General features: G+C 58.5%; 120 protein-coding genes, 1 tRNA gene and 7 pseudogenes (2 of these 128 cut by a window edge). 44 read left to right on the forward strand and 84 right to left on the reverse strand.

The genetic code is table 11. The annotated features are described in order from the left end of the window. Together EYW42_RS16380 and EYW42_RS16385 are read right to left on the reverse strand one after the other, a co-directional pair. Positions 1–90 carry the beginning of a TRAM domain-containing protein gene (locus EYW42_RS16380; protein ID WP_135536455.1) on the reverse strand. Its footprint begins 345 nt before the window's first position, so only the first 90 of its 435 coding nucleotides appear in the window; it begins with the start codon at positions 88–90; its stop codon lies off the left edge, out of view. A gap of 59 nt (positions 91–149) precedes the next feature. Beyond that, the gene (locus tag EYW42_RS16385; protein ID WP_135536457.1) at positions 150–716 is read right to left on the reverse strand and encodes a hypothetical protein; all 567 of its coding nucleotides are present in this window, start codon (positions 714–716) and stop codon (positions 150–152) included. Positions 717–1,082: 366 nt separating this feature from the next. Between EYW42_RS16385 and EYW42_RS16390 the strand changes: the two genes are divergently transcribed. The 6 genes from EYW42_RS16390 (at position 1,083) to EYW42_RS20595 (ending at position 13,142) form a co-directional block, all read left to right on the forward strand. Beyond that, on the forward strand, positions 1,083–4,379 hold the full coding sequence (locus tag EYW42_RS16390; protein WP_135536459.1) for an ATP-binding protein: 3,297 nt from the start codon (positions 1,083–1,085) through the stop codon (positions 4,377–4,379). Then, a complete protein-coding gene (locus EYW42_RS16395; RefSeq protein ID WP_135536461.1) occupies positions 4,376–4,993 on the forward strand; it encodes a DUF7680 family protein in 618 nt (205 codons plus the stop codon). The genes EYW42_RS16390 and EYW42_RS16395 overlap by 4 nt, the downstream gene beginning before the upstream one ends. A gap of 9 nt (positions 4,994–5,002) precedes the next feature. Then, positions 5,003–7,858 (forward strand): DUF1156 domain-containing protein, encoded by a 2,856-nt coding sequence (locus EYW42_RS16400; RefSeq protein WP_135536463.1) that lies wholly within the window; start codon positions 5,003–5,005, stop codon positions 7,856–7,858. After that, positions 7,858–11,496, forward strand: coding sequence for a DEAD/DEAH box helicase (locus EYW42_RS16405; RefSeq protein WP_135536465.1), 3,639 nt, complete (start codon positions 7,858–7,860; stop codon positions 11,494–11,496). The genes EYW42_RS16400 and EYW42_RS16405 overlap by 1 nt, the downstream gene beginning before the upstream one ends. Positions 11,497–11,761: 265 nt before the next feature. Next, the gene (locus EYW42_RS16410) at positions 11,762–12,658 is read left to right on the forward strand and encodes a hypothetical protein (RefSeq protein WP_237561358.1); all 897 of its coding nucleotides are present in this window, start codon (positions 11,762–11,764) and stop codon (positions 12,656–12,658) included. A gap of 292 nt (positions 12,659–12,950) precedes the next feature. After that, positions 12,951–13,142 carry a Cap15 family cyclic dinucleotide receptor domain-containing protein gene (locus tag EYW42_RS20595; RefSeq protein ID WP_375137134.1) on the forward strand — a complete coding sequence of 64 codons (192 nt, stop codon included), beginning with the start codon at positions 12,951–12,953 and terminating at the stop codon, positions 13,140–13,142. Positions 13,143–13,221: 79 nt separating this feature from the next. On the opposite strand, the gene EYW42_RS16415 is transcribed toward EYW42_RS20595, so the two are convergent. From EYW42_RS16415 to EYW42_RS16425, 3 genes are read right to left on the reverse strand one after another with little or no spacing between them, the layout of a single operon-like run. Beyond that, positions 13,222–13,497, reverse strand: coding sequence for a hypothetical protein (locus tag EYW42_RS16415; RefSeq protein WP_135536467.1), 276 nt, complete (start codon positions 13,495–13,497; stop codon positions 13,222–13,224). Positions 13,498–13,535: 38 nt separating this feature from the next. Next, positions 13,536–14,180, reverse strand: a complete 645-nt coding sequence (locus EYW42_RS16420; RefSeq protein WP_135536469.1) for a Cap15 family cyclic dinucleotide receptor domain-containing protein — start codon at positions 14,178–14,180, stop codon at positions 13,536–13,538. A 3-nt stretch (positions 14,181–14,183) separates the two neighbouring features. Continuing rightward, on the reverse strand, positions 14,184–15,059 hold the full coding sequence (locus tag EYW42_RS16425) for a nucleotidyltransferase domain-containing protein (protein WP_135536471.1): 876 nt from the start codon (positions 15,057–15,059) through the stop codon (positions 14,184–14,186). A gap of 158 nt (positions 15,060–15,217) precedes the next feature. Between EYW42_RS16425 and EYW42_RS16430 the strand changes: the two genes are divergently transcribed. The 3 genes from EYW42_RS16430 (at position 15,218) to EYW42_RS16440 (ending at position 17,620) form a co-directional block, all read left to right on the forward strand. Then, a complete protein-coding gene (locus tag EYW42_RS16430; RefSeq protein ID WP_135536473.1) occupies positions 15,218–16,132 on the forward strand; it encodes a nucleotidyltransferase domain-containing protein in 915 nt (304 codons plus the stop codon). After that, positions 16,110–16,796 (forward strand): Cap15 family cyclic dinucleotide receptor domain-containing protein, encoded by a 687-nt coding sequence (locus tag EYW42_RS16435; protein ID WP_135536475.1) that lies wholly within the window; start codon positions 16,110–16,112, stop codon positions 16,794–16,796. Before EYW42_RS16430 ends, EYW42_RS16435 begins: the two co-directional genes overlap by 23 nt. 143 nt (positions 16,797–16,939) lie before the next feature. Continuing rightward, on the forward strand, positions 16,940–17,620 hold the full coding sequence (locus tag EYW42_RS16440; protein ID WP_135536477.1) for an IS6 family transposase: 681 nt from the start codon (positions 16,940–16,942) through the stop codon (positions 17,618–17,620). A gap of 203 nt (positions 17,621–17,823) precedes the next feature. Here the strand turns inward: EYW42_RS16440 and EYW42_RS20175 are convergent, their stop codons facing one another. Next, a complete protein-coding gene (locus EYW42_RS20175; protein ID WP_237561359.1) occupies positions 17,824–18,072 on the reverse strand; it encodes a hypothetical protein in 249 nt (82 codons plus the stop codon). A gap of 174 nt (positions 18,073–18,246) precedes the next feature. On the opposite strand from EYW42_RS20175, the gene EYW42_RS20180 reads away from it, so the two are divergent. Then, a complete protein-coding gene (locus EYW42_RS20180; RefSeq protein ID WP_237561360.1) occupies positions 18,247–19,143 on the forward strand; it encodes a hypothetical protein in 897 nt (298 codons plus the stop codon). Positions 19,144–19,751: 608 nt separating this feature from the next. Here the strand turns inward: EYW42_RS20180 and EYW42_RS16450 are convergent. Both EYW42_RS16450 and EYW42_RS16455 read right to left on the reverse strand, forming a co-directional pair. Then, positions 19,752–24,587, reverse strand: coding sequence for a DUF3883 domain-containing protein (locus EYW42_RS16450; protein WP_135536481.1), 4,836 nt, complete (start codon positions 24,585–24,587; stop codon positions 19,752–19,754). A gap of 249 nt (positions 24,588–24,836) precedes the next feature. Continuing rightward, positions 24,837–26,084 carry a phage integrase SAM-like domain-containing protein gene (locus EYW42_RS16455; protein WP_135536483.1) on the reverse strand — a complete coding sequence of 416 codons (1,248 nt, stop codon included), beginning with the start codon at positions 26,082–26,084 and terminating at the stop codon, positions 24,837–24,839. A 378-nt stretch (positions 26,085–26,462) separates the two neighbouring features. On the opposite strand from EYW42_RS16455, the gene EYW42_RS16460 reads away from it, so the two are divergent. Next, positions 26,463–27,080, forward strand: coding sequence for a class I SAM-dependent methyltransferase (locus EYW42_RS16460; RefSeq protein WP_135536485.1), 618 nt, complete (start codon positions 26,463–26,465; stop codon positions 27,078–27,080). Positions 27,081–27,165: 85 nt separating this feature from the next. Here EYW42_RS16460 and EYW42_RS16465 read toward each other — a convergent pair whose 3' ends face one another. The 5 genes from EYW42_RS16465 to EYW42_RS16485 all read right to left on the reverse strand — a co-directional run bounded on the left by EYW42_RS16465 (position 27,166) and on the right by EYW42_RS16485 (position 30,948). After that, positions 27,166–27,585 (reverse strand): hypothetical protein, encoded by a 420-nt coding sequence (locus EYW42_RS16465; protein WP_010890437.1) that lies wholly within the window; start codon positions 27,583–27,585, stop codon positions 27,166–27,168. Further along, the gene (locus EYW42_RS16470; RefSeq protein ID WP_135536487.1) at positions 27,578–28,516 is read right to left on the reverse strand and encodes a ParA family protein; all 939 of its coding nucleotides are present in this window, start codon (positions 28,514–28,516) and stop codon (positions 27,578–27,580) included. Before EYW42_RS16470 ends, EYW42_RS16465 begins: the two co-directional genes overlap by 8 nt. Before the next feature lie 262 nt (positions 28,517–28,778). Beyond that, positions 28,779–29,582 carry a nucleotidyl transferase AbiEii/AbiGii toxin family protein gene (locus EYW42_RS16475; protein WP_135536489.1) on the reverse strand — a complete coding sequence of 268 codons (804 nt, stop codon included), beginning with the start codon at positions 29,580–29,582 and terminating at the stop codon, positions 28,779–28,781. A gap of 5 nt (positions 29,583–29,587) precedes the next feature. Next, positions 29,588–30,418 (reverse strand): type IV toxin-antitoxin system AbiEi family antitoxin domain-containing protein, encoded by an 831-nt coding sequence (locus EYW42_RS16480; RefSeq protein WP_135536491.1) that lies wholly within the window; start codon positions 30,416–30,418, stop codon positions 29,588–29,590. A gap of 92 nt (positions 30,419–30,510) precedes the next feature. Continuing rightward, positions 30,511–30,948, reverse strand: a complete 438-nt coding sequence (locus EYW42_RS16485; RefSeq protein ID WP_135536493.1) for a TRAM domain-containing protein — start codon at positions 30,946–30,948, stop codon at positions 30,511–30,513. A 233-nt stretch (positions 30,949–31,181) separates the two neighbouring features. On the opposite strand from EYW42_RS16485, the gene EYW42_RS16490 reads away from it, so the two are divergent. Further along, complete coding sequence (locus tag EYW42_RS16490; protein ID WP_135536495.1) at positions 31,182–32,210, forward strand: Cdc6/Cdc18 family protein; 1,029 nt, start codon at positions 31,182–31,184, stop codon at positions 32,208–32,210. 54 nt (positions 32,211–32,264) lie between these two features. On the opposite strand, the gene EYW42_RS16495 is transcribed toward EYW42_RS16490, so the two are convergent. Continuing rightward, entirely contained in the window at positions 32,265–33,212 is a 948-nt protein-coding gene (locus EYW42_RS16495) for a DUF4268 domain-containing protein (protein WP_135536497.1), read from the reverse strand. A gap of 69 nt (positions 33,213–33,281) precedes the next feature. Continuing rightward, on the reverse strand, positions 33,282–33,971 hold the full coding sequence (locus EYW42_RS16500; RefSeq protein ID WP_135536499.1) for an SOS response-associated peptidase: 690 nt from the start codon (positions 33,969–33,971) through the stop codon (positions 33,282–33,284). A 298-nt stretch (positions 33,972–34,269) separates the two neighbouring features. On the opposite strand from EYW42_RS16500, the gene EYW42_RS16505 reads away from it, so the two are divergent. The 4 genes from EYW42_RS16505 to EYW42_RS16520 all read left to right on the forward strand — a co-directional run bounded on the left by EYW42_RS16505 (position 34,270) and on the right by EYW42_RS16520 (position 39,938). Then, entirely contained in the window at positions 34,270–35,238 is a 969-nt protein-coding gene (locus EYW42_RS16505; protein ID WP_135536501.1) for a hypothetical protein, read from the forward strand. A 2-nt stretch (positions 35,239–35,240) separates the two neighbouring features. Next, entirely contained in the window at positions 35,241–35,558 is a 318-nt protein-coding gene (locus EYW42_RS16510; RefSeq protein ID WP_135536503.1) for a hypothetical protein, read from the forward strand. A 5-nt stretch (positions 35,559–35,563) separates the two neighbouring features. After that, positions 35,564–37,708 carry a type B DNA-directed DNA polymerase gene (locus tag EYW42_RS16515; protein ID WP_135536505.1) on the forward strand — a complete coding sequence of 715 codons (2,145 nt, stop codon included), beginning with the start codon at positions 35,564–35,566 and terminating at the stop codon, positions 37,706–37,708. 835 nt (positions 37,709–38,543) lie between these two features. After that, positions 38,544–39,938 (forward strand): Cdc6/Cdc18 family protein, encoded by a 1,395-nt coding sequence (locus EYW42_RS16520; RefSeq protein ID WP_135536508.1) that lies wholly within the window; start codon positions 38,544–38,546, stop codon positions 39,936–39,938. 134 nt (positions 39,939–40,072) lie between these two features. On the opposite strand, the gene EYW42_RS16525 is transcribed toward EYW42_RS16520, so the two are convergent. From EYW42_RS16525 to EYW42_RS16540, 4 genes and pseudogenes are all read right to left on the reverse strand, one after another. Then, entirely contained in the window at positions 40,073–40,399 is a 327-nt protein-coding gene (locus EYW42_RS16525; protein WP_135536510.1) for a hypothetical protein, read from the reverse strand. A gap of 192 nt (positions 40,400–40,591) precedes the next feature. Then, a pseudogene (locus tag EYW42_RS20460) lies at positions 40,592–40,882 on the reverse strand (hypothetical protein); the annotation flags it as partial. 252 nt (positions 40,883–41,134) lie between these two features. Then, positions 41,135–42,060, reverse strand: a pseudogene (locus tag EYW42_RS16535) (DUF955 domain-containing protein). A gap of 88 nt (positions 42,061–42,148) precedes the next feature. Then, on the reverse strand, positions 42,149–42,496 hold the full coding sequence (locus EYW42_RS16540) for a hypothetical protein (protein WP_135536514.1): 348 nt from the start codon (positions 42,494–42,496) through the stop codon (positions 42,149–42,151). A gap of 212 nt (positions 42,497–42,708) precedes the next feature. On the opposite strand from EYW42_RS16540, the gene EYW42_RS16545 reads away from it, so the two are divergent. From EYW42_RS16545 to EYW42_RS16555, 3 genes are all read left to right on the forward strand, one after another. Next, entirely contained in the window at positions 42,709–43,428 is a 720-nt protein-coding gene (locus tag EYW42_RS16545; RefSeq protein WP_135536517.1) for a transposase family protein, read from the forward strand. Continuing rightward, a complete protein-coding gene (locus EYW42_RS16550; RefSeq protein WP_135536519.1) occupies positions 43,392–44,033 on the forward strand; it encodes a hypothetical protein in 642 nt (213 codons plus the stop codon). The genes EYW42_RS16545 and EYW42_RS16550 overlap by 37 nt, the downstream gene beginning before the upstream one ends. Before the next feature lie 115 nt (positions 44,034–44,148). Next, complete coding sequence (locus EYW42_RS16555; RefSeq protein WP_004054295.1) at positions 44,149–44,454, forward strand: putative quinol monooxygenase; 306 nt, start codon at positions 44,149–44,151, stop codon at positions 44,452–44,454. A gap of 97 nt (positions 44,455–44,551) precedes the next feature. Here EYW42_RS16555 and EYW42_RS20190 read toward each other — a convergent pair whose 3' ends face one another. Then, the gene (locus tag EYW42_RS20190) at positions 44,552–45,274 is read right to left on the reverse strand and encodes a type 1 glutamine amidotransferase domain-containing protein (RefSeq protein ID WP_135536520.1); all 723 of its coding nucleotides are present in this window, start codon (positions 45,272–45,274) and stop codon (positions 44,552–44,554) included. 395 nt (positions 45,275–45,669) lie between these two features. On the opposite strand from EYW42_RS20190, the gene EYW42_RS16565 reads away from it, so the two are divergent. Both EYW42_RS16565 and EYW42_RS16570 read left to right on the forward strand, forming a co-directional pair. Further along, positions 45,670–46,053, forward strand: a complete 384-nt coding sequence (locus EYW42_RS16565) for an ArsR/SmtB family transcription factor (protein ID WP_135536523.1) — start codon at positions 45,670–45,672, stop codon at positions 46,051–46,053. 1 nt (position 46,054) lies between these two features. Further along, positions 46,055–47,014 carry a permease gene (locus EYW42_RS16570; RefSeq protein ID WP_135536525.1) on the forward strand — a complete coding sequence of 320 codons (960 nt, stop codon included), beginning with the start codon at positions 46,055–46,057 and terminating at the stop codon, positions 47,012–47,014. Positions 47,015–47,151: 137 nt separating this feature from the next. On the opposite strand, the gene EYW42_RS16575 is transcribed toward EYW42_RS16570, so the two are convergent. Then, entirely contained in the window at positions 47,152–47,574 is a 423-nt protein-coding gene (locus EYW42_RS16575) for a RidA family protein (RefSeq protein WP_135536527.1), read from the reverse strand. Between the two features lie 143 nt (positions 47,575–47,717). Between EYW42_RS16575 and EYW42_RS16580 the strand changes: the two genes are divergently transcribed. From EYW42_RS16580 to EYW42_RS16590, 3 genes are read left to right on the forward strand one after another with little or no spacing between them, the layout of a single operon-like run. Continuing rightward, positions 47,718–48,116 carry an ArsR/SmtB family transcription factor gene (locus EYW42_RS16580; RefSeq protein WP_135536529.1) on the forward strand — a complete coding sequence of 133 codons (399 nt, stop codon included), beginning with the start codon at positions 47,718–47,720 and terminating at the stop codon, positions 48,114–48,116. Beyond that, positions 48,109–49,275, forward strand: coding sequence for an ACR3 family arsenite efflux transporter (gene arsB, locus EYW42_RS16585; RefSeq protein WP_135536531.1), 1,167 nt, complete (start codon positions 48,109–48,111; stop codon positions 49,273–49,275). Before EYW42_RS16580 ends, arsB begins: the two co-directional genes overlap by 8 nt. Positions 49,276–49,290: 15 nt before the next feature. Then, entirely contained in the window at positions 49,291–49,737 is a 447-nt protein-coding gene (locus EYW42_RS16590; RefSeq protein WP_135536533.1) for a low molecular weight phosphatase family protein, read from the forward strand. Between the two features lie 136 nt (positions 49,738–49,873). Here EYW42_RS16590 and EYW42_RS16595 read toward each other — a convergent pair whose 3' ends face one another. The 5 genes from EYW42_RS16595 to EYW42_RS16615 form a co-directional block, all read right to left on the reverse strand. Further along, positions 49,874–50,122 (reverse strand): PIN domain-containing protein, encoded by a 249-nt coding sequence (locus tag EYW42_RS16595; RefSeq protein ID WP_237561361.1) that lies wholly within the window; start codon positions 50,120–50,122, stop codon positions 49,874–49,876. Further along, positions 50,091–50,273: an exodeoxyribonuclease VII small subunit gene (locus tag EYW42_RS16600; RefSeq protein ID WP_135536535.1), complete on the reverse strand. Its 183-nt coding sequence runs from the start codon at positions 50,271–50,273 to the stop codon at positions 50,091–50,093. The genes EYW42_RS16595 and EYW42_RS16600 overlap by 32 nt, the downstream gene beginning before the upstream one ends. Before the next feature lie 2 nt (positions 50,274–50,275). Beyond that, the gene (gene xseA, locus EYW42_RS16605) at positions 50,276–51,319 is read right to left on the reverse strand and encodes an exodeoxyribonuclease VII large subunit (protein ID WP_135536537.1); all 1,044 of its coding nucleotides are present in this window, start codon (positions 51,317–51,319) and stop codon (positions 50,276–50,278) included. An 82-nt stretch (positions 51,320–51,401) separates the two neighbouring features. After that, on the reverse strand, positions 51,402–51,962 hold the full coding sequence (locus EYW42_RS16610) for a TATA-box-binding protein (RefSeq protein ID WP_135536539.1): 561 nt from the start codon (positions 51,960–51,962) through the stop codon (positions 51,402–51,404). A 72-nt stretch (positions 51,963–52,034) separates the two neighbouring features. Further along, positions 52,035–52,202: a DUF1931 domain-containing protein gene (locus tag EYW42_RS16615; RefSeq protein ID WP_135536541.1), complete on the reverse strand. Its 168-nt coding sequence runs from the start codon at positions 52,200–52,202 to the stop codon at positions 52,035–52,037. Between the two features lie 134 nt (positions 52,203–52,336). Between EYW42_RS16615 and EYW42_RS16620 the strand changes: the two genes are divergently transcribed. Next, positions 52,337–52,633 carry a PadR family transcriptional regulator gene (locus EYW42_RS16620; RefSeq protein WP_135536543.1) on the forward strand — a complete coding sequence of 99 codons (297 nt, stop codon included), beginning with the start codon at positions 52,337–52,339 and terminating at the stop codon, positions 52,631–52,633. 53 nt (positions 52,634–52,686) lie between these two features. After that, a complete protein-coding gene (locus EYW42_RS16625) occupies positions 52,687–53,574 on the forward strand; it encodes a hypothetical protein (protein ID WP_135536545.1) in 888 nt (295 codons plus the stop codon). A gap of 151 nt (positions 53,575–53,725) precedes the next feature. On the opposite strand, the pseudogene EYW42_RS20195 reads toward EYW42_RS16625, so the two are convergent. The 4 genes and pseudogenes from EYW42_RS20195 to EYW42_RS16645 form a co-directional block, all read right to left on the reverse strand. Beyond that, positions 53,726–53,913: pseudogene (locus EYW42_RS20195) on the reverse strand (hypothetical protein); the annotation flags it as partial. 374 nt (positions 53,914–54,287) lie between these two features. Beyond that, a pseudogene (locus EYW42_RS16635) lies at positions 54,288–54,551 on the reverse strand (MATE family efflux transporter); the annotation flags it as partial. Between the two features lie 156 nt (positions 54,552–54,707). Then, complete coding sequence (locus tag EYW42_RS16640) at positions 54,708–56,192, reverse strand: MATE family efflux transporter (RefSeq protein ID WP_135536547.1); 1,485 nt, start codon at positions 56,190–56,192, stop codon at positions 54,708–54,710. Beyond that, the gene (locus EYW42_RS16645) at positions 56,192–56,791 is read right to left on the reverse strand and encodes a TetR/AcrR family transcriptional regulator (RefSeq protein ID WP_135536549.1); all 600 of its coding nucleotides are present in this window, start codon (positions 56,789–56,791) and stop codon (positions 56,192–56,194) included. The genes EYW42_RS16640 and EYW42_RS16645 overlap by 1 nt, the downstream gene beginning before the upstream one ends. Positions 56,792–56,962: 171 nt before the next feature. Here EYW42_RS16645 and EYW42_RS16650 point away from each other — a divergent pair, with 171 nt between their 5' ends. The 4 genes from EYW42_RS16650 to EYW42_RS19965 all read left to right on the forward strand — a co-directional run bounded on the left by EYW42_RS16650 (position 56,963) and on the right by EYW42_RS19965 (position 58,673). Continuing rightward, the gene (locus EYW42_RS16650) at positions 56,963–57,580 is read left to right on the forward strand and encodes a TetR/AcrR family transcriptional regulator (RefSeq protein ID WP_135536551.1); all 618 of its coding nucleotides are present in this window, start codon (positions 56,963–56,965) and stop codon (positions 57,578–57,580) included. A 286-nt stretch (positions 57,581–57,866) separates the two neighbouring features. Next, a complete protein-coding gene (locus tag EYW42_RS20600) occupies positions 57,867–58,061 on the forward strand; it encodes a hypothetical protein (RefSeq protein WP_375137135.1) in 195 nt (64 codons plus the stop codon). Between the two features lie 103 nt (positions 58,062–58,164). Then, positions 58,165–58,365 carry a hypothetical protein gene (locus EYW42_RS19960; protein WP_202613944.1) on the forward strand — a complete coding sequence of 67 codons (201 nt, stop codon included), beginning with the start codon at positions 58,165–58,167 and terminating at the stop codon, positions 58,363–58,365. A gap of 32 nt (positions 58,366–58,397) precedes the next feature. Next, the gene (locus EYW42_RS19965) at positions 58,398–58,673 is read left to right on the forward strand and encodes a hypothetical protein (RefSeq protein WP_202613945.1); all 276 of its coding nucleotides are present in this window, start codon (positions 58,398–58,400) and stop codon (positions 58,671–58,673) included. Between the two features lie 121 nt (positions 58,674–58,794). Here EYW42_RS19965 and EYW42_RS16660 read toward each other — a convergent pair whose 3' ends face one another. The 4 genes from EYW42_RS16660 to EYW42_RS16675 form a co-directional block, all read right to left on the reverse strand. Continuing rightward, the gene (locus EYW42_RS16660) at positions 58,795–59,265 is read right to left on the reverse strand and encodes a GNAT family N-acetyltransferase (RefSeq protein WP_202613946.1); all 471 of its coding nucleotides are present in this window, start codon (positions 59,263–59,265) and stop codon (positions 58,795–58,797) included. A 140-nt stretch (positions 59,266–59,405) separates the two neighbouring features. Beyond that, complete coding sequence (locus tag EYW42_RS16665) at positions 59,406–59,699, reverse strand: amphi-Trp domain-containing protein (RefSeq protein WP_135536553.1); 294 nt, start codon at positions 59,697–59,699, stop codon at positions 59,406–59,408. Between the two features lie 279 nt (positions 59,700–59,978). Further along, on the reverse strand, positions 59,979–61,166 hold the full coding sequence (locus tag EYW42_RS16670) for an MFS transporter (RefSeq protein ID WP_135536556.1): 1,188 nt from the start codon (positions 61,164–61,166) through the stop codon (positions 59,979–59,981). Between the two features lie 131 nt (positions 61,167–61,297). After that, a complete protein-coding gene (locus EYW42_RS16675) occupies positions 61,298–61,885 on the reverse strand; it encodes an NAD(P)/FAD-dependent oxidoreductase (protein ID WP_135536558.1) in 588 nt (195 codons plus the stop codon). A gap of 176 nt (positions 61,886–62,061) precedes the next feature. Between EYW42_RS16675 and EYW42_RS16680 the strand changes: the two genes are divergently transcribed. After that, positions 62,062–63,084, forward strand: coding sequence for an LLM class flavin-dependent oxidoreductase (locus EYW42_RS16680; protein WP_135536560.1), 1,023 nt, complete (start codon positions 62,062–62,064; stop codon positions 63,082–63,084). 134 nt (positions 63,085–63,218) lie between these two features. On the opposite strand, the gene EYW42_RS16685 is transcribed toward EYW42_RS16680, so the two are convergent. Next, positions 63,219–64,130, reverse strand: coding sequence for a formate/nitrite transporter family protein (locus EYW42_RS16685; protein ID WP_006667280.1), 912 nt, complete (start codon positions 64,128–64,130; stop codon positions 63,219–63,221). Between the two features lie 195 nt (positions 64,131–64,325). Next, positions 64,326–65,597, reverse strand: coding sequence for a translation elongation factor EF-1 subunit alpha (tuf, locus tag EYW42_RS16690; protein ID WP_135536562.1), 1,272 nt, complete (start codon positions 65,595–65,597; stop codon positions 64,326–64,328). 162 nt (positions 65,598–65,759) lie between these two features. Between tuf and EYW42_RS16695 the strand changes: the two genes are divergently transcribed. Then, positions 65,760–66,095, forward strand: coding sequence for a winged helix-turn-helix transcriptional regulator (locus EYW42_RS16695; protein ID WP_202613947.1), 336 nt, complete (start codon positions 65,760–65,762; stop codon positions 66,093–66,095). Positions 66,096–66,140: 45 nt separating this feature from the next. On the opposite strand, the gene EYW42_RS16700 is transcribed toward EYW42_RS16695, so the two are convergent. The 4 genes from EYW42_RS16700 to EYW42_RS16715 all read right to left on the reverse strand — a co-directional run bounded on the left by EYW42_RS16700 (position 66,141) and on the right by EYW42_RS16715 (position 68,578). Beyond that, entirely contained in the window at positions 66,141–66,440 is a 300-nt protein-coding gene (locus EYW42_RS16700) for a HalOD1 output domain-containing protein (protein WP_135536563.1), read from the reverse strand. A gap of 152 nt (positions 66,441–66,592) precedes the next feature. Then, complete coding sequence (locus tag EYW42_RS16705) at positions 66,593–67,447, reverse strand: VOC family protein (protein WP_135536565.1); 855 nt, start codon at positions 67,445–67,447, stop codon at positions 66,593–66,595. Positions 67,448–67,457: 10 nt separating this feature from the next. Next, positions 67,458–67,877 carry a DoxX family protein gene (locus tag EYW42_RS16710; protein ID WP_135536567.1) on the reverse strand — a complete coding sequence of 140 codons (420 nt, stop codon included), beginning with the start codon at positions 67,875–67,877 and terminating at the stop codon, positions 67,458–67,460. Continuing rightward, positions 67,877–68,578 (reverse strand): SDR family NAD(P)-dependent oxidoreductase, encoded by a 702-nt coding sequence (locus EYW42_RS16715; RefSeq protein WP_006667271.1) that lies wholly within the window; start codon positions 68,576–68,578, stop codon positions 67,877–67,879. Before EYW42_RS16715 ends, EYW42_RS16710 begins: the two co-directional genes overlap by 1 nt. A gap of 62 nt (positions 68,579–68,640) precedes the next feature. Between EYW42_RS16715 and EYW42_RS16720 the strand changes: the two are divergent. After that, a pseudogene (locus EYW42_RS16720) lies at positions 68,641–68,994 on the forward strand (winged helix-turn-helix transcriptional regulator). A 203-nt stretch (positions 68,995–69,197) separates the two neighbouring features. On the opposite strand, the gene EYW42_RS16725 reads toward EYW42_RS16720, so the two are convergent. Both EYW42_RS16725 and EYW42_RS20380 read right to left on the reverse strand, forming a co-directional pair. After that, positions 69,198–69,956 (reverse strand): glucose 1-dehydrogenase, encoded by a 759-nt coding sequence (locus tag EYW42_RS16725; protein WP_135536569.1) that lies wholly within the window; start codon positions 69,954–69,956, stop codon positions 69,198–69,200. Continuing rightward, a complete protein-coding gene (locus EYW42_RS20380; protein WP_259371299.1) occupies positions 69,953–70,075 on the reverse strand; it encodes a hypothetical protein in 123 nt (40 codons plus the stop codon). Before EYW42_RS20380 ends, EYW42_RS16725 begins: the two co-directional genes overlap by 4 nt. 62 nt (positions 70,076–70,137) lie before the next feature. Here EYW42_RS20380 and EYW42_RS16735 point away from each other — a divergent pair, with 62 nt between their 5' ends. Then, on the forward strand, positions 70,138–70,491 hold the full coding sequence (locus EYW42_RS16735) for a winged helix-turn-helix transcriptional regulator (RefSeq protein ID WP_135536571.1): 354 nt from the start codon (positions 70,138–70,140) through the stop codon (positions 70,489–70,491). A gap of 16 nt (positions 70,492–70,507) precedes the next feature. Then, positions 70,508–70,801 (forward strand): translation initiation factor, encoded by a 294-nt coding sequence (locus EYW42_RS16740; protein WP_006667265.1) that lies wholly within the window; start codon positions 70,508–70,510, stop codon positions 70,799–70,801. A 151-nt stretch (positions 70,802–70,952) separates the two neighbouring features. Here EYW42_RS16740 and EYW42_RS16745 read toward each other — a convergent pair. Further along, a pseudogene (locus tag EYW42_RS16745) lies at positions 70,953–71,596 on the reverse strand (trimeric intracellular cation channel family protein). 337 nt (positions 71,597–71,933) lie between these two features. On the opposite strand from EYW42_RS16745, the gene EYW42_RS20720 reads away from it, so the two are divergent. Beyond that, a complete protein-coding gene (locus EYW42_RS20720) occupies positions 71,934–72,089 on the forward strand; it encodes a DUF7535 family protein (RefSeq protein ID WP_449271875.1) in 156 nt (51 codons plus the stop codon). Positions 72,090–72,158: 69 nt separating this feature from the next. Here EYW42_RS20720 and EYW42_RS16750 read toward each other — a convergent pair. Together EYW42_RS16750 and EYW42_RS16755 are read right to left on the reverse strand one after the other, a co-directional pair. Further along, a pseudogene (locus EYW42_RS16750) lies at positions 72,159–72,509 on the reverse strand (MFS transporter); the annotation flags it as partial. A 104-nt stretch (positions 72,510–72,613) separates the two neighbouring features. Beyond that, positions 72,614–74,629 (reverse strand): copper-translocating P-type ATPase, encoded by a 2,016-nt coding sequence (locus tag EYW42_RS16755; protein WP_135536637.1) that lies wholly within the window; start codon positions 74,627–74,629, stop codon positions 72,614–72,616. A gap of 398 nt (positions 74,630–75,027) precedes the next feature. Between EYW42_RS16755 and EYW42_RS16760 the strand changes: the two genes are divergently transcribed. Next, positions 75,028–75,102 (forward strand) — tRNA-Glu (locus EYW42_RS16760). 151 nt (positions 75,103–75,253) lie between these two features. After that, the gene (locus EYW42_RS16765; RefSeq protein ID WP_049915095.1) at positions 75,254–75,976 is read left to right on the forward strand and encodes a hypothetical protein; all 723 of its coding nucleotides are present in this window, start codon (positions 75,254–75,256) and stop codon (positions 75,974–75,976) included. 209 nt (positions 75,977–76,185) lie between these two features. Here EYW42_RS16765 and EYW42_RS19970 read toward each other — a convergent pair whose 3' ends face one another. From EYW42_RS19970 to EYW42_RS16895, 24 genes are all read right to left on the reverse strand, one after another. Next, on the reverse strand, positions 76,186–76,341 hold the full coding sequence (locus tag EYW42_RS19970) for a hypothetical protein (RefSeq protein WP_006183438.1): 156 nt from the start codon (positions 76,339–76,341) through the stop codon (positions 76,186–76,188). Continuing rightward, the gene (locus EYW42_RS16770) at positions 76,341–77,027 is read right to left on the reverse strand and encodes a DUF6166 domain-containing protein (RefSeq protein WP_006183439.1); all 687 of its coding nucleotides are present in this window, start codon (positions 77,025–77,027) and stop codon (positions 76,341–76,343) included. Before EYW42_RS16770 ends, EYW42_RS19970 begins: the two co-directional genes overlap by 1 nt. 140 nt (positions 77,028–77,167) lie before the next feature. Next, positions 77,168–77,467 (reverse strand): hypothetical protein, encoded by a 300-nt coding sequence (locus tag EYW42_RS16775; protein WP_006183440.1) that lies wholly within the window; start codon positions 77,465–77,467, stop codon positions 77,168–77,170. Positions 77,468–77,520: 53 nt separating this feature from the next. Next, positions 77,521–77,742 carry a hypothetical protein gene (locus tag EYW42_RS16780; protein WP_006183441.1) on the reverse strand — a complete coding sequence of 74 codons (222 nt, stop codon included), beginning with the start codon at positions 77,740–77,742 and terminating at the stop codon, positions 77,521–77,523. Positions 77,743–77,791: 49 nt separating this feature from the next. Then, on the reverse strand, positions 77,792–78,070 hold the full coding sequence (locus EYW42_RS16785; RefSeq protein WP_006183442.1) for a DUF7389 domain-containing protein: 279 nt from the start codon (positions 78,068–78,070) through the stop codon (positions 77,792–77,794). Positions 78,071–78,093: 23 nt separating this feature from the next. After that, a complete protein-coding gene (locus EYW42_RS16790; RefSeq protein WP_122106725.1) occupies positions 78,094–78,495 on the reverse strand; it encodes a DUF6166 domain-containing protein in 402 nt (133 codons plus the stop codon). A gap of 79 nt (positions 78,496–78,574) precedes the next feature. Next, positions 78,575–78,970, reverse strand: a complete 396-nt coding sequence (locus EYW42_RS16795) for a DUF7567 family protein (RefSeq protein ID WP_006183444.1) — start codon at positions 78,968–78,970, stop codon at positions 78,575–78,577. A 77-nt stretch (positions 78,971–79,047) separates the two neighbouring features. Continuing rightward, positions 79,048–79,413: a DUF7568 family protein gene (locus EYW42_RS16800; RefSeq protein ID WP_006183445.1), complete on the reverse strand. Its 366-nt coding sequence runs from the start codon at positions 79,411–79,413 to the stop codon at positions 79,048–79,050. A gap of 3 nt (positions 79,414–79,416) precedes the next feature. Further along, positions 79,417–79,908: a hypothetical protein gene (locus tag EYW42_RS16805; RefSeq protein ID WP_006183446.1), complete on the reverse strand. Its 492-nt coding sequence runs from the start codon at positions 79,906–79,908 to the stop codon at positions 79,417–79,419. 107 nt (positions 79,909–80,015) lie between these two features. Next, positions 80,016–80,438 carry a hypothetical protein gene (locus EYW42_RS16810; RefSeq protein ID WP_006183447.1) on the reverse strand — a complete coding sequence of 141 codons (423 nt, stop codon included), beginning with the start codon at positions 80,436–80,438 and terminating at the stop codon, positions 80,016–80,018. 121 nt (positions 80,439–80,559) lie between these two features. After that, positions 80,560–82,932, reverse strand: a complete 2,373-nt coding sequence (locus EYW42_RS16815) for a heavy metal translocating P-type ATPase (RefSeq protein ID WP_015299293.1) — start codon at positions 82,930–82,932, stop codon at positions 80,560–80,562. 60 nt (positions 82,933–82,992) lie between these two features. Beyond that, positions 82,993–83,742 (reverse strand): helix-turn-helix domain-containing protein, encoded by a 750-nt coding sequence (locus EYW42_RS16820; RefSeq protein WP_006183449.1) that lies wholly within the window; start codon positions 83,740–83,742, stop codon positions 82,993–82,995. Positions 83,743–83,803: 61 nt separating this feature from the next. Next, entirely contained in the window at positions 83,804–84,088 is a 285-nt protein-coding gene (locus EYW42_RS16825) for a hypothetical protein (RefSeq protein ID WP_006183450.1), read from the reverse strand. Positions 84,089–84,125: 37 nt separating this feature from the next. Next, a complete protein-coding gene (locus tag EYW42_RS16830) occupies positions 84,126–84,788 on the reverse strand; it encodes a DUF6735 family protein (protein ID WP_135536573.1) in 663 nt (220 codons plus the stop codon). A gap of 68 nt (positions 84,789–84,856) precedes the next feature. After that, complete coding sequence (locus EYW42_RS16835; protein ID WP_135536575.1) at positions 84,857–85,237, reverse strand: hypothetical protein; 381 nt, start codon at positions 85,235–85,237, stop codon at positions 84,857–84,859. 106 nt (positions 85,238–85,343) lie between these two features. Then, positions 85,344–85,532: a hypothetical protein gene (locus tag EYW42_RS16840; protein WP_096396460.1), complete on the reverse strand. Its 189-nt coding sequence runs from the start codon at positions 85,530–85,532 to the stop codon at positions 85,344–85,346. 144 nt (positions 85,533–85,676) lie between these two features. After that, complete coding sequence (locus EYW42_RS16845) at positions 85,677–86,564, reverse strand: biosurfactant protein 1 (RefSeq protein ID WP_135536577.1); 888 nt, start codon at positions 86,562–86,564, stop codon at positions 85,677–85,679. A gap of 100 nt (positions 86,565–86,664) precedes the next feature. Next, positions 86,665–87,591: a transcription initiation factor IIB gene (locus EYW42_RS16850; RefSeq protein ID WP_049983730.1), complete on the reverse strand. Its 927-nt coding sequence runs from the start codon at positions 87,589–87,591 to the stop codon at positions 86,665–86,667. A gap of 224 nt (positions 87,592–87,815) precedes the next feature. Next, positions 87,816–88,712 (reverse strand): DNA-binding protein, encoded by an 897-nt coding sequence (locus EYW42_RS16860; RefSeq protein WP_049983729.1) that lies wholly within the window; start codon positions 88,710–88,712, stop codon positions 87,816–87,818. Between the two features lie 692 nt (positions 88,713–89,404). After that, positions 89,405–89,914, reverse strand: coding sequence for a hypothetical protein (locus tag EYW42_RS16875; RefSeq protein WP_135536580.1), 510 nt, complete (start codon positions 89,912–89,914; stop codon positions 89,405–89,407). Next, the gene (locus EYW42_RS16880) at positions 89,911–90,507 is read right to left on the reverse strand and encodes a DUF7437 domain-containing protein (protein WP_135536582.1); all 597 of its coding nucleotides are present in this window, start codon (positions 90,505–90,507) and stop codon (positions 89,911–89,913) included. Before EYW42_RS16880 ends, EYW42_RS16875 begins: the two co-directional genes overlap by 4 nt. 49 nt (positions 90,508–90,556) lie before the next feature. Continuing rightward, positions 90,557–90,925 carry a DUF7558 family protein gene (locus EYW42_RS16885; RefSeq protein WP_135536584.1) on the reverse strand — a complete coding sequence of 123 codons (369 nt, stop codon included), beginning with the start codon at positions 90,923–90,925 and terminating at the stop codon, positions 90,557–90,559. 170 nt (positions 90,926–91,095) lie between these two features. Beyond that, positions 91,096–93,279, reverse strand: coding sequence for an LUD domain-containing protein (locus EYW42_RS16890; protein ID WP_010904206.1), 2,184 nt, complete (start codon positions 93,277–93,279; stop codon positions 91,096–91,098). Continuing rightward, entirely contained in the window at positions 93,280–93,786 is a 507-nt protein-coding gene (locus EYW42_RS16895; protein WP_012289746.1) for a LutC/YkgG family protein, read from the reverse strand. Between the two features lie 172 nt (positions 93,787–93,958). On the opposite strand from EYW42_RS16895, the gene EYW42_RS16900 reads away from it, so the two are divergent. Further along, on the forward strand, positions 93,959–95,671 hold the full coding sequence (locus EYW42_RS16900) for an L-lactate permease (RefSeq protein ID WP_012289747.1): 1,713 nt from the start codon (positions 93,959–93,961) through the stop codon (positions 95,669–95,671). A 102-nt stretch (positions 95,672–95,773) separates the two neighbouring features. On the opposite strand, the gene EYW42_RS19975 is transcribed toward EYW42_RS16900, so the two are convergent. From EYW42_RS19975 to EYW42_RS20385, 5 genes are all read right to left on the reverse strand, one after another. Beyond that, the gene (locus EYW42_RS19975; RefSeq protein ID WP_010904209.1) at positions 95,774–95,947 is read right to left on the reverse strand and encodes a hypothetical protein; all 174 of its coding nucleotides are present in this window, start codon (positions 95,945–95,947) and stop codon (positions 95,774–95,776) included. 190 nt (positions 95,948–96,137) lie between these two features. After that, positions 96,138–96,566: a PIN domain-containing protein gene (locus tag EYW42_RS16905; RefSeq protein WP_012289748.1), complete on the reverse strand. Its 429-nt coding sequence runs from the start codon at positions 96,564–96,566 to the stop codon at positions 96,138–96,140. Next, a complete protein-coding gene (locus EYW42_RS16910) occupies positions 96,563–96,874 on the reverse strand; it encodes an AbrB/MazE/SpoVT family DNA-binding domain-containing protein (RefSeq protein ID WP_010904211.1) in 312 nt (103 codons plus the stop codon). The genes EYW42_RS16905 and EYW42_RS16910 overlap by 4 nt, the downstream gene beginning before the upstream one ends. A gap of 72 nt (positions 96,875–96,946) precedes the next feature. Then, positions 96,947–97,870, reverse strand: a complete 924-nt coding sequence (locus EYW42_RS16915; protein WP_058984763.1) for a transcription initiation factor IIB — start codon at positions 97,868–97,870, stop codon at positions 96,947–96,949. A gap of 256 nt (positions 97,871–98,126) precedes the next feature. Beyond that, positions 98,127–98,258, reverse strand: coding sequence for a hypothetical protein (locus EYW42_RS20385; RefSeq protein WP_012289749.1), 132 nt, complete (start codon positions 98,256–98,258; stop codon positions 98,127–98,129). Between the two features lie 148 nt (positions 98,259–98,406). Here EYW42_RS20385 and EYW42_RS19565 point away from each other — a divergent pair, with 148 nt between their 5' ends. Genes EYW42_RS19565 through EYW42_RS16930 form a run of 3 tightly spaced genes read left to right on the forward strand, consistent with a single transcriptional unit; the run spans position 98,407 to position 99,785 of the window. After that, complete coding sequence (locus tag EYW42_RS19565; protein ID WP_049892658.1) at positions 98,407–98,718, forward strand: hypothetical protein; 312 nt, start codon at positions 98,407–98,409, stop codon at positions 98,716–98,718. A 6-nt stretch (positions 98,719–98,724) separates the two neighbouring features. After that, positions 98,725–99,222 carry a type II toxin-antitoxin system VapC family toxin gene (locus EYW42_RS16925; protein WP_237561362.1) on the forward strand — a complete coding sequence of 166 codons (498 nt, stop codon included), beginning with the start codon at positions 98,725–98,727 and terminating at the stop codon, positions 99,220–99,222. A gap of 11 nt (positions 99,223–99,233) precedes the next feature. Continuing rightward, positions 99,234–99,785 (forward strand): DUF7342 family protein, encoded by a 552-nt coding sequence (locus EYW42_RS16930; RefSeq protein WP_010904216.1) that lies wholly within the window; start codon positions 99,234–99,236, stop codon positions 99,783–99,785. Positions 99,786–99,830: 45 nt separating this feature from the next. Here the strand turns inward: EYW42_RS16930 and EYW42_RS16935 are convergent, their stop codons facing one another. The 6 genes from EYW42_RS16935 to EYW42_RS19980 all read right to left on the reverse strand — a co-directional run bounded on the left by EYW42_RS16935 (position 99,831) and on the right by EYW42_RS19980 (position 104,734). Then, on the reverse strand, positions 99,831–100,652 hold the full coding sequence (locus tag EYW42_RS16935) for an SWIM zinc finger family protein (RefSeq protein ID WP_010904217.1): 822 nt from the start codon (positions 100,650–100,652) through the stop codon (positions 99,831–99,833). Then, positions 100,643–101,107, reverse strand: coding sequence for a hypothetical protein (locus EYW42_RS16940; RefSeq protein ID WP_010904218.1), 465 nt, complete (start codon positions 101,105–101,107; stop codon positions 100,643–100,645). The genes EYW42_RS16935 and EYW42_RS16940 overlap by 10 nt, the downstream gene beginning before the upstream one ends. Next, positions 101,104–101,616, reverse strand: coding sequence for a winged helix-turn-helix domain-containing protein (locus tag EYW42_RS16945; RefSeq protein WP_010904219.1), 513 nt, complete (start codon positions 101,614–101,616; stop codon positions 101,104–101,106). Before EYW42_RS16945 ends, EYW42_RS16940 begins: the two co-directional genes overlap by 4 nt. A gap of 173 nt (positions 101,617–101,789) precedes the next feature. After that, positions 101,790–102,689 carry an OB-fold nucleic acid binding domain-containing protein gene (locus EYW42_RS16950; RefSeq protein ID WP_010904220.1) on the reverse strand — a complete coding sequence of 300 codons (900 nt, stop codon included), beginning with the start codon at positions 102,687–102,689 and terminating at the stop codon, positions 101,790–101,792. A 702-nt stretch (positions 102,690–103,391) separates the two neighbouring features. Continuing rightward, the gene (locus EYW42_RS16960) at positions 103,392–104,537 is read right to left on the reverse strand and encodes an RNA-guided endonuclease TnpB family protein (protein ID WP_010904222.1); all 1,146 of its coding nucleotides are present in this window, start codon (positions 104,535–104,537) and stop codon (positions 103,392–103,394) included. A 20-nt stretch (positions 104,538–104,557) separates the two neighbouring features. Then, complete coding sequence (locus EYW42_RS19980; RefSeq protein ID WP_010904223.1) at positions 104,558–104,734, reverse strand: hypothetical protein; 177 nt, start codon at positions 104,732–104,734, stop codon at positions 104,558–104,560. 298 nt (positions 104,735–105,032) lie between these two features. Here EYW42_RS19980 and EYW42_RS16965 point away from each other — a divergent pair, with 298 nt between their 5' ends. Further along, positions 105,033–105,932 carry a PhzF family phenazine biosynthesis protein gene (locus tag EYW42_RS16965; protein WP_010904224.1) on the forward strand — a complete coding sequence of 300 codons (900 nt, stop codon included), beginning with the start codon at positions 105,033–105,035 and terminating at the stop codon, positions 105,930–105,932. A gap of 490 nt (positions 105,933–106,422) precedes the next feature. Here the strand turns inward: EYW42_RS16965 and EYW42_RS16970 are convergent, their stop codons facing one another. The 4 genes from EYW42_RS16970 to EYW42_RS16985 form a co-directional block, all read right to left on the reverse strand. Continuing rightward, complete coding sequence (locus EYW42_RS16970; RefSeq protein WP_058984766.1) at positions 106,423–106,752, reverse strand: hypothetical protein; 330 nt, start codon at positions 106,750–106,752, stop codon at positions 106,423–106,425. Next, positions 106,749–107,057, reverse strand: coding sequence for a hypothetical protein (locus tag EYW42_RS16975; protein WP_230890072.1), 309 nt, complete (start codon positions 107,055–107,057; stop codon positions 106,749–106,751). Before EYW42_RS16975 ends, EYW42_RS16970 begins: the two co-directional genes overlap by 4 nt. Positions 107,058–107,180: 123 nt before the next feature. Further along, positions 107,181–107,423: a hypothetical protein gene (locus EYW42_RS16980; RefSeq protein WP_010904227.1), complete on the reverse strand. Its 243-nt coding sequence runs from the start codon at positions 107,421–107,423 to the stop codon at positions 107,181–107,183. Between the two features lie 47 nt (positions 107,424–107,470). Next, entirely contained in the window at positions 107,471–108,082 is a 612-nt protein-coding gene (locus EYW42_RS16985; protein WP_010904228.1) for a hypothetical protein, read from the reverse strand. Between the two features lie 114 nt (positions 108,083–108,196). On the opposite strand from EYW42_RS16985, the gene EYW42_RS16990 reads away from it, so the two are divergent. Then, positions 108,197–108,785, forward strand: the 5' portion of a protein-coding gene (locus EYW42_RS16990) for a hypothetical protein (RefSeq protein WP_070807669.1). The gene runs 251 nt beyond the window's last position; 589 of the gene's 840 nt are visible here — the first part of the coding sequence; it begins with the start codon at positions 108,197–108,199; its stop codon lies beyond the right edge, outside the window.

Below are 108,785 nucleotides of genomic sequence, written 5' to 3' on the forward strand. Positions count from 1 at the left end.
GTCCGACGGAACTTCGATGACGTATGTCCCGTCTCGTTGTTGGAGAGAAGCACTAAACAGGGACCGAAGTGAGTCGGGAATTTCGACCATGCGGGGGTATGAACCTCTGGGTAAATAATCGATGGCTGTTCAGACCGCGACAATGAGCTTCACTCGTGAGTTTCGCTCGGCGGAAGGGCGTCTGGTTCGTAGCCTGCAGCGAGCAGAAAGTCCCGGATTTGATCGGCTTCCGATTTATCGGAGGGATGATTCTCAAAGAGCTCGTCAATCACTTCACCGGCATCTGAGCACAGAACGACTTCCTGATACGAGGGACGATTTTCGAGCGGGTCACGACGTTCGTCTACGAGGATCGGTTGCCAGCCGTTTTGGTGGAAATACCGATAGAGTGTAAGCGTCCGAACGGTCTCCTCGTCAACGAAGAAGCACGTTCGTTCGCGTTCGCTGGCAATAGCGATCTTACCGTTGTCGAGTTTTGCAGCGAGGTCCTCGAAGTCGTGAAACTCAGCGGGGACTGGCCCGTCGACGACGTGAGTGATAACTCCTGGCCAGGTGAACCCGTAGACGCGCTCGAAAAAATTGACTGTGTGACTGTCAGCAGAGTCAAAGACGAGGAGGAGGTCACTGATCTGGAGTTCCGTTCCGTCGACGCTAATGTGCGATGAGTAGGGATAGGCGTCGCCGTCGTCAAGGGCTTCAATATCCGGCTTCGACATACTGCTCGCGTCTGCATCTGGCTATAAAGAACTGGTTGATATGCACGCCAGGTCGGATGCGCACGAAGTTCGCGGGGGTAGGAAGCGTAGGGCGATGAAGAACGAAACCTCCCACTGACTGCGCAATAGTGATCTTTAAAATACCAAATGACTAAGTCAACCGTCTGTTTACACAGCGATAACCTGCCATGTTGGAAACTCAGGAAAGCAGATATTTCGAGCGAAAACCATGCCGATGATACGAGTAAAAGACTGGACGAAGGAACAACTGGAGGAAATAAAGGACGAAGAGGATCACACGTCCCTCGATTCCGTCATCAAAACGCTCCTCCAAGAACGCTCCAACGATACCACCACCTCAAACAAATGAGTGACTCTCCCACAACCACCAGTAAGACGAACCGACCGCCGAGCATCTTCGACACCTGCGAACCACGCCAGGACGTTCTCACCGGAGAACTTTCTGAAGACCAATTCGCCGCCAGTCTCGCCGATGTCGCCCACAGCAGTGACGCCCCTGGCGTCTACGCCGACCCACGTCTCTTCTTCGAGAAGACCTACCCCACCAGCGGCCTCCAAGAACTCCTTACGCGCCTCGCTACCCGCTTCGTCGGCGCGCACAACGACGACTACACCGGCACCAACGGTATCCTCCGCCTCGACACTAGCTTCGGCGGCGGTAAAACCCACAATCAAATCGCCGCGTACCACCTCGCCGAATCCCCTAGCGCCGTTCCTGACCTCTCTGACTTCATCCTCGAACAGGACGTCGCCAACGAGTATACTGACGCCGCCGCGCTCGGCCTCGACGTTAACACCGCTGTCTTCGTCGGGACACACGTCGATGCCGAAGACGCTCGCTCGAACTACGACGACCCCGACGCCCCCGCGGCCAAGACCATGTGGGGCGAAATGGCCTATCAGCTCTTCGGGCGTGAAGGCTACGAGTTCCTCAGAGAAAACGACGAAAACCGCACCCCACCAGGAACCACCAAACTCGAACGCCTCTTCGAGCGCAACGACAACCCCTCGCTCATCCTCATCGACGAGATCGCCGCCTACCTCGAACAGGCTGCTGCCGTCGAAATCGGTGATTCGACGCTCGCGAAGCAGACGAACACATTCCTGATGTCGCTGCTGTCCGCGACGCAGAACAACGACAAGGTCACGGTCGTCCTCAGTATTGCAGATACGGCCTTCGCTGACCAAGCTGAAGACGTCCGAGGGCTCGTCTCTGAATCTATCTCCGAGTTTAACAGTATCAGCGACCGCGTCGAAGGCTCCATCACCCCGACCGAAGACAACGAAATCGCTGCCGTCCTTCGACACCGCTTGTTCGAGAGCGTCGAAGCAGATGGTCGCGACGCGACTGTGGACGCCTACGCATCATTCTACACGGGCGATCGTGACTCCTTCCCCGATAGCGCGGCAAATCCAGAGCATCGAAACCGACTCGAAGACAGCTATCCGATTCACCCTACGGTCATCGACACGCTCACCGAGGAACTCGACTCGCTGCCAGCATTCCAGCGTACTCGCGGAGCGCTCAAACTCCTCTCTCGTGCAGTGTACCGGCTCTGGCAGCACCAGAACGACAACCAGAAGCGCCACTTCGTTCGGCTGTTCGATCTGCACCCATCTGATGGGGACGTCCGATCGACGCTCCTTCGACTGTTCTCGTCGGTGGATATGGACTTTGAGGCCGCCATCAAAGCCGACATCAACTCCGAGGATGGAACGGCCAATGCCGAAGAGGAAGACCGGAACTGGGTCAAGAATAGTCATCCACCGCTCGGCACTAACCTTTCCACGACGATCCTCTGGAAGAGTATCGTCAAGGGAGCCGACGGACGCGGAATCACTCGTCGGCCGCTCCGACATGCTGTGGCCAACACCGAGGTCGAGCTGGCACACTACGATGATGCGCTCAACAATCTCCTCGGAGAAGGCCGCCGGTCTGCGTGCTTCTACCTGCATGGGGACAACGGGGAGAAAATCCAGTTCAAGTCAGAACCGAACCTGACGAAACTCGTCGACTCTGTCGTCGAACAGCTCCAAGATGGACTCGCGCGAAGACACCTCGAAGAAGCCTTGGACGAAGCGCTCGGACAGGGCAGCCTCAACGTGATTGTCGGCCCCGAAGAGCCACACGAAATTCCGGACACCGCGGACGAAGCGCATCTATGCGTGATGGACTTCGATACGGTCACCATCACGGATTACGAAACCGTCCCGGAGACGATCCAGACGCTGTTCAAGAACACGGCATCGTCGAGTGGTGGGCAAAAGACCCCGCGCGTGTTCAAGAACAACGTCGTCTTCCTCGCGGCGAGCGCGAACGACGTGACGGACGCAACGCGCACCGCAGAACGCGTCGCCGCCATCAAACACATCCAGACCAACCTCGGCGACCAGTACGAACTCAACACCGAACAGCAGGACAAGCTCGGTGAGCGGCTGGATAGCGCGAAAGGGACGCTCGATCAAGACATCAAGAAAGCCTACACGCACCTCTACTTCCCCACCGAGGATGGACTTGCGCATCGGAACGTCACGACCGACAGCACCATCCATCAGAGCGTCATCGAGAAACTCGACGAGGCCAGCGCAATCATCCCCGAAGGAGAGGACGCCTATGGCGTTGATTGGTTCGAGGCGACGATCTGGAACGTCGGTGCAGACTCGATGACGACACGCGCAATCGAGGAACAGTTCGGGAAGCGTCAGGACGCAGAGATCCTCCTGTCACCCATCCCCCTGCGAAAGACGATTGCTCAACTGGTTCGTGAAGATGACTACGCATACTGGGACGAGGAGCAGAACACTGGGTACTACACATCCGGTGCAAGGCTCGCGGCGGACGAGCACGAACTCGACGACGCGAAGAATCTCCAAGCAGGTCTGAGCTATCAGGACGTCAAACTCTCGCAGTCGTACACCCTTTATACGTCGCTCGACGAGCTGGTCGCCGACGTCGGGAGTGCACTCGAGTGGGAGGAACCCGACGAGGACGAAGAGACGGACGACGAGCCGACAGGTGGTGGCGATGGTGACGATACGGGCGGTGGTGATGGTGGTTCGAGTGGCGGCGGTGATGATCCCGAGCCGTTCAGTAAACTCATCGAAGTTCGTACCTCGGAGCCGGCGCATGTCTCGCGTGCGCTTCAGGAGATGCGTACTGACATTGCCGAGGGACTCACTACTGCCCAGGAAGAGTACAGCGGTCACCCGGACGAACTATCGCCGATCGTCGAGGGCGTGTGGATTCACCTCGATGGGGCTGATGCGTGGAAGGGTGCGTGGTTCACCGCGAACAAACTCAGCAACTCCGATGACTTCTCCGAGGACACCACGATGGACTTCGACTATGAAGCGAACGATGGCGCAAATTCAAAATCGGAGTTCGAAGTCGACTTCGAGGGACGCCCGGACGTCTTCGCGAGCCACCTCCGGTTCAACATGGAACCCGAGGACCTCTCAAATCCGGACGGTGGTCGTACCGCTGAAGCGGAGTTCGCCCTAGAGTTCAAAAAGGGAGACGACCGACTTTATAGCGACATGTTCGATGCCCTCGACGAGCTTCTCGCGGTCGACAACGCATTCACTGTGACGATGCAGACCCAAATCCGCGTGATCGAGTCCAGCGAGGTAACCCAGGTATGAGCCAGGGAATCGCGGAGGGTAATTCGTTTGCCTTCACTACGGGTGCGTACGGGAATCGGCCCACGTTCGTGTTGACGCGCGAACGGGTCGATGACCAGCACGAAATCACGCTGTACGAACTCGCTCCGCGTGATATCGCGACTGCTCGCCGGGAGCGCTTCGAGAGAGCTCAAAAGTCGGTGAGCGTCTCGGTGTGCGAGCTGGATGACGCGATTGTCGGCGAGGACTCGCCATCCGAACTCCCTGGTGCAGACGACACGGCATACGATTGGGATGGCTGGTGTGCGATTCGTATCGCTACCTTGCGTAGCGGGGCGTTCAACGAGGTGAGTTACCTCATCGAATCTACCTTCCGTGAGATTAGTCTCGATCCTGAAATCGTCTGCACAGGCGATCCAGCAAGCGTCAGTCTCCCCGAGGCTGCTGGTGTTCGTCTATCGATCGCGTTCCGTGCGATGAAGCCGATGCGCCGGCGGGATCGACTCCGGGAGATCGCGAAAGGAATCGACCAGATGAGTCTGGGCGAGTGCTACTACTGGCACGCCAAGGCTCGCTCGCCGTCCTCCCCCAGCGGTACGAAAGCACTCCGCGCCCTGCTCGCCGACCACATCTAACGACTAACAATGTCTGAGAAATCTTTCCTGGACGAATTACAAGTTCCCGAGAACGTCGCGGTCGAGTCGAAACTCCCTCTCAACGCAATCGACATCGAGAGCCAGAAGGACATGGAATCCGGGCGGTACCACGCGCTCCGAAGCCTCCACAAATGGTTTGCTGCCCGCCCTACGCCTGCGGTGCGGCTAGCTGTGCTCGCCTCGGTGTATCCCGGCGAAATCGACTCTGACGAGCTTCTCCGGCTCATGAAGATTGGCAAGAAGGAGCTAGACACCGGGATCGCTGACTACGTCGAAAAGAAGTTCACGGAGAAGAAAGGCAGCGGAACGCTCGATGACCACTACGATTATCCGAATCCCAACACGCAGTCACCGACGGACGCCGAGATCGAGAAGCTTCAGTCAACCCTGCGTGATGCATGGGGCGGAGAGCTCCCGACAATTCTGGACCCGACCGCAGGGCGAGGAATCATCCCGTTCGAGGCGATTCGGTACGGAATCCCCGCGAAGGCGAACGAGCTGAATCCCGTTCCATCGCTTATCCTGAAGGCGGGCTTGGAGTACGCGCCCGAGGTTGGTTCGCTCGACCCCGACATCCGCGAATGGCGAGACAAAATCCTCGAGACTGCCAGAGAGAACATCGAGCCCTACTTCCCGACAGAAGAATCTGATCGCCAGATCCTCAACTCGGCGATGACCTACCTCATTCAGTGCGATTCCTGTGGTGGGAAAATCCCTCTCGTCTCCAAGTGGTGGCTGAATAAGGAGTCGGACGGCGGGGACGCAATCAAGCCGATCTACGAGAACGGCACTGTAGAGTACGCCCACGTACGCGTTGAGAACGAACCAGAGTATGACCCGGAAGAAGCACCACTGAGGGGCCGGAGTGCCGAGTGTCCCCATTGCGACGTCGTGAATGAGAAAGACGATGTTCGGAAGAAAATCCACGACGGTGAATTCGAGTACAGCATCTACGGGGTGAATTACGAGACGAAAAACGGTGATCGTGGCTATCGTGCCGGTGGGGAAGTTGATCAGAAAGGGATGCAGAAGGCTGCGGAGCGAGTTGAAAGCGATTTTGATCTTCTAACATTCCTAAGTGAACCGGTAGACGTGAGCAGCCGTACCAACGACCCAGCGATCTATGGGATGCACGAATGGCGAGACATATTCACCCCTCGCCAGTTGATCGTCCAGTATGAATTCGTGAATGCGTTCCATGAGCAGAAATCTAAAATCCAGGATAGTTACGATACTGAGCGTTCAGATGCTATACTGACGGTTCTCGCCCTTGCTGGGAGTCGAGCAATGAACTATAATACAAGACTCAACCAGTGGCGAGATTCGAGGGGCTATGGGAGCCACATCTTCACGGATAATACCCTTATCCTGAAACGGATGACAGTAGACAACAATCTGTCTGCTCCCCGTAGAGGGTATCGAAAGCACTCTGAGCACGTGTTCGACGCTTATGAGAAACTAGTTTCGTATCTTCCGGATGCGGAAGGTGCAGAGGTTGTATCGACTGATGCGGGGCAGCTGACTACCGACTTAGATCCTGGTTCAGTTGATGCAGCAATTGTCGATCCGCCGTACTACAGCAGTATTATGTACGCAGAACTTTCGGACGTTTTCTACGTCATTCAGAAAGAATACTTGGAAGACATCCACCCAGAAATCTACAGCTCTAATCTGACCGACAAAGATAACGAGGCAGTGGCCAACCCGTATCGATTTGAGGAGATTGCTGACGACGAACAGTCGAAGCAGGAACTCGCCGACGAACACTACGAGAACAAGATGGAGGAGATCTTCTCGGAAGTACAAGAACTCCTCAGTCCGGGCGGTGTCATGACTGTAATGTTCACTCACCGGGAGATGGACGCTTGGGACACTCTCACGTCTGCCCTCATCAGTGCTGGGTTCAGCATTACTGCAACACACCCAATCAAGACCGAGATGTCGGACAGAATTAGCATGCAGGGCCATGCAAGTGCAGACAGCTCCATCTTCCTTGTTGCTCGAAAACAGGTGAGTCAGTCGTCGGAACGTACGCTCTGGGAAGACATCCAAGAGGATATTCGCCAAGCCGCACGAGACCAAGCGGAAGAAATCCTCGATTCGGGATACAACATCTCCAAAACGGATACGGCGATCGCCGCTTACGGGCCGACGCTTCAGAAATACGCTGAAGCACACCCTGTCGTGAACAAGAAGGGTGAAGAAATCCGTCCCCGGGAAGCACTCGGCCAAGCGCGGAAGGCCGTGACCGGGGTTCTCGCTGAACGTTTCCTCAAGACCGAAGGTCTCGACCAGATCGACTCGCTCACGCGTTGGTACATCCTCTCGTGGCTGATCTACGAGAACGACACCATCCCGTACGACGAAGCTCGACAGCTCGGTGTCGCGGCCAACGTAGACATCGACAACATCAAGCGCTCAACGAAGATCTGGGGGAAGAGCCAGAAGGACATCGTCCTGAAAGACAACGATGACCGAGTACAGGATATCGTCCTCCTGAAGAGTGACAGCGCCGACAATCCCTCATCCCGAAAGCACCCCGTGAACCCGACGGACATGCGGTTCACCTATACGATCGACACAGTTCACGCAGCGATCCACGTGTACGAACGGGAAGGCCCACGTGCTGCCTGGGAGTGGGTCTCGGACAGGAATCTCAAGTCGAACCGAGAGTTCGAGGCGACAGTCACAGCGCTTCTGGAGGTCCTCTCTACCGATTCGGATATGCGGAACACACTCGTGAACCTCGTCTCCGGTGAAACGGGGGACTACCTGGACATCAACCTCGACCACATCGACATGTCCGGGGAAGACAGGCAGTCCGAACTCGGTGACCACCAGTAATGTCGCTCCAAGACGTCTCGTGGGACCCGGTGTACGAGAGCGAGTTCCGGACCAACCGGACACTCATGGAGACGTTCTACCGGCCATTCCTTGACGAAATCATCCGCTATGACCGACTCGCCGGCTATCTCAGTCTACGCAGCTTGGCGCACGCCCTCGAAGGGGTCGACTCTCTCCTCGAGACCGATGGGACTGTCCGCGTCATCGCTGGCGCCGACCTCCAAAAACGCGAGAAAGGCGCGATGTTCCCTGATGCCGATGAACCTCTCGAACCCTGGGTAGAATCCCAGCTCACCATCATCGCCACCCTCCTCGATCGCGGTGACCTCCAGATCAAAGTCGGCGATCCAAAAGGCGGTGATGGGCTCTTCCACCCGAAGCTCGGCATCGGTGTTGACCGCGACGGCAACAAGATCAGCTTTGAGGGGAGCATCAACGAAACGCTCAGCGCGTGGCAGTACAACTACGAACGCTTCAAAGTCCATCGCTCCTGGAGTCGCGGCGAAGCAAAATTCGTCGAGGAAGACGTCTCGACGTTCAACGCCCTCTGGAACGGCTTCCACCCCTCCGTCGACGTCTACCAGCTCGACGAAGCTGCACGCCAAAACCTCATCGACTGGAAGGATACCGATGGCTCGCTCGACGAGCACGTCGAACGGGTCAAAAACCGCGATTCACAGACGACAGTCCCTGAAGACGACACCGCCGGCGTGGTCTCACTCGCCGGGCGCACACCCGGTGGAATACACCTCGCTGAAGAGATCAGCACCGTCACTCCCTGGCCTCACCAACGCACAATCTCCGATACTGCGGTCAGCATCTACCCGAACAACCTGCTGTTCTGTGACGAAGTCGGCCTCGGCAAAACCATCGAAGCTGGCCTGACGCTCTCCCGATTAATGCAGATCGGCGAGGTCGAGAACGCCCTGTTTTTGGTTCCTGCGGGCCTCGTCCAGCAGTGGCAGAACGAACTCCTCGACCGCTTCAACATCCACGCGTACTACCACGAACGGTCCTACGACGGCGACTATATGGTCGGCCCACTCGGCAGCGCACAGGACAACCGCATCCCCACTACCGGAACCATCAACGCCGACTCCTGGGAAAATACGCCGATTGGGTCGTTCGTTACCGGGAGAGATGAGCCGACCATCGTAATCGAGTCGTGGCACACCGCCCGCCGCGAGAACAACCAAGCACACGTCGCCCCACGAGCTGACGAAGCCGTGTGGGATCTTGCGGTGGTAGACGAGGCACACAGCGCCCGCGAAGAGACGAAACTCTACGATCTCCTCGGGCAGGTTGAAGACGTCTCTCGATGTCTCTACGCACTCACCGCGACGCCGATGCAGCTGAACGTCGGCGAACTCTACGATCTCCTCCGACTGTGCAATCTCCCCGAAGGCTGGGACGACAAGGAGCGGTTCGTCGAGTTCTTCGAGACTCGCCGCGCACTCGACGACAGTCTCGATACCGTCGGGCCCCGTTATCAGGACGTCGCTGACGGGCAACAGCAAGTTCTCCAGCAGTTCCAGACGGAACTGGATCTCGAAGAGGGAGAGGGGCGGCCCAGAATCGAACGCTTCGGCCAGCTACTCCATGAGCACCTTACGTCGAACCCCGGATACGACGACCAAGCGAGCACGCTGGTCGGTTCGACGGATACAGAGTCGATCCAGCAGGGTAAAGCCCTCGAGAAACTCGTCGGCGTGCGAGAGACGTCGTCTCGGTTCGACGATCCGCGCTCGCTGATGTTCGACTGTGGCCCGGCTGAATGGAACGCGCTCGTCGAAGCGTCGCAGTGGGCCACACCAGTACAGTCTCGTATCTTCCGGAACACCCGCGCTGTCCTTGAGCAGTGTCAGGACCTCGGGTTGCTCGAGGATACGGTTCCGGCGCGCGACGTCGAGACGAAACGCATCGAGTTAGAGGAGGCCGAGCCGCTGTACGACCAGGTGGAACAGTACATCGATGAGACGTACAAGCAGTCGCAGAAGGTGCTGACCGGGAAGGAGAAGCTCGCGTTGGGGTTCGTGATGACGACCTACCGACAACGTCTCACGAGCAGTCTGCACGCCATCAACCAGAGCCTCCAGCGTCGGATGGAGAAACTCGACGAGAAGGTCGAGGACATGACCGAAGAGGTCTCCGAACTCAGCAAGGATACCGGCGTGACGGAGGCGACAATCGACGAGGCAATCGGCCAAGCATCCCTTGACGCGTACCAGCCAAGCAGCCGTGGCGCAGCGGACGTGGTTCAAGCCGAACGGGCAGCCCTCCAAGAGTTCGTAGATGACCTCAAGCAGGCGCATACAGATCCGAAAGTCGCCCAACTTCGCCGAGACATTCGCTCGCTCCGTCAAAACGCGCGAGATAACATCATCATTTTCACACAATACCACGACACGCTTGAACACATCCGGGAGACCCTGACTGATACGCATCCGAACGTCGGTACGTACAGTGGTGGGGGCGGGATGCAGTACGACGAGACATCTGGCGAGTGGATTGACGTCGGCAAAGAAGCGATCAAGCGTGATTTCACCGACGGGGACACCAATATCCTCATCTGTACAGATAGCGCGAGTGAGGGCTTGAACCTACAAACTGCGGACGCGCTGATTAACTTTGATTTGCCGTGGAATCCAATGCGTGTCGAACAACGCATCGGGCGAATCGACCGTATTGGGCAGAAGAACGAGGTTGTGAAGATCATCAACTACGCGTACAAGGATAGCATCGACGGCGACATCTACGAGGAACTGGAGGGACGGCTGCAGTTGTTCGAGAACGTGGTCGGGCCGATGCGTCCCGTCCTGAACAGTATCGAGCAAGATATCAAAGACGCCGTAATGGGTGGTTCCGACGCGAAGGACACCGGAGAGTCTAGTGAGCAAGTTGTTGAAGAGGCGGACTCGCGGGCGAAGCGTGCGCAGGAGAAAGCTGAAGAGACTGGCCTGACGAGTGAGGCGGGGGATGCGTCGACGAAAGAAGCGATTATCGAGAGGTCAGGGCTCGATGGATGGGAACCGCACTGTTACCCGGCGTTCGACGAAATTGGGACCGGCGATCATTCGTATGAGCCGTTGGTGAGCTTGGAAACAATCGAGACGTTGCTGACGCAGAGTGACCGGCTTGAAGAGGCCGAGTGGACGTTTACTGCCCTCCGAAATCATGCTCGCACCGGTGACTTTGACGACGTCGTCGATGACACGTACGTTCTGGAGTTACCAGAGGGTGGCTCGGTAGCGATGCCGGATTCACTCGGTGAGACTGCGCAGGCAGAACTCGGGGGTGGCAGCGGTGTTGTGGTGACGTTTAAGCCAGGGATTGCGGACAAATTCCCATCGATTCGATTACTGCTACCGGGTGATCCGCTATTCGAGGTGCTCGCCCGCGACGCAACTCCAGAGGAAGTGGATAGTCTGGAATTCGTCTGCGGTCGGCGTGAAGAGAGCGGATCGTCCGTGACTCGAGGGCACCGTGTAGCTGATGCCAAGCAGGCGACTGTAGTGGAGCCAGCAACGACGAGTGAAGCGGTGAAAGATCTGCTTGGTGGAACGAGCTCGATTACAAATCCCGACGATGCTGAGCAGACTGTTCTGAACTGGTTGTCACAGTCACCAATATCGGATTAGAAGCTACTCTCGCCAACCAAACCCCCTACGTTGCCTACTCCCAGAACCCGTCCCGAGAGTCATAGATCACGTCGTGAGAACATAATCCCGCCGTGAACGACTAGATGACACGAGTGGCAGAGCGTCGCCAGATTCTCCGGGCGTTCGTGCCGTCGTCCGAAACCAGCGTAATATGATGAATTCCGGGCTCAGGTAGATAGGGACTATATTGTTGATAGAAATTCGGGAGTATGATAATATGCAGGTACATTAGGATACACAATAGATGATATCCCGCGCAAAACTAAACCGTTGGACAAACTCAGAAACGGCGAATCAAGAAGAAGCTCGAGATACCAACCAAGAGCTCCGGGACGATCTTGAAGACGGTGGTCTGCAAGGCGTCAGTGATGGATTAGAGTTCGTTTCACTCCTACAAGGGTCCTATCGAAACACGACCATGGTGTACAATTCGGGTGACGTAGACATCCTTGTCATCCGAACAGATACATTTCATGGCGACTTTTCTCGCGTCCCGGATCACGCCGTTAATCATGCACCTGCTCGGAATCCTCAGCAGGTGTTTGAAGAGCACGCTGAAGGGGTATATCGTACCCTTCAAGCTCAATACGGGACACGGAATGTCGAACGGGGTGAAAAAGCAATCGAAGTGAATAGTGATGAATTGCCCCTCGGGGCCGATGTCGTTCCGTGCCTTCAGTATCGTCGCTTCTGGTCGCGCCAGCCGGGAAATCACATGAAAGGAATTGCCTTCTGGACACCAGATGAGACGAAGATTGTCAATTTCCCAAGCCGTCATCGAATAATGGGAACGAGATACAACGAGTACACGAACGGGAACTACAAACCTACAATTCGTATTTTCAAGAACTTCAGGAATACTCTCGCTGAGAATGGTACTATTGAAAAAGAGAACGCTGCATCCTACTTCATCGAGTGTCTTCTCTCGAACGTTGAGACTGCCACAATCGCAAAGGACGACATTCGCGAACGAGTGGAGGGTATCCTCGGTGAACTCGAAACAGACGCTTCCGAGGAGTTCCCAGACTACGATGTTCAGCACGGAATGCAATCTCTGTTTGGTGATGATACGACACAATGGGACGTTGAGCACGCCAGAGCATTCGTCACTGAAGCCCAGCGCTTCTATGAAGAGGACTAGCAACTATGGATACGTATTCAACTGATAACGATGATTGACCGACTATATAGAATGTGCTCGGATTCGCGGCATACGCCGCTGCTCTCGTCGCTGGTTGGATAACGACAGCCCTCAGTGCAATCATTCCCACAGTTGCGGGCATCAAAGTCTATGGGGTGGGGTTTACTGTCCTCACAGCTGCGTTCAGTCGGCATAAATGGTGGACTCAAACCGCTCAAGCGGCCGATGCCTCCATGGTCCCGATTTTAATGGCAGATGGGAAGGGTACGTGTAGACATTATATGATGGTCATATCCCTGACGAGGCGCTTCATGAGTCGAACAACCCAGAAACAGATATGCAGCGAGTTGCGGCGACACTTCAAATCAATCAGACGTGGCGGAAGATCAGCATTCACTTGAAGACCGATAATTCCGAGTCAGTCAGTACTAGTGCATTGGTGTTCACCGAGGATGGACGGTGGCCGAGTCTCAATTACCAGTAGTATCGACGTGCCAATACACTGTAAATCGAGGGACTGAGCGGGTGCTTAGGACGGATCCGGGGTGAGGTATGGAATAAAATTATGCCCCACCGACGCCGTCATCGTCGTCGTCCGTCGAGAGGACCAGTCCGAGGCCACCGCCAATCAATGCGCCAATCGGACCGGCGGCAGCGAAGCCAGCGGCAGCGCCACCACCAGTCCCGAGGAACTGTCGCTGATCCTGTGTGAGTTTTTCGTGTGCTCCTCGCTTGACGGTTCCCGTGCCGTTACACTTGGGGCAGTCTCCGAATCCCATCTGGGAGTCAGTCGTTGCGCCACTCCCGTTGCAGGAGGGACATTTCTTCGTCTCGCCCATGCTCGATAGTGTCTGTCAGGAGGGCAAAGATGTTCCGGTCAGTCGACCCGTTCGAAGTACATGAGACCGTTATTGTCGCGTCCTGGGCCAGTATAGTAGAGGCCTTCGAGCGTCTCCGTATCCCCCTCTTCACGGTATTCCAGAGACGCAGTCCCGAAGTGCATGTCCAGTCCCTCAACCAGTGGGGACCCCGGATTCTCGTACTGATAGCTGATACTCGGCCACTTCCCTTTCTCGGTCAGCATCGTCGCACCATTACTGTCCGAGGGCGTCTGCGTCGTCTCGAAGTGGACGTTGATCTTCCGCCAGGTCTGGTCGATGTCGAGGGAGGCGACCATCTTCTGGCCATCCTCGCTTGGATCGTCGGCATGATGGAGCGCCTCATCGGGGATGTCCCCCTCGTATGACGTAACGATCCAACCCTCCCACTTGCCGTTGAGATCGGGGACGCGAGTGATACCGAGTACTCGCGCAAGCCAGGTCTTCCAGAACCACTGGACGTGGGCTTTCCAGACGACTGCGAACGCGAGTCCCCATGAAATAACGAACCCAGCCGCAAAGGGAAGGACTGTGGAGAGCGCGGTTGTCACCATCTCGACGAGGATCGTAATCCCGTAGGCGAGCAGTGCCAGGCCAGCGTAGACCTTCGGTCGGAAGTCGTTGTCTGTGGAGTACGTGTGCATCCGTTACCAGTTGTCCCAGAGGTCGACCATTGCATTGACGTACTGATTCGCGTACCGGGTGTTCCACTGCGCTGGACCCGAGCCGAATATGTCGGTGATACCGTTCTGGCAGGACCAGTCGCTGTAGTCGGTCGTGTTCAGGTATCGGAGGACCTTCAACACGCGATCCTGTTTGTCGTAGGTGTACCGCCCGTCTGGAACATTGTACAGTAGATTCTCGATGAAGTACGACGGGACGTTTTCCTTGTTCAGCGCGTTGTTGTCGACAAGATAGTTCCGTGCTCGTTTGAAGATCCGGACGGTCTCCTTGAACCGGTCATTCGTACTCGACTGCTTGGTGCTTCCCTTGCTGATGTGCTTCTTCGGGTAGTTGACGATCTTCGTGTTGCTGAGGTCGAAGAACGCGATCCCCGAGTGGTAGCCGTTCGGGTAGTTGTAGTAGTCCCGGTGGTCTGCACAGACGAGCACGTCGGCGTTGAAATTGCTCGAGTCGACCTCGATGGCCTTCCCGACCGGATCGACAGCCGCCGATCCGAAGCGGGATTCGAGGACGTCGACGACATCCGACCGGAACTCGTTCCAGCTGTAATCCGGGTCGCCGGAGTTCCGACGCCACTTATCTCGTTCATCCGGTGTGAGACCGGAGAGGTCGACGTAGTACATGTCTTCGAGCTGGATCACGACGTCGACGTCGGAGCTCGCCCGGACGATGGTGTAGTTGGCGTAAGAGCCCTGCAGATACGTGTCGAAATTCGCGTCGGCGAGCCTGTCGCTAGATTGCAGCTCGTTCTGGATCTTGTTTTGGGTCCGCTTCGCCGATTCGATCGGACCGCTACTGTATTGGGACCATGATTCGAGTGTTCCTGAGTCTATCGCCATGGGAGAGTGTTACACGCGACTTTCTGACCGAACGCTAAAACCTTCTCGGTATCACTTTCACCCCGCTCTGCGAACCGTTAAGTGACTGTATCAAGCAGGTAGAGTCGTGACTGTTTCGTCTATCCTCGAAACAATGTCAGTTTCTTTCGGTGGTGACCATGGCGATCGATGAGGACGTCCTTGAAGGGTGGATCGACCCGAAACGGGCCGCCGTGAAATCAGCGGAGAAGACCCACAAGAAAATCCGCAACGCCCTCAACGATAGCGACACCCTCGCCGATGTCGAGTTCCACGACTTCCTCCAGGGTTCGTACGCGAACAACACGATCATCCGCGACTCAAGTGACGTCGATATCGTCGTCCGACTCGACGAGTTCGAGTACTTCAACCTACGCGACCTTGACCCGGAGGACCAGGAAGATGTCGACGTTGAGGACTACGATTACGACCACGACGAGTTCCGGGACGACGTGTTGAGTGTTCTGCAGGACACGTACCCGGAGGGGACGTTCGACCCGTCCGGGAATGCAATCGAGATCTCGGCTCCAGGGCTGCCACTCGACGCCGACGTGTTGGTGTGCGTCAAGTACAAGCACTACTATAACTATCCACAGGGCTACTACGATGGGATCGTCTTCTGGCCAACCGATTCGATCTCCTCGGTCGTGAACTATCCGACGCGCCACCGGGATCACGGGTCGGACAAGCAGGACGACACTGACGATCTCTTCAAGGAGACGGTGCGGATGTTCAAGAACGCCCGCAAGGAGGTCGTCGCGGACGGGTACATCACCGACGACATCGTCGCTTCCTACTTCATCGAGTGTCTCCTCTACAGAGTCCCACCGGGCCGGTACGTTGAAAACCTCCAGGAGCGGTACGTCAAGATCGTCAACTACCTGCAGAAGACCGACTACTCCGACTGGAGGTGCCAGAACGGTGTCAGCGACCTCTTCGGGAGTGGCCGAACGAAGTGGAACACCTGGCACGCAAAACTGTTCGTCGACGCCTTGGAAACGTACTGGGAGAACGCAAGCGCCAACAGCATGAATGCACGTCTATTCCAGCGATAACGAGTTCCGATCAACCTTCCTGGGGATCCTGGGCGCAGTTGCGTTCATTGTGACTTCGTTCTTAGATGGATATGCGTTCCCATGGATCCACCAGCAACTTCCGTTCGATGTGCCGGATCTGCTGTTCTTTGGTCTGGCATTTGGCGTTGTATATGCCCTCTTGTACCGAGTCTTCGACCGGCGGCTCTGGAACAAGTCCTGGATGCCCGATTTCATTGTCACCGTTCCCGATCTGACGGGGCACTGGGAGGGTGAGATCAAGACGAGCTACCAAGGCAAAATCAAGGGTGACTACATCGCCGACGGCGGGCATCAGCCGTTGTCCGCCACGCTGGATATCGACCAGACGTGGAGCAAGATCGTTATCCACTTCGAAACCGAGCGGTCTTCGTCAGTCAGTACTGGTGCTAGTTTCCAGACCAAGGGAACGCTCCACCCGAAGCTCTCCTATCTGTTCAATAACGAGGGTGCAGACGTGGACGAGCAGGAGGTAGACGAAGGACCATATGACGGGACGACCCAGTTCACGTACCGGGAGTCGGACGATCGGCTGGTCGGCTACTATTATACTGGGCCGGCCCGTGCTTCAGAGCAAGGAAACCGGCAGCAGACGACATATGGAACAGCGGAGTTCACTCAAGTGGATGATAAGCCCCAGAAGTGAAGCGATATCGTTCATCTTCTTATCGGCGTGACCGAGAACGGCGACACGCGAACAGCCACTATAGACGAACGGGGTACAGCTGTACGCGGCACTGTCTAGTTAAGCCAGTTTGAGAAGTGAGCAGTTCGTGGTTTGAGTTGTCTATGCTGTCGCCAGAACTGCTCAGAGAGACGTTAGACACGGCAAATCTTGAATGTTGGGAGCGAGAGCGGACGGCCACGCCCGTCAGGGCGCTGGCCGTCCGGCTCCATGCGACCGGCTGTTCGCTCAGAGAGACACAAGCAATTCTGCAATTATTCGACGTACAACGCTCTCATCAGGCAATCTTTCAGTGGGTACATCGAGTAGCTGACAGCGTTCCCGACCCGCCTGAGGCGCAGCCGAAGCGGGTCGCGGTAGACGAGACCGCTGTCAAAATTAATGGCGAGTGGTCTTGGTTGTATGCTGCAATAGATCTCGACACCAAATTGATTCTGGGTGTCGATCTGTTCGGAACTCATGGGACCGATCCAGCTGCTGCGTTTCTACATAGACTCTCCGAGAAACACGACCTCTCCGAGGCCGTGTTTCTCGTCGATGGCTTCGGCTATCAGACTGCCCTTGCTCGATTAGGGCTGAGCGGTCAGCGTGATTATACCGACCGAAACCTGATCGAAAAATGGTTTCAGACACTCAAAATGCGGATCGACCGCTTTCATAATTCGTGGGTGGGCAGTCGGTCAAGCGTTCGTCGCTGGTGTTCACAGTTTGCACATTATTATAACCGCCAGCGACCGCATCAATCGCTAGATGATCAAACGCCAGCTGAGGAGGTCGCTAACTAGACAGTGCCCTGTACGCGAATATATCACCAACCATGACAATTCTCTCTGAACGCGCGAAGCCGCTCGTCCGAGACGAAATAGAGCGTTTTATCGACGACGTCCAAGAATTCGCGACAGATACCTATGATCACGTTCCGACGACCGTGATCTTCACATCGAATACGTTCCGCGACCGAAAACACGAGTACTCGGTTACACAGCCATCAAAAATCGTCCGCGATACGAACCGGTTTAAGCGCTTCTACTTCACTGACCTCACCCAGTCCCTCCTTGACAACGGACTCTCGTTCTGTCCGCATCGACGAGACGATGTTGAGAAGAGTCTCCTCCGGAAGCGACTTTTCCATCTGGCAAAACTTACGCTTGACTATGCCGGCGCTGTCGAATTCGATTCCGACGCCTTCGAGAGCGCGTACATTACTCACTTCGCACCCCTCTTCAAGAGCACCCATACGCACCGTGTAGTCTTCCCACTCCCCCGTCTAATCCTCCGACCTGAAGAACCACGAACACCACCTCAGGTATCGCTCCCATCCCTACAATGTACTGTCGACTCCGGGAGAGCGGTTGCGACGTTCACTAAGGATCTCCGGCTCTCGCGGATTCCCGATGGAGAAATGGCGGCGATGCAGACGCATGGGACACCGGGGATGATCACGAAGCGAGACCAGACCCAAAAACGCCTCGGCTGGGCGACAAAACTCGAAACCGAACTCGAGGTCACGAACCGGCCAACGAAACACGATTCCAACGCCGTCGGTCTCGACCAGAGCTGGACGGCGAATTACGCCCTCGAAATTGCGGGGGATATCGCGAAGCAATTCGTCACCGCGCTTCGGCTGTGGGAACCGAGAAAGTACGCAGGACTGGGACCAGGGTATCTGCTTCGAGACTCCTGGAAGACGTACCGTGGAATCAGTGGGGACGTGGAACGAGTGCTACAACCCGAGTTCGGACAACGCGGCCGAACGTTCCACCGAAGTCCGGTAACTCTGGAAGAGGCCGATGAGGGCGCGCTCCGCAACCACTGGACAGATGTCGGGCCGTATTGTCGCCAAGACCGACAGGCGGAGACGGCGGTCAAGCAGTGTCTCTCACGGTTCAACCGGATGTACGAAAGGTCTGCGCGGGAGGACCGGCTTCTCGACGCTTACCTCGGCTTCGAGACGACACTCCTTCGTGGCGACCCGGGGAGCGTGCTCTCAAAGCGAGCGGCCGTCCTCCTGACGGACCCCGGTGACGTCGACATCGGGGAGACGCGAGCATTTTTCGACGGCGTCCGGCAGGTTCGAAATCAAGTCGTCCACAATGACGTAACGCTCTCTGAATCGCTGCTGGCAGACCACCCCGGACCAAATGAACCACAGGAGTATCTGCAAACCATTCGGGAGGCGCTCGCGCGAACGGTGGTTGCCTACATCGGATTACTCGATGGCCCATCGAACTCGATTCAGACGATCAATCAGACCATCCTTTCTCGGCGAGTCGACGAACTCTCCTGGGGAGAGAACGATACGGAGTGACCGTGTCTATTCACGAGCGAGCTAGTGAGATCGTGCTTCACCAAGGTTGGAATAAAACGAAGCCAACAGACAAAGGAACACGTAAGTTCGATGGGATCCCGTCCTACCAGTATGGCGAGTTCTCTTATCACTGCCTCTAACGTCACGGCGTTCGGTCTCTTGTGTGATTTAGCTGGTGCAATTCTACTTGGTCCGAACATCGTTCGGCAAGCGTACAAAGCCGCTCAAGTGCGCAAAAGACTACAATACGAAGGCTATGAGCCGAATGATGTCCTGACGTCGTTCTTTCTGAACGATGAACCAGTCGAACCTGAATCGCTCAAATCGTCGAAACAGCAGCTTCGGGAGTTTGAGCGTGAATGGCTCTTACCAGGAGTCGGACTGGTGCTTCTCTGGATCGGATTCGCGGTCCAATTCATCGCGACAGTGTTCCTGTAACGTAATCAATCGAAATAGAAGGGCGTCAAATAGTAGGATTAACCAACGCTATGACGGCCCACCATCATCTGTTGGTTAACCCTCTGTCGTAAGAGTATAATTGGCTATTCGAACCAGTAATTCCTAACGAGACGGCCTTAGGTGAGTAGTTTATCGAGAATTGAATGCCCTCAGAACTTGACGATGAATCGGGAAGGGCCAACAGTTAGCCGCTCTCCCTCGGCGTCTTCAACTTCCGGGATTTCATCGAAAGCCGTTGCGACGCTTGGATCATCCAGCGCATTGATGACCCGTACAACGAAATAATCGCCATGCTCTTTTTGGGCGACTTGATGCTCATGTCTTGTCATCCCGAACTGGCGATCCTGTCGTTTCGTCGCCTTAACTTCGATATAAGCATCTGAACCGTCGCCAATCGATTCTACCGCGAGGGTGTCTCCATCCCAGACAAGGTCTGCTCCTCCAACGTGAATATCATAGCCACGTCCGCGCTCCTTCGACACATCCCGAATCGTGACATCACATTGCTCGTCATCGTATTTACCAGAGAGTTCGATGACGGACGGTGATTCGTCGACGGTTGGTTCGGAGTCGAAACTATCGGTGATGACACCCTTCAAGTGAGTCATCGCGAAGGCCTCACCCTTATCGCCGATTTTGTTGGCCTGTCCTCCACCTCCACCGGGCCATCCGCCATGGGAACCTCTCTGCTTCCCCTTCTCTGAGGGTTTCCGGTGATTCCCGGAGCTAGTCTTCGAATTACTCGTGTGGGCTCGTTTTGAACGAGTTGAGTCATCCGACGACGATGGTTCCCTCTCTCGTTCTGTTTGCGTCGAATTCGAGTCCGCTTTTTGAGATCGGTGCTGGGCCGACCTCGTCCTCTCCGTTCCTCCATTCGTGGAAGGATGTGATTCTGAAGAACTGGAGGACAGTCCCGAACTAGTCGCTTGACCGTTTGTCGAACTGGGCTCCTTGGTTTGGTTCAGAGAATTAGGTTGCTCCTCAGAACCCTGTCTATCAATGCTTGTTACTCCGGTTGCTGATCCATCTCCATCGTTTCGGTTAGTGGTCTGCACTTCCTCCATACCGTCTTCATCGGGTGTGGTTGGTGGTGAGCTCTGACTCTGAGAGATGTCGGGATACTCATCCGCAATCGAAGAATGTTGAATCTCTTCTCCGTCAAGATAGGCTTCAATGAGCCCCTCTGGTTTACCGGCCGCGCCCTTGGATAGCTGAGTATATCGATTTTTGTCGGCACCAGTAAGGTCGAGTGAGGCAGCCAGCGAGTCGATGAGATCGAGCTGTGCTACGTCCTCGTTCGCAAGGAGCACATGCTCGGCCTCTTCATCAATGAAGACCGTCTCTTCATGGTTCGAGACCACTCGCTGCCCGTTGAGATAGTAATCACATGCCACACGTGACGGTCGTTGAACCGTGTACGAAGAGGTCGATGCTAGTAGGTCCGCTGCGGCCCCTTGTTCCCTCGCTTCCAGAACGCTATGACCGACATCGAGACACGCCTTAAATTCGTCATATAGGCACTCACCACCGGTTTCGTATTCTGGATACGCAACCTCGCGTGTCAAAGCCTCCTCAAGTGGCTCGGCGTCGAGAACCTCCACTAATCGATTCACAGCTTTCCCACGGCTGTATCGGGCGTCATACCACGGGAAGACTACTTTTGCTGCGATTGTATCCGGTAGCATTTCTGCGAATCCAGGACCTCGTGCGATGTATTCGATTTCGTCATACTGGACGAGTTCCTCGTTGACATTCGGAAGTGCATCGGCCGCAGCAAGTTCATTGGCGATATCGTCCAGCTCTCGGTCTATTGACTCGTCATGAGCGACTTGACTCACGATAGATCGCCAGGCCTCTTCGACGGTGCTCCACGCATCGTCATCTGCCTGTGCGAGGAACTCGATATACGTCTCAAGTGCAGGTTCAATTTCGATATCGAAGGTGTCGACGAATAGATCCCGAAATCCTCGGTACTCGTCCTTAATTGGGACGACGTAGTCGCCTAAGTCTCCACTCCATGTGGTCTGAGAAGGTGTTCGAAATGCGGGGTCGGCACTTGGGATGTAGATGAATGCGCACTCTCGGAGGTGATCGATTACCTCGTCTCGCTCTGCTGCTGATACGCTCTTGATCTGCGTTGCCAGCGAATGGAGGTGAGAGCGGATCTCCCGGTTCAGTTCGTCGGCGTCACGTTCCTTACGGGACTCGACAAGCCGTTCAATACCGATTTGGTGCTCTGTAATGCCGACATCGTCGCGAACCCCAAGCGTATTGAGGAGATCCGCTGAAACAGATTCGATTCTTTCGGCGATGTGAGTTACGTCAGCTTCCTCAGTGACGGAGTTCCGTTTGAACAGATGAGCTGGTCGGTGGAGTTCTCCGTCGCTTCCTGGGAGCCATGAGGCGGATCGGAGTAGTTTCCCTAACGTTGTCGGGCATTCACTCTCCTCAGTTTTCACTTCATAGCCGTTATTCGGTATAGAATAGCAGTAGTCGCGATAGAAGCAACCGCTGTAAATGTCCTCCCAGTACGTATTGAGCATTCGGGCGAACTCCCGACCGAAGGCGGTGTCTGTCTCGGTTGCATCTCTGAGCGATTGTGTAACCGCTGGGTCCAAGTCGTAGTCGACGAGTCCATGCCGGGCGTCCTCGCGTTTCATCCAGCGGCATCCTCGGCCATTGTAGGGCGCTAGATCGGTATCTAATCGAATATTTGTGCCTTCGTCATCGTGCTCGTCAAGGAACTTCCGAATTGCCTCCTCAGATTCAAAGGTGACTCTATCACAGTGGTCAGGGTTCTTCTGAACGTGAATGTGGTCTTGGACGCCAAGTTCCGCAAGGAACTCACGCCAAGACTGTATATCGTCATCAACGTCGTCACCGTTGCTGTCTCCATCGAGATACGAGGGCGTTACCGGTGCATTAGAGGTGAGCGTGCCTAAGACAAGACTTGAGTCGTAACGACCTTTGTTATACTCCGACGGGAGGTAGAGGTCTTCAGGTGGTGCGTATTGGCCGTCCTCTGTTCTGAGCTGTACATCCGAGATATCGGCTAGAGTTCCGGATCGCTCCTTGATATACCTAAGATAGTCATCCAGGAGTTCATCTCGGTGGGCCTCTGGCTCCGAGTATGCCTCATTGATGATGTCACGTACAATGTCCGAATGTTGAAGGGAATCGATTTCCAATCGCTCTGAAAGGAGGTCCTTCGCACGTCCGGCTGTAGATTCAGAGACCGTCCGGGCCGATTCCAGTTCCGCTACGAACTCGCCACTCAGTAGGTCGAGATCTTCGTAAAACGGTTCATACGCAGATTCGTTCTGCTGCGCTGGAAGGTAGATGCTATTCCCGACATCCGTTAGTGCTTGGCGGCCACTCGATTCATCCTCTCTTTGGAATGGGAAGATAGCGAGTGATTGGATTTCTGACTCAATTCGCTTGATCTCCTTCCTCTCATCGGAGGACGGATATCTCGAAAATGAATCGCCGTCGAGATATTCCTCTACTGCTCCGAGGAATTCGACGATTTCCGGAGTCGTCAGATCATCAAGGACAGCCATATCCTGGAGTTGCTCAAGCGTCTCCGCAACAGAGAGATCAGCTGTCCCATCGAGAGCACAGAGTCGGTCGTAGATATCGTTATCCAGGACTGGGGTCGGATGAGCGTCAACATCCGCATACGCATCTGCGAATTCCTGTAACGGGAGTACCGAGCGCAGCGCCTCCGGAAGAATCACGAGTTCTTGAGGCTGAAAGAGGTCCCCCGACTCATTCGGAACGATTGCCTGCCCTTCTATTTGCGTGTAGGCATGGTCGAGAAGGGGAGTGAGATACGCAGGGCGGTCTTGCGCCGGATTCGGGTCCGGAATGAGTTCGAGGATCGTCTCTGGGGCGACCTGTTCAGCATGGAATGTGGTAATTGCGGTGTCGAGTATCTCCCCTGCGGCTTTCAGGAATCGGTCGTTCAGTGGATGTCCTGGCCGAATCTGTTGTCGGTCGGACTTTAAGAGGAAGTCCGCCTGTACATCAAACGGCAAATCAGTCGTCTGGCTCGCGGGAAAATAACAGAAAAGCCGACTATCAGAATGAGATATCGGCCTCCCGGATCCGTCGACGGGAACTGCAATGGACACTGTGAGTTCAATGGTCCGGTCATCAAGGTCCTCTGCTTCGAAATCACGCTCCTCGGCAATCATCTCGAATGTCTCCTCATCGGTGTCCAGAGCGGTAGTGAACAACCGATACCGATCGATGTCTGGAGACTCATCACTGTCCGGCGAGCGTTCCCGCACCTCGTGGACGTTCTTCTGCGTCTCCCTCCGCTCGTAAATGGTCGTCTCCCCTTCAACCTCGACACGAATCGTTTCCAAATTGTTCAGGAATGGGAGCAATCGGTCAATGGATTCCAGTTTCGTCTTGAGCGCCTGCCTGCGCGTCTCTGGAAGGTCTGATTTGAACGGAAGTCGAATCCTCGTCCCATCGAAGGGAAGATCGTTCCCGGATGCTTTTTCGGGGAGTTCCGGGTCATCCCTGTCATACTGAAATGCGAAATGGCCCGTCTCGATACGGGGATTGTCGGTGATGCTAAATATCGTCTTAAAGCCTATTCCGAAGTAGCCGATATACGAAAGATCATGCTTCGTACTCGCTGTGAACTCACCGAGTGCAGCGACTTGGTCAGCAGTCATCGGCTCCTTGTGATTTTCGATGCTGAATTCCTCCTCCGTAAGGCGAAGTGTAGCTGCCGTACATTCGCCCCCGACGTCATCAGCATTCTGGAGAAGCTCTGGGACGACTTGGGAGGCGTCGTCAAGATTCTTTAAAATCTCCTCGCTCATCCGCCGGAGCTTCTGCTGTTGGTCCGTCGGCGTCTTCTCTTTCAGATTCTGTTGCCGATCCTGAACCCGCTCGAGAATCTCTCGGGCTTCTTCCTTGGATTCTGGAGGTGCTTTATCGAACTCCCACTTTTCCGTCGCACTGCTCATAGTACCTGTCAATGGCCTCTCGATTTTTAAACCCCCTTATCATCGTGACTCGGGATCTAACGTCTTTCATGTTCGGCCAAATTAGAACAAGAACTGACAGAGTCGGTATATCGAAATACAATATAATTACGTCATGGAGGAAATGTATGGGTTTCACCGGTTTTTACATAGACTCATGCGGTCTGCTATACCCACAGGAGAAGCCGTCACAATTCGGCTCTATTCGGTCATTTCTGGAGCACAGCGGCTCTACTCATCAGTAGAAATGAGTCCACCGTCTACCTGTTCAAGCGCTTCAGCTGCAATATCACCGAGTTCACCGGCCTCGATGTGTGAATATCGTTCGCGGACCATCTCTTCACTGTTGTCGAGGTATCGTGCGGCGACGGTGTAGCCGAACGCCCGAACGAGAACTTCTCCCATGCCTCGCCGTCCACCGTGTGGTGCGAGGTACTCGTGTTTCGGATGGTCGATATCGATGTCAGCGTCGGCAGTTACTCGTCTCAGGACGGTTCGTGCGCCATCAGTCGTGAGCGACGGCGGCTGGATATCCTCGTCAATGGCGAGGAGGAGGTCACGTGCATAGGTGCTTCGCTGATCATCGATCTCCGCAGGTTTCAGACCTTGATCTGCCAGTTCTTCGCTGACGAGGGTGGCGAGCGTTCGCTGATCGAACGTCGGGAAGACCGGCCACCGCTCAGTCGGGAGATCGAGGAGCCGCTTGTAGTTCCGGAGCGGTGAGATTACTGGGTCGGGAAGACTCGCCGAGTCCCACTGCTGTTTCTTCCGGTAGACGTGCATACTCCCATCCTCGAGGTCGATCTCCTCCCACCGGACACCGCGCCGGCGTGGGTCGTCTGGATCACGAAGGAGTTCACCGACGCGGACAGCTGTATAGGCGAGAATGCAAACTAGCGCTCGGTCACGGGCTGCTCTGAGTGCCGCGTAGCGGGCTCGCTCGCGTTCGAGGTGGTCGACGTCGTCCGGTAGTCCTGTGAACTGTTCGATAGCGGTGCGCGCCTCCTCGTCAACGTAGCGAGAGAGCACGTGGCGCTGCTCGGGGGTCCATGCCTGCTGATCCCCTGGCTTCCGGCCGTCGTCCTCGGGGAGTGGCGCGGTCGCGCTCGCCCGCTGGGCGTAGTGGGCTTCCAGATATCCCTCGTTGACGCACCAGCCACACCACGCAGAGATGTAGGCGTAGTAGGTCTGCACAGTGTTCTGCTTGAGGCCGCGGTCGCCGGCGAGGTGTCGGGCGTACTCGCGGAAGACTTGCTCGTCGAGAGCGGCGAACGTCGGTTCGCGGTCGACATCGTCGGAACCGATTCCGGTCCAGCTGTCGTCGCCACGCTCACCGGCAGCCCATTCGCGGAAGCGTTCGAGTTCGCGCGCGGCGTTCCGTCGGTAGTTCCCTCCCTCACCACCACGACCCTTCCCCTTGTCCTGAAGGTAGCGCTCGAACGTCTCGTCGAGCGGGGCTGATTGTGTGCGCTTAGACATCGCGTCTTCCTCCATGCTCGTGCAAGTACCGTCTCGTCGGCTCTACCCCAGGGGAAGCGGCCGGAACAGCCAGGTGTAGCATTCGTGCTTACCCGACAGCGGCGGGGTACTTGAATGTGGTCGTGATTATTGTGCTAATCACGTCCAGTATCCAATCGGGGCCTATTGGCCAAATTCAGCTAGTACAGCCTGTCATACCGCCATATCTACAACCATAAATTGTATACCGCTATACTAATTGTCGTGCGGTCGGCGACGTCGTCGGTTTCTTGGCCGAACAGGTTCGGCGTGGACGCCGCAAGTGGAGTCGGCTTTCAGACCGGAATTGCGAGCGGATATCCGAGTCGTTTACCGCCCCAAAGGTCGAATGTCGTAGATATGAAGAAGAAGCATAAGGAACTCGCCAATCGCTTCTCGCAGATGGCCACAGACTACGACGACAAGCAACATAACGACGAGTACGACGCGTGCGCCTCACTCGTCATCGACTACGCCGACCCACGTCCCGACGACGTGGTACTCGACCTCGGTACAGGCACGGGCCTGATTGCACTCGGGCTCGCCGAGAACGCTGAGCATGTCGTCGGGCGCGACATCAGCAAGGGGATGCTGGAGAAGGCCCGCGCGAAGGCCGACGACGGCAGTATCGATAACGTGGAGTTCGGCGACGGCGAGTTCCGCGATCCGCAGTACGACGGCGAGGTGGATATCGTCGTCTCGAACTTCGCCATGCACCACCTTCCCGACGAGGAGAAACGCGAGGCCATCGAGGTCATTGCCAGTCTCAGCCCACGCCGGTTCGTCCTCGGCGACGCGATGTTCTTCGGCTCGCCCAACCCCGAGGAGCCGTTATTCGGCCACGGGGTTGACGCAGCAACCATCGGACTGCTCGTTGACGAACTTACCGACGCCGGATTCGTGGTGACGGCGGTCGAACGCGTTCACGACCAGGTGGGCGTACTTGTTGCCGAGCGACTGGAAATTCCGCAGAAGTAGCAGACTCTGGGATGTCCACAACCGAGGAGAGAGATCGGCATCCCTCTGTCCCCCTCCCTAAAAGGGAAATAGAATGCTATTCAGGCTATTTTGAAATCGCATTCTTTCGTTCTTGCTCGAATCGTTCAGCCACCTCGTCAACCAAGTCTTCCTCTACAACCGTGCGCAGCAACGCATCAGTCATCTCACGGACAACGATATTCTGATAGCCGCGGGTACTGAGCTCGCGCTCTAATTCGTAGTTCAACCAGGAATCGAAGTTCTCGATAGTCTCTTCGCGTGCGTAAAACGGCCGTTGATTGGCTGCCTCGTATGAGAAGGCAGTATCTGTCATCGGGTCCAGTTCCTCGACGTCCCCCTCATCCGGTTCGTCGACGTGTTCGGTTGTCGTGTCTGAGGCGGGTGGCTCGCGCGGTTCCTGTTCACTCTTCGTCTCGTCCTGATCGTCAGCATCGTCATCCAGCGTCTGACTAAGATCTGCGAACGGGTCACCGTCGTCAGCCATGCCGGACCACCTCACCAGCCTCGACGATGTGCGCGAGTTCGTCGAAATTCTTCAGTTGATCACAGTTGGCGTCGTAGTCCAGCAGTGGTTTGCGTTCACCGTACGCTTTCGTGATACTCGTTCGGTCTCGGATACCTGGTGTCGGACTAATGTCGCCGGTGCCCACAGCATCCCAATCCGTGATTCGAGCGAAGTTCGGGATACGGTCCTGCAAGCTGTTGTGGGAGTTTAGCCGTTCAAGGAGCTGGCGATCTTGCGTTTGCTGGTCGATACGCCCATCCAGCATATTCGGGACAAGTGCGAGGACGTCGACGTCCATGTGCTTTCGCAGCGGGGCAATCTGGCGCTCGATAGTGCGTTCCAGTCCGGACATCGCCTCGTTCCCAGGCGCCAGTGGAAGCACAAGATTAGACGTTGCGACGAGAGCGTTGTCGGTCAGTCGCGAGCGATATGCGGGCGAGTCCGTGACGATGAAGTCGTATTCGTCGCCAAGTAGCGGCTCAACGACTTCGCGCTTCAACAGAGCAGACGGTTGGAAGACGTCACCGACGACGATTTCTCGCTCGACCTGCTCGAGATCCTCGCTCGAGGGAAGGATATCGAATTCATATTCGGTATCGTAGACGACTGAGGTTGGATCTGCCTCATCGAAGAATACCTCACCGATGCCCTCGTCTGTATTGTGATAGTGGTCATCGAACCCGAGACCGACTGAAGCGTGTCCATTCGGATCGAGGTCAATGAGGAGGACATCGTGGTCGTGGGTAGCAAGCTGACGCGCGAGATTCACTGCGATGGTTGACTTGCCAACGCCACCCTTCAGCATACAGACTGAGACAGCCCGAGAATTCCCCGCTGTATCCACGGATTCGTACGGGCTATTTGGGCTATTCGTGCTATCTATGCTATTCTTGCTATTCGTTTCCGCCATGCTATTTTGGAATAGTGCTCTATCCCCTCTTATAACTACGGGCAGTGAATAGCCCGAATCGCTGAAATAGCCTGAATAGAATGAATAGACCGAATAGTAAGAATAGCATAAGCAGAAAAAGTAGCCTGAGTTGTTAGAATAGTATAAGTAGTATAGATAGAAAATTCTCTATGGATAGGATGCTATCTTGGAATAGTATCCGATTTCAGAATACCCCTAATAGTGCAGGGCCAGTACGTGCCACAGGCGAGAGGATTCGTACCTACTCCGTCCCTTTGTCAATGACGGCCTCGTCCAGTCTCTTCCAGACAGTATCGAACAGAGGTGGATCACCGGTCAGGTCTGGAAGTGAGGTTTCCCACTGGCGCTGAATGTCCTCGCGCTGGTCCACCGGCAGACCCGTGGTGAGATCGACGTCAAGGTCGTCGTGGTCGCACTTTGCTTCGAAGGCAGGCAGGACAACGTCGAACTCAATCTCAACAGATTCGGTCTCTAAGAGCTGGTAGAGGTCGTAGTAGTCTCTGGCAGCACCCCGTTGGAAGATCGCCCGAAGTTTCTCCGCGAAGATCTCTTCGACACTATACGCCTGCAGTTCGAACTCCGGGATATCCTCGTAAGAGTGCGTATGGTGAACCGGGTCGAACGCAATATACTCGTCGACCATCACGTCGAGGCTGGTCGTATTCGGATGGTCAAGCACCGCCCGATACTGGATGCTCATGTCGACGTAGTGTGTCGGATAGTGTTGCTGGCGAGACTCATGGTGCTCGCTGATGGTGAACTCAATCCCGGAGCGCTCGGTTACCGTGTCGAGGACGTCGCGGAGGTCGTCTTCTGATCCGTTGTACTGGCCTTCGACGCCGAAATCGAGATCCTCTGAGAATCGCCACGACTGGGGGAAGTACAGTTTGCTCAGCGCCGTTCCACCTTTGAACATGAGGTTCTCGCCAAAGCCACTCGTGAAGATACCCCAGAGAATCCAGGAATTGACGTAGTTCTTCTCAGCATAGCCCTGGCGGACACCTAGCTCACGGGCAAGGACACGGAGTCGGTTTTGACTGATCATTAGAATCAGGACTCCGTCGGACCGAGCGTGCCCGGGTCGACGTTAATTCGGAGGCGATACTCACTGTCGTAGGATCCCTGCTCGCTCCGCGTTGGGTCGAGCAGCGAATACCCGCTCGTGAACGACTCGACGAGCGTCTCACGCGTCGGGAGGTCGATACCCAGCTGGTCGGCAAGGTAGACGATTCGCTTGGTCGCCGCGCCGTTGTCGAGTCGCTTGAGGTACTCGCCGACCGTCGCCCACGAACAGTCCTGGTCGTCCGCGGCGACCATCGCCTTTGCGAGTTCCCGGATGCCACCGCAGTACTCGGGATGGTCGGCACAGTCAACGAGCGTCTTCGCCAGGTCGGCGACGTTCACGACAGTTCCCTCGATGGACGTCGGCTCGTAGCCGAAGAACTTCCGTTCCGTGACGGTCGCAACGCGATAGGGGACGCCGTGAATCTCGCGACTCTGGGCTCGCGTCGGGGTGATGACGTACACGGTTCGGGGAACCTGCTCGGTCAGCCCGTGATGGCTGAGGGCGCTGTAGTAGCCGATGTACATCGGCTCAGCGACGTGCGACGCGATGAGATACTCGTGGGTCGTATACACGGCCTCCTCGCCAGCAGCGAGCGGGATGATGAGATATCGGCCAGGGAGAAGCCGATCCAGCCACCCTTTCTCGGTGAGGCGGGAGGCGATCTCGCGGGCGGTGTTAGGCGCGACCTCGAGGGTCGCCTCGACGTCGTCGATCGAGATTATTTGGTGGCCCTCCGCGGCGAGATGCGAGAGGAGTCGGCTCTCACGGGTCGAAAGTCCCTGCCGTATAGTTTGTGTCTCTTGTGTGGAACTCATACCTGCATTTCGTACATAGAATATGAAGCCCGGCAGGCTTCAACGTTGCGCCTCCTCCACCCTGCCGGACAGACACCGGATTGTGAGCCTAGTTAGAGTGATTGAGGGCCGGCATCGACAACGCTGGCAAATGCGACGTTCTCTTGGACCTGGTCGATTTCGACGGTCGGCTCGTCACCGGGCTGCGCACTTGGAATGATAACAACATAGCCGCGTTCGACCTTCGCGATTCCATCGCCTTGATCGCCGACTGTCTCGATCGTCACGTCACGGACTTCCCCTTCAGTGACCGGTGGGGTAGGTGGTCCCGAATTCCGTTCGGAAGGAGCGGGCTGCTCCTGTGCTGTGCGCTCGTCAGCTGTCTCCGTCGAGGATTGTCGTTGCGTGAGCACGCCGATCCGGTATGTTTCACCAGCAGAGATAGCGCCGTGATCAACCTCGGTTTGCGGAACTTCGAGCGTATATGTTTCTCCTCGTTTTTCTACAGTTGCGCTAAACAAACTCTGGAGCGACTCCGAAACCTCAACCATACGCCGACCTACAGCCCCGAGTAGTTAATCGGTTATCTTCTGCGAAGATAGGTATCTATTCAGGAAGGCTCGTGTTTCCTGGAATTTCCGGAAAACTTTGAGGTGCAATTCCAGCAGAATCGCCTGCCAGCGATACAGTATCCGGGTAGAACCCAATTACAAATGCTTCCTTTCCGGAAACGACCCGGTCACTCTTATATGACCTGCCGCAGAATCACTTTTGTACCGAATTCATGATACGCGATGCTCGCGTTCTCCGCGCCGGGTTCGTCCCTCGGGAAGTCGAGCATCGCGACGCCGAAGTCAATCATCTCTCCAGCGTTCTCGAGCCCATCACGAATGGCGAACCTGCGGATACAGCTATCGTCACTGGGCCAAGCGGCACTGGGAAAACCTGTATTTCACAGTTCGTCACCGAGCGCCTTCGCGAGGAAGTCCTGGACGTCGAGGCCACCTACGTCAATTGCTGGCGCAACTATACGCGCTTCCGGACACTCTACCAGATCCTCGACGATTTCGGCGAAACCATCGATATTCATCGCCAGTCGACACCCCATGACGAACTCATCGATCGGCTACAGCAGTACGACGGGCCACGGACAGTCATCATCCTTGACGAGGTTGACCAGCTCGAAGATCCGGGCGTTATCTACGACCTGCATAGCCTCCCGCAGTTCGCGGTTATCTGTATCGCCAACAAAGAAGAGGACCTGTTTAGCCGCGTCGACGACCGCCTCGTGAGTCGGCTTCGATCCAGCGAACACGTCCGCATGGACAAGTACCACGACGAGCAGCTCCACGACATCCTCGCTGCTCGCGTGAAAGGGGGGCTCGAACCGGACGTCGTCACGAATAACCAACTCGACCGCATTGCCGACGCCGCTGCAGGCGACGCCCGCCTCGCCATTGGGATTCTCCGGACCGCCGCGAGCAAAGCCGATCGCGAGAGCAGCGAGCGAATCACTGACGACGTCCTCCTCGATGCTGCGAGTGACGCTCGCGCTCAAATCAAGCAAAAGAATCTCGACTCGCTCATCCCGCACCAGCGGGTGGTCTACGACGTCGTCCGCGAACACGGGCCCCTCGGGCCGAGTGAAATTCACGACCACTACAAGCGGAAAGTCGACGAGCCACGGACGAAACGTACTATTCGCACGTACCTGTCGAAGATGACGCAATACAATATCTTAGAGGCCGAGGGCACAAGTCACGACCGCGAATACGCGCTCATCGGAGCTGCTGCACCCTCGCCAGCTGATTAATCCAGTAATACTCAGTCAGTTGTGATCTGAGAAGATACGAGGGAGCTTCGAGAGTTATACGGATTGGAGGCGAGATTCGAATCCGGCTCGTAGTTCGTCCATTTGCTGAACGGCCCACTCAACGAGGGATTCTTTTTGCATCGCGCTCAGTCCCTCCACGTAGTCATCGATCGGTTTTGCGACTTTAATCCGACAGGCTTGCTTTTCGGGAAGTCGCTCCCAGACCACATCTTCTAATTCGGATTCGATTGCGTCCTGCTCTGCTTTGAGTTCAGTATAGATGGTCTCGTTCTGTTCTTTGTCGCCAGTGTCTATGTAGAGCTCAGTCGCCAGTTCCGGACCCTGATGGAACGACCACGTAAAGGCGACCCCGCTAATTCCAGCACCGAATCCCAACCAGCTCTGAGGTAGTGCTGTGAGCCGATTCCAGCTTGGGTTTGCTTCTGCATAAGCTTCTGTCAAGTTCGAGAAGAAGTTCTTGTATGCCTGCTCTCTGGTACTCAACGACTTTGAGTCCTGCAGTTCGCGTTCCCAGTCGTTCGGTTCGACAACGACCATGAAATCGAATCCGAGCTGTTCAGCACCATTCAGCCGCATTACTAGTGGCTTCACCCCGAAGAACATTGCACCACCTGGAGCGCTGGTATTCAACCACTCGAGAACCGACCGATGCTCGTCTCGGAACTCCTCAGCGAGCCAAATAACGAACTCTGCATCGATGCCTGCTCCATACGTAAGGAGTTTCCCGAGGTGGTCGTGATTGGTCGTCCCGAACTGGTTTTCGATGACGACCTTCCCATCGGTGTTCATCTCCGTCCCGGTGATATCGGCGCTGTAACCTCCAACAGCGTCCTCCCGTTCGACTTCGTCAAGTTCAATTCCAATCGTCCTGCCGAGTTGGTCGATGTGGTCGACGATCCACGGAGTGAAGTCGTGTTCCTCGTGATCCCAGATATCGTCTGCACTTAGGTATTCGACTGAGTGCAGATCCTCAGGATTCATGTCTCCATCCTGCTCAGGCTGAACGTAAATATTGATTTGATGTGAGGGACACGCTGATACGGCAGGTCTTCACCCTGACGTGAAGTCTCCGAGTCCAGATTGTTCGTGCCCCAGTGGGTCAATCACCGATGGACCGTCATTGTCGGGGCTGTTGACGCGCGTCGAGATCTCGTACGCCTCGAGGTCGTCGTCCGGGTAGGACTGGCACATATCTGCACGTTCATCCGGGCCAGCAGTGAGCCACGTCTCCTCGGCGCCGTCAGGGAGGACAACCGGCATCCGGTCGTGAATCGATTGCATCAGATCGTTCGGTTCGGTCGTCAGGATAGTCACGCATGGGATAGCTGATTCCTCTCCTTCCCAGACCTCCCAGAGGCCGGCCATCGCGAACGCCGGGGCGTCCTCGCGGTAGATTCGATAAGGTTGCTTGGGCCCGCTGTCCCGCTTCTGCCACTCGTAGAACCCTGACGAGAGGACGAGACAGGGCCGGGAGTCCCAGGCATCGCGGAAGGCTCGTTTCTCGGCTGCAGTTTCGGAGCGGGCGTTGATAATTCCCTCCCCGGGGTCGTTCGCCCAGGACGGAAGGAGGCCCCACTGGTACTGGTCGATCTCGTCGGTAGCCCGGTTGGTGATAACGTCCAGCTGCTCTCCAGGGGCGATATTGTATCTCGGGGCGTACCCGCCGTCCGTGACGACCTCCGCTCCGAAGTGCTGTTCGAGGTCCTGCTGGGTCGCGAACAGCGCGTTTCGCCCACACATATCTCTCTTCTCGAGGAGAGTGAGCATCAAAGTATGGTAGCGACGCGATGCGGAACAAGAACAGGAGAGTCGTTCGGCGTTGTTAACCAACAGTTGGGAGTTATCCTACGGCGTGTTGGTTAACAATAGTGACAGCCGTACTGCCTTGAACCCGTTTCCTGAAACGCTTCTGGAAACGCACGTTCCGAGAGCTAGAACCCGAATACTGCAAGGCGATTCTACGGACTCACAACACGGTTCTATGAAACGTGGAAACGACACGCCACGCCTTATCGGATACTTCTCCGTCTAGTGAGGTATGCCTGAGGGATCTCCATCACGGTCACAATCGACGAGGAGCGAGCTGGCAGTGAACCAGCCGACGCGTGGCGCAGACCGAAATCAACAATCGCTCACTGAGACGGCCGACCAGCCGCCTGCCGAATTCTTGTTTCCCTCACTCGATGACGGCATCACGCTCCTCGATATCGAGGGAGGGCGTGGCGTCCCAATTCTCCAGTCGCTCGTGCTCGACCATCTCTTGCTGAGCGACGGGCCGGCCTTCTGGGTCGACGCCCACGGCCACGCGACAACCACCTCGCTTGCCCGCCTCACGCCCAGCCAGCGGCTGCTCGACCGAATCCACGTTGCCCGCGGCTTCACCGCATACCAGCACTACGGCGCTCTCTGCAATCTCCCGACCGCCGTCAACCAGTTCGTCCAGCAAGCCACGGCCGCGGATGCTGTCGCGACGCAACGAGAACGGCAGAGCCACGAGCAGGAGACCTCGCCACACACGCCGTCGCTCATCGTTGTCCCGGCGCTCGATGCCCAGTACCGGGGCGACGATACCTTGGGGGAAGAACACGCGCAGACGCTCCAGACGCGAGCTCTCGCTCGTCTCAGTACCTATGCACGGGGCTACGACGTCCCCGTCCTCGTGACGCGCACGACTGCCGGCGAATTCTCAGCGCCGATCCAGACAGTCGCCGACCAGCACCTGGAGTGTGAACAGACGCGGATGGGGCCACGCTTCGTCGGTGACGAATTCGAGACCCTCGTCTATCCCGTCGACGGCGGCGCGTACTACCAGACCACCTTCGCGTACTGGCGGCAGCTGCTCACTGCCCGTGCCGACCAGGTGGGACTCCAGCCGGCGTCACCCCCGACCCCAGGAGATTCTGGCGGAACTACCGATATCGGAACCGGCGTCATGGCCGACGGCACGAATACGACACTCACCACGAACCCACTGCTCGATGCCTGGGCCAGCACAGGAGGACGGTGACGATGGGGCGGACGAATCCAACGTTTCGGGACGCGCTCCGCGCTGTCGAAGAGCGGTGGGGAGAGTATCGCCGTGCGCTTCGTCGTCGCGACCAACCGCTTTTCGACCGGCTATTTACCTACGCGCGTGAGCACGCCGACGCGAGTGGGCTGTTGAACCACCAGAACCCTATGCTCCCAGTGCTCCTCAGCGTCGATCTCGAACAGGAGTCGCGCCTCGACGCGCATGACGAGCGCCTCGACGATTTCGAGGATGCAATCGAGGCGTTGCAGGAGCAGCATGACGAGATGGACGACCAGAGACAGCCAGCTGACGACTGATACCGATGCCGTTCAAAATCGATTTCCTCGATGACCGCGTCCTCGAATGGGAAGCGACCGCCGACGGCGCCGTAGTCACTGAGCGCCGGGACTATACGCCTCGGTTCTACGTCGCTCCACGCGCACCTGCTACTAACGTCGATCTCTCTGGACTCCAAGCGTTCTACGAGCGCCATCCGGACGTCGTCGCGACCGAGTACGTCGACCGTCACCCCGGATTCCGTCGCGATGCGGAGCGGATCCTTGCCGTCGACGTCTCACATATCGATCGGGTGACGGCGCTCGCCCGTCAGACGCGCCAGCTCTCGGAGTACCCCATCGGCGAGATCGCCTGTTTCAACGTGGACTTCTCGCGGGAGTTCCGCTACTGTCTGGAAAATGATGTCGAGCCAACGCCGGCGAGCGAGCTGTCGACGCTCCACCTCAGTATCCCGGTGACCGAGACGAACAGTGGAACCTACGCCGAGCTTGGCGTGAACGGCGAGACCGTCACGGGATCTCCAGTGGATCTCCTCGCGACGGTCCAAGACGCGATCGACACCCTCGACCCGGATGTCCTCGTGTGCTCGACGAGCAAGATCGTGCCGACGCTCTATGCGATGGCTCGCGACGCCGGCGTCGACGACTTCACACTGAGTCGTCGGCCCGACGTCGACTACCAGCAGCTCGCCGGTCGGTCGACGTATTCGAGTTACGGCCGGGTGGGACACTCCCCTGCCCGCTACAACGTGCCGGGACGGGCTATCATCGATGAGTCGAACGCGTTCTTCTTCGGTGAGACGAACCTCGACGGCATCCTCGACCTCGTCACTCGGTCGAAAAAGCCAATCCAGGAACTCGCGTGGGCGTCGATTGGGAACGTCCTCACTGCCATCCAGATCTGTGAAGCACACAAGCGCGGTGTGCTGACGCCGTGGAACTCCTGGCGACACGAGTTCTACAAGCCGATGACCACGCTTCACGACGCTGACCGCGGTGGCTTCATCTTCGCGCCCGAAGTCGGCCTCCACGAGGACGTCCACGAACTCGACTTTTCGAGTCTCTATCCGAACATCATCTGCACGCGGAACGTCTCGCCTGATGTTATTCGGTGTGACTGCCACAGTGATCGCGAGGACGTCCCCGGCCTCGGGTACTCGATTTGCGACGACCAGGGCTACCTCGTCGACGTCCTCCAACCGATTATCGACGCTCGCGACGAGATCAAGGCAGATATTCATCGGGAACAGCGGCGCGATAATCTCGACCAGGACCGTCTCGACGAACTCGAGGGGCGGTCGGCCGCGCTGAAGTGGATTCTCGTCGCGTGTTTCGGATATCAGGGATTCAGTAACGCGAAATTCGGGCGGATCGAGTGCCACGAAGCAATCAACGCGTTCGCTCGGGAGATCCTGCTGACTGCGAAACAGCGGTTGGAGGCAGGTGGGTGGCGCGTCGTCCACGGGATTGTCGACTCGATCTGGGTAACGCCAGACCCGGACGTCAGCGACGACGAACGAGAATCACTGGAGACGTTGGCCGCCGAGATCACGGACACCGTCGAGATTCGTCTCGAATATGAAGCCGAGTACGAGTGGGTGGCGTTCGTTCCCCAGCGCGAGAGCGACGCCGGCGCGCTGACGAAGTATTTCGGGAAGGTTGCGGGCAAGGATGAGTTCAAGATACGCGGTATCGAAGCCCGACAACGATCCACGCCCGAGTTCATTGAAGACGTCCAGCGTGACTGTCTCGAGATTCTCGGTCAAACGCAATCTTCGGATGCGGTTATCAATCGCTTGGAACGGGCGATTTCGGAGCTTCACGCTGGCGATGTCGATTCTGACCGACTCGTCGAACGGAACCGAGTCTCGAAGCCTGTCGAGGCGTACACGCAGTACACCCAGAACGTGGCTGCACTCGAGCGTGCTCGCGACCAGGATCTCGCTGTCCATCCCGGCCAAGATGTCGAGTACGTAGTCGTCGACGACGAGAAGACGTCACGAGAGCGTGTTGCCCTTGCTCACGAAGAGACGGATCAGTATGATCCATCGTACTACGAGACGCAGCTGGTGCGAGCTGTTGAGAGTGTCGTCTCACCGCTTGGATGGAGTCGGTCGGATATTCGACGAAGGCTGGCAAAGACACGAACGACTAAGATCACCTCGTTCTGACCCTTCGGTTACAACAAGATGCGAGTAGGACCACACACCCCCCTCGTTCGGAATGAGATTATACCCTTCATACCACCTGATTAGACGCCGTGCTTCCACCCGATGAGAAGGTTGCAGTAATGAGTTCGTTGGGTATACTCCCTCGACGTATGGTCTACTGCTTCAATTCAAAGGATAGAATAGCTGTACTTCCAGTGTTAGGCGTATTCACGAATACTTCCAACTAGTGCCGTATTCTACTTAGTGAGCTTTTAGCGTAACTAGGTAATAAAGCTAGGGTTGTAACTAGACAAGTGATCCGCGAAAGTCTACGCAATCTTGCGGTTTGGAGAGAATCACTCGTCCTAGTTAAGAACCGCCTAGTTGGTTGTTGGAAGATCGCGCCCATACGGTCAGTCTTACGGTATCTCATTCCGAATCAGGGGGGTGTGTCCTTCCAGTTCCAATCTCCCTCCATCCTGATTAAGCTGGCATCAATATCGTCCATTAGTTCGGTGAACAGCTCACTCCGAATCAGGGGGGTCTCTATAGCATTCCCGATTCTTGGCTGATGGACTAACTCGTACTACCTCATTCCGAATGAGGGGGGTTATCTGAACCCCCTGATCATTTGAGCTGCTGGCAATCCTCTCGTTCTAGGAAATAGCTCACTCCGAATCAGGAGGGTGAGGACATCAGAAGGCGCAGATTTGAACGACAGCTCACTCTGAATCAGGTATCATCGGGTATGGCGGTGTCACCTATCGATTTTCCGCTGTTTAGCACCGATATCCAACGAATCTCATTCCGAACCAGGGGGGTAACGACTAAGTAGGTTCCTTCCCAGGATGAATCTATGACAGACAACGAGGAACCAGATGGTGGAGGTGACTCGTCTATCACGGACCAGCAGCTGAATGATTTCGATACAAACAGGGAGGGCAGTTCTGCTTCTGAAATCTCGTCGACCTCGGAGGAAATCCAACGACAAGACTCGAACGATCCGGCAAATGACCCGTTGTTCGTTCGGGAAGGCGATGAAGACGGTTCTTCAACTCATATCTGGGCAGATCGAGATTTACTCTCGATTGGAACAGTTCCTGGCCCTGATCGCATCGTCGGTCGTGACACGGAAATACAATCGGTTGCTGGAGAAATCCGACACCTCATTCACGAATCACAACCAAACCACGTCGTCATTTATGGGGAAACCGGAACTGGAAAATCACTTGTCAGCCGTCACGTGTCTGACCGTCTCGTTGATACTGCCACGGCACGTAACGTTCCCGCTGCTAGCGTCTACGTTGAGTGCAAGAAGAATAATACCGAAACACGAGTGGCCCGAACAATCGCTCGTGCGCTAAGCGACAAATCTGATTCTGATATAGATATCCCTCGTATCGGTTTAGGTTCCGCCGAGTACTACGATTACGCCTACGACATCATCGACGAATACTACGATGGGCTCATTGTCATCCTTGACGAAATCGACATGGTGGATAACGCTGAGGGGCTCCTCCATGAACTCTCGCGGGCTCGAGAAGCTGGTCACACCGACGCCTATATCGGAATCATTGCTATCAGCAACGACATCGATTTCGGACAAAAACTCAACGCACGCGTTCAGAGTTCGATGCGGACGACGGACTTCGTCTTTGAACCATACCAAAGCGGTCAGATTGAACAGATCCTGGAGTATCGACGAGACGCGTTCCATGATGGTGTCGTTCAAGACGGTGTCATAACCGAGACTGCCGACCGGTCGGCGGATGAACACGGTGATGCGAGAAAGGCAGTTGACGTCCTACGGATTGCTGGTGATATCGCTGACGACACCGATGCAGAGGTCGTTAATCCAGAACATGTCGACAAAGCAGTCAAGCGTGCAGAGGTTAATCGAGTCAAGGAGACGATCGAGAGCACCTCACCCCAGTCTAAACTCGTTCTCTACACTCTCGGTCGCTTGACTGGCTCGAATAATCGCCGCTTCCGCACCTCTGGTATCTACAGTCAATACGAGACGACCTGTGGCGACGTCGGCGCTGATCCTCTCTCATATGATCGAGTGAGCCAAATTCTCAGCACGCTCGCGCTAATGGGAATTTCTGAGTCTCACCAAGTCGGTGGCGGACACAAACAGGGTGTCTATCTGGAACACCAGCTTATCAAGGACAAAGATGTAGTGATGAAGGCAGTTGTAGAGAGCGATGAACGACTTTCAGAACTTCACAACGGAACCTACGAGATTTAATCAAGCATCATGAGGGTTCGATCTACCTAGAACCTTTCTGCTGAAGCTCATTCCGAATCAGGGGTGTCAAATCTTCTGGTAGATGACCAAGCTCACTTCGAATCAGGGGGTTGTTCGCGAGAGAACCAGATTAGCTAATCGTCTGGACTGACCGGTCCTTTGTACTGCGAGCGCACCTTCTCGCCTTCCCGCCACTGCCAGTAGTAGTAGCGGTTGTCGTTGATCTCCTTGATCGTGATTGTAGCCTTCGAGGGGACGTCGTCCGGAAGATCCTCCGGTCGCTCCTCGATCTGGTCTTCCTCATCATCTTGCTCGGCTAGTCGGGCTTCGCGTTCGCGATGTTCGGCGAGTTCCTCGGCGTACTGGGCGATATGCTGGAGCACCTCTGGTGATTGCTCATTGAGCATCTCCACGACGTCGTCGGGGATTTCTTGCGGTGGGGATGGTGGCGAGTAAGACATGGGTCACGGCGTGTTAACCAACATTGGCACTGGAATCTTAGTGCTGTTGGTTAATTCGGCTATTTATCGAATCGAGAGCTCTTCGAGGACCGCTACTATTGCTTCGAGTTCCCTCCGCCGGGCTTCTCGTTCGTCGATTTCCTGCTCAAGTTCGAGAATCCGCTCTGAAAGCTGCTCCGTCACGTCTACTGTCGCAGGAAGCCGTCCATCGGGACGGGGGACGCTCCCGCTCCGAATTTCGATGTCAACCCGCCGCAGATGCTTACAGCCACCGCTCGGCTGGCGCTTCGTGAAATCTGGACACGTACACGTCTTGCTCGCGACGTCGACCTCGTAGGTGCTCCCCGACGCCGACTGCACCTCATACACACCACCTTTCCTAAGCAATGAGACGTCCATCTCCTCCGTTCGAGCACGCTCGGTACGGGGTTCGCTATCCTCTTGGTGTTCTTCATCGCCAACCGACGGCTGCTGCACATCTCCTCCGGGAATCGTGGTCGTGGAAGCGGTAGCGACAACGCCGCCATCGGCGGCGAATCCATCTCTTTGGTGTTCGTCTCGATCCGTCGCTTCAGTCTCGCGTATCTCGTTTCGTCCACACATGGATTAGTCTGGGTCTGTCCGACGTGACGAGTGCAGTCACGCCGCCACCCTTCGTCGGCGGAAAAAACAACCCCCGAAACGCACTGCTGCAGAAACCTCTATTACTTCGTCTGCCGGAGAGGCACAGACTCGTTATTCGTCGACGGTTTCGATGAGCTCCTCAGCAGTCGACCCGATTCGACCAAGCCGCTCTTGAATCGCGTCTGCGTCGTCGTTCTGCCACGCGGCCAGGTAGAACGCGGACCCGCTCGTATCCAGCTCGAAATACCGCCCGACGATGTAGGCGACTGCCTCGGCCTCAACCTCGCGTTTCGATCGCTCGGACTCGTCGGTGACATCGACGTGGAGTAGGGCGTGAGCGAACTCGTGGATGAGTGTCACGGCGAGGTCGGCCTGATTCGAGCGGGCTTTCGCCTCGACGACTGGTTGGAGATCACGCTGACTCCGGTATTTGCAGACGCCCTTGGCGTCGCCATGCCCCAGTCGTCAGCGTCGACGATACGGACCGTAACGCCGATATCAGCGGCTGCATCCTCGAGTGCGGGCACCAGGTCGTCGGCGTCGCCAGTCGCCTCAGTCTCCAGCCCAGGAAGCGGCTCACCTTCGGTCTGGGCAATGTCGAAGACACCTGTCGGTTTGAAGCCGACAAGCCCTTTCGACCACTCGTCAGGCGATGTCTCGTCGTACTCACAGTCACTTTGCTCGTGGTAGCTAGGCGAGTTCTCGCACTTGGGACACTGCTTGGTGATGATCGGGGCCCAAATCCAGATGGCTGACTCGCCTTCCTGGACGTGCCGGTCGAACTCATTTCGCCACGTGTTGTAGCCCGCGACCTTCGTCGCGTCGGGACACTGGAGGTTGATTAGGAGCGTGTTCCGATGGGAATAGTCGTGGAAGCGACTCTGGACGTCGAGCCACTCTTGGAACTCCTCACTGGCCTGCGCATCGTCGACGTGGTCGACGAGGTCGTCGATCCAGTCTTCGATGGTACTGTGCATCTCGTCGTGTCGGGTGTCGGTCTCCTCGAACGAGACCGACGAGTCACTGGTCGTAGCCATAATATTCACCGAATCGAGTTCACGGCGATTGCGTCAGTTCAGGACGCGCCGCACCCCTTGGGGGCGCACAAAAAACTCGCGGCGGCGGTCACCGCAGGACTGCTTTCTCGTCAGCGAAGCCGACCGCCACGAGGTACTCGAGGAACTCATCGAACTGCTCCACGTCGCTGGGCGTGTCGGTCGCGAGGTGTCGCGCCCACTCGATGGCCCACTGGAAGACGGGATCAGTCCCGCCCTTCCCGTGGATGTACCACCAGCGAGCCGCTTTCAAGACGACGAGCGGGTTCGTCGGCGGCTGCTCACTTGCGAGTCCACGAGTGATTGACCGGATCTCCTCGGGAACTTCGGCGGGCTCGACCTCGCCGGATTGTGTGTTCGTGATATCGACTGGAATCGCATCGATCGAGACGTCGTTCACACGTTGTTGTTGACTCACGGGAATTCACCTCAGTCTGAAGACTCGTTATCGAGCCTTCGCCCTCTTCGGGGGCTCGAAAAACTGGACGACGGCGTCACACCGGCAGGAAGAATCCGCTCAGGGTTACGGAGTGACTCCGTCGCACCCTGTCATAGAATACGCTCGTGCCCCTCTTGGGGTGGTGTCTGCAACGGGAGTGAAATACCACCCTCTCTTACTGGCCACTACTCATGCACGAAACCGAAGAAAAGACGCTGAACAGCCTCGTACCACTCGGTCTAATTCATGCGTTTCAGAGTTGGTTTCGCGGGTTTCAGGGCCAGCGGGTCGGAGACCCGCGGCCCTGTCCGAAGTGCGGTGAAACCACGGTCTGGAAGAACGGCTACCGAACGGATCGGCTCTTCGCCATCCTCATCACCGAGGATGGCTTCGACGAGATCACTGTCGAGATTCAGCGGTATCAGTGCTCCGAGTGCAGACATTCCTACGATGGCGATATCGGGGAGCTGTTCTACGAGGACTGTGAATACGCCAAACCAGTCGTTGATCTCTGCCTGTTCCATGCGGCGAAGAATCCGTTCCACGCGTGCGAACGGATTCTTCAGAATCAGTACGGTCTCCAGGTTGACCGCGATACGATCCAACGCTATGCCGAGCTGTTCGGCGACGAAGTCGCCGAGCAGCACAGCGTCACGATTGCCGGCTGCATCCTCTCGATGAACTTCCTCTCGCTGTTGTTCGGTGTCAGCACCGTTGACGAACTCAAAACCGAGTTCGCCGACGAACTCGCTGCCGAGGACATCGACGGTCTCGTCGGGGTCGCCGACGAGACCTATCCGGCGAAGAAGGGCGCAAAGAAAGACCTCTACGAGGAAAATATGCGCCGGAAACAGGAGGGAGAAAACCCGAAGAAGTGGCCGGAAGGTTCACTGTCGGATGTTCCTATCTGACTCAGCTGGGTTGTTTCGCCGGACTCCAGTGTCGGAACACCGCCTTCGCGCGAGCGCTGGCGCTCGCGCTCGTCTTCCCGCTCTTGGGTGTGGATTATTGGCTCACCGACGACAACGACTGCTACAACGACATCTTGCCGGATCGGGTGAAGTGTCTCGTCCACAAGCTCCGGACACGCGCTCGCAGCGACGAGCGCGTGTCCGAACTGCACGAGGCGGGCGAGTTAGAGGAGTTGCGGGAGTATCTCGAAGACGAGTACGAGACTGCGTACGAGGAGATAGTGGCGACACTCCGTGAGGAGCACCCATCGTTCTGGGACGAGGACGAAGAAGAGTTCAATGGGCCAGTGAGTACGAATGCAATCGAAGGGGGGAACTGGCGGCTGAAATACGGCCTTGGAGTCCCGTACGCGCGGTGCCATGCGGCACGCGCGCGTACATCGTTGTTGGCGCTGCGTGAATCGATGTCGACGTTCACAAACGGCGAGCCGGCGGAGAGCTTCGCTCACCGCCACGGCTCATTTAGCTTTGAGCAGGTGTTGGGTGAGTCCTCGACACAGCCGCTACCGCCCCGGAAAGAAGATCACGTAACTCAGGCGGCGTAAGAATCGGAAGGAGGAAGCAGCGGGTAAGGCTCTGCGTTTCACCCGAGTACTCCTCAGCACCTGAGCGTCTAGCATAAATAGTTATGTGAGTTGCGCACATACCTACGGACTGGGTATGACCGACGCAAACGTCGCCCTCCTCGTTCGACTCCAAGCACAGTCCGGCAAAGAATCCGATGTCGAGGAATTCCTCCGTTCGGCACTGCCGATGGCCGAGGAAGAACCGGACACCACCACGTGGTTCGCGCTCCGCATGGACGATTCGACGTTCGGCATCTTCGACACCTTTCCGGATGAATCCGGTCGGGAAGCGCATCTCTCGGGCGAAATCGCTGCTGCCTTGGAGGAAAACGCGGACGAGCTGTTCGCAGAACCGCCGGAGATAGAAGAAGTCGACGTACTGGAGGCCAAACTCCCCTAACATCTGAAATTGGACAGACAGAAGCAGCAAAGACGAATCTCACATCTCGTTCACGAACGCCGGACGTGGCGATGGACCCTTTCGCGCTACCGCGCCGTTAGTGGCGACCTTCCTCGAACTCCTCGATGATTTTATCACAGAAGGCGGGGATGTCGTCGGGCTTGCGGCTGGTCACCAGTCCCTCGTCGACGACGACTTCCTCGTTGACCCACTCGCCGCCCGCGTTGCGGATGTCGGTCTGTAAACTGGGGAAGGAAGTCAGCGTCCGACCCTCGACCACGTCGGCCTCGACCAGCGTCCACGGGCCGTGGCAGATGACTCCTGCGGGCTTTTCTGCCTCGATGAACTCCCTGACGAAATCCACTGCGTCGCCGTCCGCGCGGAGTTGGTCCGCTCCGACGGAGCCACCCGGAACGACGAGCGCATCGTAATCGTCGGGGGAGACCTCGGGGAAGGTTTTCTCCACCTCGAACGTGTCACCTGGGTCGAGGTCGATGATGCGATAGACGGCGTCGCCGCTCCACTCGCAGTGGTCGCTGGAACACATCGCGCTTGCGTACGCGCCGTTCTCGTTGTTCAGATGGACACTCAGGAGATCGAGACGCTCGCTGCAGAGCGGACACTCTGCCGGAACCTGTACATACCGATAGCCCGTCGCGACGGTGATGTCGTCCTGGTCCACTTCGACGCCGTGGCGCTCCCCGAGTCGGTCACGGACTGCTACGCGAAGATCGTCCAGGAGTGCATGGCGCATTTCCTCATCGACGCCGTTAACGGTGATCGTCAGCCGATACGCTGTCGTCTGGTCTACATCGTCCATTCTGGTCACCTCTGGGGGCACGTTCGGTCGCGCCCGCGCCCCTCTCGGGCGCTCAAAAACCACCAGTCGCACCTAGTGTTAACCAACGCTAGTAGTGAAACGGTCTCTTGTTGGTTAATTCAACCAACACCCTTTCGACCGTCACGACAGACTTGCGTGTTCGTCGGACCCCCGCTCGGGGAGTGAGTCCCAATCTTTAAGACGAATCGAGGAAATACAATATGATGACGATGGCTCAGAGTACCCTCGGTCGCATCTGGAATCGGCTCGTTGACCGGTACGATCAGGATGATGAGGCGGATTGCTGCGGGCCCACTATCGAAGAAGCCCAATCTGACTCCGCAGCGTCCGAGTCGGAACCCTGCTGCGAATAAACCAAACCGTACAATTCCAATATGTCTGAAACAGAGTCACCGCCGGAGGATGCCCAGGATGCACTTGAACGGCTGTACGATGATCCAGCAGCCCGGATTGCCGCCTTGCAGGATGTTCGGCCATCTGACCACGATGTCGCCGGTCAGGAGGCTGTCTTCAAGGCCCTCGGCAATGAAGATCGGCTCCGCGTTCTCGAGGCGCTGCGCGACTCGGAGTGCTGTGGCTGTGAATTACAGGTCGTCCTCGATGCCCCGCAATCAACGGTCGCCACGCATCTCCGGAAGTTGAAAGAGGCAGGCCTGGTGAAATCGCGGAAGAAGGGGAAGTGGAGCTACTACCGTATCGCCGATACCGCGGTCTTCGAACTACTCGACCTCGCCCACGCAATCCAGGAGGACGCCTGAGATGCTTCCACCAGGTCTTGGCGAGGCGCTGCTCGATTCCTGGGACTACTTCCTCCACCTCGCCGTCATTCTCGTCCCGCTATTCATCGGGGCATCGTTCCTCGTGGGCCTCGCCCAAGAGTACCTCCCACCGGAGAAAGTCGAGCGCAAGCTCCGCGGCCACGATGAGGGAACCGGCAACGTCGCTGCCGCTGGATTAGGAGCTGTCACGCCGTTCTGCTCGTGTTCGACGGTTCCCGTCCTCGCCGGATTACTGCAGGCAGGGGCACCGCTCGGGCTGGCGTTTTCGTTCCTGCTCGCATCGCCGCTCGTCAACGAAATCGCTATTCTCCTGCTTATCGGCCTCTTCGGAATTGAAGTCACTATCTACTACGTCCTCATCACGTTCGTTGCCGCTGTCATCGGTGGCATCGTCATCGGACGACTCGGATTGGCCGAGCACGTCAAAGATGTCCGTGTCGTCGAAGAGACGAATCAGGCCGTCGCAACGGACGGTGGGACGGCTGACTGCTGTGCAGGTAGTCCAGTTACGGCGAACCAGACGCACAGACAGCACGTCGAGACGGCCGCACGTGAAGCGTGGTTGTTCTTCGTCGATACGCTCCCGTACCTGATTCTCGGGATGACGCTCGGGGCACTGATTCACGGTGTCGTTCCCGTCGACGTTCTCCACACCGTCCTTGGTTCGGAGAATCCGCTGGCCGTGCCGCTGGCGGCGGTGGCCGGTGCACCGGTCTATATCAGCCTCAGCGGGATGCTTCCCATTGCGGCGTCCCTGAGCGAACAGGGGATTGCTATTGGGACCGTCCTCGCGTTCGTCGTCGGTGGCGCGGGCGTGAGCATCCCGAACCTGATTCTGCTGAATAAGCTCTTCGAGCGCCGGCTGTTGTTCGTCTACGCTGGTACCGTCGTCACGATTGGGATCGTCGTTGGTGTCGTATTCAACGTCTTCATCGTCTGAATCCCCGCTTTCAAATGCAGTACTCAGGCGTTCTTTCGCCCTCGAACAACACCGTGACGTCGTCGATATCGTTACCCTGACGACACTCTTCATTGGTAGAAACAGTCTCGTATGGTATTCGCAGCCGTCTGTTGTCGTTATTCGACGGCGACGACTGCGTCAACGGTGACTGCGGCACCGCCCAGGAGTTCACAGACGCCGACCGTTGTCCGCGCGGGATACGTCTCCTCGAAGTACTGCTCGTACGTCTCGTTCACCTGCTCGTACGCGTCCATATCCGCGAGGTAGAGCGTAACCTGAAGGACGTTCTCAACGGTCCGCCCATGCTGGGCGAGGACGGATTCGAGGTTCTCCAGGCAAAGTTCCAGCTGCCTCGACGCAGAGTCATCGCCTGCCACCGTTCCATCCCGTTCCGGGAGCTGCCCCTCGACGAAGAGGAGATCCGAATCACCGGTTCGCTGGCCGAATGCGCCCGTAAAATCGGTTCCGTCGCGTTGTTTGCGAGTGGTGCCACTTGCACGCGAGACGACACGGGTCCGGGTGGTTGATTCGCTCGCCATGTGTTAGTTGTCTCGTTGTTCAACTAACTTAGTTCGACCGGTGTTCAATCAAACGCCCAAATATGGTTATCTGGCGCTCTTCGTTCGGGTCTGCTCGCTCGTAATCGAAACCACTAATTGAGTCGTCTCTCAACTAGGTGCTAATGGCACAAGCCACAGATCGATTACGACGCTATCTCGACGACGAACTCGGGGAGTGTCGCAGCGAGGACGTCGAACGTCGGCTCGACGAACTCGGCACGCTCGAAGTAGCACTTGGGGCAGCGCAGGTAAACGCCGAACTCGATGTCCTCTCGGCACTCGCCAACGAGACCCGCTATACGCTCGTCCGTGTTCTCGTCGCGGCCCAGGAGGAACTCTGTGTCTGTGAGTTGCACGCGGTCGTCGACGTGAGTGAGAGCGGGCTCAGCCATGCTCTCTCGGCGCTGGTCGACGCGGGCCTCGTCGACGGGCGGAAGGATGGCCGCTGGAAGAAGTACCGGGCGACCAACCGCGCAGTCGCCCTCGTCACCGTCCTCGAAGGGAGCGTGAGCGATGAGTAACGTCGACGCCCACGAGCACGGACCGAACTGCGACTGTGAGAGCTGTGGCGACCCGCGGTCGATGGACTTCCTCGACAAGTACCTCACCGTCTGGATCTTCGGCGCGATGGCCATTGGCGTCGGACTCGGCTATGTCGCGCCGTCGGTAACCCAACCGATTCAGAATCTCCACCTCGTGGGAATCGGCCTCGTTGTGATGATGTACCCACCGCTGGCGAAGGCGGACTACTCACAGCTCACGACCGTATTCAGCAATTGGCGGGTGCTCGGGCTGAGTCTCATCCAGAACTGGCTCATCGGCCCGACGCTGATGTTCACGCTCGCAGTCGTCTTCTTCAGCGGGCTCGTTCCCGGCCTGCCGGCTCGCCCCGAATTCTTCCTTGGACTCATCTTCATCGGGATGGCTCGATGTATCGCGATGGTGCTCGTCTGGAACGAACTCGCCGAGGGTTCGACCGAATACGTAACCGGGTTGGTCGCGTTCAACAGCCTGTTCCAGATCATCACCTATGGGGTGTACGTCTGGTTCTTCGCGCTGTTCCTGCCCCCACTACTGGGCATGGAGACACTCGTCGCCGGGATTACCACTTTCGACATCACGCCGATGCAAGTGTTCGAGGCAATCGTCGTCTTCCTCGGGATTCCCTTCGCCGCAGGCTTTCTCACCCGCTATGTCGGGACACGGACCAAGGGCGAGGAGTGGTACGACGAGGTGTTCGTACCGAAGATCGACCCCCTGACGCTTGTCGCGCTGCTGTTCACCATCATCGTGATGTTCGCCACGCAGGGCGAGAACATCATCGCTGCGCCCGCGGACGTCCTGTTGATTGCGGTGCCGCTGACGATCTACTTCGTGGTGATGTTCTTCGTGAGCTTCGGCATGGGCCGGGGCATCGGTGCGGACTACTCGACGACGACAGCGATTGGCTTCACGGCTGCCTCGAACAATTTCGAGCTGGCGATCGCGGTCGCGGTGGCAGTGTTCGGCGTCGGCTCCGGTGTTGCCTTCGCGACCGTCATCGGTCCGCTCATCGAGGTGCCGGTGTTACTCGCGCTGGTCAACGTCGCGCTCTACTTCCAGCGGAAATTCGACTGGGCTGACTCCGGGACTGGAAGTTCCGGCCCATCCGCTCCTGAACCGACCACGAACGACGACTAATGACCACACACGCCAATGTCCACGAATACTGATTCGGCTGAACCGATTCGTATCGCCTTCATGTGCGTTCAAAACGCTGGTCGCTCCCAGATGTCCACGGCGTTCGCAGAGCGCGAACGCGACCGCCGTGGTCTCGACGACCGCGTCGAAATCCTCACCGGCGGGACGCATCCGGCCGACCACGTCCACGAGGAAGTAATCGATGTGATGGACGAGGCAGGGTTCGACCTCTCCGATCGAACGCCGCGCGAAATCACGATCGAGGAACTCCAATCGTGTGAGTACGTCGCGACGATGGGGTGCTCGACCCTTGATGTTGGAGAGGTCGGAAGTGACGTCGACGTGCGCGATTGGGCGCTCGACGATCCCGATGGAGAAGATATGGAGCGAGTGCGCGAGATTCGCGATGAGATCGAACAGCGGGTAATCGCACTGTTTGACGAATTCAGCGACGCTACATAAGACGGTAATATGCCGATTTTCGGTCGGTTCGGCTATAGAGTGGTCAACACCAGTATTTCACCCCCGCTGTATCAGAGCACGTGGATTACGCGATTGCTCTCCGGCGGCGTAGGTCTCCGACAGCAGTACACGCTGACTATTGGGCGGTGAGTCGTTCGTAGAACGTTCTCGGGTCGACAATGTCGATCCCTTGGAAGGAGTCGAGATCGAGCAGATGCCGATCGCCAGAGACGAGATAGTCCACGTGACCCGCTACGGCGGCCTCGAGGAATTTGTCATCATCGGGGTCATCGTCAACCGCTGTGATATCCTCGTCTGGGTCGACGAACTCCGCGTAATACCGGATTGGCGCTCTACTCGAGTTCCACGACCTCTCCACGCCCATTGTCGAGAATTTGCCGCACCTCGGCCAAGCGTTCCTGACCTTCCCCGTGGAGCCTTGTCCCTTCATCGAGGTCACACTCGTCCGCATCGAGCTGCTCAATGATTTCTTTGACACGGGCCAGCCGGTCGTGGATCTCTTGGTCGTTTGCCACGCTTAGATCACCCCCAACCAAAGCCCAGTGATGGCCAACAACAGCAACAGCAGCACAGCGATTGCGGCCTTGTAGTAGACCGGCGGGAGGCCCTCGGGTGCGGCCGCCTCGTCGACTGCTTCGGCAAGCTCCCGTTCATGTTTATGCTCTTGCTGGAAGGTTTCGTACGCGGCGTCGAGTTGCTGTGCCAGTGGCTTGACCTCGCCCGCGAAGAACTCCTCGCGGGAATTCACGATATACTCGCCAGCGGCCGTCGGCGTGATCGTCGCTACATCCGCGATCTGATCGGCGATTAACCGGTCGTCAGTATGCCCGATCGCCGTGACGATCGGGGTGTTCGCGGTAAAGATCGCTTCCGCGACCCGCTCGGTGTTGAACGCCTGGAGGTTCGAATCACTCCCGCCGCCACGGCCGACGATGATCGAGTCGACCTCCTCGGAGCGGTCCAGATGGTGGATGCCGTTCGCGATGGATGTGGGCGCCTCCGACCCTTGGACGGTGGCGTCCTTCACCAGGATGTCGACGGTAGGGTCCTGTTCGTGGATCGCGTTCTGGATGTCATAGCGGGCATCGCCACGGAGGGAGGTTACGACCCCAACCCGCTCTGGAAACGCCGGCGGGCGCTGTTTCTGCTCGTCGTCGAACCAGCCACGCTCTTCTAGTTCGCTGCGCAACCGCTCGACAGCAGCTGCTTGGTCGCCGTCGCCGACGACGATCACTTCCCACGGCTTGAGGTCGATTTTCCCGCCCTCTGTCCAGTAGTCGATATCGCCCTCGAGGATGACCTCGGTCCCGTCCTCGAGGTCAGCGTCCATCTTCTGATAGCGGTTCGCCCAGAGCATACAGGGAAGCTCGGCGTCGCCGTCAGTCAGGGTGAAATAGAGCGCGGTACTGTTCTGATGGAGATCCGTGACCTCGCCAATACAGCGGACGCCGTTGAGGGCAGGTGTGTCCTGGACGACCGATGCAATTCGGTCGTTCAGCTCTTGGACTGAAAGAACATTCCCGGACAGGACATCATCTACCTCCCGTTCGGCATCAGCCATCGCACTAACTTAAGACGGGGAGAGAAGATTCAAAAATGTGCCCCCCAGTGCCAGTGTACCCTGACAACTGTTCTGTGTTGAATTACTCCAGTAACCCGAGGTCAGTGAGCCGGTTTTCGATCACTATAAGCGCTTGTTCAGCATCGTCAAGCTGTTTTCCGCCCGTGATGACGAGCTTTCCACTGCCGAAGAGGAGTGCGACGACATCCGGGTCGTCAAGTCGGTAGACGAGCCCCGGGAACTGCTCTGGTTCGTATTCGATATGTTCGAGACCTAGGCCGATCGCAATCGCATTCAAATTGAGTGTGTGGTCGAGGTCCCCACTTGAGACAATATTCTGGATTTCGATATCTGGGGAGGTAGCGACATCGACACCCAATTCACGGAGCTCGCCGAAGACGTATTCCAACGCAGTCGTCACATCGTCGACGCTTTTTGCACCCGTGCAGACGACTTTCCCCGAGCGGAAAATGAGCGCTGCGGCTTTGGGATCATGCATCCGATACACGACTCCAGGGAAGTTATCGGGATCGTAGTCGGTGGCTCCTAAATCCTCAGAAAGCGTTTCCAGATCGAGTTCTTGACCGATATCGGACGACGCGACCACATTCTCGACTTGAATTGATTCGGCTGTGACGCTCATAGGAGTACCTTCCAGTCACAACCTCCTTAAAACGGGGGAGTGACTTCGAGCGTCGGTGTGGTACCTTCCGAATTAGAGGTCGCGGGGCTGGACCGTCTTCCGGTCGTTGGCCTCAGCACGCTTTGCGGCGTCGTCGAGCAGTTCGGCGACCTCTTCGTCGAGGGCATCGTAGAAATCTGCCGAGACGTTCTGGTCCGAGAGTGCGTCCTTCACGGCTGCTTTGACGATTAGGTCAGACATTCCATCGCGGACTTCTCTTGTCCACCATATAAAGGTTCGAAGTTCCCACGCGGAGTTCTTGCCCAGTCACGCCGAATCCGCCTCTGAGTACCAGAGAGAACATATGCCACCCCTCAAAAATAGGGAACAGGCAGATGCACGATCTAACTGGGTTCCAGCGGGATATCTTGTACGTAACCACCGGGCTCGAGGAACCACATGGCCTCGCAATCAAGGACGAACTCGACGACTATTACGAACAGGAAATCAATCATGGGCGGCTCTATCCAAACCTCGACGACCTCGTTGACAAAGGCCTCCTGAAGAAAGGTGAACTCGACAAGCGGACGAACGTGTACACGGTCACGCAACGCGGAGTGCGGGAGATCGAGGCGCGACGTGAGTGGGAAAGCCAGTATTTAGAGGACGTGAACGCACCAACTACGTCGTAGAATCACTATAAAAGCGGGACTGCTTTACCCGCTTCCCACGAATACCCAGTAAGATGGCTCGGCTCGTCTTCTATCACCACCCACAGGCCGAGAATTTCTCACTCAAATATAGCTCGGCATCGGTAGCGGAAATCCGGTCTCAGCGGGAGCAATCCGACGAGTCGACAAAGCTCATCGGGTACCCCTTCGAAACACCGGTCTATGTGCTCTACGAAGGCGATTCAGAGATCGAATCAGCCTATGACATCGACTTCGACCAGGAATGGTTGAGCGACCGTATTCGTGACCTTCCTCGTGCTGGGCAAGTTGTCGCATTCCGATTAGTGGAATTGCTCGAGGCAGCTGTCGATGTTCGAGATGAGGATGAGTTTCGGCTCTACAAGGAGTTCGAACCGCAAAAAATCCAACAGGCACTCGATCACGTGTCCTGGGGAGCCCCACTTCCGACCGTCGCTGGAGAGGTGATGTCGAATTTGATCCTTCGACATTCCCTCCCGAATGCGAATCATCGAACTGGCATCGCGATGCTGCAGTTCTGTATTGAGAGTGTGGACCCGGATTTTGAGATGCCACGAACACACGTCGACGACGATACCTGGCGAGAGTGGGTCAATCCCTACATCGTCGATTCCAAGCGGCTCATCACGGTCCGCCGGAATAACCTCCGTTTCAAGCAACTCGAAGACTTGGACGTCGACGTCGTTGAACGGAAAGACGGGATCCAAATCCGATTAGCCGAATTCGAGCTGGATATGCACTGGCGAGAAGCCCTCTCAGAATACGCTGAGCAACATGAATCCCACTGTACGGACTTCGGACAGGCAGTTCTCGAACGAGCAGAACGGGACGATCTACTCGACCGTCAAGGACCAACGAAACAAGAGTTCATCACGTATCTGGAAGACGGACTCGTCGAACGGGACTTCAGAGAAATGTTCTGATCAGTCGCGAAGCTCAGCGACCGAGTGACCGACCTCGCGAACGTGTTCACTTCGCTCAAGGTCGAGTTCTTCGGCGAGATAGTCAACCGTCTCTTCGAGGCTCATATCGGAAAGAAGCCGGCCGAGCGGTATAAACCTAGTGTTGAATGCTTCAGCACAGGCTGATTGTTGTCAATCCAGCTTCTACCAAATCGACATCTTCGAGAACTTCAGTAGCGACATCAACCAACTCGCCAGCTTCAATATGCGAATACTGTTCCCGACCATCTCCTCTGAATTGTCGAGATATCGGGCAGCCACAGTGTACCCAAATGCCCTGACGAGGACCTCTTCCATTCCCCCGCCGACAGCCGTGTGGTGAGAGGTAGTCGGCTCTGTTGAAACCCTTCTACACTGACATCCAGAGAGGCGTTCTTCTGACCGTTCACAAGCAAAGCGGCCGGAACTCGCGTCTATATGCAATCGCAAGACGGTAAGAGGGTTTCAACAAGGCCAGGTAGTCGTGTTTCGGATAGTCGATGTCGATCTCGGCAGCCTCTGAGAGTCGCTGGGGAATCGACCGTGCACTGTCCGTCGTGATCGACGGCGGCCGAATGTCCTCATCGGAGGCTCACTCACGAGACGCACCCCTGCGGTCATCCGCGTCGCTGAGAACGCGATTGAATTATGCGTCGATCTTCGACTGATGTACTGTCTCTAGATGGTTACGTCCCTCAATCTCCGTCTGCTGGGGCCTCAGTGGTGACCTTGTTGAGGTCAACTCTAGAGTCCGTGAGAGTCGTCTCACGCCACGTCCCGCGTCGATACCATGCGAAGGCGATGATTGCCCCCGCGACGTTCGAGATGGCGAACGACAGCCAGATGCCGGGTTCTCCGAGCGGTCCGGCAGCGACCCACGCAATCGGGAAGCGGATGACACCGAGCATCAGCACGGAGATGGCTGCGGCTGTGAGCGTCTTTCCAGCACCCCGGAAGCTGCACTGTTACCATCAGCTGTCCGTACCACCTGTCGGGGGATTCGTACAATACTTCCCGGACGAACGGTAGATTGGCCTCGTCCGCGTCACTGAGCACCTGCTCAAGGTGGCACTCGATCTGTGCGGAGTGGACAGATGCCGAGTCAGCCATTGGTATCAGTCATCACCTGCTGTTGCTTCAACACTTGTTTCGTCGATGTCGACTTTTGATTCGGTCAGGTCGCTCCTGCGCCACGTGCCGCGCTGGTACCACGCGTAGGCGATGATTGCTCCGGCGATGTTCGAGACCGCGAACGACAGCCAGACACCCGTTTCTCCGAGCGGGCCTGCGGTGATCCACGCGACCGGGAAGCGAATGACACCGAGCGTCAGCACGGAGATCGCCGCCGCAGTGAGCGTTTTCCCAGCCCCCCGGAAACTGCCTGTGTACGCCCGCATAATGCCCATAAACCCGAACGTCAGTGCGACGTACCGAATGAACTCCGCTCCGATCTCAATTACCTGGCCGGCGTTCGCCTGGTCTGCACCGACGAACACCGAGACGATGGGTTCAGGGAACAGGAAGGCAGCGATTCCCGCGACCGTGAGGAGCCCGAAGAGAACTTTCGCCGCCAGCCCCGCCGCCTGCGCGGCTCGGTCCGGTTTGTCGGCCCCGATGTTCTGGCCGGTCATCGTTTCGACACCGCGGGCGACGGCGAGGGCGGGGAGGAAGGCAACTGAGAAGACACGCGTGCCGATGCCGTACGCGGCGACGACTGTGTCCGGAAACATCGCAACGATGACCAGCAGGAGGTTCATCGACAACGCTCGGCCAGTCCCTTCGATGGACGCGGGGAGGCCGATGCGAACGAGCCGGCGGAGATACGAGAGGTCCGGGACCATATCTCGGAGGTGGATCTGGACGCCTCGGTTACCGCGGAACATGATCGCCAGGCCGACGACCAGTGCGAGCGCACGCGAGAACACGGTGGCGATGGCCGCGCCCTGAATACCGAGTTCCGGGAACGCGATAGTCCCGACGAGCGGCGCGTTCTCGACGACTGTCCACCCGAAGATCAGGAACGGGTCGATGATGATATTGAGTACGACCGACCCAAACATGACGAGCATCGGGGTGATAGTGTCGCCATATCCGCGCATGAGTGCGACGAAGACGGCAAACCCGAACATGAACACGAGCCCGAGCGAAATGACTTCCATGTAACTCGTCGCCAGCGGCAACACGTCTTGCGACGCGCCCATCAGGCCAAGGAACGTGTCGACACCGAAGTACCCGATACTGCCGAGGAGGATCGAGGCGATGACGGCGTACGTCACGGTTTGGGAGGCGGCGTACTCGGCTTCGCGTTCCTCGTTCGCGCCGGTAAACTGTGCGACGAGGACGCTGCCGGCGACTGAAATCCCCATTCCGAGCGAGATGAGCAAGAACACCATCGGGAACGCGAAGCTGATCGCGGCGAGCGCGTCCGTACTGTACTGGCCGAGCCAGAACGTGTCGGCGAGGTTGTACGCGGTCTGGAAGAGGTTCGTGACGACGATAGGCATAGACAGGAAGAACAGTGGCTTCCCGATGCCGCCCGACGTGAGGTCGAATTCTTCGGGGCCTTTGAAGAGTGAACTGAGACGGCGTAACAGCGCCATTACTGTGCGACCTCCGCTTGCTCGTCGGCGAGCAGCTGTCGTTCGATGTATCTGGTCATCGTGTCGTAGAGTTGGTCAGAGGAGTGGTTGATGGCGACGTGGCGAGTGTGTGCGCCGGTGATCGTCGTTGCGAGGTATTCTGCATCGTGGACTGGATTGATGTTATCGTCGAATTCGCCGGTGTCCACGCCAGCTGCGAGTATTTCTCGTAACTGTTCGATCAGGAACTCGTCGAAGTCGGTGAGGCGTTCCTGGAGAGTCGAATTGTACGGGGCTTGTGCTGTCAGTTCGAGCATCGCGGTTCGGAATGCTCTCAGCGACGAGTCGGCGTCGGTCGTGAGTAAAACCTGGAGGAGCGCTTCAAGCTGTTCACGCGGCGTGTCACCGTCGCGTGAGTTCACGCGGTCGGTGAACCGCTCGTACAGTTCGTCGAGGAAGGCAACGAACAACTGGTCTTTGGAATCGTAGTGATAGTGGATCGATCCCTTGCTCGTGTCTGCTTCAGTAGCGATATCCTGGAGTGTGAGGTTTGCGTAGCCGTGCTCACAGAGGGCACGATACGTCGCATCCAGGATTTCGGTGGCTGGGTCGTCCGCCATTTGGTCGATAACATACTTACTAACTAGTTAGTCAAAAGGGTTTGGAAGGATGATCCGGACGAGGGAACACCGGATTTACGGCCTGCATTCAGTATACAGCCGATATTCAGAACCTCTGGGACTAATGAGGCGGTCAAAACAGTTATCTGACGCAGGACTAATATTGGACCAATGGCTGAACCGCCGGAACGGACTTCTTCGGATTCTAACGAGGAGATCATGCGTGCGACCTATCGCGTACTTCAAGAACACGGTTACGCTGACCTCACAATCAAGCGGATCGCTGACGAGTACGGCAAATCGACCGCTGCTGTTCATTACCACTACGACACGAAAGACGATCTGCTCGTCGCATTCCTCGACTATATCCTCGAACGGTTCGTCAATACGATCCACGAGGTCGAAACGACCGATCCCGAGCAGCGACTGAATCTCTTACTCGATAAATTACTCGTCGCTCCAGAGGACCATCACGACCTGTTGATCGCCGTCCTAGAGATGCGGAGTCAAGCACCGTACAAGGAAGCATTCGGAAAGCGATTCCAACAGAACGACGAATACGTCCGGTACATGCTCAAGACTGTGATGGACCACGGCATCCAGGAAGATGTATTCCACGACGTCGACACCGAACATACAGCACGCGCACTCATGACTATCGTTGACGGCGCTCGTGCTCGGGCAGTCGTACTTGACGAAACGGATACGCTTGCAGCGGCCAGACAAACCGCAGACGAATATGTGAACGCCGTCCTCAAACCCGAGATAGACGAGAACAAACAGAACTAGTACAGATTGTCGCACCGGTCACAGGGCCCAACGAACGCTTCTCACCCCGAACTCCAACGAGGTCAGGACAACACGGAGATATCGAATCACGCCCGGAAGAATGACCACCGTGAGCATTTTTCGGACTCCGTAGAAACTGCTTGTATCGGGCAGCGCAATTCTGATAGCCCCGAATGCCAGTACAAGAGACGCCCAACGTATTGGTGGATATTTCTGTTGGTACGCCGTACAAGACGTACGGATAGTCGAGGTCACAGTTGGTTGGATAGAAGATTTTGCGACGACGATCTTCGTCCTCTCGACGATGCTCTCGATGGGGTTGGAGTTGACCATCGACCAACTAGTGGACTCTCTCAAGAAGCGGCGACTCATGGCGAAATCCTTAGTTCTCAACCTTGTCGCCGTTCCGTTGCTCGCATATCTGCTTGTCCTCGCTCTTCCTCTGGAAACCGGATACACGGCCGGGGGATTCTACTCATAGCGGCAGCCTCCGGAGCACCGTTTGGTCCAAAGCTCGCCGAAATTTCTGAGAGCGACATCGCATTTGCGGTAGTCTCATGGCTGTTCTCGGATTCGTCTCAGTCGTGACGATTCCCACAACAGTCGCACTGCTCATGCCCGGCAACGTGGCTGCAGACGCGCTCGGCATCGCCTGGCTCGTGTTTGCTGTCCAACTCGCCCCGCTTGCCGTTGGGCTCGCAGTCGATGTCCGCTTTGGGTCTCTCACTAACCGTCTGTATTCGCCGATGCAGCGCCTCTCGAATTACTCGTGTTCGCTTTTCTGATCGTCTTGTTGCTCGTTGTGTACATCGACGAAATGGTTCTCCTCGTCGGAACTGGGACCTTACTAATCTCAGTCGTCCTCGTTGCTACGGCGTTACTACTTGTATATATTTTCGGAGGGCCGACACGGGATACACGGGAGGTGCTTTCGACCACGACCGCCGCTCGAAACGCGGCAATTGCGTTGTTCATCGCTACGACGAGTTTTACTGACCTGGACGTCCTGACCGTGGTCCTCGCCTTCTCGTTCATCGGCGTCGTCGCTTCGGGCCTGATCGCGGGAGTGTGGAGACGGCGCGCTCTAGGATGACGAACGCATCCGCGTGGTGTGCTTACATCAAGGTGAGACTGACTAGCAGAATTTGCTCTGTTGAAACCCTATTTGATCGACACTCTCTCCGCTGAAACAGCCGTCCGTTAGAACTGCTTACTCATCGGATGGCTTTTTCCATCACGAGAAACTCAAAGTCATAGTTCTCCTGCGAGACTGTCTCGGCGTCCTTATATCCACGTTGTCGATACATCTCCGGGAGATATGGATGCTCTTCCGGAGTGATCAGCCAGATCGTATCGTACCCACAGTGTCGGACCTGTTCCTCTACGTAGTCCAGCAGCTGTCTTCCGACGCCCTTTCCTTTCCAGTTTTCGTGTACGGCGAGTCGGCTGAGTTCCACACGGTCTGAATCAGTCTCTTCGAGGCAGACACCGCCAATTACATCGCCGCCTTTCTTAGCAATGTAGACTGTCTTCTGTCGAATCAAGTCAGCTACCTTCCTCTCCGATGCAGACTCCGCTTCGTTGGGGAGTCCTAACCGGCGATTTTCCTGATATGCGCTCTGGTATACCTCCGTAAGTTGCTCGGCAACGGTCAATGTCGCTTGTTGAATGTGCGGTTCACTCATTTGTGATGACTATCAATCTTATAAGACGTGATAACGTTGCATCCTGCACTGACCGTTGAGGATTCCAATCCAATCTCCGTCAGAGGGTTTTGACAAAGCCAGATTACCACGTTTGGCTACAACGGAGACCGGCGTACGAATTATTCGTCTGCCGGTACTGCTTCGCCGTCTTCCAGTTGCCATTCGAGTTCGACTTCGAACTCTGCCTCGTCGTCGGTAGTTTCGTACTCGACTTCCAGTTCGAATCGCTCCGGTACCGCCACCGTGAAACCGTTCTCTCCTTCGATGTCGATCGTCCCGTTCTCGACACCAGCAGCGACTTCTCGCAGAATCTCTGCGCCGTCTGCACGATTCATCATCCGCTCACCTTCACGTTCCGTCTCGTCGTCTGCCGATTCTGCTTCGGACTCGGATTCTTGTTCGCCGTCTGCCATACTGGGCTTACGATGGCTGCCAATAAAATATATCGGGCCACATTCCTGACCGGGTTGATCGACGGTACGCACCACGTCCGTCAAGACGAGACCGAGGAGATCCGTTACGAGACTGAACGCGAGTTCTGCTACTAACTCTGATTACCGAGACCCCATCGCCGACTCTCGGTAAAGTCAGAGCCAGAACGCATCTTATAGACATCAACGAAGCAGCGCATATAGCGACTTCCACAGCGGAAGCTGTGCCGCTCCGTCGGTTCTGTGCGTCGTTCGATTCGGTCAGTTGCCGCCGCCACCCGGTACCGGGCCTCGTTCGTGAGACGTGATCTTCCAGACGGCTCTGGATGTAACAGTGGCGATTGCGATCTCCAGCCCGCCGGCGGCGACAAACGCCGGTAGATACCCGTATAGCTCCGTGACGGTCCCACCGATGATGAACCCGCTCAGCATCCCGAGGCTTCCAAACACGTTGAAGCCACCCATCGCAGCGCCCCGTTCTGTCGCCGGCACGATGTCGGTGACGAGGGCCATCGTCGTCGGAGAGACCAACGCGCCGCAGATACCGACAAGAACCATCAGTCCCGCCGCAATCCCGTACGTAGGAGCGAGGACGACAGCGATGATTGTGACCCCGTACAGCACCGATCCGACGACAACGGGGACGAAGCGACCAATCCGATCAGAAAGCGAGCCGACCGGATACTGCAACACTGCGAACGGTACGAAGAACAACGCCAGTGTGATCCCCGCCTGTGCGGCGTCAACGCCGAACGCTTCTCTGAAGTAAGCGACACCGGTCAGCGCGAAGAACCCCGCAGTTAACCGGTCAATGTAGCCGAACGCGAACGGGACGAGTAACGTCGGGCGTGTTCGCACGCGGTCAACGACCGTACCCACGGGAAGCCCGCCACCGGAACCCCGGTCGGGAACCGTCGCAGCGAGGACAGCTGCACCAGCGAGGAGCGCTGCACCGCCGTACAGGGGCGCGAGCGGGTCGACGCTCGTCAGTTGCCCGCCGACGACCGAGCCGAGCGCCGCACCGAGTCCGATAGCCGTCCCGGCCGCGCCCATATTTCGGCCGTGACCGCCCGAGAGATCCATCAGCATCGTGATCGACAGCGAGAACGCACCGATCGTGAACGCACCGCCAATGACGCGCACTAGTAGTACGACGCCGAACCCGAACCCGAGGGTGGGTGCGGACGCGACTACCAGATAACTTGCTGCCCCGCCCACAGCGCCAAGTACGATAAGTGGGGACCGTGTGCCGAGTGAATCACTCACGATACCCCACAAGACAGCACAGACGACGAACGCGGCGAACTCGGCGATCAGGAACCACGTCCCCGCGAGAATGCTCTCACTGCCTCCAAGCACCGAGACGATCTCGTCAAGTCCCGGATAGAGAAAGACCTGTGAAACGAGGACACTCCACACGACGAGCGCAAGTCTGGATCGGTCACTCATGGGATAAATTCCTCGCAGCGGCTGCGGTCCGATTGTTGGTATCGCTCTCGCGGATTCGGCTACACCGGTACGGGGAGCCACTCTCAGACGGGAAGTAGCGAATGAGACGAGCGAACACCGAAGGGCCCTGATTACTCGGTGTCGACTAACGACCCGAACAGTTCTTCGGCGTCCGCTGGCACGTCGAAGTCGTGGAAGTGCTCGCCTTTCTCTTTTGTGAGAATGTTGAGCGCGGCTGCTGCACCGTCACCTGCCGAGATGACCGCCTGCCACTCCTCGGCGCGTACCATCGCGCCCGTCGCGTACGCGTCTTCAACCGACGTTTCCATCGTCACGTCCACATCGACGACGTCCTCGTCAGTGAACGAGCAGCCCAAGCCGTCCGCTAGATCGCGGTTCGCCCCCGTCGCTAACACGACGTAGTCTGCAGTGTACTCAGTATCGCGTGTGGCGACGCGGAACCCATCGTCGGTCGGCGAAAGCGATGTGACCTTGGTGTCTTGGTGTCGGGTGACGTCGAAATCATCAACCTGGTCGCGGAGCGTAGTCATGTAGTTCGTTCCGTCGATCGACCCGATGCCAGGGTAATTGAACAGGTGGGCCTTGTGCATCCACGTCTCGTCGGTGTCGAAAACAGTCGTTTCGAGACCGTTCTTCGCCGTGAATAGCGCGGTACTGAGACCAGCCGGACCACCACCGATAACAAGTACGTCTGCCATAGTAGCTAATTATTCAGTCAGTGCGAAAAACCTTCTCAATCCCATCGACACACGACCGTAAGCAGGGTCGTTTCGGGGGTTTATCTCTGAGCGTGTCCCATCGACGGTCTGGCAATTGGTGCGAAAAAGAGACGGACTAACCAAACCGTTAACTCTCGCAGTCTCCGAGTCCGCACATGGATCTCTCTATCGTCGACCTGTCCCCCGTCCCCGACGACGGCACCGCTAGTGATGCGTATGCGAACACCGTCGAGGCTGCCCAGCAGGCCGAACAGCTCGGGTACTCCCGGTTCTGGGTGGCCGAACACCACGGCATGGCGGACTCCATCGCCGGGACGACGCCCGAGGTGCTGCTTGGACACCTTGCCGCGGAAACAGACTCGATTCGACTGGGGTCGGGAGCGGTGCTGCTCAACCACTACAGCCCGTTCAAGGTCGCCGAACAGTTTGGCGTCCTCGATGCACTCGCTCCGGGACGTATCGACGCAGGCCTCGGACGCGCGAACGGGTCGCCCGCCGCCGACCGCGCCCTCGGAACCGACCGACACGTACAGAATCCCGATACGGACCACGCGGAGAAGATCGAAGCCGTCGTCAATCACCTCTACGACGACTATCTCGACGAACATCCGTACAGTGACCTGCAGATCCCACGTTCCGAGGCGGGAACTCCGGATCCATGGGTGCTCGGGTCCAGTCCTTCGAGCGCGGCGATCGCTGCTAAACTCGGGCTCCCGTTCTGCTTCGCAGCGTTCATCCGACCACAGCTCGCCACTCAATCATTCGAGGCGTACCGCCAACAGTTCCAGCCGTCTGTACTGTCGGGTGGCGTCGACGAACCAGCGGGGATGATTGCGGTGAATGCGGTCTGTGCCGAGACTGACGACGAGGCAGCACGGCTCCGGGCCGTCGCCGAGGCGTCGTACAAGCGGATGCAACGCGGCGTCGTCGGAACGAGACCCTCCATCGATGAAGCCATCGACGAACTCGGTCGCGTTCCCGAACCGACCCCCGCAACACTCGATACTGGTGAATGGCCACGAGCGATTTCCGGCAGTCCGGAGACGCTCGCGTCGCTTCTCGAACAACTTGCAGACCGTGTCGGCGTCGATGAAATGATGATTCAGCACATCCATGCAACCCACGACGACGCACTCCGGTCGCACGAACTGATAGCCGAGGGCATCGGACTCACGTAGAACTGAGATATCTCTCAGGACAAAGGTAGAGGTATTATGATTTTCAGATCAATCCACCGTAAAGTTCACACCTTTACCGGACCATCCGAGAGCACGAAAATTTGGGGCGGGTATTCGACGCCGAGACGAAGCGGTCAGTCTTCTTTCTCAAAGTATTGATAAGCCGGTTCAAGGGAATCAGACCGCTGCTTGGTGCCACCGTGCCAACCGAACAACAGTTCGCGCATATTTAGTTCTCGGATGGTAGGGAAGCGGCGCTGCTCGGTCTGTGCGTAGTTCACTAAGGTAAATAGTAACACGCCGCCGATCGTGTTTCCGAGAAGAATCGGAAGCCAGAATTCGGACACGACAGTACCCGATGCTGATCCAGTGACGAACAGAAAGAAGAGCACCTCACACGCTGCAGTAATGACGTGATAGAGTTCGGCAGCAGCGATCAGATAGAAGATGAAATAGATAATAATGAAACGAGAGATCGTATCGCGCGCCGCATGGTTGAGCCAGACGACGCCAGCGACTAGCCACCCCGCGAAAATCGACCGATTAAAGACCGCCCACCAGTCCTTCTCAAGTCCTTCACTGGTAAATGCGAGACCAGCCTGAACTGCGTCAGGCGAGAGCACCTGTCCGTTTGCAAGGACGTATGCCCCGAGCGCGGCACCGACCACGTTGCCGAGTAGCACGATACTCCAGACGCGGAGCAACATCGGGAAACTGGCGATACGAGAAAGGACCAGCGCGACAGGCGGCAGCGTGTTCTCAGTATACAGTTGATAGCCGCCTATAATTATGTAGATGAAGCCGACTGGGTACAGAATCGCACTCAGAAGGGAGTTCTCAGGGAATGCTGCCACACCGACTGCATGGCCGAGGAACGTCAGGACGATGGCAAATCCGGCCGTCAATCCGCTGAAAAATAGCTGTTGTTTGCGGGTGTCGATCTCTTCTTCAGCACTTGCGAGCACGCGAACGAAGATTTCCTCCGTTGAGAAGCGGTCGCCGATCGCCCACCCAACTGCAGGTGCTCCCGATGGGGCGTGATCCATTGATTCACGGAACTCGGACTCCGAATCTTCCTGTTCAGGGTCACTCACAATTACTCACTCTCGTTGGTTAGAAGGACTACTGAGAGCATAAAAGGGAGTCAAGGACGACGGTATCGAGACTGTTGTGTGGGAAACAGCACGGCACTCGGGCCGATAAGGCCATCACAAACAATGATGGCGTCCGTCACCGATGATTTAGTCTCGCTCGATGACTCCAAGAACCTTGCCGGCTGCGATTGTCTGGCCCATATCGCGGATAGCGAAGCTGCCTAACTCGGAGATTTCGCTCGATGGTTCGATGCTGAGGGGCTTCTGTGGTCGGATCGTGACGACTGCAGCATCGCCGGATTTGATAAAGTCAGGTTCCTCTTCGGCAACTTCGCCGGACGAGGGATCGATCTTCTGGTCGATGGATTCGATGGTGCCGGCGACCTGCGCCGTGTGTGCGTGGAGAACCGGCGTGTATCCGGCAGTAATCACGCTTGGGTGCTGCATAACGACGATCTGTGCCTGGAAGGTCTCGGCGACCGTTGGCGGGTCGTCAGCGGGACCGACGACGTCGCCTCGGCGGATGTCGTCCTTGCCGATACCGCGAACGTTGAACCCGACGTTGTCACCGGGATCGGCCTTCGGAACTTCTTCGTGGTGCATCTCGATGGTCTTCACTTCGCCACTGACATCCGATGGCTGGAACGAGACATTGTCGCCGATGTTGAGGACGCCCGTCTCGACGCGGCCGACCGGGACCGTCCCGATGCCGTCGATTGTGTAGACATCCTGGATCGGCAGTCGAAGGGACGCATCCGACGGCGGTTCCGGTTCAGGTAAGTCGTTCAGCGCCTCCAGCAGCGTCTCACCGCCGTACCAGTCCGTGTTTTCGGAGGTATCGGCAACGTTGTCACCCTCGAAGGCGGATACGGGGATGAACGAGGCATCGTCGGTGTCGAACTGAACTTGCTGTAGCAACTGGGTTACCTCCTCGACGACCTCCTTGTACTTCGCTTCCTCGTAGTCGACGAGGTCCATCTTGTTGACAGCGACAATAAGTTCGTCAATTCCCAGGGTACGGGCCAAGAAGACGTGTTCCTGGGTCTGGGGCGCGACGCCATCGTCAGCAGCGACGACGAGAACAGCGTGATCAGCCTGGGACGCGCCCGTGATCATATTCTTGACGAAGTCTCGGTGTCCCGGTGTATCGACGATGGTAAAGTCGTACGCCTCCGTCGAGAACTCCTGGTGGGCGATGTCTATCGTGACACCGCGCTCACGCTCTTCGGCGAGGTTGTCCATGACGTAGGCGAACTCGAAGCCGCCCTTGCCTTTCTCCTCAGCCTCCTCGCGGTGCTGTTCGATGACGTGCTCGGGAACGCCCCCTGTCTCATAGAGAAGTCTCCCCACGAGTGTGCTCTTGCCGTGGTCGACGTGGCCGATGATAGCCAGGTTCTGGTGGGGTTTGTCAGTACTCACTGTATCTCTCACTACGAATTTAGAAGTTAAAAGCTACCAAGTTAGAAGTACGGTAGGAACTACCAGATATGGAAGTGTTGGAGCATACTCGCACTGTTTGGGTACGGGAATGTAGACTCGATTTCTCACAACATACATTACTACTGAAATCGTAGTAATGCTATGAGCAAATCTGACCGGGCGGAAACGCAACATAACCATAGGATGAGTACGGTTTTTTCCTTGCTTGGGAAGGCTCATACGCTGGCGATCCTCAAGGAATTCGTCTTGGACGACGATGAACCGATTCGGTTTGGCGAACTCGAAGATGAGCTCGATATCTCCCCGAATACGCTGTCTCGGCGGCTTGGTGAACTCGTCGAAGCTGGATTCTTGGAACGCACACAATACGACGAGATCCCTCCCCGCGTGGAATACGAGATGACACAGATGTTAAACGACCTCGAACCGATGTTCCGAGAACTGGATGAGTGGATGGATCGCTACTGCTCAGACTAAAGTGAGTATCTTGAGTCCGAGGGTGTGTCGCCCGCTGTATCCGGTTTAGGTTCGTTCGGAAACACGAACCGTATCCGGGGTCACGCTCACCTGGCAGCCGTTATAGTGAAATACAACTGTACTCTCGGGTAAGATGTTCCCATCGAACAGGCCATCAAGGTGTTCTGGATCAATGGCCTCGTATAGCAGTTCAAGGTTCGTTCCGGACGTGTTTGTAACGGAGGCGACAGCCCGGACGACAGCCTGGCTGTGTGATTCATCCGCCCGGATTTCGTAGACGTAAGCATCATTATGTGGCGGTCCGGAGATGTCGTTCCCGTTCTCGTCGGGGGGATGGTCAGTCATTGCGTATTGGAGGTGTTTGTTCTGTCTTTCACCGGGAATCCATTACTACGGGACAGAAAGTGAAAAGCTACCACGTTAGAAGTGCGGTAGGAACTACCAGATATGGAAGTGTTGAGGTGTACTCACACAGCTTGGGTAGTGGTGTGAGGGTTTCACTCTCGGAGTCGAACTTCGATCTCATCTGGCCCAGTAACAGCTATTCCTTCATCCCTCGCAGTGATCGTATACTGACTGTCGGAGATTCGCTCTCGGATCACGTTGAGTACCTCTGTGCCTGGAAGGACGACCTCGAACCAGGACAGTCCTCTGCCGCCGACTGGCTTTGATCGGTGATTCCACGTGTTCGCTCCGATGTGGTGGTGATATCCACCCGCCGAGACGAAGGATGCGGCGGGCACGGTCGTCTGCACCTCGAATCCGAGCGTATCCACGTAGAAGTCCCTGAACGCGTCGAGCGAAGAGACCTCGAGGTGGACGTGCCCGACGTCCGTTCCCGACGGGGCCTGACTACCACCTGTGGCAGCAGCTTCGATACTGGCGAGGTCGAGCGACTCGGTGCTGATCCGAACACGACCGTCGTCGGCGATTGGCCAGTCCTCACGGGGGTAGTCCCGGTAGATCTCAATACCGTTCCCTTCCGGGTCAGTGAGATACAGCGCCTCGCTGACCCAGTGATCGGAGGCACCACCGAGTTGCCACTGGTCCCGTATCCGAGCCAGTGCGTCACCGAGAGCCGCACGCGAAGGTACTCTGAACGCGTTGTGATACAGCCCGGCCGCTGATCGGTGACGCTGGAGGGTATCTTCAGTTCCCTCCAGAACGAGGAGTGGTGTGTCGTCAACCCCGAGAACCGAGGTCGTATCGGCTGTACGGAGCACACTGAGGCCAACGACATCTCGGTAGAACCCGGTCATCTCCTCGAGGTCACCGACGCGAAGTGCGGTCCGGCCGACACGTGTCCCCTGCGGAAGCGTGTCTGAATTTGCTGGCGTCGATTGCGTGGTCATTCTTGTGTGTCTAAAGGCCGATGTTGAGAGCGTACGGCCATGCGGTGCCACTGAGTGCAGCGACGACGAGCGCAGCACCGAAGAGCGTCGCGTTCTTCAGGAAATCCGTCATCTCTGACTGGCGCTGTTCGGGATCGTCGACCGTCCAGAAGTCGTGCATCACCGGCGTCACCACGAGGAAGAACAGCGCAATCGCTGCTGCCCCGAGAAGTGGGTAGACTCCGAGTGCGATGGCAAGTCCGCCCACGATGAGCATGAGGCCGGACACGATGACGGCCAGTCGTGGGGCGGGCACGCCCTTGGCGTCGGCGTAGCCACTCATCCCATCGAGCCCCGTGAAGTGACTCAGGCCCATGAACCCGAGCAGGATACCGAAGACGAGGCGGCCGACCAGAAAGGCGAGACCACCAGCTGCAGTTTCCAGCGCCATTAGTCTGCCATCTCCGGTTGGCCACCGGTCATCTGGACGATCTGCCCCCTCACACCCTGGTTCGAGAGCAGGTGGAGTACTTCGTCGACGATAGCTTCGGGGGCCGTCCACTCCGAGAAGTCGGCGTCGGGCATCGCCTCGCGGTTCCCCGGTACGTCGATGAGGAATGGAGCGACGGCGTTGACACGGGCATCGAGGTCAACATCGAGTGACTCGGTCAGCGTCCGGACCGCGCCCTTACCGACGTCGTACGCGAGCGTGCCACCAATGGGGTCGATTGCGCGGTCGGAGCTGAACAAGACGACACCGCTCTGCTCACTGAGGTAATCCGCGAAGGCCTTGACAGTCAGGAACGCGGTCGTTGCGTGGAGATTCAGTGCAGCCTGGAATGCTTCACCGTCGGTATCGCTGACGCTGCCCATCGAGAACCCGCCGGCGAGGCCGACGATATGATCGACCGACCCGTGTTCGTCGGCGACAGTCTCAGCGAAGGCTTCGGCTGCCGCCTGATCAGTCAGATCGACCTGGTGGTACGACACCGCGTCAGCGTACTCAGCGCTCTCCTCGACAGCTTCTTTCTCGGTTTCGGTGACGTAGGTGCCGACCACGTCGGCGCCGCTGTCAACGAGTGCATCCGTCACGTACGGTCCCATATTGCCGGTGGCTCCGGTCACGAGCACCGTCGAATTTTGTAGTTCCATTACAATACCTAGTTTGGTCTCAAACCTATTTATAGTTCAGGCAATAACTGTGTGACCAAGTAATGGCAACCCAACCACCATCGGCCGAAACTCACGAAGACACTGCGGTTGAACAGAAAAATACCGATGTATGTAACCCCGTGGGATCAGTCGAAGAGATCGGATCGAAGTGGAAGCTCATCGTCCTCAACGACCTGCGAGACGACGAAAAGCGGTTCAACGAACTCAAGCGGTCGACGGGCGCGAGTTCCTAAGCGCTCTCGCGGGTGCTCGACGACTTGGAAAATTCGGCGTTCATCGAGAACCGGAAGGAGTTCGAATCGCCGGTCGCGAGTTATTAGACGCTGACTGAGAAGGGAGACGCCCTTTGTCCGGTGTTCGAGTCGCTCGATGTGTGGGGAGAGGACTGGCACTGAACTGAGAGAATTGTCCTCCTAGGCCTGAAGCCGCAGGGATCCCGAGTGGTGGGAGTTTCAGGTTTGCAGTTTACTCATCGGACTTCCAGCACTTTCGGACACGGGCAGCCCCACAGCATCGACCAAGTGGACTGCTGGCCATGCCAAGTGGCGTTACCCCTATCTCGGCCGTGTCTGGAGTCCTGGGAATCCCCCACTCGGAGTTACTGGATCGAGTATCCGCCGTCGACGGGGAGTGGCTGCCCGGTCACGTACGACGCGTCCTCGGAACAGAGCCAGACTACCGCGGAGGCGATCTCCTCTGGCTGACCGAGTCGGCTAGCGGGGATTCCGGCGATCGTTTGCTCCGTCGCTTCCGGGTCCTGTTCGCCCGAACGGGCGACCATGGGGGTCTCGATGACCCCTGGAAGCACCGCGTTCACCCGGAGGCCATCGCTACTGAATTCGACGGCCGCCGTCTTCGTCAACCCGACGACGCCGTGTTTGCTGGCGACGTACGGACTCAGGTTGGGGAATCCGAGAATACCGGCGATCGAGGACGTGTTCACGATGGCTCCACCGCCGCTTTCCAGCATGGCCGGAATTTCCTCGCGCATCGCGAAGAACACGCCGTTGAGGTTGATATCGAGGACCCGGTTCCAGTTCGCGTTGTCCTGGTCAGAAAAACTGACCTGGTCCCCTTCGATACCGGCGTTGTTGAACGCAAAATCGAGGCTGCCGTACGTATCGACGGCCGCTTCGACCGCTGCGGCGAGGTCGCTTTCATCGGTTACGTCTGTCTCGACAAACGTCGCCTCGCCGCCCTCGGACTCGATCTGAGAGACGGTTTCCTCGCCACCCTCCACGTCGATATCGGCGGCGACGACGCTCGCGCCCTCTTCCGCGAACCGCTGTGCAGTCGCGCGTCCAATGCCCGAGGCCGCGCCCGAAACCAACGCGACACCGCCATCTATACCGTTCATTCGGAATCACCCGCGAGGCCGACGACATCAGCCTTCTGCTTAACGGGCAGGTCGGTCACGTACGGGCCAATGTTGGCGGTAGCTCCAGTTACGAGTACCGTCGGGTTTTGTAGTTCCATTACAATACCTAGTTTGACTCCAAACCTATTTATAGCTCAGGCAATAACTGTGTAACTAGGTAATGGCGACCCAACCCCAATCGGCCGACTCCGACCACGAATCCGACGTCGAACAGCGGAATGCAGATGTCTGCAACGTCGTCGGGGCTGTCGAGGAGATGGGGGCAAAGTGGAAGCTCATCGTCCTCAACGACCTGCGAGACGGTGAAAAGCGGTTCAACGAACTCAAGCGCTCAACCGGGGCCAGTTCGTACACACTCTCGCGTGTGCTCGACGACTTGGAAGCGGAGGGATACGTCGACAATCACAAAGAGTTCGAATCCCCGGTCGCGAGCTATTACGCGCTGACCGGGAAGGGTGATGCCCTCTGTCCAGTGTTCGACGCACTCGACGACTGGGGAGAGGACTGGCTGTAAATTCGGTGAGCCACTCGTGCCAGACGACGATCCGCTCGACGATCTCGATGTGCCCGAGGATCCGCTCGCTGACCTCGACCGTGCGACAGAACAGCTGACCGTCCGAAGTGAAGAGCGTCGGTATGGCAAGACAATGGTCATCATCGAAGGATTCGAAGGTGACACCGATCGCGAGTCGCTCGCTTCGGAGCTGAAATCTGCACTCGGAACTGGAGGCACCGTCAAAGAAGGACACATCGAACTCCAGGGCGACCACGAGGAGCGCGTCCGAGAACTCCTCGAAGAAAACGGGTACTCCATCAGGGGATGACTCGCGTGCTGAATACGGTAGATATCGAACACCTGCAAGGAGAGGAGACAACTGGATATTTTTCACTGTCGAACTGAAGAACCAGCGGACTCTCACAAAAACGCCAATCATGCCGGGAAAACATGAGGTCTATCCAGAATCGATCTCTTAGTTATCCTAAATTCTGTACCGTCGGGAGATGCCAGTCGTACGTAACCGCACCTATCGAGTCACAACGGTCACGATCGCACACACCGCAGCAGCCGTACCCCCAGCTGCCCCTAGAGCTCCCACTATCCAGTATGCACTCCCACCCAGGACTGCACAGCTAGCATAGAAGTCTTCGAAGAGAATGAACGGGGACCGGTCGAGAAGAATATCTGCGACCGCACCACCACCGACGGCGTTGATCGTCGCAACAGCAATAATACCGAATTCTGATACACCGGTCTCAGTTGCGACGATAGCACCAGTTGTCGCAAAGGCAGCGAGCCCGATCGCATCGGCGACAAGCGCGATTGGGTGCGTTTCTGGAGCTGTGAGGACGACACTCAGTACGATTGCTAACCCAACGCCAAGCAGTCCGAGACTGATTTCGATTGGGGACTGAAGTGCTAATGGAACCCGTGTCACGAGAAGATCGCGTGTCACTCCACCAGCAAATGCCATTGCTAACCCAACGATGGTAATCCCGAGCACGTCGAATTCTTCACGGATCGCCTTCGATGAACCGACGAACGCGAACGCGATCAAACCGATCGTGTTCATCACCGCAAATGGATCACCAAACAAGACTGCGAGAAGGTCCTGATCCATTTACTCGTCCTACGAGAACGAGTCTCTTGAGTGCTCCGAGACGATGTTCCCCAGATCCACAAGCCCCTCACATATAGTCACTACACGACCTGTATCGAGCAATTCGAAACTCGACGCGCTAACATATGTGGCGTGTTCTGTGACACCTCGATACTACCACTTGACCTCCTCCCCGGGAACGCAGGGGAATTCCCTAACGTTGCGATAAAAAGGTGCTAACTGGCTAATCAGCTCTATCTGAATTCTAATAGCAAAATATGGATTTCTGGCTCTGAATCCCAATATTAGGGGCTAATCAATCAGTCAGTTTTTGGTGTAGGAGCGCGTAGTATCGTGTATGACCAGATCAGTGAGTCGGACTCGGACAGACCGCTCGAACACTGAAATGAGTATGATTGGGTATCTAGTCGCTGCTCCGTTGGTTCTCTTGCTTCTCCCTCTTCTCCCCTTCCTGGTACTCCTCTGGATCGGGGACAAAATTACGACGGGATGAGGGACGGCTCAGTCATCAGATCAGGAATCTTAGCAGCCTCGACAAACTATCGGTAGAGGACACATCTAGCTACGATCTCGGTTCTGGTGCGACCCATGCGACTGCAATCCCGAAGGTAGCGAGGATTCCAGCGAGTAAGAAGGTAGTATCGAATCCGGCTTGGTCAACAACAATACCGCCTGCAATCGGGGCAAGGAACGCGCCTGCCAACCCAATACTCGTCTGGAACGCGACCGCTGTCGCGGCGACCCGCGAATCAACCACCTCGCGGATGTACGTAAAGGACAGGCCGAGCGTCAGCTGGACCGCAAATCCAGTGAGGAGGAGCGCGACGAGCAGTGGCAGCGACCAAAACCGAGTAAAGACGAGCACGAGCGGAGCCGCGACTGCGAAGGACCCGAGGACCAGTAGCCGTGTCCGAAATGTCGACCATCACCGTCACATCGACGTCGCCGTGCTCGACGGAATTACGGAACTCCGGGTTTTCGAACAGTTCTACACCCTCAACTGAAAGGCAGATATGCTCAGTCTGCAGCCTGAGCGATATCGGATGATGAGACTCCAGAGAGATCCGGAATCGAAAGGTCGACACGCCGAAGCAATTGTGCGTTGATCGCGACAATCACCGTACTCAGCGACATCAGGAGTGCACCAACGGCAGGCGACAAGAGGATCCCGACCGGCGCAAGGATACCCGCTGCAAGCGGAAGTGCGAAGACGTTGTATCCGGCGGCCCACACGATGTTCTCCTGCATCTTCCGGTAGCTCGCCTTACTGAGTTTCACGAGCCGGACCACGTCCATCGGGTTGTTCTGGACGAGGATGACGTCCGCCGACTGGACGGCAACGTCCGTACCGCTACCAATAGCGATGCCGATATCGGCCCGCGTCAGCGCCGGTGCGTCGTTGACGCCGTCACCGACCATTCCCACGAGCTTCCCCTGGTCTTGGAGTTCCTGGACTTTCTTGTCTTTGTCTTCGGGGAGGACCTCCGCGAACACTGTATCGATGCCTAGTTCGTCAGCAACAGCTTCGGCGACGTTCTGGGAGTCGCCAGTCAGCATCGCCACCTCGATGCCTAGATCTTTGAGGGCGTCGACGACGCGGAAACTCTCCTCGCGGATCACGTCGGCCATCGCGAACGCGGCGATCAACTCTCCGTCGCGAATGAGATACACCACGGTCTGGGCGTCCTCGCCGGCCTCGTCAGCGAATTGTTGAAAGTTGTCTGGAATCTCGCTATCGAGTTGGGTTAACAGGTTCGGCCCGCCGACGTACACCTCGTTTCCGTCGACGCTCGCGCGAACCCCTCGTCCTTTGATCGCCTCGAAGTCGGTCGCATCAGGGGCGCTGAGATCGCGCTCGTCAGCTGCTTCGCGGATGGCTCGCGCGATCATGTGTTCGGAGTCGCTCTCGACAGCGGCCGCCAGTGCGAGTGCGTCGTCCTCGTCGACGCCATCGCCGGTCGCCATATCGACGACGCCGTGCTCGCCTTCGGTGAGCGTCCCCGTCTTGTCGAAGATGATCGCGTCCAGATTCCGAGCGTCCTCCATCGCGATCCGATCGCGGACGAGTATCCCGTTGCGAGCCGCGAGTGACGTATTGATCGCGACGACCAACGGGATGGCGAGTCCGAGGGCGTGTGGGCAGGCGATGACGAGTACCGTGACGACACGTTCGATCACGGTCGCATCGAACGAGACTGCGACTGTCCACGCGAGTGCCGTCACGACTGCCGTCCCGAGCGCGACGTAAAACAGCCACCCCGCCGCTCTGTCAGCCAACACCTGAGTCTTGGATTTGCTCTGCTGGGCTTCCTCGACCAGTCGCATGATGCCCGCGAGCGTGGTCTCCTCGCCGGTCGCACCGACGCGCACGCGGAGACTGCCGTCGCCGTTGATGGTACCGCCGATGACCTCGTCGCCAGGTTCTTTCGAAACCGGTTTCGACTCACCCGTGATCATCGATTCCTCGACGTCCGAATCGCCCTTCTCGACGACGCCGTCGGCGGGGACGCTCGCGCCCGGCCGGACGAGCACCAGGTCGCCCTCGGAGAGTTCGTCCACGGGGACGTCTTCGGTATTACCGTCGTCGGTGATTCGTTCGGCGGTATCGGGCATTAGTCTCGCCAACTCGTCGACGGCGCTCGATGCACGCCGAACCGACCGCATCTCGATCCAGTGCCCAAGCAACATGATGTCGATGAGTGTGACGAGCTCCCAGAAGAACGCAGACTCCGTCGGGAAGACTACACTCGCGAGGCTGTAGACAAACGCGACAGTAATCCCCATCGAGATGAGCGTCATCATCCCCGGCGCTCGGTCTTTCAGTTCCGGCACCGCCATCTGGAGGAACGGGATTCCACCGTACGCGAAGACGACGACGGAGAACACCGGGGCTATCCACTCGCTACCCGGAAACGTTGGGACGGAGAAGCCAAGCCACTCCTGCAGTGTTTCGCTATAGAGAAGAACGGGAATCGAGAGGATCGTCGAGACGAAGAAGCGTCGGCGGAACATCTGTTCGTGGCCCTCGTGCATCCCGCCATGGCCGTCATGACCACTCCCGTGATCGCCGTGTTCCTCCTCTTCGTGGTGGTGTTGCGGACCTGCCTCGTCTTCGAGTAGCGCTTGTTCTGACCCTGCCCCGATGTGAGAGCTATCGTGTTTGCCTTGGTCCTCTCGATGACGATGATGGTCCGAATCGCCGTCCGAATTGCTTGGCTGTTCGTCCATTATCGACAATTTGCGTCTGTATATGCTTCAACAGGGTGGTCGATCTGTATCTCATTTCGAATCATTTCGCGTCTCAAGATGCTCCGAACCTACAGAAGGACAGTACAAGCTCACAAACCATTGATTTATCTGTAGAGGACAGACACCCACCTCCGGCGTGTCCGGTGGATAGGTTTAACAGAATCCGGCATCGAAGTAAGCCTGCTCCGTTGGTGTAGCTCGGCCAATCATCTCGGCATCTCACGTCGAGGACCGAGGTTCAAATCCTCGACGGAGCATCAAACTCAGAGCAAGGAGGTTGAGGAAGTTCCATTCTGTGTGGACAAGGCCGTCTGGGTTCAACCACGAACGCCTCCTGTGAACCTCGCTACTTGACTGCACAGAGTAATGTGCCTATAGCCAGAATCCTGTGTCAGGGAGACAGTCGATATGAGATGGCAAATTAAGGAGATTGAATGGGAAGCTGTCGCGGGCATCCTGGCGGCTGTTCTCGCGCTTGTACTCCATTTCTTGCACATCGTAGACGAATCCGTGCTGCTTCAGATCACGCTCGTTCTTATGGCGTTCTTGTTCATCAGCCATCTTCGACGCGAATCAGAAACAGAGAACCTCTCTGAGTCCGTCGCTCACACCGAACGCACTGTCGAAGAAATCCGTGCCGGTATGGATACTCCCGACCTCGAACTCATCGGTCCAGCACAACTCAGACCGCGGAGTACCCAGTTCGGTCAGGGTGCCCGTGGTGAAATGATCTGGTTCAATGTCTGTCTGCTCATGTTCATTCCCCAGGATTTGTTCGACGCGTTGCTTCGGCCACCGATTGAAAATCCAGATGTTTCCTCAATTCAGTTCGTCCTCGACGAGAGTGAACGAGAGCGCTGGAAGACACAGGTCAAACCGAAAGTACAGGAGTGTACAGGCGCCGAGACGGTACGGGAACCTGTCTGGCGCGACCTCGATGAAAACGTCTCGTTCATTCTTCGCGGGACGGAAAACGAGCAGACGGACGCGCTGTTAAGTTTCTGGGGCGAACCGTTCATGGCCCGGACGACACAGGACGTCCCCCGCTATATCATCCACGTCGCACGGGATTCTGAACTGATCCCCCAGCTGCAGGATATCGAGCGCGAACACCGCTTGGGAACGAATTGAGGAGCACACTTTTCCCGTGAGCGCCCGAAACACTCCTTGAAGGAGTTCTGTTCCCCGATTTTGGAGATAGAGCGGATCCTCGCGACCGGGAATCACCCGCAGACCGATGGACGGGGATATCGGGGCGAGGAGTCGCTCTTCCAGCGTGAGCGAGCGAGACTCACCGGCTGAATTCTCGCCCTCGAAGTAGTCAAGCGTCGCTTCGTCAGTCATGATTCGCTGGGATTCGTCTCATCTGTGTCTTTCCCAGCTGTTCGCTCATGCCGGTCGTTGTATCGCTCGAGTTCTCGGCCGATGCACTCCAGCGCCGTGACGGCGCGTTCGATGAGTTGGTACGTGGCCCGCGAGAGTCGGATGTTCTCCATCAGATGTCCTCCTCTGGCTCGACGAGATCGTTACTCTCAGCGACGAGTGCCTGCACGGTTGAAGCAGGATTGTTCTCGACCGGAAGTGTTCGATGGTCGAGTGGGGCGGGATACGCCCGGTCCCCCTGCGCACAAAGTATGATCAACCACTCCTCGCTCCCTTCGGCGAGGACGACGTAGTGGTCGATATCCCGACGTTGGAAGACTGTCCGATCTGTCCGGCTCACCGCACTCCAGTTCGCCGGTAGTGACGATGACGGCGTCCCACCATCTGGCGTGAGTGCTCGGTACTCTTCGAATTCAGCGAGTGCCGCCTCGATATCCTCCCCGGTGAGGTGCCAGCAGTCGGCCGGGCCATCACACACCAGCTGACTGACCACGTCGTTGCGGAACTGGATGTAGTGATGCTGGGCGACAGTTTCGTCGTCGGTATAATCGAGGAGGAGCGCACAGGCGAGCTGTGCCGGTCCGCTCCCGACGTAGCCCCAGTCGAATCCCGCCGGGCTATGCCGCACGAGACCGAGACTTTGATGGGGGGAGAGGCGTTCGTGTGCGGTGAGGTTCAGGACAACTGGCGTTCCGTCGACACGCATCCCGACGTACTCGACGCGGTCTGTACTCGCCTGACATCGCTCATCCGTATCCTGTACGACTGCTCGTGGGTCGGTAGTCGAATTCGTCTCCATCGGTTGAATGCGGGCGTTCGGATTCCCCGCACCCCTGCTGGGGGTCGAAAAACCACCACCGGCTATTAGACCCTCAACGTCGCTTCAAAGTTAGAATTCAGTATAACAATTCATCAGACAACCAACTGATAGAGGCAAGCCTATTCTTCGAAGAGACAGCGAGCGGCTGCATCGTCGCCAGCGAGGGTCTGCTGATCCTCGTCCGTATCAGCGAAGAGTGTTGACTGATCTCCCTCGGATGTTTGCTCAACTTCGGGTCGATCGTCGACGCCGAACTCACACGCCTCGGGCTGATCAAGACGTGAATCCCGGTCACGATGATCCACGTCAGCGCCGAAGTCCTCAAGCGAGGTCTCGACGCTTGTTTCGGTTACTTCGAGTTGGCCATCGTCACCGAATGCGGTCTGTCGTTGAATCTCGATCTCTGGTCGATCGCTCATCTGGATTGAGCCTCCACCCACCGAGGCTCCGACAGACACCTCCGGGCGTTGGGTCAATCGTCTTGTGCGCGGAGTTCGCTGGCCCGCTGTTCAAGCTGGCGGAGGATCTGGACCCGTTGCTGATTCGCGTTCTCGTAGGCGACGCAGGCTCGCAGCGTCTCCATATTGTTGATCGTCACGATACCAGCGTTGATGAGTCGCGTATTCGATGGCTCGAGCCGTTGTTCTGGCGAAAGATCGCTTGCGTCTGTTGTTTGACCGTCTGGATTGCTCACTGATGATCGCCTCCGTCACTGCTGAGGCGACAAAAAACAGCCCCCGCCGTTACTCGTCTTCTTCCTCGGGTTGGATCTGGCGGGCGTCCTCAGCGAGATCGTGGATGTACTCCCGAAGAATCTCCATGTCCTCGCGAGCGTCTTCGAGAGTCTTGCCTTTCGCTTTGGCCACGATTTTGTCCTGATCGCGGGTGCCCGTCCCGCGAGTAAGCTTCACGGTGAGGGAGACGCCGACGTCACTGCGTTCGACGTACTCCGTTCGTGTCGTCTGTTCACTGGCTGCGGTCGATTCGTCATCCGCACGAGATGGTTGGGTATGTTCTGACATGGGTTACCTTCGGTGATTGATATTCAGATGGACGGTGCGGCCGGCTCGCCGGGTGTTTCGTGAAGGATTGCGTCGATCTCGGCCCCGGTGAGTCGCCAGCGTCCAGCAGACCCAGCACAGTCCAGTTGGCTCACGACCTCGGTTTTGAATGCCTGGTAGTGGTCGAGGGCGAACGCTTCGTCACCTGTGTAGTCGAGGAGGAGTGCGAGCGCGAGTTGTGCCGGACCACTACCACCATATCCCCATTCGAATCCCGAGGGACTGTGATTCACCAGCGCGAGACTCCGCTCTGGTGTGAGCCGTTCTTGGCCGGGACGTTTCTCAACGATAGCCTGCCCGCTCTGCCGATACCCGACGTAGGCGATGTCGCAGTCGCTCGCTGGGTGTGTCTGTTCAATCGAGTGTGTGTCGCTAGGTCTACTCATTGGTCTGTTCGGGAGCTACTCGTTCGAGCACCCCCGCACCCCTCAGGGGGTGAAAAACAGTCACAGGGACTGCTTGCCCCTACGCGAGATGGGAGATATCGGCTGGTTCGTCGACCTCATCGAATTCACCACGCTCGACCGGCTGCCAGTCATCGCCGGGTGCTGGACTCCACCAGTCGACCTCGTAGGCACCCGGTGCGCCGAGGATCTTCACCCGTGCCGACCCATCGGGTAGATCGCGACGGAGCTTTTCGTCGACGTGGAGGTTCCACGTTGAGTGGGTGTCGAAGCAGGCGAGCACGGCCTCCTCGTAGCCGCGTGTCTCTCGGGATTCTTGGAGTTCGACCTGTGTGTTGCAGTTCTTGCAGAACACACCTTCGAACGGAATGTGACTGAATATCTCGTGCCCGCAGACGGGACACCAGAGGAACTCGAACAGTGCTTCGCTGTGGCGGTCGATGACTTCCAGACTCATCTGTGAATCTGGCCCGATTGAGACGGGCCACCCATTCCGGCCCAAAATAAACGTCACCGCAGATACGCTCCTATCAATCAGCGCTCGGCGCCGTACACGATTCGCGAGGATGTTTCGTACCCACAGTTCCGACACTCGACCCAGCGCTGAACCTTCGCACCGTCAGCCGTTTTCCCACCGATTGCTATATCGCTGTTCGGACACTCGGGACAACTCAGTTCGGGCGCTGGCCGGTCACGGAGCTCGTCACGGAACGATTTCGCGTCCTTCGTCTCGTACCCCCGCGACCACACTGGGTAGCCGTCGACGAGGATTACGCCACGCCACTTGTAGCGGTATGAATCCGGCGCTCGGTGTAAGACCGCCCGAGCGCCGGTCTCGGTATTCCGGTATGCGAGTGTGGGCGTGCGGCTCTCGCGCTTCCAGTTTGTGATCCGGGACATCTGTTAGAAGTGGACGTCGGCGGGCACGATCCAGAGCTCCTCGCTCTCCTCCAGCACTCGATCCAGCTGCTCACGGTGACGGATCCCGTTCGCATATTCGTTGTACAGGAAGATCGTTGGCCCGTCGTAGGCGCCAACCTGGTGGAAGGCGTGCCGAGCGAGATCTTCGTCGCGCATGATCTCCTCATCGGAGAGCTCGTCGATGGCCTCTTTCACCCGGTCGAGATTCCGCTCGAACTCCTCTTTCGTCGCCTCCCAGCCACGCTCAAGCAGGTCTTGGCCGGCATCGGAGTCGACGGGGGCTGCAGTCGGCAATTCACCCCATCGCGCCTTCCCCGCAACGGACGTGTCCTCCTCATCGAACGTCACGTGGTAGTCGAAGACTGCGCCGGCGTGTGGGTCCGCGCCGACCAGGCGGTCGAACACCGACTTTCCGCTGGCCAGTGCGTCGTCGTGGGTCGATTCTTCTACCAGAGCGTAAATTACCATGTGCATCTCGAACACCTCGAAACGCCGACGCACCGGGAGTGGTTGATCGTTCGCTCCTGCTGCGCCGGCACCCATCGCCGGCGCTCGAAAAACCCTGATCTAGCGGTCGATTCTTAGGACTCGTTCGTTCGATCGACTGTGATGGTCAGGTTTCCGGACTCGTAGTCAGCTTCGAAGTCGACGGTGAACGCATCCGAGTCATATGCGGCGTGGTAGGCGCGGTGACGCCTTAGCGAGCCCGTCGCCTTGAAGTGGAAGAACGCAGCCGACGTGTAGGGCTTACTCTGCGTCTCGATTTGCGTCTCAACTGACGCCGGAAGTGCAATCTGTGGCGTGTCGGTGTCAATACTCGCAGCGAACTCCTTCGCTTCCTCGACGGTCGCCTGTGAATGTGCGGGCGTCTCGCCAGTGAGCACGTTCACCGGTGTCTCCGTCTCATCGGTGAACAGGACATCGTGGAAGGTGCGCGTCCCGAGGACTGCGTCGGGATCTAACTCGCAATCGTGGAATGGATCGTCGTCTGAATTCTCGGGCATCAAATCACGAGCCAACGGTGGGGCTCAGTCCTTTCTGCCCCAGACAAACCACAACTAGTCTCGATGTAGCGGAGGTAAGTCCCGAAAGAAGAGCGTCCTGCCCGCACTTCCCGCCGCAGAATCAGGCGTCGATGATTCGATCGGGCTCGATTCGTGACAACCGCATCGCGTTCCCGGTGACGCCGAGGCTCATCCCCATATCTCCGACAACGACTGCCAGCGCAACGCTGACCAGGCCCAGCGGCACGCCTAACGCGAGCAGAAGCTTCACGCCGAGGCTCGCCCAGATGTTCTGCCGGATCACGCCGTTGGCCGTATGCGACAGGTCGTACAGGTACGGGAGTTTCCCGATGTCGTCGCCCATCAACGCAATATCAGCCGTTTCGAGGGCGGTGTCGGTGCCCGCCGCGCCCATCGCGATGCCGACCTCCGCAGTGGCCAGCGCGGGGGCGTCATTGATGCCGTCGCCGACCATCGCGACCTCCCCGTACTCCGCCTGTAACTCCTCGACTGCGTCGACCTTCTCGTCGGGTAGGAGTTCGGCGCGATATTCATCGACACCGACCTGCTCGGCGATGGCGCGGGCGGTGCCCTCGTTGTCCCCGGTCAGCATCACCACGCGCTCGACGCCCAGCTCGTGCAGGCGTTCGACAGCCCGCTTCGAGGCCGGGCGCACCTCGTCGGCGATGGCGATTGCACCCAGCAGTTCCGACTCCGTCCCGACGATAACGACCGTCTTGCCCTCCCGCTCCAGTGAGGTGAGCGCGTCCTCGGCGAACGCCCCGTCGTCGGCCTCGGTCGCCTCTTCCGCCACGACGCCGCCGTCTGTCTCGCGGCGTGCTCGAGCGAGGTCGAAGCCCAGCTCCTCGAAGAGCGCGGGCTTGCCCGCATAGTACGTCTCGCCGTCGATCTCGCCCCGGATGCCCTTCCCCGTGAGGCTCTCGAAGCCACTCGGGTCGGGCAGGTCGCCCACGCCCGCCTCCTCAGCACGGGCGAGAATCGCCGCAGCGATGGGGTGCTCACTGCGCCGCTCCAGCCCGGCGGCGCGACGGAGCAGATCATCCTCAGTGGTGTCGCCGACCGGGACGACATCGGTGACGGCGAGTTCGCCCTTCGTGAGCGTCCCCGTCTTGTCGAGCGCGACGGCATCGACTTCGCCCATCGCTTCGAGGTAGTTGCCGCCCTTGATCAGGACGCCGTTCTTCGCGGCGCTGGTGATGCCCGACACCACCGAGACGGGTGTGGAGATGACGAACGCACAGGGGCAGGCGATTACCAGCAGGGTGAGCCCGCGGATGAACCAGGTCTGCCAGTCGCCGGCGAAAGTGAACCCGTACCCGGCCACGTCCACCGAGATGGGGTCGGCGATAACCAGCGGCGGGATAGCGGCGGTCAGGATTGCCAGCACGACGACGAGGGGTGTGTAGTAGCCGGAGAAGCGGTCGACGAACTGCTCAGACTCGGTCTTCTTCGCCTGTGCGCCCTGTACCATCTCGATGATGCGCGAGAGCGTCGAATCGCCAGCGGTCGAGGTGACCTCTACCTCGAGGTACCCCTCTTCGTTGATCGCGCCGGCGTAGACCTCGTCGCCGGCAGTCTTGTCGACGGGGACGCTCTCGCCCGTGATCGGCGACTGGTCGACTGCACTCTCGCCGTCGATGACCGTTCCGTCGAGCGGAATCTTGTCGCCGGGGCGGACGACGACGGTCTCGCCAACGTCGACCTCCTCGGCGGGAACGGTCACTTCCTCACCATCGCGAAGGACGGTCGCCTCGTCGGGCGAGAGTTCCATCAGCTCGCGCAGGGAGTCCCGTGCCCTGTCCATCGCGTAGTCCTCGAGCAGCTCGGCGATGCTGAATAGGACGGCCAGCGTGGCGGCCTCGACGAAGTAGCCGATACCGGTCGCCGCGATGATCGCCGTCCCCATCAGCAGGTCGATGTCGAGGCTTCGGTTCTTCGCGGAGTAGTACCCGCTACGGACGACGGGGATGCCGCTGGCGGCGACGGCGCCGAGGAACAGGACATCTGCGATGTGGAGCGGGTACTCGAGGACGCTCGCCACCGTGACGTTCTGTCCGGTGAGGAGGAATTCGAAGAGGAGGCCGAGCGTGACGAACGCCGCGCCGAGCCACGTCTTCTTCGCGCGAGGACTCGTCCAGACCTCCGATGGTGGCGCGATGTCGACGCCGTCGGTCGCCTGGTTGTCCTCATCATCGCCCTCAGCGTCCGAGCCCCCGACGACCTCGTAGCCGGCGCCTTCAATCGCCTTGATTACGTCGGCTTCGCTAGTCCGATCAGGGTCGTACGTGACGTTGGCCGTGCCGGTGGTCGGCTGGAGCGTGGCGTCAGTAATGCCGTCGACACGCTGGAGGCTCTTGTCCACCTTTTGGGCGCAAGAGGGACAGTCCATCTCGGGAACGGCGAGGCGGGCGGTCAGCTCACGTCGCTGTCCGCCGCCGCTCGTTTCTCCTGCTGCGTCCGGATTCTCTGTCATTACCTCACGGTAGGAGTGGGAGTTCCATATGTCTTTGTTGGAATATTCCAACTGCGGCCCTCAGTGCGATGCCAGCCGTTCTTCCGCTACCCGCTCGCCGGCGACATGTTGCTTCGCCAAATGTTCTTCCGCCCGACGGAGTCGGTAGGTGAGTGTTGACCGTGGCACGTCGAGATGCTCGGCGAGTTCGCCGACGTCGACCTCGCGGGGTGACTCGTAGTAGCCGTGTTCGACAGCGGCCTGGAGTGCGGCCTCCTGTGCTGGCGGCAGGCCGCTCGGTGTCCCGTCGCCTCCCCCAGCTGATGTCGTCGTATCCGCGGTGCGGAGCATCTCCATCTGGGCGCATTCCCCGACGGCAACCCCGAGGGAATCGAAGAACGCCGCCACATCGCCCTCGTCGGAGTGAATGAGCCGCCACGTGTAGTGGCGGCCCTCGTGACGGGTCTCGAACAGCACACCGTCGCCGAGGTGGTCGCGGGCGATGTGGGGGACTGAGGCACAGGCAGGGGTCCGCTCCCAGTCGGAGTAGAGGATGAGCGTGTCGTCCGTGCGGTCGAGGACACGGGTGGTCTGGGTTGCGCCGCAGTCCTCGGTGGCGAGACAGTCGGCGTAGTAGTCGCTGTTGCGAAACGCGTCCTCGATGGCGTCGAGTGCGTCCGGAGTGCCGGTGGCATGGTCGACTCGCCAGAGCTGGTCGGCAGTGGCGTGCAGCGAGAGTGAACGAACGCGAGCGTCGGGGTGGTCTGCGAGGGCGTCCGCCACCCTGTTGCAGCCGGGCTCGTATTCGAGAGCGAAGACGAGTTCGCGCATACCCCGACTAAGGCCTGCCACGACATAACCCATGGCTTGGGGCGATGTCTACTGGCGGGTATCAGATCACGTCGTCCGGGTCGTGAACCTCCTGCATTCGCTGTGCTTCGGCCGCGTATTGCTCCTGGAGGTCGGGGTCATCGACCATGCCAAGATTGCCGGGTTCAGCATCGACTGCTGCTGTCGTATCTCGGACGTCGGTGAAGGACGTGAGTGCGCGTTCCTTCCGATAGTACTGTTCTCCATCGGGTGTTGCGTAGGTGAGGATGATCAGGTTCTGCTCGTCATCGGAGTACGTCCGTTCGACAAGCCAAACACGAACGTCATCTTCAGACTGATTTGACATACTTAGACGTCCCCCGATATCCACTAAGGGATTGGTGTTACGGCTTGCCGAGACTCGCTGTCTCGAAGGGTGATTCTCCGGTCGGAATGAGCAGCTCCTGTCGGTCTCCGACCCGCTCAGCGAGCTTCCGTTTCAGATACTGTATCGCCGTTGACGGCGTGAAGACGCCCTTATCGAGCATGTCGCCGACGACGTCTTTGAGGGCCGCGAACTGTCCCTGTAGGTGGCCGTCGCCGACCGGCTTGCCGTCGTACCAGCGCACCGTCGCGAGCGCGCCGTTCCCGACGGTCTCTCCCTGTTCGACCGTCTCCGAGTCGTACTGCAGCCCGAACCACAGCGTCCGATAGGCGGTCACCTCGAAGGTGGGTGACACCACGAAGATCGCCTCGTGGTGGAGATAGTCGAGGTGGTCCGCGACGATCTCGTCGAGGGTGAGCCCGGTGGCACGGGGCTTCGGCTTGACGACCGACGACGGACGATCCTCGCCGGCGAGGTAGCCGTCGACGCCATCTGCTTCGAGGCCATCGGCCAGTTCCGCCAGCAGCTGTTTCGCCCACTTCGAGTCGGTGTCGTCGCCACCGAACGGCGACTCAGCCGAAATTCGGTGCTTGAGCTTGAGATTCGCTGCACCCCAATGAGAGTAGTGGAGCGTGTACTGTCCGTCAGTTCGTTCGTACGCAACGAGTGCGCGGTGGCCCATTGAACAATCACCTCGCAGGACGACCCACGACTGGATCGCCCCGCACCCCTCCCGGGGGACGAACAACGCTACTCGTCGATCAGGTCGGGGGAACTGAGGTCCGCGTACAGCACCTCACCGTCGCGGACGACGTACCGTTTCGCCAGCACGGGAAATCGGCACTTGGTAAATCCGGCTGTCTGGATGTCGAATTCTTCGTCCGGTTCGAGATACTCCGCGAGCGACCGGAGGAACTCGTGAGTGACGATGCCACCGTCGTAGTCAGGAAGACCGTTCTCACGGGCCTCGTACACTTCGAAGCTGTCGTAGCCCCAGATAACGAGTTCGCCGTCGTCGTCCACTTCCCAGTTGAGCGTCCCGAAGCAGTGGTTCTCACAGAGCTCGCGGACTGCCTGTGGATCCGATACGAGCGCGCCGGTCGATGTCGTTGCGGCTTGCAATGTTGCCATGGATTGTTCTCGGGAGCGGTCTCGCGCCCCCGCACCCTTTCAGGGGGCGAGCAACTGCTCACGCTGTGACGGCCACATGACGTTGCGCTGCCGATGCGTCGAGCTGTCAGGATTCTCTGTTGATGTCACCGTCCCTCGTCGTATTCGGTTGGGTGAGAAAATCTACCTGCTCGAGGAGCGTCGTCGCGGTGCTAATTCGCTCTCGATCAGCGGGCTCCAATTGGTCGCTGTCGATACTGGTGAGGCTACTGAGCGCGCGGTGGAGTCGATAGCCGGGGGTGTCTCGTGGATCCATGTGTGCGCCTCCGCCAATTCTCGGCGCCGAAAAACACCGGCGGGCAGTCAGCAGGTGTGGTATCGTCGGGTGGTCGCGAGCTGGCTTCTGTTAACCAACAACTCCGAGCCGACACCAGAATTGTTGGTTAATTTGACGTCGTCTTTACTGATCGGCTTCGGGTTCGGGCCCGTAGCGTGGCGTGCCGCACCGCTGACAGCCCCACATTGGCTGCCCGGTCCACTCGTCATCGGGGACAGCCTCGAATTCGCGGAATCGATGCTTAGTCTCCCGATCACACTCTCGACACTCGAGGTGAGTTCTGTTTGGGCGCTCGCGTCGTGGCTGTTCGGTATCGGTCTTGTCAACGGATTTCTGGAGCGCAATCGCTGGCACCAGCCAGAGGTCGTTGTCTGCGTCCTCACGTAGGCTTGCAAGACGAGCTTCGGTGCGAACCTCGCTCCCGGTTTCCTCATAGAGAAACGTCGTGTGCTCGCCGTCGTGACGGGGCTGCGTCGTCTCTGTCCACGCCGTCCGCTCACGAGCAGCCGCGAGCAGCTGATTACCACATTCAGACGTGACTCGTGTCGCCGAGGGGAGCGAGGGCCACTGATCGACAAGCTGTGGGGCCGGTTCCTCGTCGAGATCGTAGATTAGCTTGCAGTCATCGACTACTGGGTCATCGTCTGCCTTCGCGAGGAGGGTGGCCGCAGCAGATCCCTTCGCGACGGCGCCGTAGAACGTCGACGCCTCAACGACTATGTGGATGATATGGAGGAGAGTCTGTTCGGCAGTCGATGTGTCCTGATCGTCGGCTGCTTCGAGATGGTTCGTGAGACAGAACCGGCACTTCGACTGGCCAGCGGGGATCGACGCTCCACAGGAATCGCACTCGGTCTCACCTTCTGTCGGGTCGTCTGGATAGCCCGCGTCGACGCCACCAGAGCGTTGCCGCCGGGGCTCGCCACTACTACTGGCGAGTTGATCGTCGGGAACGTGGGTCGCTTCGCCGAGCGGTCGGAGGGCTTCGTAGTCGGCGTACTGGTCGGTCATAGAGTGATCTGGCCGTATCATGCTTCGTCTTCGGGTTTAAATAATGGCTCTCACATCAATCAGCCTACAGACATACAATCGAAAATCAGCAGTGTGGGCGTTAGACAGCCAGTTCGTCCAGTGTGTCGCGGTGGGTCCGCACGGTGACCACCGAGACGTTCGCAACGTCAGCGACGTCCGACTGGGTGAGCCATTGCCCGTCTTCGCGTCCGGCTTTGTACAGACAGGCTGCAGCGAACCCGGACGGCCGAACCCCGGTGGTTGCCCCAGTCGATTCGGATGCTTCCGCCAACTGCCGAGCCCGCTGCCGGATTTGATCGGAGACGTCGAGCTCCGAGGCCAACCGCGGAACGAACGCACTGGGCGTCACGGGTTGGGCTGGCAGGCCAAGTTCCGTATTCAGCGTCGTGTATGCGTTCGTCACCCGCGATTGCTCGACGCGCGCCGACTCGGTGATGTCGTCGAGCGTTCGTGGTCGCCCGTTACACCGACACGCTCCGTAGACACTCGCGGCGGCCATCGCCTCAATCGACCGGCCCTGCAGGAGTTCCTCGTTCTGAGCGCTGCGGAAGAGCTGGCAGGCCTGGTCACGGATCGTCTCGGATAGTTCGAGCGTACTACTGATCCGGCGGACTTCACTAAGCCCGTGTGCGAGGTTGCGTTCGGCTTTCGACTGAAACCGCCCACGCGTCTGTTCACGGCGCATCCGAGCGAGCCGCCGTCGCTTCTGTCCTGAGAGTTCGTTCCCGTTCGCATCGGTCCCGTGGCCGATCTCCGTCGACAACCCACGATCGTGCCGCGCCGCTGTCAACGGAGCACCCGTGCGCTCCCGTTCGTCTTCGTCGAACCCTCGCCACTCTGGCCCGTGGTCGATCCGCTGCTCGTCGACGACGAGTCCACAGTCCTCGCAGACGGTTTCAACCGCGTTGGTTGTAACTTGCCCGTTACACTCGGGACACTGCGTAGCATTCGAGTCGGTCTGGACGTCTTCGTCGAACGTCGTTTCGTAGATCTCTCTGGTTGCCATGGATACTCACGAGGGGACTCACGCGGATCGCGTCTCTCGGAGTGCCCCTCACCCATCAGGGGCACATACACACCACACGGAACAGCGCTGACACTGGAGGGCTGCGGTGGCGAAAGCCCGGCCGCGAAACGGCGCGTGAGCGCCGTGAGCAGCCCGGACCGTGGAGGTGGTGGGAGGTGGCGGTGACCGCGTACACACCAGCAAAAAAGGGGTGCGCCGACCGGCTATTCCCACCACCGACCGCGCTCAGGGAACATAATGGTGCTCCACCCAGTGACAGCCAGTGAGACGCGCCCCTCGTACCAGTTCCGGGCTACCTTGTGAATACGCACCTGCTCGCCCTCTTCAATCCACGGCGCATCTGATTTCTCCCAGATCGTCACCTTCGTTTTTCCACTGTCGTCTGCGATCAGCCCGACTTGAGCGATGGCCGGCGAGTCCGCATCCCAGAGTACTTCGACTCGACCCTCGATGCTCACCTCTTTGCGATTGACGTCCTCGAGCTTCCCAATGGGGATCACCGTCCCAGGCGCCGTCTGCAACTCCTCGAACACCCCGACGACTGCACTCGTTAGGTCTTTCCCACCGACGACGGCTTCACCCAACCGCCGGCCAATCGCTGCTCGCGACCAGCCATCCAGTTTTTCCGCCAACCGCATCGACTGCTTGTTCACCGCCGCCAACTGCTCCTGCGTGAGCTCTGCACGAGGATCGTCTCGCTCCGGGTCAGCCATCGGATTCACGCTCGCTGCCCGCTTCTGGAACTTCACACGCCGCTCAGCGCTTCGCTTCGCTGCGATGTCTCGCGTCCGCTTCGCACGCCCCTCCTGCTGACTGAGTTCTGCCTGGGCACTGATGTGTTCCAACTCGGCCTCTCGTGCCTTGATGCGCTCTTCCTGTTCGAGGGTCTTCCCGAACAGGTGATCCGGGCCTTCCTCGACGCGCGCGTCTGGGTGGTTGGAATCGACTTTGGCCTGGACTTCCATGTCGACCGTCGCCCGGAACTCCGGGGTCTCGTCGACGACTTCGAAGCCATCCTCGTCGACCTCGCCTTCATCGTGTTTCTCGAAAGCCTGTTCATCGACCGAAACTACATCCGTGGTGACGTTGTTACTAGACATTGGAATCTACCCTGATTCCTGAAGGCGCTCAGCGCCCGACACCGCGATGCTACAACATCGCGGATTTCCTCGACGACAACGACCGACAGACTCGTCTGCGCGCTCTCGCTCGCGCCTTCGCGAGCGCCCCTTGGGGCGCGAGCGAGAGCGCGCCATAGGGAGGCCACTCAACCAGCACCGCGCGCCGACCCGCCCGGAGCGAGCGGCCAGCGGGATATGCCCGCTCGTGTCCGGCCCGATGTGCGGGTCCGTGTCCAGGGCGACTGTCGCCGAGAACGCGCGCCGCGGTGTGGCGCGCGACAGCGCAGGCGGCACCAAGCGCTGGAACGCGAAAGCCCGCAAGGGGCGCAACCGACGGGGATACCCGCTGGCGCCGAGGGCACATGCACTTTAGCCCGGAACGGGCGCGGGCGGTGCGGAGAGCGCCCGCACGCCCGGAATGGTCGGTCGCGAGCGACGCGGAGGGCGGCAGCGGCGAGCGGGGCGGGCCGATACGCACACACCTGTCCAGCCGGCCACATCGCTCGGTGAGTCATCTACAGTCCTGGCGGACTCAGAAAGGGCGAGGCCGCCTCGGCCGTCCCCCGACCCCGCAAGCACCGCAGCCCCGAGGCGCGCAGCGGCGGTCGCGGGACGACGAGCGGCCGAGGGCTTTCGAGTGTTCTCTCCACCCGAATCAGACTAGCAATCAGTCAGCTGTCGCCGGCGACTAGGTCCTCGATGAACCCGAAGCCGTTCACGAACGTCACCGAGTCACCGTACCCCTCACTCGCGAGGACAGTTTCGGCGCCTTCGCCGGCCGCGATATCGGTCGTGTAGATGTACACCTCGGTTGCCGCCCCCGCGCTGAGATGCTGGGCAGCGAGGGCGGCGAGGGCGGCGTCGGCACGCTCGACTTCGTCGGCAGGGCGATTATCGGCGTTCGCGATGTACCGCTGGACGCCATCCATCACCCGCGAGACGACCGGCTCGGAGAACTCGAGCGGCGCCACAACCGTCGCCCATCCCTCGTCGATCGCGGTGTCGACGGGTGGCGCCTCGACGTCGGACTCGTCGACAGTCAGCTCCTCGTACACCCGTTCCGGGAGGACGAAGGTGACGTCGTTGCGGCGAGCGAATCGCCGAACAGCCTTGTACCGGCTGTTCGACGGCTGTCCCATCGCGACGAACAGGCCGGTGTCAGCAATGTGGAGCCGGCTCACGCGTCGTTAGCGCCGTCGCCGTCGATATCCAACTCGTCGAGTCCCGCCCCAGCTTCCTCGATGTCGTAGTGCTCGTGGACGACGGGCCGGAGCGCCTGGAGGATCATCTCTGCAGCCAGCGGCGAAATGTCGAGGTCTTCGGCCATCAGCCGGTGGGTCACTTCCCCACGCTCCCGAGCGACGGCGTAGGTGAGCGCCGTCGCGAGGCCGGCGACGCCGTGGCGGTCGATGTAGGTGTCGATGTCGGCGTCCGTCTCGCGGCGGCCGACGGCGTCGATCAGCGCCGGCGTGATCGTGTACTCGCGGTCACCGGCGGCCGTCGTCACGGTCAGGTCGATCTCCCGAGCAGCGTACCGGCGCGGCTGCTCGTCGTCGGTGACGTCGACGACGCCGGCGTCGACGAGCCGGTTGACGTAGCTGTAGGCGGTTCCCTGTGCGAGCTCGAGGTCGTCCATCACGTCCTGGACGGTCGCCTCCCCCTCCCGGGCGAGGTACGCGTACAGCTGAGCCAGCTGTGGCTCCTCGAGGAGATCGGCGACCGAGAGGAAGTCCTGGACGATGTCGCCGTCGGCGCGATTTGAAGTGCGTGACACGGGTCGTTCTTGATTACAGTTTACAGCGAATCAGTAAAGAGTGTTGGGGTCACTCCGCCGGCGCCGCGACGAGATGCTCCTCGAGGTCACGCGTCCAGTAGGTGGCTAGGCCACCGGGGTTACAGCGGGCGCAAAACTGCAACGGGCCTTCCAGATGCCCCAGTTCGACCCGGAATCGCGTGAGCGCTGCGAGCGTGTCGACGACCAGCCCACAGCCGTCACAGGCGACGTGATCGCGCTCGTCGGGATCCGGCTCCGTCTGAATCGCGCAGTCGACACAGATTGGGTGGGTGACCCGCTCGTCCTGCCCCCAGGTGTGGGCCTCGCCAGTCTCGGTACCGGGCGGGGCGTCGAAGAAAGCACATCCGTTGAGTTCTTGGCAGGTCCATGCAGGAATGTTCGCTTGCTTCCCCGACATCTTGCTTTCAGCGTCGCTCCGGTTCCTACTCCTGCCAGAAACGAAGGCTACCGCGCGAAACGGTTAGTGTGACAGCACACTAATCATCCCGCTCTCCCCGACCGAACAGCTCTGGAAGGGAAGACTACTGCCGCCGGAACACCCTATAGCGACCTCTCATCCGGGCCGGACTACTGTGTATCGAGTAGCCGTACCGGATGTGCGGGCCGGCGCGTGAGGAGTGCGTCGAGTTGCTCGAGACACGACGTCCCGCTGGCGACGACAGTACGGTCCGCGGTGTCTTCCGTGGTGAATTGATCGACGAGTGTCTCGCCAACGTCCACGCTGAGCTCGTAGTACTCGGACTTGTAGCCGAAGCTTCCAGCCATTCCACAACACTCCACGTCCGAGGTCGTCACGTCGAACCCGCAGTCTTCGAGCACCGCCACCGTGTACGGTTCGAGATCGAGCGTCCGCTGCTGACAGTGGCTGTGGTAAGCGATCCGCTCGTCGCCGCCGCCAGGGAGTACATCGATGTCCGCCCCGTTCTCTAGCAGGCCGTAGACGTACTCCATGAGTTCGTAGCTGTGCTCCTGCAGCGCGGCGTAGTCGTCTTCCGGAAGGAGCCGTTCGTACTCGCGGTGGAACATCGCGAGATCTGACGGCTCGATGACGACGACGTCGTGACCTGCCGCGATGGCGGGCGCGATCGCGTCGTAGACGGCGTTGGCGTTGGACTGGGCCGTCGACACCATCCCCTGTGAGAGCGGGGCGCGCCCGCTCTCGCCTGCGGGCGGAACGTCGACGCGGATGTCGAGCGCCTCGAGGACGCGGACGGCAGCCTTCCCGCGCTCCGTGCGCACGTAGTTCGTGTACGCGTCGGGGTAGAGCGCGACCTGTCGGCGTGCCTCGTCGCGACCGACGCGTGGCCCCCGCTTCTCGAACCACTCCACGAGTGATTCACGTTCGAACTCCGGGAGTTCGCGGCGGCTGTCGACGCCGAGAGTTCGCTCCAGCAGCGAGCGCGCGGGACCGGTCCGTGCGGCCCAGTTCGAGAGCGGTGCGAACGCCGACCCGAGTTTCGCCAGCGTGTCGAAGTTCCCGAACAGCCGTTTCTGGAGGTCGACCCCACCAGGCTCCTCGTCCGGGGTGAGCCCCTCCACGAGGAAGTCGAGGTCGCCGTCCTTCCCGCGATTGATGCGGTCTCGGACGACCGTGTTGATCCACGGGATGTCGATGTTCACCGGACACTGGTTCACACACCGACTACAACCCGTACAGAGGTCGTTGAACTCGGCGGCGCTGTCCTCGCCGTGGACGCCGGCCTCCCAGCCGGTGGCGATGCCGCCGGAGTACGTCTCGCCACCGAAGGCGTGGCCGCCGACGTGCTGGAAGTTCGCACAGGAGTTCGCACACGCCGAACACCGGATGCAGTACAGCGTCTCACGGAGCTGATCGTCCTCGCGCATCTCCATCCGCCCGTTGTCGATGAGCACGAGGTGGAACTCGCGGTCGTCGCCGGATTCGAGTTCGTTCCCGCCGAACGTGGGGGAGTCACTCGGCGGGGTGAACAGCGAGACGTAGGAGGTGATGTCCTGGCCGGTCCCGGACCGCCCGATCAGTTCGACGAACGGCTGGAGATCCTCGACACTCGGGACGAGTTTCTCGACACCCGCGACTGCGACGTGGGTGTCCGTCGCTTGCACGCACTTGCGGGCGTTCCCCTCACTCGTGACGAGCGCGAGCGTGCCGGTGTCCGCGGTAACGAAGTTCGCGCCCGTCATCCCGACCTCGGCGTCCAGGATCTTCTCGCCGAGGTACTCACGAGCGAATCGCGTCAGCTCCTCGGCAGTCTCCAAGGGTTCCTCGGGGTCGAACACCTCGTTGAACAGGGTTGCGATCTCCTCGCGGGACTTGTGGATCGCCGGGGCGACGATGTGTGAGGGGGCCTCGTCGGCGACCTGGAGGACGAACTCTGCGAGGTCGGTCTCCCAGACGTCCCCGCCGCGTGCCTCAAGCGACTCGTTGACCTCGATCTCCTCACTGGTCATCGACTTTGACTTCACCACGTCGCGGCCGTCGACGACCTCCTCCATGTATCGGTTCGCGTCGGCGGCGTCGTCGGCGACGTAGACGCTGCCGCCGTTGGCTTCGACGGCCTCGGTGACCTGGTCGATCAGTTCAGGGAGGCGTTCGATGGCGTCTTCCTTGATGGCACGAGCCTCGTTTTTCAACTCGTCGTAGTCATCGAGATTCGCGGTGGACTCGTACCGGCCCTCGTTGAAGACCTGGGTGTTCTCGTGGACGGCGTCGCCCTCGGTGTCGAGGAGATGGCGGATGCGCTCGGCCTTCTGCCGGCGGGTGTCGGCGCTCATCTACTTGCCCTCCAGAAGTACGACCGTCACATCCATCGGGCCGTGAGCGCCCGTCACGAGCGCGCCCATGTCTGCGGTTGCGCTCGGCCCCGTCGCGATGATGGACTGTCCGACGCCGTTCCGGATGTCCTCGGCGAGCTGGTCGAACGTCGCGTCCATGTCCGGGAGTACGTCGCTGGCGGCGACGACGGCGACGTGTTCGTCCGCGTAGAGACTCACCGGCTCCTCACCGTCGGTACCGCCCTGGATGATCACCGAACCGTAGTCGGCGATGCCGTAGCCGGCAGCAGTGACGCCGGTCGCCGCGGCCTCGAGGTCCGCGATCGACGGATCGGTCTCGACGCTGTCCGGCAGCGAGACGGTCTCGAAGGGGAGTGAGGTGCCGACTGTGGGCGCGTCGAGCAGGGGTGAAAGCGTCGACGCGAACTCGTCGGCCGTGGTTCGCACGAGTTCGACGCCGACTTCGTCGAGTGACGACTCGAAGGTCGCAATTGGCTCGGCTGACATGTCCCAAAAAATTGTACCAACAGTTAATGGGTGTTTCCTCTCCGGCCCGACCATGATTTTCTTTCGTTATGGATAATCGCCCGATCCGGCCGTATTTGCAGGTACATATCATACAGAAAGTAAGTTACATATGGATGGTTATGCGATGGCCCAATAGTGGAGAGTTCCAACCATGCCTAATGTTCTCATACTGGCTCTCGTCGGCGTCGTCCCGATCGGCGTCGCGTTCGTACTGCTCGCTGGGCTCCGGTGGTCCGCTGCCCGCGCAATGGGTGTCGGGTGGCTGCTCGCGGCCGGAATCGGACTCACGTACTGGAGTATGGAGCCCACCTGGTTGGTGGCCTCGGCCGTCTACGGCGCGCTGCAGGCCGTCGACATCATCCTCATCGTCTTCGGGGCGATCCTCCTGATGAACTACCTCGAGGGGAGTGGCGCCATTGCTACGATCAGGTGGTACTTCGGGCAGATCGAAGAAGACCGGCGCATCCAGGTGCTGCTCATCGGTCTCGGGTTCATGACCATCATCGAAGGTGCAGCCGGGTTCGGGACACCGGGAGCACTCGCCGCACCGCTGTTCATCGGCCTCGGATTCCCCCCGTTGGCCGCTGCGGTGTTCGGGCTTTATTTCAACGCCCCGAACCCGCCGTTCGGTGCCGCCGGCACGCCTGTCATCGGCGGCACCGGTGCCGTCATCGACCCAGCGCTGTCCGGGTCGGTGAGTGTATCCGAGTTCCTCTCGATGGTCTCCGCATGGACTGGCGTCGTCACGGGAGTGACGTACGTGTTCTGGGGACTGCTCGGCGTGTTCTTCCTGACGTACTGGTTCGGGAACGGTGACGGTGAACGCAGCATCGGAACCGCCGTGCGTAGCACTCTCCCCATCGCGCCGTTCGCGCTCCTGCTCGGCGTCGTCACTGGTGGCACACAGCTGGTAATCGCGTGGTTCGTCGGGCCTGCACTCCCCGATATCGCCGCAGGGTTCGTGGTGCTCGGCATCGGTCTCCTGCTCGCAAAAAACGATATCCTCATCCCTGATGACCAGTGGGACTTCCCCGAGGAATCGACATGGAGCGACACGTGGCTCGGCGGCCTCGATCTTGACGAGGTGTCCCGTGACCAACCCAAAAAGGAGATGTCTGTGCTGTTGGCGTGGACCCCGTACCTGCTCGTTGCGCTCGCACTGCTCGTCACGCGGTGGCCGGACCTCACGGTCGCCGGCGTCGCCGTCCTCGACTGGATCCAGAGTTTTTCCGTCGGACTCGACTCGATCCTCGGTACTGAACTCGGATACACTCTTCAGTACCTCTATCTCCCCGGAACGATGCCGTTCATCCCCATCGCGATCCTCACTGGCTTCCTTCACAAGATGGACACCACACAGATGGGGGAAGCGTGGCGACGGTCGATCCAGCAGATCGCTCCGGCCGCCCTCACGCTCATTATCGCCGTCTCGATGACGCAGATAATGATTCAGTCGCAGACGAACACCGCCGACCTCCTCGGCATGATGGAGGCACTCAGCCGCGCGCTCGCGATGGGCGCCGGCGGCCTGCTCCCGCTCATCTCGCCGTGGATCGGCGCTATCGGCTCGTTCATGACGGGGAGCAACACGTCCTCAAACATCCTCTTCAGCGTACTCCAGTACAACGCCGCCGAGACGGTCGGCGTCTCCCGGGTGATCGCCGTCAGCCTGCAGAACGTCGGCGGCGGCCTCGGAAACATGGTCTCGGTGTTGAACGTGGCCGCTATCTGTGGTGTCGTTGGAATCACTGGGCGTGAAGGCGACCTCCTGCGGAAAGCGATCATCCCGATGGCGCTGTTCGCTGTCTTCGCCGGCCTGTTCGGGATGCTGCTGACGTACGTTCTGGTTCCCGGCCTGTTCTGACCCCGGTCGACGACGTACCGGGGCTCCGCCGCTTCCGGAATCGAAACGAGGTGAACGAATAGAACGAGCCAAAACGAACTCACCGAACTCGTACTGCTCGGTCTAAACGAACTCCGTGAGCGCCCCGTTCTCCCGGTTCGGTATCTGCTCGAACGCGGAGTTCGTAGTCGCGATCGGCCGATCGTTCGGCCTGATGTCCGCGAGTTCGCCGTCGGGGACGGTTGCAAGGCGACCGACGGTCAGCGGCATCAACGCCAGATAGACGCCGGTCGCCATGCTCGTCGGCGCCGCGGCGACAATCGCGTCGTCGAGACCGCGGCATCACGGATCACTGTTCCGTCACTGTCGGCAGGAGCATGGTGAGTCACGCCGCGCTTACTGTCGCGCGCCGCACGCCTCCCAGCGCCGACAGACACGCCACGCGAACCCGGGGCCTTTACGATGTCTGCGTCGATCAGGTTGGTTGCTACGCTGATTCCGGTCGGAAGCGCGTAATCGGTACGTCGTCAACGTCGTCATAATCGTCATCGGCACCGACGAGTAGCATGCCGCTGACTTGGTTCGCGGTTGCGAGCGCGAACGCATCGCCAAGTGCTGGCGAGTAGCGCAATTTGAAGTCGGCTGCACTGGGCCACGTCTCCTCGGTATCGACTTGCCGTATCCCGGTTTCTTCAAGGACGTTGACGATGGCGTCGGCACGGGCTTCACTGTCGATAGCGCGGACGACATAATGGACCTCAGCGAGGTTGATCGCGGAGATATAGCCATCAGCCGATCCTTCTACCGCTTCGATGTAGGTTTCGACGGTGTCACTACCCGGCTCATCACAGAAGTACGCAACTAGCGGTTCCGTGTCGAAAACGATAGTGTCGGGATGCTCACGTGCTGCTGTCATTTCGTATCCTCAGTATCGCGACCGACATACCGCTCCTGCAGCTCCTCGTCACTAGCTTTGTCCTGTTTTCGTTCCTCACGCAGCCGTTCGACTGCCGAGTTCCCTTGGTCGTCGGTCTTTCCCGCCAAGATGCCGCGAAGGTCCGTGGCCGACTGAATGGGACGAACGATGACCTCCCCTTCGTCGGTGCGAACGAACTTTACCCGGCCGGGAGTATCGATCCCTAGTTCCTCGCGAAACTCTTTCGGGATCGTCGCCTGTCCGCGAGAGGATACCGAGACGACTTTTTCAGACTCTGATTCACTCATACTTTCTCTACCCATTACTTTACCACACTCATATATGGGCTTGACGGGCAACCTAACGGCTATACGAGCTCTCTATTCTACGATGGAGAGCAGCCGATCGCGATGGCTCCTGATCGTCTCGACGGTCACCCCGGCGGCCGCCGCGGCATCGGCTTGCGTCAACGGCGCGTCGTGGACACACGCCGCCATGTACAGGCAGGCGGCGGCGAATCCGGATGGATGCACGCCGGTCGTGATGCCGGCGTCGACGGCCTGCACAACGAGCTCCTCTGCCCGGCGTCGAACAACGTCCGTGCAGCCGAGGTCGGACGCGAGTCGCGGGACGAACTGGTCCAGGCTGACTGGTGGGGTCGGCAGCCCCAACTCTTCGTTGAGCACCGTGTAGGCGTTCTCGACGCGGTTCTGTCCGACCTGCGCCATCGGCGCCACATCGTCGATGAGCCACGACTCCCCGTTGCACCGGCAGGCGCCGAAGACGCTCGCGGCCGCCATCGCCTCGATGGACCGCCCTTTGAGGAGTCGTTCGTTCTGTGCCGTCCGGAACAGCTGGCACGCCTGGTCACGTACGGAATCCGCGAGCCCGAGTGCGCTCGCGATCCGCCGGATCTCCGTGAGGCCGTGCCCGAGGTTGCGCTCCTGTTTGGACCGCCAGCGCGCACGGGACTGCTCGCGACGCATCCGCGCGAGGCGTCGACGCTTCTGGCCCGACAGGTCGGTACCCGTTGCGTCCTGTCCGCTGCCGATCACCGTCGATAGGCCGCGGTCGTGCCGTGCTGGGGTGAGTGGTGCACCCGTTCGCTTTGCTGTATCGGCGTCGTCGCGGTGCCACTCCGGTCCACGGTCGATCGACTGCTCGTCGATGATGAGTCCGCAATCTGCACAAACTGTTTCGGCTGAATTCGTTCGCACCGGGCCCCCACACTCGGGACACGGCTCAGTTGTACCACGCTGGATGTCTTCGTCGAACGCACGCTCGTAGGGTTCACTCGTCGTCATCGGTCTCACCTGATTGAGGTCACGCCGATTCGGCGCGCCCCGCACCCCTCTTCGGGGGGTGACAAACTCGGCGGGAGACGCACGCCCGATCGATCGGTGCCGACGCGTCGAGGACGCCGTCGACGGTGTAGGCGGGTGAGTAGGGCCAGAACGTAGCTGTCGTCAAGTCTTAACCAACACTACAACCGAATCGATAGAGTTGTTGGTTAAAACGCTGGCGGCGACTCTCGCGTCGCCAGTTGGTGATGCGAGGCATTCAGAAGTGGACGTCAGCGGGTACGATCCAGAGCTCCTCACTCTCACAGCCGTCGTCCAGCCTCGTGTCCGGAATGTGGGACGCCTCGCCGGTCGGCCGTAGTTCCTCGAAATCCAGATGGCGATCACGCATCGGTTGGTGTGGTTTGTCCCGGATTCGTATTTCAACGTCAGGGCCAGTAGTCCGCCCTGTCTCCCGTTTGAATATGGGCCATGAACTATCTCATGCGAACATCTTATACTTCATGAACAAGTAGATGAGAGTAGCAACTGGGGTCCCTATGAGCAGCAACGACACCAAGCACGTGCAAACTGAACTGAACGAGGACGAATACGAACGCTTCCGGGAGTTCGCTCGAGAGCACGGGCTCTCGCTCAAGGAAGCCGGCCACGAGGCGCTTATCGAGTGGATCGAACGCCAGCAGCAGGCCGACCCGAACGACCCGGCGTTCACAGTCCTCGACGACCTCGAGGACGAATCGCTCCCAGCGTCGGCGGCGACGGATGCCCGCGAGGAAGACGATCTCGTCGAGGAGTGGGACGGCAGCGACGAATCGTTCACGCTCGCCGACGACCCGTCCGCGCAATCCTGAATTCGGATGGCTGAACCAGTCGAAACCCCGATCGGGACGATCACGCCCGAGCATTTTCGCCCGGGGCACGTCCGCCATCAGGTCGTCGTCGGGCCGAAGTTCCTGTACGCATTATTCAACCCACAAGATCGGATGCACGCAGTCTCGCGGGCGTTCATGACCTTTGTCCGCGACGGTGACCTCCCCTATCGTCGCCTCATCGTCAACGATCACATCGTCGACGAGGCTGCCACACGGCTGAAAAAGCAAGCGTCAATGCGGAACGCAGCCTCGTTCCTGACGACGCTCGACGAGAGTACGCTCTACCAGTTCGAATCCGTCTCCGAGGACGTTTTCGATGACGCCAAAGCAACGTTCGTCGAGTGGACGGATCTGGATGCGTCACTCACCGATTTCACTGTTGCAGCCCATATGGACGCCTCAGGGGTCGATTACATCCTCACCTACGACCGGCACTACGATGCGTTCGACGTGACAACGCTTCCGTATCGCAATCAGGACTAGCGGTGCCAAGTATGTCCGAATCCCCGCAGGACGGCGTTCAGTCGTGGAGTGAGTCGATGACCGCCCGCGAACGCATTCGGGCGGTCGCCGAGACGCTTCGCGAACCGCGGTCGGTCAACTGGATCAGCGAGCAGGCTGACGCCGCCTGGAGTACGACTAACGAGGAACTCCAAGATCTCGTCAACCAAGGCCAGCTGCGCCGCGTTGAGGCCGGCGAAACCACGCGCTATCTACCGGACTACACGCGCCTGCTCTTCGAAGAGATCCGGACGCTCATCGAGGAAAACACCCGCGAGGAGCTGCGGAGCGAATTGGCCGCAATCACCGAGGAGATCGAGGCGTGGCAGGCGACCTACGACGTCGAGACGTGGGAGGAGCTCGAACAGTCGCTTGCCGACGGCGACCTCTCAAGTGACGAGCTTCACGAACGCCGTGACGTGATCACGCGCTGGGAGGAGAATCTGGAAGACCGTCGCCTCATCAAGCACGCGCTGGCGCTCTACTCGGATGTCGAAGCCGCTCGCGAACAGCGGATCAATGTGGCTGACCGCGCCGCAAACTAATTCTCGTGATCTTCGAACATACGGGTGTCATCGAAGGGGACACAACTACTCGCAGGACTGCTCGCCAAGCTTCTCTCGAAGCTCGACTGCTGCCTTTTCGAAGTGTTCCGCGAGGAACGGCGTTCCCGATGTCGCCCGCTCCTCGAGGAATGCGACGGCGTCAGTGACCGCATCAGCGTCCCGTTCTGCGGTCGCGACACAGTCGACATACTCGTCGATTGCCCGACTGAACGCACGCGAGAAGTGGTCGTACGCGCCGTCGACGCGCTCCATGTTGTCGTCGAGCGACTCGACGAGTGCCCGGTAGACGGTCGCCGCCGACGCGTCCCGCCCCTGTTCGCGGTACTCGTTCGCGAGATCGAACCACTGCGTGAAGTCGATCGGCTCGAAGACGACGTGGTACTCGGGATTCGTCTCTTCGAACCGCCGATCGATCGCGGTGCGAAGCTCGTCGACCGACTGTCTCGTCGGCTCGCCGACGCGGGCGAGAAACCGATCGCGGAGATTCGCATCGGCCACGAGTTCGTCACGCAGGAACGCGCGGAGTTCGTCGGCGTCGACGCCGTCGAGTGCGGCGTCGAGTCGATCGCCTTCGTTTGGCGGTGGGTCGTCGACACACCGAAGCAACACGGCGACGACGTGCTTGCACGCTCCCGGCCCGTCGTACGGACAATCGCACCACGGGGTAAACCCGTCGGTGGCGAGGTCAACACGAACATCGTACTGACGGCTGCCGCTCACAACGGCTATGACAGTGCTGTCGACGCGGTGAATCTCGTGGATACACCCATCAGCGAGATAACGTTCGCCACGTTCGAAGACTGCGTCCGTGCAGATGTCCCGAACTGCGTCCTCGGTTACCTCCATCCGTATGGTGGATTTGACGCACTATTCAGCCGATCCAGATCCCCAGTCTCGTATGCTGCTCGCCACATTGCATGGACGGCACGCGTCACGAGTGAGACCTCGGTCACGTCGATACATGACGGTTCGGCGGCCGATGTCGCGGCCTCGGGCGGCGGGTGGAAATGGTTCTCGGGGGAGTGTGTGTTCGGATGGCGATCGAAGCGCCAATTGACGTCCTCACTATCGACGTAGTGAAACGAATACATCTCGAGTTCGCTCCACTGGATATCGAGTCGCGCAGCGTCGGCGTCGCCGAGCCCATCGCTGAGACTGATCTGCAGTTCCGTGGGGGCGACGACATCGTCGTACCCCGTTGCGTCGACTAACGGCTCAAGGTCGAGCCAGAGGTCACGAATCCGCTGGAGCGCCGGGAGATAGATCGGGCCGAACTCGCCGGCACGATCGTCGTCACTCATACCGCGAGTTGGTGGCTGGCCTCGTCGTAGGCGAGTGCAGCTTGGGCGACCGCGAGATTCTGCCGCGTCGTTCGCCACGCGGTCAGGTCGTCCCAGCCGTCCGTTTCGCCGGCCTCGAGTTGCTGGGCGAGTTCTTCCGGGGACACCACGTTGTAGCGGTCCTCGTAGCGCCGGATCTCGGCCTTCATGTCTTGAATACTGTCGAGCAGCTCCGGGCGATCGACTTCCTCACGCAGTTCACGGATCCGGGACATCAACACCCGGTCGCTGTTGCGCTTGTACAGCGTCGTTTGGCCATCCTGTTCGGTCTCGGCGAACCCGGTGTTCACGAGCGCCTTGCAGTGTCGGCGTGCCGTCGGCTCGCTCACGAGAGCCCGGTCGGCGATCTCGGCCGCCGACTGCCCGTCGTGAGTCTGTTCGACGATTTCGTACACTCGCTCAAACGGCGTGGTGTCGTCTTGCCAGTCCGCTTTGACCTGCTCGTTGACGTCGTCCCCCGTCTCGGCCATACTGGGTGCTACGTATTGTGTCCGCAAATAGTTTTCTGAGGAAACTATTCTTTCTTTCAAACGGTTGTGGCTGCGCGCGCAGCGACGACAGGAGCGAGCACGGAGCGGAGGGTGGGGCGGTGGGGGCTGGACCGGTCCGGCACACAGCAAAAAAAGAAGGCTGCGCCGACTGGCTATTCGTCCCACCACCGACCGCGCTCAGGGAAATGCAGGGTCGACCACCCAGTGACGGCTACTGAGACACGCCCGTTGTACCAGTTCTTCGCAGCCCCGTGAATGCGAACTCGCTCGCCTTCCTCAATCCACGGGGCATCCGATGCTTTCCAACTCGTCAGCTTCGTACGACCACTTTCGTCCTCGATGAGACCGACCTGAGCGATGCTCGGACTGGATGGCTCCCACAGCTGCGTCACACGACCTTCAACACTCACCTCCTTGCGATCGATGTCCTCCAGAGCGTCGATTGGCACGGTGCCCCCCGGGGCCGTCTGCAACTCCTCGAACACCCGCACGACCGCACTCGTCAGGTCTCGGCCGTCGACGATCGCTTCGGCCAGCCGGCGACTGATCGCCGCCCGCGACCAGCCATCCAGCCGCGTCGCGAGTCGATCTGCCTCCGTGTTCACCGTCGCCAGTTCATCCTGGGAGAGCTCCGCTCGGGGATCATCCCGTTCGGGGTCGGCCATCGGCTCCACGCTCGCCGCCCGCTGCTGGAACTCCCGCCGGCGCTCCGTGCTCCCTTCAGCGGCGACCGCCCGCGTGCGCTGCTCACGACCGTCCTGCGTGCCCAGCTCGGCTTGGGCACTGATGCGCTCCAGTTCGGCTTCCCGCGCCCGAATACGCTCCTCCTGTTCGAGGGTGACACCGTGAATCCGATCCTCGCTCGTATCCGCGATCCCATCTGGGTGATTCGCATCCACCTTCGCCTGCGTCTCCTGCTCGACCTCCGCCTCGAACGCCGGCGTCTCGTCGACGACCGGGAAGCCGTCCTCATCGACCGCCTGACCGCCCGCGTTCTCGAATGCCTGTTCATCGACCGAAACTACATCCGTCGTGACGTTGTTACTTGACATTGGAACTTAGACCAGTTCCTGAAGGCGCTCACGCGCCGACTCCGCGATGCTCCTACATCGCGGATTTCTTCAACGGACGACGACCGACAGAACCGTCTGTGCGCTCTCGCTCGCGCCTTCGCGAGCGCCCTCCTGGGCGCGAGCGAGAGCGCGCCCGAGGAGGTCAACTATCCAGCACCGCGCGCCGTCCTGCCGAGCGATGCGTGGCTGACCGGCGGGAGGCCACGGGCTAGCGAGCGGGGAGCACCGCGACCCGCGAGCAGCGAGGCAGGGCTTGGAAGACGAACGGAGTGAGTCTTCCAGCGACCCGCCCGGAGCGAGGGGCCAGCGGAGAAAGCGTGGGGGGGTGAGCAGCGACGCCGCGCAATCCTCCGCGCTTTCCCGCTGGCGTCGAGGGCACATCCATTTTAGCCCGGAACGGGCGCGGGCGGTGCGGAGAGCGCCCGCACGCCCGGAATGGTCGGTCGCGAGCGACGCGAAGGGGGGAACGCGGCGAGCGGTGCGAGCCGTGACGTACACAGCAAAAAAGAGCCTGCCTGGCGACCAGGCAGACCACCCGGAGTGACATCCTCACCGCACTGGTCCCTCACACAGGAGGCGTTGCTGAGGTTTCAGGACTGCACTCGTGAGCGTCATCGCTGTGATCGGCTCTACTCTCGAGGTCCTGTGGCACTGTCACGGGTGCGCCCGCTCCGTGGCGTGTCATCGCTGGCCGGTTTTCCAGGGACAGCTCTCACCCCACGGATCGAGGCGGCCGGCGATATTGGCCGCCGCGTTGATATCGGCCTGATAGACCGACACCCAACAGTCGTCGTTTGGACAGCGGAACTCCGCCTGTTCGGGACGGGTGCCGATGTGCCCGCAGGCGTGGCAGATCTGGGACGTGTACGCTGGGTCGACGTACTGGACAGGAATCCCGGCGTCGGCGGCCTTGTCCGCGAGTCGCGTCTGTAGCCGGTCGAACGCCCACGCGTGGAGCCGCCGGCTGAGATGCGGCCCGACGTCGAGGTCCTCCTGGAGCGACTCAAGGGCCTCCAGGACGATCACCGGTTGCTCGAAGCCGGCGGCGTAGTCGACAGCCCGGCGGGTGGCCGTCTCAATCTCGTCGCCGAGCGCGTTCCGGAAATATGCGGCTCGCTCGTCGATCCGCCACGCGGCGGCGTCGCGTTCCTGCAGCCGCTGGAGTGTCGTTCGCAGCGTCTGATGGAGGTCACGGGCCCGCCCGCCGTCGACCAGTAACGGGTCGACTGGACGGCCGTTCCGGAGTGCGCAGCCGGTCAGCAGGATCGCCTCGCCGACGTCGAACCCGACCGGTGTGCAGGATTTGGAGTCAATATCTGTGTCAGGTGTCGGGAGCGTCAGCGGGACGTGGAGCTCCCAGCGGTCGTGTCGGGGTTGATGGACGAGCTGCAACTGTCCCGCGGTGGCGTCGCCGGCGAGCAGCTGGTCCCACCAATTCCGCTGGGCCGGGTTGATTGCGAGCGGGATCCAAACGTTCGTCCCGCGGCCCGGCTGGGGCACTTCCCAGCAGAACTCGTGGGTACGCTCCGCCGAGCGGTCGAACGTGGCGGCACGGTTGGTGAACCGGACCGGCTGTGCCGCGTTAAGATCCGGTGTGCCATCCTCAAGAAGCTGCGGAACGTGGCGCTTCAGCGCGTCCTTCGCCTGATACGGGAGGTCGTACGGCGTCACGATATCGTTGACCGCCGTCATCGTCGTCGCGCCGGCCTCGACGGCGGCTTCGAAAGCCTCGCGGTAGGTCGACTGGAGACGGCGAAGCTTCTGCTCCTTGTGCGCCGTTGGCTCGACGAGTGTCGCAACGACTGTCCGGATACGTTCATCTGACATGGAACTGAAGAGCTAGTGAATCAGTGGTCGGACTCGCCCCACATTCGGGGCACGTAGCCGAGGTGTTCGATGTCGTCCGCGTAGTCTCGGAGGAGCCCGATCAGGACGATTTCCGGAACGCCGTTCTCGGCCTGTTCGACTAACCACTCCTCCAGTTCGACTTCGGCTTCTTCGATCTCGTTCAGTTCGACCGACATCGATCATCGCGCCTCCATCAGACGGTTCAGCTGTCGCTGGCGGTGGTAACACATCCCGAATCACCTGTGCTGTGCAGGCACGACCGAACGCGCCTGCATCCTTCGCAGGCGCTCAAAAACACTACCGGACTAAACAGTTGAACCAAATATCATAGAACCATACCAAGCTTGATTTCTCGGGTTTCTACAGCCCGTAATTAGGAGAGTAGAAAGCGCACTCCGAGTAAGAGAGACCAGTGACACTCGCCCTGACGAGACTACTTATCACCCAATCTCTGTAAGTAAATACGTGAGCAGTATGAGTGACATCCGCTATGATATCGTTGACGTCTTCGCACAAAGCCAATATACGGGGAATCAACTCGCGGTTGTCCAACCAGAAGGTGAATTGAGCGGCGAAGAAATGCAGCGGATCGCGAACGAATTCGACTACTCAGAGACAACATTCATCGACCCAGATGGAAGTCATGCGGACGGATTCGAGGTCCGCATCTTCTCGCCCACGACAGAACTACCGTTCGCCGGCCACCCCACGCTCGGTACGGCGTACGTTCTCCGAGAGCGGCTCGGACTTTCCGATGATGAACTAGTGTTACACGAACAAGTCGGCGCAATCCCCGTTTCAGTCGAAAAAACAGCTACTGGTGATGAAATCTTACTAATGGAGCACCCGGAACCAACGTTCGATGAAATAATTGAGCCTGCGAGGGCGGCGGACGCGGTTTCCCTACCAGCTGACGTTCTGGATGACCAGTTCCCAGCCCAGATTATCTCAACTGGCGTTCCGACACTAATTGTGCCAGTTGAATCGCTAAGTGCGGTGAAGGAGGCCGAGACTAATGATGAAGTGTATTCGGAATTGGTTGATCAGTACGGAGTACGGAATCTCCTCGTGTTCGCTCCGGAGACATACGAACCAGAAAACGAGCTCAACGTCCGAGTGTTTGCAGAGTTTTTCGGTATCCCTGAGGATCCTGCGACTGGTGCTTCGAATGGGTGTCTCGCTGCATACCTTACTGAGCACCAGTACTTCGACACGTCTGAGATCGACGTACGTGTCGAACAAGGATATGAAGTGAACCGACCCTCACTACTGTATCTACGTGGGCAGACAACTGCAGATTCGATTCAGGTAGAGGTCGGTGGGCGAGTAATTCCGACTGCGACTGGGACTCTCGTCGAGTCGAATAGCCTCTAAACTGGCTCCGATATCATTCTATTAGTTCGTTCGGGTTCTGCGGCAGAATTGATATCGTATGTCTATTTCCGCTGTGTCCTCAGCTAAAGATCAATCAGTAGGTGGTGAGCAGCCACGCCGCGCAACCCCTCGCGCTTACCCGCTGGCGTCGAGACCAGATTCATTTTAGCCCGGAACGGGCGCGGGCGGTGCGGAGAGCGCCCACACGCCCGGAATGGTCGGTCGCGAACGACGCGGAGGGCGGCATGCGGCAAGCGGGGCGGGCCATAGAGAAACCTCGTTCAACCGAATCCGGCGCTCGATGAACTAGCCGACAGCCCGGTGGACTCAGAAAGGGCGAGGCCGTCTCGGTCGTCTCCCGACCCCGCAAGCACCGCAGGAACGAGGCGCGCAGCGGGGTTCCCGTGAGCGGAGCGAACGGGAGCAAGCGAGACGCAGTCTCACGTGGTCGCGGGACGTCGAGCGGCCGAGGGCTTTCAGTGGAGAGGCCTCAGCTGTCTTGTTCCGAGTTTAGCTCTCGGAGGTATCCGGTGGCTGCGGTGCCGATCCAGACACCATCGACGTTGCGCATTTCGAGGTCAACTGTCGCAGTGCGGAACGGGTAGTGCTCGACGAGGATACGGCGGATCACGGTTTGAACAGTTTCTATCCCGTGTCTTTCGACGATATCTGCCATGGCCTCGTCGAAATGCGCATTCATGTGATCGTCACGGGGATCCTGGGCTCGCTTGCGAACGAGTTCACAGACGTCTTCGACGGACGCGTGGGCGGGATTCTCGGTTCGCTCCCGTACGTCGTAGAACGCCTCATCAACAGTCATGAATCGGGCTTATCATCAAAGGTGGCGTCAGTAGAGGCATTCGACGTGTTCGGTTCCAGACGGCGCTGGCGACGGACCTCTGCGAGCACATCCTCGAGCATCGTGATACGTTCGATGCCCTTTGCCTCACTCACGATCTCGTCGATGAGCGACGCGCGTTTGGCGGCCTGCTCATCGCCGTCGGTTCTCTCGATGGCCTGGATACGGATCGAGCGCTTCTCCTGCCAGCCACAGTTCCAGCAGTTTTGCGAACAGGCGATTTGGTCGTCTTCGTCAGCAGCAATCACAGCCTCTACGAGCGACATTGAGAGTGGCCGCTCTGGCCCAACCTCTATCGTGATGTCAGATCCACATTCCGGACACTGCATGGTCTTCCAGAATACCGCCAGGGCTGTCAAGATATGGTTCTCTGAGCGAAAGAGCGAGACCTAGGTTCCCGATTCTGGGTCTTGTAGTCGATCTCGGACATTTGCAAATTGGACCGGATCGGTGTCACCAGTTTCAGCGAGATCGTTCACCGACTGCAGCTGGGAGTTGATGAGTTTGTTTTGCTGGCGTGACCACTCCTCGTCACCGTGGGTCCGGATGTATTCCGCCCACTGCTTGATCATGGTACGCCGTTGCTCTGTATTCCCGCGCTGGTTTTCTTCAAATTCTTCTGAATCCAGCATTGTAGTTCGCACTACCGAGTTTTGTGAAGCATAGTTCGCGTATCCCCCTAGAAGAGATCGTCAATTGGGGATTCACTACGCTCCTCTTTGGGAGTCTCATCAGTAAACAACGACCCTTCTTGGAGCGCCGCTCTCCTATCTTCAGCGGATTCCGACTCTGTAACGTCGATCTCGTCGAATTCGAGCGCATCTGTGACCGCCTCCGGGAGGTCGGGGCGCGCAGCATTGAGGTGGCGTTCGACCTGTTCAGTCAACGCCGTGTGGTCGTGGAGCGACCGCATGATTGGGACCCCACGGAGATATTTGTACTCGTAGAGCAGTTCGACGCCGAATTCGGTAGGTCCCCAGAAGTCTGTCGGCAGGCCGCGTTCACCTTCGTTCGGCTCGTGATGGTACTTCGAGACGATGTTTCGATCCGCGAGGTTGTCGAGCTGTTCGCGAATCGTTGACCGGCTCTTCGGGATGAAGTAGTCAAGCTCCGTGATCGAGGCGAGGTGTGACGGATGGCCGAGGAGCACCTGGATAATGTGGTTTCGTGTCTCCTGCGAGAGAAACCGGTGGACGCGCCGCTGTTTCTCATAGGCGTCAGCACTACCGACGTCGAATACCGTATCAGCGTGTGCGTCTGCCGGTGCCGGCGTGTCCGTCCGTTCGCTCATATGAAGTTCTACTTCCTGAACGATTGTAACTGTTCGGGTGTACCATGACGATTTAGAGAGGAAATCCCGACGTAGTTAGCAAGACCTAACACCGTTGCCTGAGAAGCACCCACTGTGACTGAGGAGACGCGAAAGGACCGCTGGCGACGCGTGAAAGCCGCCGTGGATCGGGCACTTCACGGCGTTGCGGTTCCGCGACCGGATCGATCAGAGGTTGCCCGGTTCATCAACGAGGCTGTGCCCGCGTTCACCCAGGCGGGCATCACGACCTATCTTGTGTTCGGCAGTTATCGCGGCGACTACGAGGTTCGGCTCCGAGCGATGGCGTACGAACTCAGCAAACCCATCGACGCTGAAGCCACACTCATCGGTGACACCGCTGATCCAGACACGCGTGTCGTGCCGTCGTTCCTCATCAAGTTTCACGCGCTCGCCGAGTTCGCGGACCACCTCGTTGGCGTCTACGAGAAGGAGAGTGGCGGTGAAAGCCCCGAATTGGGGCTGCTCGATCAGCGTCCCTACTTCGAGAAAGGTTGGATGTTCCCCCGGGATTATACGGGCTTGACGCGAGATGCCCTTGAGTCGAAGGCGGACGTGATCGACGCTGCCATTCAGATATACTATGCACCAGACGCTGACGATGAGACGAAACGACGAGAGCTGAAAGCACTCGTCAGTGAAGCGCAAACCTTTGATATCGATA

Origin of the sequence: Halostella pelagica, assembly GCF_004762015.1 — an archaeon.
Classification (GTDB): domain Archaea; phylum Halobacteriota; class Halobacteria; order Halobacteriales; family Natronoarchaeaceae; genus Halostella; species Halostella pelagica.

What these genes read in the sequence shown, in the direction of transcription:
- EYW42_RS16725 (WP_135536569.1), bottom strand. Translation starts at nt 69,956, where the DNA reads ATGAACGGTATAGATGGCGGTGTCGCGTTGGTTTCGGGCGCGGCCTCG.
- EYW42_RS19980 (WP_010904223.1), bottom strand. Translation starts at nt 104,734, where the DNA reads ATGTCGGTCGAACTGAACGAGATCGAAGAAGCCGAAGTCGAACTGGAG.
- EYW42_RS16565 (WP_135536523.1), top strand. Translation starts at nt 45,670, where the DNA reads ATGTCTGAAACAGAGTCACCGCCGGAGGATGCCCAGGATGCACTTGAA.
- EYW42_RS16975 (WP_230890072.1), bottom strand. Translation starts at nt 107,057, where the DNA reads ATGTCGCTCGTAGAGGCTGTGATTGCTGCTGACGAAGACGACCAAATC.
- EYW42_RS16475 (WP_135536489.1), bottom strand. Translation starts at nt 29,582, where the DNA reads ATGATCAGTCAAAACCGACTCCGTGTCCTTGCCCGTGAGCTAGGTGTC.
- EYW42_RS16620 (WP_135536543.1), top strand. Translation starts at nt 52,337, where the DNA reads ATGCACGATCTAACTGGGTTCCAGCGGGATATCTTGTACGTAACCACC.
- EYW42_RS16405 (WP_135536465.1), top strand. Translation starts at nt 7,858, where the DNA reads ATGTCGCTCCAAGACGTCTCGTGGGACCCGGTGTACGAGAGCGAGTTC.
- EYW42_RS16695 (WP_202613947.1), top strand. Translation starts at nt 65,760, where the DNA reads ATGAGCAAATCTGACCGGGCGGAAACGCAACATAACCATAGGATGAGT.
- EYW42_RS20380 (WP_259371299.1), bottom strand. Translation starts at nt 70,075, where the DNA reads ATGGAACTACAAAACCCGACGGTACTCGTAACTGGAGCTACCGCCAAC.
- EYW42_RS16520 (WP_135536508.1), top strand. Translation starts at nt 38,544, where the DNA reads ATGACAGACAACGAGGAACCAGATGGTGGAGGTGACTCGTCTATCACG.
- EYW42_RS16425 (WP_135536471.1), bottom strand. Translation starts at nt 15,059, where the DNA reads ATGGCGATAGACTCAGGAACACTCGAATCATGGTCCCAATACAGTAGC.
- EYW42_RS16845 (WP_135536577.1), bottom strand. Translation starts at nt 86,564, where the DNA reads ATGACCGACCAGTACGCCGACTACGAAGCCCTCCGACCGCTCGGCGAA.
- EYW42_RS16400 (WP_135536463.1), top strand. Translation starts at nt 5,003, where the DNA reads ATGTCTGAGAAATCTTTCCTGGACGAATTACAAGTTCCCGAGAACGTC.
- EYW42_RS16515 (WP_135536505.1), top strand. Translation starts at nt 35,564, where the DNA reads ATGCCGTTCAAAATCGATTTCCTCGATGACCGCGTCCTCGAATGGGAA.
- EYW42_RS16575 (WP_135536527.1), bottom strand. Translation starts at nt 47,574, where the DNA reads ATGGCGAGCGAATCAACCACCCGGACCCGTGTCGTCTCGCGTGCAAGT.
- EYW42_RS19975 (WP_010904209.1), bottom strand. Translation starts at nt 95,947, where the DNA reads ATGGCGACCGGCGTCTATCTGGCGTTGATGCCGCTGACCGTCGGTCGC.
- EYW42_RS20385 (WP_012289749.1), bottom strand. Translation starts at nt 98,258, where the DNA reads ATGCGTGATCGCCATCTGGATTTCGAGGAACTACGGCCGACCGGCGAG.
- EYW42_RS16950 (WP_010904220.1), bottom strand. Translation starts at nt 102,689, where the DNA reads ATGTCAAGTAACAACGTCACGACGGATGTAGTTTCGGTCGATGAACAG.
- EYW42_RS16890 (WP_010904206.1), bottom strand. Translation starts at nt 93,279, where the DNA reads ATGAGCGCCGACACCCGCCGGCAGAAGGCCGAGCGCATCCGCCATCTC.
- EYW42_RS16435 (WP_135536475.1), top strand. Translation starts at nt 16,110, where the DNA reads ATGCACGTCTATTCCAGCGATAACGAGTTCCGATCAACCTTCCTGGGG.
- EYW42_RS16420 (WP_135536469.1), bottom strand. Translation starts at nt 14,180, where the DNA reads ATGCACACGTACTCCACAGACAACGACTTCCGACCGAAGGTCTACGCT.
- EYW42_RS16775 (WP_006183440.1), bottom strand. Translation starts at nt 77,467, where the DNA reads ATGAGCGATCGACCAGAGATCGAGATTCAACGACAGACCGCATTCGGT.
- EYW42_RS16545 (WP_135536517.1), top strand. Translation starts at nt 42,709, where the DNA reads ATGCACGAAACCGAAGAAAAGACGCTGAACAGCCTCGTACCACTCGGT.
- EYW42_RS16665 (WP_135536553.1), bottom strand. Translation starts at nt 59,699, where the DNA reads ATGGCAGACGGCGAACAAGAATCCGAGTCCGAAGCAGAATCGGCAGAC.
- EYW42_RS19970 (WP_006183438.1), bottom strand. Translation starts at nt 76,341, where the DNA reads ATGGAGAACATCCGACTCTCGCGGGCCACGTACCAACTCATCGAACGC.
- EYW42_RS16385 (WP_135536457.1), bottom strand. Translation starts at nt 716, where the DNA reads ATGTCGAAGCCGGATATTGAAGCCCTTGACGACGGCGACGCCTATCCC.
- EYW42_RS16450 (WP_135536481.1), bottom strand. Translation starts at nt 24,587, where the DNA reads ATGAGCAGTGCGACGGAAAAGTGGGAGTTCGATAAAGCACCTCCAGAA.
- EYW42_RS16805 (WP_006183446.1), bottom strand. Translation starts at nt 79,908, where the DNA reads ATGCACATGGTAATTTACGCTCTGGTAGAAGAATCGACCCACGACGAC.
- EYW42_RS16785 (WP_006183442.1), bottom strand. Translation starts at nt 78,070, where the DNA reads ATGTCAGAACATACCCAACCATCTCGTGCGGATGACGAATCGACCGCA.
- EYW42_RS16710 (WP_135536567.1), bottom strand. Translation starts at nt 67,877, where the DNA reads ATGGCGCTGGAAACTGCAGCTGGTGGTCTCGCCTTTCTGGTCGGCCGC.
- EYW42_RS16460 (WP_135536485.1), top strand. Translation starts at nt 26,463, where the DNA reads ATGAAGAAGAAGCATAAGGAACTCGCCAATCGCTTCTCGCAGATGGCC.
- EYW42_RS16470 (WP_135536487.1), bottom strand. Translation starts at nt 28,516, where the DNA reads ATGGCGGAAACGAATAGCAAGAATAGCATAGATAGCACGAATAGCCCA.
- EYW42_RS20175 (WP_237561359.1), bottom strand. Translation starts at nt 18,072, where the DNA reads ATGGGTGCTCTTGAAGAGGGGTGCGAAGTGAGTAATGTACGCGCTCTC.
- EYW42_RS16440 (WP_135536477.1), top strand. Translation starts at nt 16,940, where the DNA reads ATGCTGTCGCCAGAACTGCTCAGAGAGACGTTAGACACGGCAAATCTT.
- EYW42_RS16610 (WP_135536539.1), bottom strand. Translation starts at nt 51,962, where the DNA reads ATGAGCGTCACAGCCGAATCAATTCAAGTCGAGAATGTGGTCGCGTCG.
- EYW42_RS16490 (WP_135536495.1), top strand. Translation starts at nt 31,182, where the DNA reads ATGATACGCGATGCTCGCGTTCTCCGCGCCGGGTTCGTCCCTCGGGAA.
- EYW42_RS16555 (WP_004054295.1), top strand. Translation starts at nt 44,149, where the DNA reads ATGACCGACGCAAACGTCGCCCTCCTCGTTCGACTCCAAGCACAGTCC.
- EYW42_RS16925 (WP_237561362.1), top strand. Translation starts at nt 98,725, where the DNA reads ATGGCTGAACCAGTCGAAACCCCGATCGGGACGATCACGCCCGAGCAT.
- xseA (WP_135536537.1), bottom strand. Translation starts at nt 51,319, where the DNA reads ATGGCTGATGCCGAACGGGAGGTAGATGATGTCCTGTCCGGGAATGTT.
- EYW42_RS16705 (WP_135536565.1), bottom strand. Translation starts at nt 67,447, where the DNA reads ATGACCACGCAATCGACGCCAGCAAATTCAGACACGCTTCCGCAGGGG.
- EYW42_RS20180 (WP_237561360.1), top strand. Translation starts at nt 18,247, where the DNA reads ATGCAGACGCATGGGACACCGGGGATGATCACGAAGCGAGACCAGACC.
- EYW42_RS16645 (WP_135536549.1), bottom strand. Translation starts at nt 56,791, where the DNA reads ATGGCGGACGACCCAGCCACCGAAATCCTGGATGCGACGTATCGTGCC.
- EYW42_RS16985 (WP_010904228.1), bottom strand. Translation starts at nt 108,082, where the DNA reads ATGAGCGAACGGACGGACACGCCGGCACCGGCAGACGCACACGCTGAT.
- EYW42_RS16830 (WP_135536573.1), bottom strand. Translation starts at nt 84,788, where the DNA reads ATGGGCCACCGCGCACTCGTTGCGTACGAACGAACTGACGGACAGTAC.
- EYW42_RS16615 (WP_135536541.1), bottom strand. Translation starts at nt 52,202, where the DNA reads ATGTCTGACCTAATCGTCAAAGCAGCCGTGAAGGACGCACTCTCGGAC.
- EYW42_RS16820 (WP_006183449.1), bottom strand. Translation starts at nt 83,742, where the DNA reads ATGCGCGAACTCGTCTTCGCTCTCGAATACGAGCCCGGCTGCAACAGG.
- EYW42_RS20720 (WP_449271875.1), top strand. Translation starts at nt 71,934, where the DNA reads ATGACCAGATCAGTGAGTCGGACTCGGACAGACCGCTCGAACACTGAA.
- EYW42_RS16755 (WP_135536637.1), bottom strand. Translation starts at nt 74,629, where the DNA reads ATGCACGAGGGCCACGAACAGATGTTCCGCCGACGCTTCTTCGTCTCG.
- EYW42_RS16885 (WP_135536584.1), bottom strand. Translation starts at nt 90,925, where the DNA reads ATGTCGGGGAAGCAAGCGAACATTCCTGCATGGACCTGCCAAGAACTC.
- EYW42_RS16910 (WP_010904211.1), bottom strand. Translation starts at nt 96,874, where the DNA reads ATGAGTGAATCAGAGTCTGAAAAAGTCGTCTCGGTATCCTCTCGCGGA.
- EYW42_RS16895 (WP_012289746.1), bottom strand. Translation starts at nt 93,786, where the DNA reads ATGTCAGCCGAGCCAATTGCGACCTTCGAGTCGTCACTCGACGAAGTC.
- EYW42_RS16680 (WP_135536560.1), top strand. Translation starts at nt 62,062, where the DNA reads ATGGATCTCTCTATCGTCGACCTGTCCCCCGTCCCCGACGACGGCACC.
- EYW42_RS16395 (WP_135536461.1), top strand. Translation starts at nt 4,376, where the DNA reads ATGAGCCAGGGAATCGCGGAGGGTAATTCGTTTGCCTTCACTACGGGT.
- EYW42_RS16915 (WP_058984763.1), bottom strand. Translation starts at nt 97,870, where the DNA reads ATGACGACGAGTGAACCCTACGAGCGTGCGTTCGACGAAGACATCCAG.
- EYW42_RS16800 (WP_006183445.1), bottom strand. Translation starts at nt 79,413, where the DNA reads ATGTCCCGGATCACAAACTGGAAGCGCGAGAGCCGCACGCCCACACTC.
- EYW42_RS16455 (WP_135536483.1), bottom strand. Translation starts at nt 26,084, where the DNA reads ATGTCTAAGCGCACACAATCAGCCCCGCTCGACGAGACGTTCGAGCGC.
- EYW42_RS16505 (WP_135536501.1), top strand. Translation starts at nt 34,270, where the DNA reads ATGCCTGAGGGATCTCCATCACGGTCACAATCGACGAGGAGCGAGCTG.
- EYW42_RS16900 (WP_012289747.1), top strand. Translation starts at nt 93,959, where the DNA reads ATGCCTAATGTTCTCATACTGGCTCTCGTCGGCGTCGTCCCGATCGGC.
- EYW42_RS16965 (WP_010904224.1), top strand. Translation starts at nt 105,033, where the DNA reads ATGAGTGACATCCGCTATGATATCGTTGACGTCTTCGCACAAAGCCAA.
- EYW42_RS16835 (WP_135536575.1), bottom strand. Translation starts at nt 85,237, where the DNA reads ATGGCAACATTGCAAGCCGCAACGACATCGACCGGCGCGCTCGTATCG.
- EYW42_RS16390 (WP_135536459.1), top strand. Translation starts at nt 1,083, where the DNA reads ATGAGTGACTCTCCCACAACCACCAGTAAGACGAACCGACCGCCGAGC.
- EYW42_RS16840 (WP_096396460.1), bottom strand. Translation starts at nt 85,532, where the DNA reads ATGGATCCACGAGACACCCCCGGCTATCGACTCCACCGCGCGCTCAGT.
- EYW42_RS16670 (WP_135536556.1), bottom strand. Translation starts at nt 61,166, where the DNA reads ATGAGTGACCGATCCAGACTTGCGCTCGTCGTGTGGAGTGTCCTCGTT.
- EYW42_RS16480 (WP_135536491.1), bottom strand. Translation starts at nt 30,418, where the DNA reads ATGAGTTCCACACAAGAGACACAAACTATACGGCAGGGACTTTCGACC.
- EYW42_RS16685 (WP_006667280.1), bottom strand. Translation starts at nt 64,130, where the DNA reads ATGGATCACGCCCCATCGGGAGCACCTGCAGTTGGGTGGGCGATCGGC.
- EYW42_RS16815 (WP_015299293.1), bottom strand. Translation starts at nt 82,932, where the DNA reads ATGACAGAGAATCCGGACGCAGCAGGAGAAACGAGCGGCGGCGGACAG.
- EYW42_RS16410 (WP_237561358.1), top strand. Translation starts at nt 11,762, where the DNA reads ATGATATCCCGCGCAAAACTAAACCGTTGGACAAACTCAGAAACGGCG.
- EYW42_RS16660 (WP_202613946.1), bottom strand. Translation starts at nt 59,265, where the DNA reads ATGAGTGAACCGCACATTCAACAAGCGACATTGACCGTTGCCGAGCAA.
- EYW42_RS16945 (WP_010904219.1), bottom strand. Translation starts at nt 101,616, where the DNA reads ATGGCCGAGACGGGGGACGACGTCAACGAGCAGGTCAAAGCGGACTGG.
- EYW42_RS19965 (WP_202613945.1), top strand. Translation starts at nt 58,398, where the DNA reads ATGGTTCTCCTCGTCGGAACTGGGACCTTACTAATCTCAGTCGTCCTC.
- EYW42_RS16905 (WP_012289748.1), bottom strand. Translation starts at nt 96,566, where the DNA reads ATGACAGCAGCACGTGAGCATCCCGACACTATCGTTTTCGACACGGAA.
- EYW42_RS16930 (WP_010904216.1), top strand. Translation starts at nt 99,234, where the DNA reads ATGTCCGAATCCCCGCAGGACGGCGTTCAGTCGTGGAGTGAGTCGATG.
- EYW42_RS20190 (WP_135536520.1), bottom strand. Translation starts at nt 45,274, where the DNA reads ATGGACGATGTAGACCAGACGACAGCGTATCGGCTGACGATCACCGTT.
- EYW42_RS16765 (WP_049915095.1), top strand. Translation starts at nt 75,254, where the DNA reads ATGAGATGGCAAATTAAGGAGATTGAATGGGAAGCTGTCGCGGGCATC.
- EYW42_RS16715 (WP_006667271.1), bottom strand. Translation starts at nt 68,578, where the DNA reads ATGGAACTACAAAATTCGACGGTGCTCGTGACCGGAGCCACCGGCAAT.
- EYW42_RS16810 (WP_006183447.1), bottom strand. Translation starts at nt 80,438, where the DNA reads ATGCCCGAGAATTCAGACGACGATCCATTCCACGATTGCGAGTTAGAT.
- EYW42_RS16500 (WP_135536499.1), bottom strand. Translation starts at nt 33,971, where the DNA reads ATGTGTGGGCGAAACGCGCTGTTCGCGACCCAGCAGGACCTCGAACAG.
- EYW42_RS16795 (WP_006183444.1), bottom strand. Translation starts at nt 78,970, where the DNA reads ATGAGTCTGGAAGTCATCGACCGCCACAGCGAAGCACTGTTCGAGTTC.
- EYW42_RS16850 (WP_049983730.1), bottom strand. Translation starts at nt 87,591, where the DNA reads ATGGCAACCAGAGAGATCTACGAAACGACGTTCGACGAAGACGTCCAG.
- EYW42_RS16580 (WP_135536529.1), top strand. Translation starts at nt 47,718, where the DNA reads ATGGCACAAGCCACAGATCGATTACGACGCTATCTCGACGACGAACTC.
- EYW42_RS16770 (WP_006183439.1), bottom strand. Translation starts at nt 77,027, where the DNA reads ATGGAGACGAATTCGACTACCGACCCACGAGCAGTCGTACAGGATACG.
- EYW42_RS16675 (WP_135536558.1), bottom strand. Translation starts at nt 61,885, where the DNA reads ATGGCAGACGTACTTGTTATCGGTGGTGGTCCGGCTGGTCTCAGTACC.
- EYW42_RS16735 (WP_135536571.1), top strand. Translation starts at nt 70,138, where the DNA reads ATGGCGACCCAACCCCAATCGGCCGACTCCGACCACGAATCCGACGTC.
- EYW42_RS16485 (WP_135536493.1), bottom strand. Translation starts at nt 30,948, where the DNA reads ATGGTTGAGGTTTCGGAGTCGCTCCAGAGTTTGTTTAGCGCAACTGTA.
- EYW42_RS16510 (WP_135536503.1), top strand. Translation starts at nt 35,241, where the DNA reads ATGGGGCGGACGAATCCAACGTTTCGGGACGCGCTCCGCGCTGTCGAA.
- EYW42_RS16415 (WP_135536467.1), bottom strand. Translation starts at nt 13,497, where the DNA reads ATGGGCGAGACGAAGAAATGTCCCTCCTGCAACGGGAGTGGCGCAACG.
- EYW42_RS16860 (WP_049983729.1), bottom strand. Translation starts at nt 88,712, where the DNA reads ATGTCTAGTAACAACGTCACCACGGATGTAGTTTCGGTCGATGAACAG.
- EYW42_RS16495 (WP_135536497.1), bottom strand. Translation starts at nt 33,212, where the DNA reads ATGAATCCTGAGGATCTGCACTCAGTCGAATACCTAAGTGCAGACGAT.
- EYW42_RS16625 (WP_135536545.1), top strand. Translation starts at nt 52,687, where the DNA reads ATGGCTCGGCTCGTCTTCTATCACCACCCACAGGCCGAGAATTTCTCA.
- EYW42_RS16590 (WP_135536533.1), top strand. Translation starts at nt 49,291, where the DNA reads ATGTCCACGAATACTGATTCGGCTGAACCGATTCGTATCGCCTTCATG.
- EYW42_RS16430 (WP_135536473.1), top strand. Translation starts at nt 15,218, where the DNA reads ATGGCGATCGATGAGGACGTCCTTGAAGGGTGGATCGACCCGAAACGG.
- EYW42_RS16790 (WP_122106725.1), bottom strand. Translation starts at nt 78,495, where the DNA reads ATGAGTAGACCTAGCGACACACACTCGATTGAACAGACACACCCAGCG.
- EYW42_RS16825 (WP_006183450.1), bottom strand. Translation starts at nt 84,088, where the DNA reads ATGTCAAATCAGTCTGAAGATGACGTTCGTGTTTGGCTTGTCGAACGG.
- EYW42_RS16700 (WP_135536563.1), bottom strand. Translation starts at nt 66,440, where the DNA reads ATGACTGACCATCCCCCCGACGAGAACGGGAACGACATCTCCGGACCG.
- EYW42_RS16940 (WP_010904218.1), bottom strand. Translation starts at nt 101,107, where the DNA reads ATGAGTGACGACGATCGTGCCGGCGAGTTCGGCCCGATCTATCTCCCG.
- EYW42_RS16570 (WP_135536525.1), top strand. Translation starts at nt 46,055, where the DNA reads ATGCTTCCACCAGGTCTTGGCGAGGCGCTGCTCGATTCCTGGGACTAC.
- EYW42_RS16980 (WP_010904227.1), bottom strand. Translation starts at nt 107,423, where the DNA reads ATGCTGGATTCAGAAGAATTTGAAGAAAACCAGCGCGGGAATACAGAG.
- EYW42_RS16960 (WP_010904222.1), bottom strand. Translation starts at nt 104,537, where the DNA reads ATGTCAGATGAACGTATCCGGACAGTCGTTGCGACACTCGTCGAGCCA.
- EYW42_RS16650 (WP_135536551.1), top strand. Translation starts at nt 56,963, where the DNA reads ATGGCTGAACCGCCGGAACGGACTTCTTCGGATTCTAACGAGGAGATC.
- arsB (WP_135536531.1), top strand. Translation starts at nt 48,109, where the DNA reads ATGAGTAACGTCGACGCCCACGAGCACGGACCGAACTGCGACTGTGAG.
- EYW42_RS16970 (WP_058984766.1), bottom strand. Translation starts at nt 106,752, where the DNA reads ATGACTGTTGATGAGGCGTTCTACGACGTACGGGAGCGAACCGAGAAT.
- EYW42_RS19565 (WP_049892658.1), top strand. Translation starts at nt 98,407, where the DNA reads ATGAGCAGCAACGACACCAAGCACGTGCAAACTGAACTGAACGAGGAC.
- EYW42_RS16525 (WP_135536510.1), bottom strand. Translation starts at nt 40,399, where the DNA reads ATGTCTTACTCGCCACCATCCCCACCGCAAGAAATCCCCGACGACGTC.
- EYW42_RS16640 (WP_135536547.1), bottom strand. Translation starts at nt 56,192, where the DNA reads ATGGCGCTGTTACGCCGTCTCAGTTCACTCTTCAAAGGCCCCGAAGAA.
- EYW42_RS16935 (WP_010904217.1), bottom strand. Translation starts at nt 100,652, where the DNA reads ATGGAGGTAACCGAGGACGCAGTTCGGGACATCTGCACGGACGCAGTC.
- EYW42_RS16595 (WP_237561361.1), bottom strand. Translation starts at nt 50,122, where the DNA reads ATGGGCGTGGAGAGGTCGTGGAACTCGAGTAGAGCGCCAATCCGGTAT.
- EYW42_RS16465 (WP_010890437.1), bottom strand. Translation starts at nt 27,585, where the DNA reads ATGGCTGACGACGGTGACCCGTTCGCAGATCTTAGTCAGACGCTGGAT.